Origin of the sequence: Caballeronia sp. GAWG1-1, assembly GCF_023631465.1 — a bacterium.
GTDB lineage: Bacteria > Pseudomonadota > Gammaproteobacteria > Burkholderiales > Burkholderiaceae > Caballeronia.
In genome coordinates this window covers 1-113,635 of sequence record NZ_JALQDB010000002.1, presented here as the reverse complement: position 1 = coordinate 113,635, position 113,635 = coordinate 1, and the positions used below count along the sequence as shown (strand labels likewise).

Below are 113,635 nucleotides of genomic sequence, written 5' to 3'. Positions count from 1 at the left end.
CGCCGCCCAATACCGCGCCGGGCCAGAGCACCAATCAGACGCAATCGTCGGGCATTCTGGACGAACCGCAGATCGTCGAAGTGCCGCCTTCCGGTTCGGCCGCGTCCACGCCGAGGAACGGCAACGCCGCGAATCCGAAGACGCCCGACAACGCGACGAGTTCCGCCGCCGCCACGCCCAAGCCGAGCTCGACGACGGGCACGGCCAAGACCACGCCGCCCGCTCCTGGCGACGTCAACACGGGTTACTTCCTGCAGGTCGGCGCGTACAAGACTCAGGCCGACGCGGAACAGCAGCGCGCGCGGCTCGGCTTCCAGGGTTTCGAATCGAAGGTGACGCAGCGCGACGCGGGCGGCGTGACGTACTATCGCGTGCGCGTCGGCCCGTTCGCGAAGTTCGAGGACATGAACACGGCACGCCAGCGTCTGTCCGATGCAGGCGTCGATACCGCCGTCATCCGGTTCTCGAAACAATGACGGGCGTGGCCCGCGTCGTAACCAACGCGATGCGGGCCGACTTTAAGCTCGGCTTAAGCGTCGTATGTCCCACTTATGGACCTTCTGTGCTTCCTCTCAAATCATGAAAAAACTGCTTAGCGCCCTCGCTCTTTCTTTCGGCATCGCGGCTCTTTCGCTGAGTGCGGCCAATGTCGCATCGGCGGCGCCCGTTTCGGGCAAGGACTATACGGTGCTTTCGGCGCCTCAACCGGTCGGCGCGCCCGCGGGCAAGGTCGAAGTCATCGAATTCTTCTGGTACGGCTGCCCGCATTGCAACGAATTCGAGCCGTACATCGAGACGTGGGAAAAGAAGCAAGGACCGGACGTGGTGTTCAAGCGCGTGCCGGTTGCCTTCCGCGACGACTTCATCCCGCACTCGAAGATGTATCACGCGCTCGTCGCGCTGGGCGTCGCGGAGAAGGTCACGCCGGCCGTGTTCAACGAGATCCACGTGAAGAAGAACTATCTGCTGACGCCCGAGGCGCAGGCGACCTTCCTTGCGACGCAGGGCATCGACAAGAAGAAGTACATGGACGCGTATAACTCGTTCTCGACGCAAAGCGACATCAAGCGCGACGCCAAGTTGCTGCAGGACTACAAGATCGACGGCGTGCCTACCGTCATCGTGCAGGGCAAGTACGTCACGGGTCCGGCCGCGACCAACAGTCTGCAAGGCACGACCGACGTGATGGACTTTCTCGTTCAGCAAGTTCGCGACAAGAAGATGTAATTGACACGGGCCGGCATGAACGCAGTTCGTCTCAAGGTTTTCCTGACCGGCGCGTCGAGTGGCATCGGCCTCGCTTTAGCCGAAGAGTATGTCAAGCGCGGGGCCGTACTCGGCCTCGTCGCCCGTCGCGTCGATTCCCTCGCGGCATTCGCCGCCCGCCATCCGCAAGCCTCCATCTCGATCTACCCCGCCGACGTGCGCAACGCGAACGCGCTTGCCGATGCCGCGCGCCTTTTCATCGAAGAACACGGTCCCGCCGATATCGTGATCGCCAATGCAGGCGTAAGCCGTGGCGCCCTCACCGGCCACGGCGATCTCGAAGCCTTCCGCGCCGTCATGGACACCAACTATTTCGGCATGGTGGCCACGTTCGAGCCGTTCATCGCGTCGATGACGGCGGCGCGAAGCGGCACGCTCGTCGGTATCGCGAGCGTCGCAGGCGTGCGCGGGCTGCCGGGATCGGGCGCCTACAGTGCGTCGAAATCGGCGGCGGCGAAGTATCTGGAAGCGTTGCGTGTGGAAATGCGGCCACAAGGCGTCGCGGTCGTGACCATCGCGCCGGGCTACGTGCGCTCGGAAATGACGGCGCACAATCCCTATCCCATGCCCTTTCTCATGGACGCGGACCGCTTCGCCGGCAAGGCCGCCGACGCCATCGCGCGCAAGGTGCGCTACGCGACCTTTCCATGGCAAATGCGCATTGCAGGCATGCTGCTGCATGTCATGCCGCGCTGGCTTTACGACTTCATCTTCGAACGCGCGCCACGCAAGCCGCGCGACGGCCAATAAAAAATCCGGCAACGCGCTCAACGCTGCCGGATTTTTTTGCTTCGAACTTACTGGCCGGTCAGAACGCCACGTAAGGCGAGCTTCCCTGCGGATCGTAGCCGACATACACGTGCCGTCCGTAGAAGAACGGCATGCCGAAGTCGAAGAAGCCTGTCATGCCCAACTGACCGCCAAGACTGTCGAATGCGTACTTCCCGCCGCCCGAGGTCAGTGTGCGCGCGCTTACGAGACTGAACGGCACGGTGGCGGTATTGCCCTCGCTGCCGGTGATCGTGGCCGACAACTGTTGCTCGGAACTCGGGCAATAGAACGAACTCGTGCTCGAACAGAGCGTGAAACTGTCCTGGAAGAAGTTGCCGTTCGAGCCGGTATCGAAGAAGGTCTGATACGTCGTGCCCTTGTAGGAGCCCGTCAGATCGCCGAATTGGTCCGTGCCGTACTTCGTGACGCCCGAAAGCGAGTTATTGCTCTGCGTGCCAATGCCGAATACCAGCGTGCCGGCGGCACTCGCCGCGCCGTTGTCTGGAATGGGCGGCAACTGCACGATCACGCCGTTGTTGTCGGTCGGAAAGCGCATGACCGGGTTGACGACCTGCTGCGCGAGCGGCACTGCCGTGCCCGTGCAGTTCGTGCCGTTCTGGCAGGAGAAGTAAGTCGCGTTGAGCGCGGAACTCACGCAGGACGTGCCGCAGTCGTAGGTCGCGGGACCGACGCCGAGAATGCCGTTCGCGCCGATATCAGCGGTCGTCGCTTCGTCATTGCCGGACGGGCAGCCGTTCATGCCGGACGGCGCCGAGGTCGAAGCCAGATCGCCGATGATCTGCAACGGCACGTTGCTCGCGACTTCGGTACCGATACGCACATCCGCCTGACGCACCGTGCCCCACGTATAGCCATCCGCGAAACCGGCGCATTCGGCGAGCTGACCGCCGTTCCCCGCGCTCGTGACAGGCAGGCTGCCCAGCACCGACTGCGCCGCCGTGTTCAGGATACGCAGGCCGTAGGAAGCGGTATCGAGCTGAATGTTGTCGATGGTCTGACATACGTTCGTGCCCGGCGCGCATACCGTCACCGACACGTTCGGAATATTGACGAAGCCCGCCACACCCGCGTTGACGCTGATCGGCACGGCATTGGTGCCGTTGGCCGCAACGGGCTGCGCGTTCGCCGTGCTGGTGGAACCGCCGCCGCCAACCGAGCCGCCGGATGAGCCGCCGCTCGAACCGCCGTTCGAGCTGGATTTGTTGTCGTCGCCGCCACCGCCGCATGCGGCGAGCGCGAACGCGAGGAACAGCGCGCCGAGCCAGCGCACGCAGGTGCGTGCGCTCGAAGAGGAAGCGCCGAGGCCGAGTGTAGTTCTACGCATACTGGGTTCTCCCGTCGCTTACTGAATATCGCTGGCGGATACGCCGGCGGGCAAGGATTGCGGCAGATAGGCGCTGCCGGCAAATGCACCCATGTGTCCGCCCGAGCGCACGACGAGACCCGAATCCTGCACGCTCACCTGACCGCGTGCGCCGCGCTCGGCGCGTTGCGCGAGCAGGCCTTGCTGATACTGCGGGAAATAGCTGCCGAGCAGCGTGGCCAGGTCGGGCACACGCGGTCCGCGCCAGGCGATGCCGAACACCGTGCCTTCCGTGGACAAATACTCGTTGACGATGGTGCCGCTCGCAAGCGTGGTCGACCGGACCGTATAACTCGAAGCGCTGGCAGACGACGCGCCCGAGCCGGCCACGGCTGCGCGCACGACCGCATTCGTCGCCGTGGCGCCCGGTGGCGCGGTGAGCGGATCGCCGCCAAGCGCGGCCAATGCCGGTGCCGCGGCGCAGATGCCGAACGCTCCCGCTAGCAGAACGAAGTGTCTTTGCAGATGCCCAAGACGGGGTTGCTTCAGTGCCTTCACTGGGCCTCCTGATATTCGCTGTCCATGATGTTTGACGCCGCCGGCGCACTCGCAAGCGGCCGGCTCATGACGTTCCGGTGACGCAAGAACCGCCGATTTGCGCACCGCCAGGGTGCCGCACAACCGTCAGTATGCCAAAGTCCTCGGAATTGTCCGAACGTTCGCCAGCACGCGCCGTTTGCGTTTTGGCGAATTGGACCGGAAACAGTGCGATTCATTCACACGAATTTAAGACGCGCGCGAAAAAACGCGACGCGCACTCTTCGTGCGCGCCGCGTCATTCGCGGGCGAGAAAGCCGCCGATGCAGGAGCTTAAAAACCCAGGCTCGCCAGCAGGTCGTCCACTTGCGACTGATCCTGCACGACATCGCTGCGGCCTTGCGGATTGATCTGCGGACCGTTGAGCAAGGCTTCCGGGCTGCCGCTCGAAGAGACGAGCGCCGCCGCCGATGCCGCGAACTGCTCGCGCCGCTCCGGTGCGATGTTTTCGAGCAGCACGCCAAGCAATTGCTGTTCGATGAGATACACGACATCCGTGATCTTGTTGATGACCTGTCCGGTCAAATCCTGGAAATCCTGCGCGAGCATGATTTCGAGCAGTTGCGCATTGGTCGCCTGCGTCTTCGCCGGAACGCTTTGCAGAAACGTGCGCGTATCCGCGAGCAATTCGCCCGCTTCGCCCTGTCCGAGCGGCGCGCCGTACCATTGCTCCCAGCGTGCATCGAGCGCCTGCGCTTCGTGCTGCATCGCTTCTTGCATCGGCTTCGCGAGTTCGATCGCGTTGAGCGCGCGCTCGGCAGCCTGCTCGGTCATCGTGGCGACGTACTTCAGGCGATCGCGTGCGTCCGGAACGGCAACGGCTGCCGCTTCCACCTGCTTGTCGAGGCCGAGTTCGCGCATCGAGTCGCGCAGCGTGCGCGTCAGTTGCCCGATGCGGGCGAGAATCCGGTCAGTGGACTGATCGTTCTCGATCTCCGCCTGCATGAGCGGGGCGGCAAAATCAGTAGTCAGATCGTTCACGATCAGCTCCCCGCTTTGGCCATCTTCTCGAGAATCTTGCTGAGCTTCTCGTCGAGCGTGGCGGCCGTGAACGGCTTAACGACGTAACCATTCGCACCGGCTTGCGCCGCCGCGATGATGTTTTCCTTCTTCGATTCCGCCGTCACCATGAGTACCGGCAAATGCGAGAGGTTGGCGTCCGCGCGAATCTGCTGCAGCATGGCGAGGCCGTCGAGGTTCGGCATGTTCCAGTCGGAGATGACGAAGTCGAAGCCGCCGCCGCGCAGTCGCGCGAGACCGGCGGCGCCATCTTCGGCTTCATCGACGTTCGAATAGCCGAGCTCTTTCAGCAGATTGCGCACGATACGGCGCATCGTCGGAAAATCGTCGACGACGAGGATCTTCATGTTCTTGTCCATCACTACTCCCGGTTGTTTCAATGCGGCGCGACGCCGCGAATCCAAAGTGAAAAATCAGACGCGCTGCACGCGTTCGCCCATCGAGGCAAGCCGCGCCATGACGCGCCGGCTCATTTCGTTGAGCGGCGCGATTTCGCTCGCACCGCCCATTGCAATTGCTTCGCGCGGCATGCCGAACACCACGCAACTCGCTTCATCCTGCGCAAGCGTGTAAGCGCCCGCCTGCTGCATGTCGAGCAGGCCGGCCGCGCCGTCGCGGCCCATGCCGGTCAGGATCACGCCGATCGCGTTCTTGCCCGCGTGCTGCGCGGCCGAGCGGAACAGCACATCCACCGAGGGACGATGCCGGTTGACCGGCGGCGCGTCCGACAGATGCGCCACGTAGTTCGCTCCGCTGCGCGCGAGCACCAGATGCGCGTGGCCCGGCGCGATATACGCGTGGCCCGGCAAGACACGCTCGCCGTGTTCGGCTTCTTTCACCGTGATACGGCACAGTCCGTTCAGACGCTGCGCGAACGACTTCGTGAAGCCGGGCGGCATGTGTTGCGCGATCAGCACGGCGGGCGCATCGGGCGGCAGCGGCACGAGCACTTCGCGGATCGCTTCCGTTCCGCCCGTCGATGCCCCGACGATCACCAGCTTTTCCGTCGATACCAACGGGTTGTTCAAATGCGGCGCGGGCCGCACGGCGGCAGCCGACCCCGCGCTGGCGGGCGCGCTTGCCGCATGCGTGGTCTGCCGCACGCGAGCGCGCGAGGCCGCGCGAATCTTGTCGGCGAGCTTCTCCGCGTAATCGAGCATGCCGTCGCGGATGCCGACTTTCGGCTTCGTCACGAAATCCACCGCGCCGAGTTCCAGCGCGCGCAACGTGATTTCGTTGCCGCGCTCGGTCAGCGACGACACCATCACGACCGGCATCGGCCGCAGGCGCATCAACTTTTCCAGGAAGTCGAGGCCGTCCATGCGCGGCATTTCGACATCCAGCGTCAGTACGTCCGGGTTATGCAGCTTGATGAGCTCACGTGCGACGAGCGGGTCGGGCGCGGTCGCGCACACGTGCATGTCGGGCTGCGAGTTGATGATCTCGGTCATCAGGCTGCGCACCAGCGCCGAATCGTCGACGCACAGTACGTTGATCTTCGGCGTCGCCGGCTTGTTGTTCGCGTTGACGATACTCATGCTTCCTCCGCCGCTCTAATGCTGCGCGGCGCCCGCGCCAGGCCGCTGCTGAAAAGCTCGGCCCGGGGCTTTGCGCCCGCCGCACTCGATGCGCCGAACAGTTCCACGCGCGGCTTGCCCGTGGCGCCCGCCGCACCCGGCTTCGTGTTGAATAACTCGACCCGCGAGCGTGCCTTTGCGAGCCGCTCCGCGCGTTCTTCCGGCGTGCGCTGCACGAGCGCCTGCTCGCGTTCCACCACCACCGGCTCGTGCGCGGCCTTCAGTTTCTTGACCATCACTTGTCCCGAGCGCGGCATGAACGCCACCTTGCGCGGATGCATGCCCTGCAAATCCTCGGCGACGATACGAATCTTTTCCAGCGCGAGATAACGCCGCACGAACTCCGAATTACGATCGCCGATATTGATGGTCGTCATGCCCGCGAGCACCGCGCCGCCGCCAAACACCTTCGCTTCGAAACGCTCACGCCGTCCGCCGCGCTTGATGAGTTCGTTGATCAGCACTTCCATCGCATAGGCGCCGTAGCGCATCGAATCGGACGCCGCCGCCGACGCATCCGAACCGTCGTCGGGCAACATGAAATGATTCATCCCGCCAATGCCCGCCGTGCGATCGTTGATGCACGCCGCCACGCACGAGCCGAGCACGGTCACGAGCACCATGTCTTCGCTCGTCATGTAAAACTCGTTCGGCAGGAGCTTCACGCCCGGCTTCTGAAAGTGATTGTCGAAATACAGATTCGACGCGATCGGCAGGCCGCTCATGCCACTTCTCCCGCCAGCGCCTTCGTCTGTTTCGCCGCGCCCGCGTTCTTCATGTCGCGCGTCAGTTCGTACACAGTCTGGCCGCGCAGACGGAACGCCTGCGACACGTACGTGAAGTTTTCCGAGTGTCCCGCGAACAGCAGGCCGCCCGGCTTCATCAGCGGATCGAAGCGCGACAGCACGTGCGATTGCGTCGGCTTGTCGAAATAGATCATCACGTTGCGGCAGAAGATCGCGTCGAACGGACCCTTGATGTCGTAGCGCGCATCCGTCAGATTCACGCGGCCGAAGTTCACCATCGCGCGCAGCTCGGGACGAACCTTCACGAGGCCCGCATGCGCGCCCGTGCCCTTCAGGAAGAAACGCTTGAGGCGGTCCGCCGGCAGCGTCTTCACCTGATCGAGCGAATACACGCCGGCGTCCGCCTTGGCGAGCACCTGGCTGTCGATATCGCTTGCGAACACCGTGCACTGGCGCGCGGCGTGATCGCCGAGCGCTTCGACGAGCGTCATCGCGATCGAGTAAGGCTCTTCACCCGTCGATGCCGCCGAGCACCACACCGACACGGGTTGCTGCCGGCGCTTGGCGAAGTCCGCGAGAATCGGAAAGTGATGCGACTCGCGGAAAAACGCGGTGAGGTTCGTGGTCAGCGCATTGACGAAGGCTTCCCATTCGTTGCTGTCTTCGTTGGCTTCCAGCCGGTCCAGATACAGCTTGAACGTGTCGATGCCGCATGCGCGCAGACGGCGGGCGAGACGGCTATACGCCATGTCGCGCTTGTGGTCGGAGAGCGAAATGCCCGCGCGGCGATGGATCAGTCCGCGAATGCGAGCGAAGTCCGCTGCCGTGAATTCGAAGTCGCGTTCGACTTCGGAGCCGCGCGTGCCGGCGGCCGGGTCGATGCGTGCGTTGCGCGTTGCCGTCATGATGCTTCGTGCTTCCCTGGCGTCTTCTTCGGCGACGCGCGCCGTTGTGTCGTTAAATGCGACCTTGCGTGGCTTTCGTCGTTGCTGTTCTCCGCGAACGGAGCTCGTGTCTAAAGCCTGCATGGTCGCTGCTGTTTGCAAACCCGGCTTAGAAGGTTTCCCAGTCGCCGTCGTCCGCGGTCGTCGCCTTGGCGCGCGGTGCGCTCACGGCGGCTTTCGCTGCCATACGCGGCGCGGGCTTCTTCGCTGGCTGTTGCGCTTCGCTTGCCGTTACCTTGATAACGGCCGGTTCGCGCGCGACGTTAGCCTCGTGCGAAACTTTTGTGGGTTCGGCGCGCTTGAACGTCTTCGCCTTCGAGACGGCAGCCTTCGGCGCCACGCGTGCAGCGGGCGCGGCAACCGTCTTGGTGCCTGCTTCGATGCGCCATTGGCCGACCACGTCCTTCAGTTGCCGCGTCTGCTCTTCGAGCGATGCCGCGGCTGCCGCCGCTTCCTCGACGAGGGCCGCGTTCTGTTGCGTGACGCTGTCCATCTGCGTGACGGCGCGATTCACCTGCTCGATGCCATCGGACTGCTCTTCCGATGCCGCGCTGATCTCGCCCATGATGTCGGTCACGCGGCGCACCGCCTGCACGATCTCGCCCATGGTTTCACCGGCGCGCGTGACGAGTTCGGAGCCGCTTTGCACCTTGCCGGCCGAGTCGCCGATCAGCGCCTTGATTTCCTTCGCCGCCGCCGCGCTGCGTTGTGCAAGCGAGCGCACTTCGCCCGCCACGACCGCGAAGCCGCGTCCTTCCTCGCCTGCACGCGCCGCTTCCACGGCCGCGTTCAACGCGAGAATGTTGGTCTGGAACGCGATGCCTTCGATCACGCCGATGATGTCCACGACCTTGCTCGAACTCGATGCAATCGCGTTCATCGTATCGACGACCTGCTCGACGACCTGGCCGCCGCGCGACGCGATATCCGACGCGTTCACCGCAAGCTGGCTCGCCTGACGCGCGTTGTCCGCGTTCTGCTTGACCGTGCTCGTCAACTCTTCCATGCTCGACGCCGTTTCCTGCAGCGACGCTGCCTGTTCTTCCGTGCGTTGCGAGAGGTCCGTGTTGCCGCTCGAAATTTCATGCGCGCCGACATCGATCGATTCCGCGCCGCGATGCACCGCACCGACCATATGCGTCAGGTCCGTTCGCATGCGTTCGATGCCCGCGAACAGACGCCCGATCTCGTTCGTGCTGTCGGTATGCGCCGACTTCGTGAGATCGCCGCGCGAGATGCGGTCGAAGTGATCGACGGCGTCGTTGATCGGCTGCACGATAAGGCCGCGCAACGCGATGCGCGTCCCGATGAGAATGAGCACCGACAACGCGAGCAGCGCGCCGATGGTCAGGCTAAGCGTCGAGATGTGCGACGCCGTGTTCGAGCGCGATTCTTCCGCGTGCTTCTGCTGGAACGCCACCGCCGCGACTACCGCCTGATCGAAGGACACGAACATCGGGCTGATCTTCGTATCCGCGATGGCGTGATACGCGGCCATGTCGTTCGCGCGGATCGCGGTGAATTCCGGCTCGACGCCCGTCTTCACGAGCGTGTCGTGTTGCGCCACGAGCTCATCGAGCGTGGTCTTCGGCAGCATCGGCTTATGGGTGTCGAGATAGAGCTTCCAGTTCTCGTTGCTCTTGTCGAGCAGATACTGGCCGCGGTTCAGCGCTTTCTTCGCTTCCGCGTCGTTGCCCGCTTCGGCGAGCGAACGCACGCGGTCGAGCGTGATGCGCGAGCGCAGCAGATACGACGAGGTCTCCGCGAGCGCGCGCATCGCGACCATGTCTTCCTGCGCGAGCGACGTGAGCGAATGGCTCGCCGAGTTCAGGCCGACGAGCGACAGCGCGCCGATCACGGCCGCGCAACTGACGAATAGCAGTCCGACGAGCGTGAGCATCGTGCGGATCGACAACTTCTTGAACATGTCTTTCTTCCCTGAGCCCGCGCTTCGGTACACGAACGCGGTTGTTTTAAGCGGCAACCGAGTCGATCAATTCCATCTCGCGGCTCGTCATGAGCTTCTCGATGTCCATCAGAATCAGCATGCGGCCATCCACGGTGCCTAAGCCCGTCAGATATTCGGAGGTCAGCGTCGCGCCGAATTCGGGCGCGGGCATCACTTGCTCTTGCGTGAGCGTGAGGACGTCCGAGACGCCGTCGACCACCATGCCGACCACGCGATGCGCGACGTTCAGAATGATCACGACCGTCTGGTTGTCGTACTCGACGCGACCCAGATTGAACTTGATGCGCATGTCCACGATCGGCACGATGATGCCGCGCAGATTGATCACGCCCTTGATGAACGAAGGCGCATTGGCAATGCGCGTCACGTTGTCGTAACCGCGAATCTCCTGCACCTTCAGGATGTCGATGCCGTACTCTTCGGCGCCGAGCGTGAACACCAGAAACTCTTGTCCGGCGGCTTCCGCGTGTTGCGCGTCGCGACGCGAAGACGTCGCGGAATGGATGTTTTGAATGTCTGCCACGGTAACTCCTTCGATGCGGGTGTTAATGAGCGTGCGCGCTGTGCTGCACACGCGATTCGCGGTTGAGCGCGGCCACGTCGACGATCAGCGCGACGCTGCCATCGCCCAGAATGGTCGCGGCTGAAATGCCGTGCACCTTGCGATAATTGGTTTCGAGATTCTTCACGACCACTTGCTGCTGGCCGACGAGTTCGTCGATCAGCATGGCGAAGCGCCGGCCTTCGGTCTGCATGATGGTGACGATGCCTTGCGTGGGCTCGGTGCGCGCGTTCTCCACGTCGAACACGGCATGCAGCGCCACGAGCGGCAGATACTCACCGCGCACGCGCACCACGCGCTCGCCGTTGGCGACCGTGTAGATGTCTTCGGCCACCGGCTGAAGCGACTCCATCACGAAGTTGAGCGGCAGAATGAAGATTTCGCTGCCGACCTTCACCGACATGCCGTCGAGAATCGCGAGCGTGAGCGGCAGCACGATCTTCGTGGTCGTGCCCGCGCCTTCACGCGACTTGATTTCGACGTGGCCGCCCATCGACTGGATGTTGCGCTTGACCACGTCCATGCCCACGCCGCGGCCGGAAATGTCCGTCACCTGTTCGGCGGTCGAGAAGCCCGGCATGAAGATGAGCTGCCACACTTCCTCGTCGCTCATCGACTCGGAAACCTGCATGCCCTGCTTCTGCGCCTTCGCGAGAATCTTGTCGCGGCGCAGGCCGGCGCCGTCGTCGCTGACTTCGATCACGATGTTGCCGCCGTGATGCGCCGCCGACAACACGAGCTGGCCGGTCGTCGACTTGCCCGCCGCGCGACGCGCTTCCACGGTTTCGATGCCGTGGTCGAGCGAGTTGCGCACGAGGTGCGTGAGCGGATCGATGATGCGTTCGATCAGGCTCTTGTCCAGTTCGGTCGCCTGACCGAACGTGACGAGTTCCACGTCCTTGCCGAGCTTGCCCGCGATATCGCGCACGAGCCGGGGGAAGCGGCTGAATACGTAATCCATCGGCATCATGCGGATGGACATGACGGCTTCTTGCAGATCGCGCGCATTGCGTTCGAGCTGCGCCATGCCGTTGAAAAGACGGTCGTGCAATGCGGGATCGAACGTGCTCGTCGTTTCCGCGAGCATCGCCTGCGTGATGACCAGTTCGCCCACCAGGTTGATGAGCTGATCGACCTTCTCCACGCCGACGCGAATCGAGCTGCCTTCCGCCGATGCGGCCGCTGCCGGACGCGCCTTTTTATCGGCATCGTTCGTATTGGCGTTGGCCGGTTTCTGTGACGGCTGGGCGGCAGTCTCCGGGACCGCCGCCGTCGCCGCTTGTTGTTTTTGTTGCGCCGTGGATGCAGACGCGTCGAGCGCCTGCGATGCGTCCGGCTGTTGCTGTAGCGCGTGATGCGCCGCCGTTGCCGGCGGTACTTCGACGGATGCGGCCGGCGACTGCGCCGACTGATCCGCCGCATTGCCACGGCCGATTCCGATCTGCGATTCATCGATCACGAAGCAGCACACGGCCACGATGTCGTCGGCGCTCACGTCCGACTCGAGCCAAAGCACGAGTTCGGCGTCAGTCTTCTTTTCTCCGACGATACTTCCCAGGTTACCTAGCTCCTCGGTCAAAGTCGCCAGGTCCTTCTCGCCCACCCCCCGTAGCGTAATTTTCAGGTGGGGTCCTGCTTCCGCTGCCGATGCTGCCGCAGCGGTTCCTGCAATCGGTGCGCCGTCCGTGACTTCGAACGCGCCGTCCCACGTGCCGTCGTCCTCGATCGCTTCCGCAGCCTGCGCGATGACATGCGCGGGCGGAGCGTTCGGGCCTTCGTAGGCGGGTTCGTGTTGTTGCGCCTTCTCGATGACGGCGGCGGCTTCTTCTATCACCGGTGCCGCCGGCGCTTCCGGGTCTTCGTGCTTCAGACGCTCGAGCTTCGCGCAGATCGCGGCGGCCGCGGCCGCATCCGGCTCGGCGCTCGCGCGATACGCGGCGAGCTGGTCCGAGAGCACGTCCTTCGTCGCGAGGAAGGTATCGATCATGTCGCGGCGCAGGACGAGTTCATTGTTGCGCGCGCGGTCCAGAAGCGATTCGAGGATGTGCGTCGTTTCCGTGAGCGCCGTGAAGCCGAAGGTCGCCGCGCCGCCCTTGATCGAATGCGCCGCGCGAAAGATCGCCGCGAGGTCTTCCGGATCGGGATTCGCAATGTCCAGAACGAGCAGCAGCTGCTCCATCTGCGCGAGCAGTTCGTCTGCTTCGTCGAAGAAGGTCTGATAGAACTGGGTAATGTCGAGTGTCATGCTTGAGTCACCGCAGAAATGCTGTTCAGTCGCGTTATTCGGTCGAGGTTTGCTTCGTCTTGCTCAGTGCTGCTCTTCGGGTTCCGACAGTGCCGCCACCAACTCGGTCAAGAGCTCGGGATCGAGCGGCTTCTGAATCCAGCCGGTCGCTCCCGCCGCGCGCGCCGCGTCCTTGAACGCTTCGCTGTCCTCGGTCGTCAGCACGAGCACCGGCGTTGCCTGGTAGGCGTGATTCACCCGCAACTCCGCGATCAAATCGAGCCCGCTCTTGCCGGGCATGTGCTGGTCCGTCAGGACGAGATCGAAACGCTCGGCGAGCGCCCATTCGAGCCCTTCGTTGCCGTCCGACGCGACGGTCACTTCGTAGCCCGCCGTCGTCAGCGTGGCGGAGAGAATCTGCCGCATGGCGGCGGAATCGTCGATTGCCAGAATGTTCTTGATCATGTGTGTCTCTTGCGGTCTTGCCGGGTTGACGGCTAAAACGTGTGGAGTCTTGAGAGTCTTTCGCGCGGATTTCGCTTTTATTGCGGTCGCGCCTGGAATACGGGCGCGAGTTTGTCCAGCACGGGAGCCGCGCCCGCCGCGTTGTCGAATGTCGCGGGCGGCGCGCCGTCGTCGCGCAACATGGCGCTCTCCGCGCGCCGGTTGAGCACGATGATGCTGATGCGCCGGTTTTCCGGGTCCATCGCGTCCTTGCGATTCAGGTTCTGCGTCGATGCAAGCCCGAGCACGCGCAGCACCTTCGCTTCGTCCATGCCGCCGTAGATCAGCTCGCGCCGCGACGCGTTCGCGCGGTCCGCCGATAGTTCCCAGTTGCTGTAGCCCTTGTCGCCGCCGGCGTACTTCACGGCATCCGTATGTCCTTGCACGACTATTCGATTGGGTACGTCGTTCAGCGTCTTGCCTATCTCGCGCAAAATGTCGCGCATGTACGGCTGCACGGAGTCGCTGGAGAGCGCGAACATGGGCCGCTTCTGGGTATCGACAATCTCGATGCGCAAGCCCTGCTGGGTCGAATCGATGCGTATCTGCTGCCTGAACTGGCGCAAGGTCGGGTTGGCCTCGACGGCCGACATGAGCTTCACCTGGAGGTCGTGCAGGCGCTCTTGCTCGCGGCGTTCGATCTCGCCTTCGGCTTGTCTCAACGCGGCTTCATCGGGTCTTGCCGACGAACGCACCGCGAACGGCGTGTTGCCTTCGGTGGTGCGTACCGTGCCGGGCTCGGGGCTCGACAGATCGCGCCCGCCGCCCATGATGATGCTGGAGTCCATGCCGACGGTCTTGCCGCCGACCATCGCGGCCTTGAGCGGCGTGTTGAAGTATTCGGCGATACCGCGTCGTTGCACCGGCGAAGTCGAACTCAGAAGCCACATGAGCAGGAAGAACGCCATCATCGCGGTCATGAAGTCCGCGTAGGCGAGCTTCCACGCGCCGCCGTGATGTCCCTTGCGGCCCGCGACGATACGCTTGATGAAAATTGGCCGGTCTTTGTCGGGTGAGCTCATGGCGTCGTTCCTCGCTTCACTTCGCGCGGACGCGGCGCACGTGTTCTTCCAGTTCGGAGAACGACGGGCGCTCGGTCGAGAACAGCACCTTGCGGCCGAACTCCACCGAGATGGCGGGCGCATAGCCGTTCAGACTCGCAAGGATCGTCACCTTGATGCACTGAAACATCTTGGTCTGCTCGGCCACGCGCTGCTCCGCCACGCCCGCGAGCGGGCCGATGAAGCCATACGAAAGCAGAATGCCGAGGAAGGTGCCGACGAGCGCCTGCGCGATCATCTCGCCGAGAATCGCGGGCGGCTGATCGGCGGAAGCCATCGTGTGCACGACGCCCATGACGGCCGCGACGATACCGAACGCGGGCATGGCGTCGCCCACTTTGTGCAGCGCTTGTGCGGGCGCTTCGCCTTCGGCGTGATGCGTCTCGATTTCCTCGTCCATGAGGCTTTCGATCTCGAACGCGTTCATGTTGCCGCCGACCATCAGCCGCAGATAATCCGTCAGGAATTCGACGATGTGCTCGTCCGCGAGAATCTTCGGGTACTGACCGAAGATCGGGCTTTTATGGGGATCGTCGATATCGCTTTCGAGGGTGAGCGTGCCTTCCTTGCGCGCCTTGGCGAGCAGGACGTAGAGCAGGCCCATCAGTTCCATGTACACATCCTTGTTGTACTTGGAGCCCTTGAACAGCGTGGGAATGACGCGCAGCGTCGACTTGATCGTCTTGATGCCGTTACCGAGGATGAATGCGCCGACACCCGCGCCCGCGATCATCAAGATTTCGACCGGTTGCACGAGCGCGCCAAGGTGGCCGCCTTCGAGCGCGTAACCGCCGAATACGGACAGCAATGTCACGAGCGTTCCAACGAAAATCAGCACAGTCGAGTCCTCAAGGTAGTTGCGGGATGACCGCCGTTATGTGGGTTTACGGCACGGCAAGGGAAAACTTTGGTGCATGACCGGGAGGTGAGGCAAACGCTAGAACCCGCGTGGGATGGGGCTCTGACGACATGCGGCGCAATGGCGCATGGCGCGCGGGGAAGCTACGGTGCGAGTGCCTTTTCGTGCGGGCGATGGCGGCGTATAGCTCTTCGCGATAAGCCAGTTGTTCGTGGTAGAAGGCGAGTTGACCGCGAGACGTGCGTCGATCTGGCAGCGAGCTGGCTCACCGCGATGAATGGCCTGCCATGGGCAGCAGACGTATGCCGACCAACTTACGAGGTGTTGGCACGGCGGCCGCTCGTCCGATCGGTTCATGCCGGCTGCGCGCCGTTGCGTTCGGTCAGCGCTGTGAGCGCGCAACGCAAACGCCGCCGTGATCAGCTCGAATCAACGCGCAGATCAGCCGGCTTCTATCGCCAATGCATCCGCGAGGAGGGTCGCGTCCGGCGCGGCGCTTTTGTCCTTTCCGTCGAGTGAAGAAAGGATGGCGTGATCGTCGAAGCGAAAGCGGCACAGCAAATGGCTCGACGACGCCACCCTCACCGCCTGCGCGGGCGAAAGCGAAGCCAATAACTGCGCCACGTCGTCCGAAAGCGCCAGCCGAGCCATGGCCGAAGCGCGGTCCGCAAGCAATAGCTGCTGCGCCAGAAGCAAGTACGCGAGATTAAGCTCGCGAATCTCCGCGAGCGTGGTGGTTGTGCTGGCCGTCATCTTTTACCCGAATCGATACCCGGCTCGTCAGGCCGTGCGGGAAACGTTTGCTCGGATCGCTCTGGATTGCGGCGATTCGGCCCCGCTCATGGTGTGGATTCGATTGTCGATGAGGCTTCGAGCGCGCGCCAATCGGATAAATCGACCGATTTACCGACGGAAAAGCCCGCGACGTCGTGTAAGAAAAATTCCTACGCGAAATAGTTGAACGGCTGTTTGAGCGAATCGGGAGCACCAAACTCAAGTATCGGCTGCTTCTCATCTGACTTGAAATGCCTCGAGCACGGATCGCTCCGTGCCATGCGCAGAACCGGCCCATATGCCTTAGGCCCGATCCGTGCTACTTCAATGCCTCGCGGCAATGCCCTGCGTGCGTCGAATTCGTCTACGTCATTGATATCGATGCACTTTTTGACTTCGTAACAGCCGTTGTTTCGCGCTGTAACAAGGTTAAGCGTTTGAAAAATGAAGTGTAATGCCGCGCTCGATCCCGATAATGAGCAGTAAGGGATAACCCGGTTGAACAGTTTCTTGTCCGGGCCAGTCTCGGGCGGCGTCTTCTACACGAACGCGGCCCGCCCGAACGGCATGCGTCGAGCGCTCGACCGGAGCGTGACTGCAATGCCTTAAATAACAGGAGAGTCACGTTATGCGAATCGCACAAATTGCACCGTTGCACGAAGCAGTTCCCCCGAAGTTTTACGGCGGCACCGAGCGCGTCGTCTCGTATCTGACCGACGCACTCGTCGACCTCGGCCACGATGTAACTCTGTTCGCCAGCGGCGATTCGCAAACCAAGGCGACTCTCGATGCGGCCTGGCCGCGCGCGCTGCGCCTCGACCCGACCGTGCGCGACGCGCTCGCGCCGCACATGCTCCTGCTCGAAACCGTCCGCCGCCGCGCGCATGAATTCGACGTGCTGCACTTCCACCTCGATTACATGCCGTTTCCGCTGTTCACGCAGATGGACACGCCTTTCGTGACGACGCTGCATGGCCGTCTCGACCTGCCTGAACTCCAGCCGATCTTCAACACGTTCACGAAGGCGAACGTGATCTCGATCTCGGACAATCAACGCACGCCGCTGCCGCAAGCGAACTGGCTGAACACGGTCTATCACGGTCTGCCGGAAGATTTGCTCACGCCGCAGCCGCACAAGAAGCCGGAATACCTGGCGTTCCTCGGCCGTATCTGCCCGGAAAAGCGCGCCGATCTGGCCATCAAGATCGCGGCGCAAAGCGGTTTGCCGCTGAAGATCGCAGCGAAAGTGGACAAGGTCGACCAGGAATATTTCAAGTCGACCATCGAGCCGCTCTTGTCGCAGGCGCATGTCGAGTTCATCGGCGAGATCAATGAAGCGCAGAAGCCGGAATTCTTGTCGGGCGCGAAGGCGCTGCTGTTCCCGATCGACTGGAACGAGCCTTTTGGCCTCGTGATGATCGAAGCGATGGCATGCGGCACGCCGGTGATCGCGTTCAATCGCGGCTCGGTGCCGGAAGTGATCGATCATGGCGTGACCGGCTTTATCTGCGAAGACGTGCAAGGCGCAGTGGGCGCGCTGCATCGGATAGATGAGCTATCGCGCACGGAAATCCGCGCGCAGTTCGAGCGTCGTTTCAGCGCGAAGACCATGGCGCAAAATTACGTCGATAGCTACACGGCCATGCTTCAGGCGGCCAAGCGTCCGGTGCTTCGTCAGGTCGCAGTGGGCTAATACGCGGCGCGCCAGACCTTAGGTATCGTTTAAAAAACCGCCCGACAACGGGCGGTTTTTCATTGTGTGAGCCCAATTCGACCCGCTAAGGATATTCCGAAGATTCTGCCGTTATCGCGTGAATTGACTGCAAATCAACCATTTTTGACAGTTTTGCCAAAGAATCGCGCTTAAACTCCGCTGCGCAAGAGGAGTTGAGCTTTCTTGCATTTTGTCAACGGTTGTTCATATTTTTCACGAAGGCAGGATCATGCAATTGTCGAAGCGTCTCGGCGCTGAAATTTTCGGTACTTTCTGGCTTGTGCTGGGCGGTTGCGGAAGCGCCGTGCTTGCCGCGGCCTTTCCTCATGTCGGCATTGGCCTGGCTGGCGTTTCGCTGGCGTTCGGTCTCACCGTGCTCACCATGGCTTACGCCATCGGCCATGTGTCGGGTTGCCACCTGAACCCTGCGGTCAGCATCGGTCTCGCGGTTGCGGGCCGCTTTCCGGTACGTGATCTCGGTCCGTACATCATCGCTCAGGTGATCGGCGCGACGCTCGGCGCATGGGTTTTGTCGCTGATCGCCACGGGCAATCCCGACTTCAATCTGGTTGCCAGCGGCTTCGCGGCGAACGGTTTCGGCGAGCACTCGCCGGGCAACTATTCGATGCTCGCGGCACTGGTTTGCGAAGGCGTAATGACTTTCTTCTTCCTGTTCGTCATTCTCGGCGCCACCGATGACCGCGCACCGAAGGGCTTCGCGCCAATCGCCATCGGCCTGTGCCTCACGCTCATCCATTTGATCTCGATTCCCGTCACCAACACGTCGGTGAATCCGGCGCGTTCGACTGGCCCGGCATTGTTCGTCGGCGGCTGGGCACTCGACCAGTTGTGGCTGTTCTGGATCGCGCCGTTGGCCGGTGCAATCGTCGCGGGCGTGGTGTACCCGATCCTGACGAGCGAACGCAGAAAGGCACTGATCACTGCCTAAGTACGTTTGATCATGCTTCGAAAACGGGCGCCTCGTGCGCCCGTTTTGCTTTTCCAGCGCGAATTCTGTGCTCTTAGATTAAAGCGGCGAGACAAATGTAATGGACAATTACGAAGCATGCTTACTATCTTCGTTTTGCGCGCCGTTCCCTCGCTCGAAAGCCTTGCTGGACAAGGCTCTGGCTTGTTTTATCGTCTTTACGACGCGCTTTCATACCGTAACAACTCGTCGAGGCTTGTAAGACGCGCGGCGCTTACATTGGACTCATGCGACACGCGTCGCTCTAAAGGAGAACACCATGAAGCGCATCGTTACCCACATGCTCGTAGCTGCCGGCCTCGCGATCGGTGCGGTTGGAGCGGCTCAGGCCCACAGTGATCTTCACATCGGCGTTTCGCTCGGCGCACCCGCGTATGTGGCGCCGGCTCCGGTTTATGTGCGCCCGGCGCCGGTGTATGGCGGACCTTATTATCGTCATGAGGAACCGCGCTGGCATGGCAACTACGGCCACGACAATGGCCGATGGAATCGCGCCGGCTGGCATGACAACGGCAATCACAATGGCTGGGGACGTCGCGGATAAGAGTGGCGCAGTCGGTTGCGGCTGCCGGAGCTGCGGTGGCGGTCGCGGTGGCATTTACGGCGGCAGTCGCGGTGGCATTTACGGTGGCAGTCGCAGTCGTACTTACGGTGGCAGTCGCCTTCGCAGTTGCGATGGCACTCGCGGTCGCCGTTGCCCGTCACAGTTGCGTTGGCAGTTGGAGTCGCAGTCGCAGTCGCACTTACGGTGGCAGTTGCCTTCGCAGTTGCGATGGCACTCGCGGTCGCCATTGCCGTCGCAGTTGCGTTGGCAGTTGGAGTCGCAGTCGCAGTCGCACTTACGGTGGCAGTCGCCTTCGCAGTTGCGATGGCACTCGCGGTCGCCGTTGCCTTCGCAGTTGCGACGGCACTCGAAGTCACAGCACGAGCCACCGCCGCCCCGCACGCTCCATCAACAGGTCAGGCACCCGCAATTTCGTCGCGAATCCCGAAAAGCTTACGCAACTGATGCGCGACGCCCGCCTCGAAATTGTTGCCAATACGCGGTACATCCGGCAGCCGCTTGATGAGATCGGGATTCGCGTTGTTCATCATGAACGGATGCCCCGCCGTTTCGAGCAGATCGATGTCGTTCATGTTGTCGCCAAACGCGACGCATTGCGCGGGATCGATATCCAGTCGCTGCAAAACGTAGCGCAGCGCGCGTCCCTTCGATACATCCGAAGTCATCACCTCAAGACAGTCCGGCAGCGAATAGGTGACGTACAGCGAGTCGCCGAATTCGCGCTCCAGATTTGCCGCTGTCTCTTTCAGATCGGCCGGCTCGCCGATATACAGCACCTTCGCGATGTTCTCGCCGTCGTGCTCGCGCAGATCCATCACCTCGTACTTGAAGCCCGAATCCTGATGGAAAACGAGCAATTGCGGCGCGTGGCGGTCGATCAGCCACGCGTCGTCGGCGAAGAGGTTGACGATCACGCGCCCATTGCCGCCCGCAAGATCCGGTTGCACCAGACGGCGAACGGCGGCGGGATCGAGATCGCGCGAGTAGATGCGTTCGTCGCCGGGCGCGTGCACGCGTGCGCCGTTCGACGTGATCAGATAGGCGTCGACGCCGAGCACATCGCGAATACCCGCGACGTCGCGATAATGCCGCCCCGTCGCGATCACGATAGGCACGCCGCGCGACGCGAGCGTGCGAACGGTGGTCGCGGTGAAGGGGTCGAGCTGGTGGTCGCTATTGAGAAGCGTGCCGTCGAGATCGGTTGCAATGGCCGAGTACATGAACTGCCCTGTGTGAGCGGATCGAAGCTGCCGCGAAGCGGGCTATTTTATCGCGCCCGACGATGCGCACGTCTCGCCAGTTCCAACGCGCCAGCGGCCGAATCGGCGCGCGGGGATCGCACGCGTTCGCGCAAGGCGGCAGGCACGAACGGCTCGTAAAGCGCGGCGAGTCCGCCGCACAACGCAACGGGCAGCTTGCCCGCGGGATCGAGCGCGCCGACGAGCGTCTCGATCTCCCGTGCGGCCTGCGCGAGCAAACGCGCCGCCGCCGGATGATCGCGGAACTCGAAGACGAGCGGCGCGAGCGTGGCGTAAACCGTCTGATTGGCGGCGCAGAGCCACACGACAAGGCTGTCGCGATCGCTTGCGCCGGTGCGTTCGAGCAGTGCGCGCGACCAGCCGTCGGCATCCGCGCGACCGTCGAGAACGCGCTGAAGATGCACGACCGCGCGCAGGCCGAGCCACGCGCCGCTGGCTTCGTCGCCGCTCGGAAAGCCATAACCGCCGGCGATTCGGCATACACCGGCTTCATCGAGCGATGCCGCGATGCTGCCCGTACCGAGCGCGACGATCACGCCCGCGTCGCCACCGTGCGCGCCCAGAACCGTGGTGTAGGCGTCGCTCTCGACGCTCAACGCGCGCACGCGTGGCGCGTGAGCAAGAAAGCCCGCGAGCCAGTCTGCGTTATTGACGCCAGCCAAACCGCAGCCGAGCGAGCATGCGTTCCAGTCGAACGGCAGACCGGCGCTTTCGAAGGCGCGCCGGCAGGCATCGCCGATAGCCTGCCACGCGCGCTCCACGCCGAGCGCGAGCGCCGAGGGACCGCCGCTCGCGCGCGCGAGTTCGGCGCCGCCAGCATCGGCAAGAATCACGCGCGTGCCGCTGCCGCCGCCGTCGATGCCCAGCAGAAAGCCGTCAGAAGAAATAAGAGTCGAGGTAGTCATGGCCGCAAGCTTACCGGTGCTGGCGGCGCGCGCCAATTGGCCGAATGGCCGAGGTGGCGGAAAGCGGCCCTTCGGCTATCCTGACGCGATCCGAAAACCGAGAAACGCAATGGCCGATACCGACGCAACCCGCTGCTCCTGGGCGACCGCCACGACGGACGCAATGGTCCACTATCACGACACCGAATGGGGCGTGCCCTCCCGCGACGATCGTCACCTCTTCGAAATGCTGGTGCTCGAAGGCGCGCAGGCCGGGCTTTCGTGGTCGACCATTCTCAACAAACGGGAGGGCTACCGCGCGCTGTTCGCGGACTTCGATATCGAGAAAGTCGCGCGCTTCACTGCAAAAGACATCGAGCGGATCGTCGGCGACGCGCGCGTGGTGCGTAACCGCATGAAGATCGAATCGGCGGTGCTCAATGCGCGCGCGGTCCAGCAAATTCAGGCGGAGCACGGGTCGTTCGCCAGCTTCGTGTGGTCGTTCGTCGGCGACGCGCCGATCGACACGCCCCGGAGCGCGGACAATCCAACACCAGCATCGACGCCCGAGTCGGACGAACTCAGCCGCGCGCTCAAGAAGTACGGCTGCAAGTTCATCGGCACGACCATTTGCTATGCGTTCATGCAGGCGACCGGCATGGTCAACGACCACGCGGTGACGTGTCAGGCGCGGCAAAAAATCAAGACAAAACGGAAAGCGCCCGCCAAGACCAAGCAATGAGCCCAGTCCGATATGGAAAATCTTTGCTTTTTGGCAACATGCCTGAGTGCAAAAACTACGCATCAGGGAAGATCCTTATAGCTGACGATTTTTTGCAGTGAAGCAGCTCGAAAACCTTACTGGATAAGGGTTTCCGATGCTTCTTCCGCACTGCACGAACGTGCGGTTCATGTAAAAATGGCGTCCTCGCGTGCGCCACCGCACCTTTTTACCGAGCCGAACCGTTATAACTGTCGGTAAGCGGATCGTTCAAGGAATCAAGAATCCGACGCGAGCATAAGGACGCTATGAGACCCAGGCGTCCAGGCCGGGAAAACCATCATGCTCGAAGCAGTACCCGGACAGCAGTCGCAACAACGCCGCTGTTCCGGTGCCGCAAGTGCAGGTTGCTCGAACTACTCAACGCTTGGCCGCTGCGCAGGGGCGCAGGGGAGAATGAATATGAAAAGCCTTAACTTCCTGACCCATCAGGACATTTTCAACCGCGCAGTCCAGCATCTTCTCGTGCAAGGACAAGCCGCATTGCTGCCACACGGCGGCGGCGCGTATCGCGGATACTGCGGCGGCTGCCCGATCGGCAGCTTCATTCAGCCGCGCGACTACATCACGGCGATGGAAGGCATTCCCATTCGCTACATCGCGAAGGCGCCCGAAGTGGTGCCGGCGTATATGGATGTAGGCGTCGCGGGTCTCAAGCGTGCGCTCTTGCGCGCGCGTATCAACGTGTTCGATCCCAACACCGTCGAGTTGCTCTCCTGCCTGCAGAACGTGCATGACGTTTTCGGCAAATGGGAATGGCGCGAGCGTCTTGCTTCGATCGCGCGCCAGTTCGGTCTGTCGGCCGAGCTCCTGAAAACGGCTGCATAAGCGCTTCGGGTGTCGAGATGTTGAGCCCAATCACGATGTTGAGTCCAAAGGACATCTACCAACGCGTCAGCCGGCATTTGCTGGAGCAAGGCGCGGTATCGGAAGATGACAACGGTTCCTGCCGCCTGCGCAGCGCGAACGGGCGCAAGTGCGCAATCGGTTCGCTGGTGCGCGACGAGCATTACGACCCGGCGCTCGAAGGCGTGGGAATTTCGTACTACCGGCACGCGCACGACGGCAAACTATTGCGCGCGTTGTATGCGTCGAATGTGAATGCGTACGATCCGAACGTGATCGATCTATTGATGGAGCTGGAGCAGATTCACGACGACTCGAGCGTCGAGGAATGGCCACATCGGCTCGCGGTACTCGGCAAGCGTCACGCGTTCGTCTAAAGACCGGCGGTAGAAAGCAAAACGGCGGTGCGCCCTTACGGGTCGCACCGCCGTTTGCCTTTGCCGAACCAGATTCGCACCCGGCCCGAGGCGAAGACGCTTAGTGCATCTTCTTCGGCAGCATCTGGCTGCGCAGGCGCTTGCGCAGACGCGAAACGGCTGCTGCCTTCTTGCGCTTGCGCGCGGTGGTCGGCTTTTCGTACGACTGGCGCTCGCGGAGTTCCGCGATCAGGCCATTCTTTTCGATCGTGCGACGGAAACGCCGAATCGCGACATCAAACGGCTCGTTTTCTTTAAGGGTAATGGTGGTCATGTAAATCCTGTTTCGCTAAACGTATTTCTAACTGCACGACGGACAAACCCGCCGCGCGCCGGCACTCCGATCGTCCACCCAACACGGCGGACACGAGCAAAGCGGCCACGGAGGCCGGAAAAGAGAGAGAGTTGAGATTCAGTTGCGCGCTCGCTGGAACGACGTGAACGCGCATTTGGAGCCGTCTGCTGCACATTGAGCATTTTCACGCTCGACGGCAAAGGCAAAAATCGGACACATTTCTCGATTCGGGCGCGATGTTACCAGAACCTCGCGCCCGTGCCAACACCTCGGTTCACTGCAAGCCTTTGATGCAGCGGAATTATTTTTGCCAGGCGCTGGCTTCGTCGAGCGCTTTGACATCTTCCGGCGTAAGTTGCAGGCGCGTGGCTTCCGCAAGGCTCTCCAGTTGCTGCACGGACGTCGCGCTGGCGATAGGCGCGGTCACGCTCGGGCGCGCGATGATCCACGCAAGCGCGACCGTCGCGGGCGCCGTGTCATTGCGTTTGGCGACTTCGACGAGCGCATCGACAATTTTCAAACCGCGGTCGTTCAGATACTTCTCCACACGCGAGCCGCGCGCCTTTTCCTGCGTGTCTTCCTTCGAGCGATACTTACCCGACAGAAAGCCGCTTGCAAGACTGAAGTACGTCGCCACGGCGAGCTTGTTGGCATCGACGACCGGTTCGAGATCCGTCTCGTAGGCTTCGCGATCGTAGAGGTTGTATTCCGGCTGAAGGATCTCGTATGCGGGCAGTCCCGACTCCTTCGAGATCTTCAGCGCCTCTTCCACCCGCGCGCCCGAATAGTTCGACGCGCCGATCACGCGCACCTTGCCTGCGGCGATGAGATTCTGATAAGCGCCGAGCGTTTCTTCGAGCGGCGTGTTTTCGTCGTCGCGATGCGAGTAGTACACGTCGATGTAATCGGTCTTCAGGCGCCGCAGCGAGTCGTCCACCGCCGCCGCGATATTCGCCGCCGAAAGCCCCGAGCGCGTGCTCAGCATGCCGACCTTGGTCGCCAGCACGATCTTGTCGCGCTTGCCGCTTTCCTTGAACCACTTGCCGATGATCGTCTCCGACTCGCCGCCCTGGTGCCCGTCGATCCACGCGGAGTAAACGTCGGCGGTATCGACGAAATTGAGGCCGTGATCAACGAACGCGTCGAGGATGGAGAACGACGTGCGCTCGTCCGCGGTCCAGCCGAACACGTTGCCGCCGAAAGAAAGCGGCGCGACTTTGAGATCCGATTTGCCGATGGTGCGTGTCTGCATGTGTGCTCCGGATGCTTGATGGGTACGGATCGAAAAGGATACGCGGGAACGCGCCCGTGCGCTCGGGGCGCTTTTCGGTGCCTCGCGCAAAAGCGCCGAACTGAGCGGCTTTTCCCCGCCAGTTCCGCCCTTCGGCTCAAGGTGGACGGCTCGATAATCCGTGCAACGCTACCGAAATGCCGAGACCATGAACACCTTCGAAGCACTGGACCAAACTCCCGCACACGTCGCGCCGAACGCCGACCAGCAGTTCGAGGCCGATCTCGCCTATGTGCTGCAGGCCGCGATCCTGCAGCATCAGACGCTCAACCTGCACGAGGCCGAGAAGCTCTATCTCCTCGTTCTGGACGCGCGGCCGCAACACGCCGACGCCAACTTCAACCTCGGCATGCTGATGGCGCAGCGCGGTCAATACGAGGCAGCCGTGCCGTTCTTCGAAACCGCGATCGGCACGGACCCGACGCAGCATATCTATTGGGCTACGTATATCGACGTGCTGACGCGCAGCGGTCAGGTCGCGGCGGCGAATATCGTGTTCGAAGTCGCGGTCGCGCAAGGCATGAGCGGGCCGGCAATCGAGAAACTGGCCGCCGAACTGCGCGATGCGACAAAGTCGCGCGAAGGCATCACGGCGCCAAACGGCCGCACGACGCCGACGCCGCAGGAAGTACAGCAGTTGCATGCGCACTTCAATGGCGGGCGACTCGAAGAAGCCGTGGCGCTCGCGAAGACCCTGACGCAGCGCTTCCCCACTTTTCTGCTGGGATGGGAAGTCATGGGCGTGGCCCAGGTTCGCCTGATGGACCTGCAGTCGGCCATTCCCTCGCTGCGCCGCTATCTGCAATTGAAGCCGGATGGAATCGACGTTCGCCGAATCCTGGCCGACTCCCTGCGCCTTTTCGACAAGTTCTTCGAAGCGGAAGCCGAATGCCGGCGCATGATCGAGCAGGACCCGAACTATCCGGAAGCGCACCGCATTCTCGGCGTGACGCTGCGCTCGCTGATGCGCCTCGACGACGCGCAAGCTGCTTGCCGTCGCGCCGTGGAACTCGCGCCGTTGTCGGCGAAAGCGCACGAAACGCTCGGCGTGGTGCTGATGGACCAGACGCGGTTCGACGACGCGGAGATGCATTCGCGTCGCGCGATCGAACTCGATCCAACTTGCGACAGCGCGCACGAGAACCTGTTGTTCTGCTTGTCGCACAAGGAAGAAATCGACCGGAAGGCGTACTTCGAGCAGCATCTGTACTTCGCCGAGCAATGCGAGAAGCCGCTGCAATCAACGTGGAAGAAGCATCGGAACCAGCCGGACCCGAACCGCTGCATTCGCGTGGGCTTCGTCTCGGGCGACTACAACCAGCATCCGGTGGCTGTCTTCATCGAGCCGGTGTTCCGCTATCTCGTGAACGATCCCAGCGTCACGGTGCACGCGTACTACAACCGCTCGGTGACCGACGAGGTCACGCGCACGCTGCGCGATATCGTGCCGCGCTGGCACGACGTCTCGGGTTATAGCGATGCCGCGCTCGCCGACAAGATTCGCGCGGACGGCATCGACGTGCTGATCGATCTTTCGGGGCACACGGCCTATAACCGCCTGCTGACTTTCGCGCGCAAACCCGCGCCGATCCAGGCGACGTGGATGGGCTATCTCGGCACGACCGGCATGACCGCGATGGATTACTACATCGGCGATCGCCACTATGTGCCTGAAGAACAGATCGACGGTCAGTTCGTCGAAAAGCTGGCTTATCTGCCGGCGTATGCGCCTTTCAAGCCCTCGGAACATGCGCCGGCGCTCAACGCGTTGCCCGCGCTCACCAACGGCCACATCACTTTCGGCAGCTTCAACCGCTTCAACAAACTGCGTCCGCGCACCATCGCGCTGTGGTCGGAACTGCTGCGCGCGGTGCCGGATGCGCGCATGTTGATCGCAGGCGTGCCGCGCGACAACAGCCACACGATTCTGATCGATTGGTTCGAGAAGGAAGGAATCGATGTGAGCCGGCTCGAGTTTCGTCAGCGCTCGTCGCTCGTGCGCTATCTCGCGCATCACCTCGACGCCGATATCGCGCTCGACACGTTCCCTTACGCGGGCGGCGTCACCACCATGCAGGCGCTGTGGATGGGCGTGCCCACGCTCACCTTGCCCGGCGAACTGATCGCGAGCCGAGGCAGCACGTCGGTGCTTTCCAACACGGGCCTCGGCGACTTCGTGGCTCGCGACCGCGCGGACTTCGTCGCGAAGGGCATCGAATGGGCGGGCCGGGTCGAAGAACTCGCGCAGATCCGCGCCGGCATGCGCGAGCGCTGCCTGCAGTCGCCGGGGTTCCAGCCCGACACGGTGGCCCGCGCGCTCTCCGCCAGCATGCGCCAGATGTGGCAGCGCTGGTGCGCCGGCAAGGCTGCGGCCACGTTCGACGTCTGAAGCGAATTTTTAACGAAAGAAGTCGCTCCGTCTGCCGTTAAAGCTCTCAGACGGGGCATTAAAAAACCGCGAGCATCGGCAGCAGAGCCCCGCTGGGCAAGCTTTAGCACGTATTTCCAGGTATTTATCAGGCAAATCGAATCGAGCACTAAAGTTTGCCTAGCACGGGCCGAAAACCTAAACAAGCGGCCAAACAAACAAACGACGGACGCTTCCGCCAAACGATGGCGTTATCAACTCAGATAAATGCGCCAGGCCTCATCGGAGAAACAAAATGATCGGTATCAATAGCAACATCAACTCGCTGGTCGCTCAGCAAAACCTGAACGGCACGCAAAGCGCACTGTCGTCGGCAATCACGCGTCTTTCGTCGGGCAAGCGCATCAACAGCGCAGCAGACGACGCAGCTGGCCTCGCAATCGCTTCGCGCATGACCTCGCAGATCAACGGCCTGAACCAAGGCGTTTCGAACGCGAACGACGGCGTGTCGATGGTTCAGACGGCTTCGAGCGGTCTGTCGCAGATCACGGACAACCTTCAGCGTATCCGTCAGTTGGCCGTGCAAGCATCGAGCGGCTCGCTGTCGACGGCTGACAAGACCTCGCTGCAACAAGAAGTGACGCAGCGTATCAGCGAAATCAACCGTATCTCGTCGCAAACCACGTTCAACGGCACGAACCTGCTCGACGGCACCGCCGGCAGCAAGACGTTCCAGGTTGGCGCGAACGTCGGCCAGTCGATCACGATCGACCTCGGCTCGGCAGCAAACGTCTCGGCTCTGTCGCTCGGCGGCAGCAACCCGCAGAAGGGCACGGTCATCGGCACGGTCGACGGTCTGAGCCTGGGCGACACGGGTGCATCCGCAGCTTCCACCGCGGCAACGATCACGTCGGTCAACGTCATCGCTGACGGCTCCGGCGGCTACACGTTCACCGACCAGGACAACAAGGCACTTGGCAGCTCGTTCGCCTCGTCGAACGTGTTCACGGGTCTGTCCGCAGGCAGCACGAGCATCAGCCTGAACAGCACCAACGTTCCTTCGGCAACCGCAGCTCAAACGTCCGAAGTCGGCGCGCTGACCGCGAACAACACGCCGCCGCAAGTGTCGCAAATCGACATCAGCAAGGCGAACGGCGCATCGTCCGCAATCGAGGCAGTCGACAACGCACTGGACGCAGTGAACTCGCTGCAAGCTCAGTTGGGCGCCGTGCAGAACCGCTTCAGCTCGGTTGCCGCTACCCAGACCGCGCAGTCGACCAACCTGTCGTCCGCTCAGTCGCAGATCACCGACGCGAACTTCGCGCAAGAAACCGCGAACCTCTCGAAGGCTCAGGTTCTGCAACAAGCTGGTATCTCGGTTCTGGCGCAAGCGAACTCGATGCCCCAGCAGGTTCTGAAGCTCCTCGGCTAAGCATCGCCGACGCAGTAACCGGCGCGTCTCGATCACGGCGCGCCGGCGACGTACCCAGGGAGGCTTGCCTCCCGATTTGCATTTCCGCCAGAGGCGCCTTCATGACGAGTCGCCTGCTGACGGTGCAGTAAAACGCATCTTCAACCGCTCACGGCAAGAAGCCAGAAACGGAGCCATACATGTCCACGGTAGCAACCACTTCGGCATCCACGGTCGATCCGACCAGCGCCGTCCAGCAAGCCGCGCAGTCGATCATCAGTGGCTCGACCAACTCCACGATGGATGTGAACTCGCTCGTCACCGCCATCGTCAACGCGAAGGTCGCCGGACAGACGGATGCGCTGACAGCCAAGCAAACCAAGGACAACACCCAGCTCACCGCGGTCGGCACGCTCAAGTCCGTGCTGTCGCTTTTGCAAAGCTCGGTGAGTTCGCTCGCGGACGGCACGACGCTCGGCGCCTTCACGGCGACCGGCAGCGGCAAGGGTCTGACCGGCACGGCCAGCACCGGCGCGGTCGCGGGCACTTATTCCGTCGCGGTCAGCAATATCGCCACCTCGCAATCGCTTACCTCCACCGCGTTCACCAGCACCGCGCAACTCGGCACGGGCACGATGAAGCTGTCGGTGGGCGGCAAGGACATGTCGATCAGCATCGACTCTTCGAACAACACGCTCGCGGGCATTGCGTCCGCGATCAACAAGGCAAGCGGTAACCCCGGCATCACGGCGGCGGTCGTCAACGGCACCGATGGCGCGCACCTCGTGCTGCGCTCGGCGTCGACGGGCCAGGCCAACGGCATTACCGTGGCGGTCACGCCGAACATGCAGTCCGACGGCACGACGCCCGACGACAATGGTTTGTCCAAACTCAACGTGGCATCGACGTTGAGCGCTGCCACGACAGACTCGAACGGCAATGCGGTTCCGGCGCAGACGGCCATCAGCTCGTCGAACTGGACGCAGACGACGGCCGGCATGGACGCCAACTTCACCATCGCGGGCACGCCTGCCAGCAGCTCGACCAATGCGGTCACGACGGCGCTGTCCGGCGTGACGCTGAATCTCACGTCGGACGCGGTCGGCACGACGCAGACCTTGACCATCGCGCAGGACACGGCCACGCAGAAGACGGCCATCGATGGTTTCGTCACCGCGTACAACAACTTCATCACGACGGCCGCGTCGCTGACTTCGTTCGACTCGACCCAGGCAGCCGGTTCGCAAGGCGGCGCGCTGCTCGGCGACTCGATGATGAACACCATTCGCAACGCCCTTTCCAGCACGATTGCCAAGGGCGTGGGTTCCGGCACGAGCCAGGTGAACCTCGCATCGATCGGCATTACGCTGCAACCGGACGGCACGCTCAAGACCGACGAAGACGCGTTGACCGCAGCATTGTCGAGCAACTCGGGCGCGGTGGCATCGCTCTTCAATTCGAGCACGGGCGTAGCCGCGCAACTGAACAACAGCCTGACCGGATTTCTCGCGACAGGCGGTATTGTCGATACGCGCACGACCGCGCTCACCGCCGATCTTTCGAGCATCACGGACCAGCAAACCGCGCTCGCTTCCTACACGGCGCAACTGACCACGACCTACAACGATCAGTTCACCGCGCTCAACACGCTGATGTCGCAGATGGCGACGCAGGGCAGCTACCTGACCGCGCTCTTCGGCGGCACCAACAGCGCGGGCGCGCTGGCAAGCAACAAGTCGTAAGGAACGAACATGAACCAGCAAGAAATGATTCAACACGCCTGGGCACTGACCGAGGCGATCGAAGCAGCGGTCAACGAAGAAAACTGGGCGCGCGCGGCCGAACTCACAGAGGCGCGCACGCCGCTCCTGATGGCCGTGGAAGCGAATCAGCCGGCTGAATCGCTCGCGACCATTCGCCGGATTCAGGCGAGCATCGAAGCAACGATGGGCCGTGCGAACGCCGCGCAAGCCATGCTTTCGACCGCGTACCGCAAGTCGATGGATCAGGCGAAAGCCGCCGGACGATATCAACAAGCCGCGCGCTTCTAAAGTTTTTCCGGCACGCGCCGATAACCTTAATAAGAACAACGAGAAGAACGCGTCAGACATGACGCGGCGCTTCGCTCTTGATGCCCGCCTCGCGCGGGCATTTTTTATTTGCGTCGCTCGAAGGCTTCAGCGGCTGAGGGTTAAGGTGAGATAAGCCGCGTACAAGATGCCATTGCCAAGCAACGCCCACAACACCACGCCATTGCCGCGCGCGTTGAAGCGCAGCCATGCCGCCGCCGCGAGCGTGATCAGCACGCCGGTCAGCACTTCCACGCGCGGCTCCCACGGCGTCAGCATGATGCCGATGCCCGGCAGCAAGGTGCCCTGAAATACCATCGCGCCTGTGATGTTGCCGAACGCGAGCGTATCTTTTCCGCGTCGCGCCCAGAGAATGCTGTTCACCTTTTCCGGCAGTTCGGTCGCAATCGGAATGATGATGAGCGAGAGCAAGAGCGGCGATATGCCAAGCGCCGCCGACACGCCTTCCACACCGTGGATGAAGCCCTTCGCCCCGCCGACGAGCAGCACGATGCCGATCAGGAACTGCAGCATGATCGACCCGATACCGTTCGGCAAACCCACGCGCGTGATGAAGAGACGCTCGGGCGCTTCCGTGCCGTGTCCGCTTTCGACAAGACTCGCCGATGCCTTGAACGTGGTGATCACGTAGATCACGTATAAGCCGACGAGGCCGACCGCGAACATCGCCCGCACCTGCCACGCATGATGCGGCACGAACATGGCGCCGGCCGCAATCAGGAACGCGACGAGAAAGAAGTTCAGGTCGCGCGTGAAGCCGCTGCGCTCGGGCATGATCCGGCCGCGCAAGCCACGCGATTTGATGACCGCGAGCGTCATCAGGAAAGTGGAAAGCGTCGCGAGCATGAGTGGCGCGCCAAGAATGGCGCCGACACCGATTTCTTCGTTAACCGAACGGCTCGCCGTGCCGCCCAGCAGCGCGATGATCGGCACGGTCGTTTCCGGCAGCGCCGTGCCGACCGCCGCGAACAGCGATCCAGTCACGCCCTCCGATATGCCGAGCCGTTCGCCGAGATGTTCGAGCGCATTGGTGAAGAGTTCCGATGCGATAAGAATGACGGCGAGCATCAACGCGAGTTCGACGAAAAGCATCGTCATGCGGCACCTCGCGGGAAACGATGCAACGCGCGGGCGCGAATGAGCGCGCAGCGAGACAGGGATTTTTGTAGTTGTGGGGACACGATGATTCCACGGTCGGACGTTCAGCGAACCACGATGCGCCATGCGCCGTCCGACCAAGAACGACAAAGCGCATCGATGGTCTCGCCAAACCGCCGGAATGCGACAGCACCGACCGGTCGAACGCGCCACGGCAGCAAGGCCGAGGATGTTGACGCGTTCTCCTTCGCTGATGGAAGGAAGGCTACTCCCCAAAGACCGGGGCAGTGTAGCCTGAGCCGCCCGGTTCGGCAACCCGCACGGCGCGTTCGAGGCATAAGCGTATGCGCAACGATTCGTTGTCGAGCGGCGAGCGCTTCGCTAACCTAGCCGCGCGGATGCGCTACTTGCTTGCCACACGCGCACAGGGTAAAACCAGCCACAAGAACAATCGTAATGTGACCAGCCGGGTCACGGGAGATCTCATGCGCAACACACTTTTCGCTGCCGCCATCGCCGCGACGTTCGCCGCCGCGCCGCTTATCGCAATGGCCAAGCCGCTCACCATCTGTACAGAATCGAGCCCGGACGGCTTCGATGTCGTGCAGTTCAATTCGCTCGTCACGACCAACGCGTCGGCGGATGTCATCTTCAACACGCTCGTGTCATACGACGAGGCCGCGAAGAAAGTCGCGCCCGCGCTCGCCGAGAAGTGGGACCTCAGCAGCGACGGTCTTACCTACACGTTCCATCTGCGTCCGAACGTGCAGTTCCAGACCACCGACTACTTCAAGCCGACGCGTCCGCTCAATGCCGACGATGTCGTCTTCACCTTCGAGCGCATGTTGTCGGACAGCAACCCCTGGCACAAGATCGCGGGCGCGAGCGGCTTTCCGCATGCGCAATCGATGGGTCTCGTGAAGCTCATCAAGGCCGTGACCAAGGTCGATGACAAAACGGTGAAGTTCGAACTCAACGAGCAGAACGCGACCTTCGTGCCGATCCTCACGATGGGCTTCGCATCGATCTATTCGGCGGAATATGCGGACAAGCTGCTGAAAGCGAACCAGCAAGTCGATCTGAACAGCAAGCCTGTCGGCACCGGTCCGTTCGTGCTCAAGAGTTATACGAAAGACGCGGTGATCCGTTATGACGTGAATCAGAGCTACTGGGGGCCGAAGCCTAAAGTCGATCGCCTGATTTATGCCATCACGCCGGACGCCGCCGTGCGCGCGCAGAAGATCAAGGCGGGCGAATGTCAGATCGCGTTGTCGCCGAAGCCGCAGGACGTGCTCGACGCGAAGAAGGACAAGTCGCTGAAGGTTAGCGAGACGCCCGCATTCATGACCGCGTTCGTCGCGCTGAACACGCAGAAGAAGCCGCTCGATAACCCGAAGGTGCGCCAGGCGTTGAACATGGCGTTCGACCGCACCACCTATACGAAGACGGTGTTCGAAAACACGGGAACGCCCGCTGTGAACCCGTATCCGCCGAACACGTGGAGCTATGACAAGAACATCGCGGCGTACAAGTATTCGCCCGATGCCGCGAAGAAGCTGCTCGCGGATGCAGGCTTGCCCAATGGCTTCGAAACGACCATCTGGGTGCGCCCGAACGGCAGTGTGCTGAATCCGAATCCGAAAGCTGGCGCCGAACTGCTGCAGGCGGATCTCGCGAAGATCGGCGTGAAGGCGCAGGTGAAGATCATCGAGTGGGGCGAACTCATCAAGGAAGCCAAGCAGGGCCAGCACGACATGCTCTTCATGGGCTGGGCCGGCGATAACGGCGATCCGGACAACTACCTCTCGCCGCTTTTCAGTTGCAATGCGGTGAAGTCGGGCATCAACTTCGCGCGCTTCTGCGACCCGCAACTCGATAAGCTCATCGCGGATGGCAAGGTCACCTCCGACGTCGCGAAACGCACGAAGGCTTATGTGGACGCGCAGAAGATCATCCACGATCAGGCACTGTGGATTCCGCTCGTTTATCCGACTGCGGCGGCAATCACGCGTGCCAACGTCAGCGGCTTTAACGTGAGTCCGTTCGGGCGGCAGAACTTCGGGGCTGTGTCGGTGCAGTGAGGGGTTTTACGCGGGCGAGTACCGGATCACCCCGTCCTCGCCCGTCTCGCGCGTAAGCGTGCCATCCAGCCACAACAAGTTCAGATGCGCGAGCGCTTCGCCAAGTGCGAAGGTCATCTGATGGATATCGAGCTTGCGCTTGAACATGATCGGCACGATATCTCCCGCGCTGCACGGACGCTGCGTGCACGCCTCGACCACTTCCGCAAGCCGCGCGCGATGATGGTCCCGCAACTGACCGATACGCGTGAGCACGCCGCGAAACGGCTTGCCATGCGAAGGCAAGGCGAGGACATCGGCGGGCAAGTGTTCGTAGCGTCCCAACGATTCGAGATATAGCGCAAGCGGATTGCCTTCCGGCTCGATAGCGAACACGGACACGTTCGTCGAGATGCGTGGCAAAACCATATCGCCGGAAATGAGCAACTTGTCCGCCGCGCAATACAGCGCACTATGTTCGGGCGAATGACCGTAGCCCGAAATGATTTGCCATTCGCGTCCGCCAATCGCGATGCGGTCGCCATCGCGGATACGGCGGAACTCGGCGGGGATGGAAGGCACGAGCGTCGGGTAATAGCTGTCGCGCTTTCTCAATGCATCGAGCGATGCCTCGTCCGTTAGACCATGCGCCCCGAAGTGCTTCGCCGCGCGCTCGCCGCCCGCGTTCGAGCCATCGCCCGCGGCCATCACGCGGCCCATTGCATACTCGCCGAGCGCAATCCAGAGACGCACGTTCCAGCGTGCCTTGTCGCCACCCTTGCAGATCCAGTCGGCAAGACCGAGATGATCCGGATGGCAATGCGTGACGATCACGCGCAGCACAGGCAAGCCGTCGAGCGCGCTGTCGAACACGCTTTCCCAGTTCGCGCGAATATTTTCGTTCGAGATGCCGCAATCGATGATGGTCCAACCCTGCACGCCATCGATCTCATCGCGCAATAGCCACAGATTGATGTGATCGAGCGCGAACGGCAAAGGCATGCGCAGCCAGTAAAGGCCAGGCGCGACTTCCTTCACGCGCCCCGCTTCGGGCAATTCGTCGGCAAAAACATAATCGAGTTGATGTTCGAGTGCGTTCATTCTTTTGCGCCTCTGAAGTGAGCATGAATGCGGGTTCAAGCCACGTTGCAATTTCGCCAGGTTGACGATAACGTAAACCTCATTCTAACGTCGCATGTGTGATCACGTGCTCCGGCGCCGGCAATGACTCAAGCCATTCACTACACCATCACCGAACTGGCGCGCGAGTTCGACATCACGTCGCGCGCCATTCGCTTCTACGAAGACCACGGTCTGCTCGCGCCCGAGCGCGAAGGCGCGAACGGCCTGCGGCGCGTGTATTCGTCACGCGATCGCACGCGCCTGAAACTCACGCTACGCGGCAAGCGGCTCGGCTTTACGTTGTCGGAGATTCGCACGCTGCTGGACTTGTACGACTCGCCCACGGGCGGCACGCGGCAGTTGCAGGCTTTTGTCGATACCATCGCGGCGCATCGCGAAGTGCTTGAGCGGCAACTCGTCGATCTCACCACGACGCTTGCCGAACTCGAAACATACGAGAAGCAAGGCCGCGCGCTCCTTGCCGCTGGCGTCGAAAAGCGCGCCCGCAGAGCCAAAGCCGCATGATGGCCAACGAGACGCCCAGCCGACATGAATCACTTCCCCAAGCTGCTCTCGTCGCAAATAGGCTTCGATGTCGCGCAGACGATACTCGAAGGCTTCGATCGCCATTACCGCGTCTTTCGCGAAGCGGCAGTCGAGGCGAAGCATCTGTTCGAGGAAGGCAACTGGCAAGCGCTCGCGCAACGCGCACGCGACCGCATCGCGTCTTATGACGATCGCGTCGCGGAATGCGTGACATCGCTGGAAGACGAGTACGACGCCGAGACCATCGACGATGAAATCTGGCAGCAGATCAAGCTGCACTTCATCGGCTTGTTGACGACGCATCGGCAGCCGGAATGCGCGGAGACGTTCTTCAACTCGGTGTGCTGCAAGATCCTGCATCGCTCGTATTTCAACAACGATTTCATCTTCGTGCGGCCCGCCATTTCGACCGAATACATCGAGAACGACGAGCCCGCCGCCAAGCCGACGTATCGCGCGTATTACCCCGAGAAAGACGGGCTGCAGGCCACGCTCGAACGCATCGTCACGAACTTTCAGCTGGAGCCTTCGTTCGAGGATTTGCCGCGCGACGTGCATTGCGTGGTGGATGCAATCGAAGAGGCCTTTGGCCAACTCACGCCCGCGCCGAACTTTCAGATTCACGTGCTCTCGTCGCTGTTCTTTCGCAACAAGGCGGCATATGTCGTCGGGCGCATCATCAATGGCGATGCCTTACTTCCGTTCGCGGTTGCCATCCGTCACACGCAGCCGCACTTGCTGGCGCTCGACACCGTGCTCTTGAACCGGGAGCAGTTGCTCGTCATCTTCAGCTTCTCGCATTCGTACTTTCTCGTCGACATGGAAGTGCCGTCCGCGTATGTGCAGTTCTTGCGCAGCATCATGCCGGGCAAGCCGAAGGCCGAAATCTATACCTCGGTGGGCTTGCAGAAGCAGGGCAAGAATCTGTTCTATCGCGACCTGCTGCATCATCTGAAACATTCGAGCGATCGCTTCATCGTGGCGCCCGGGATCAAGGGGCTCGTGATGATCGTGTTCACGCTGCCTTCGTTTCCTTACGTGTTCAAGCTCATCAAGGACGCGTTTCCGCCGCCGAAGGAAACCACGCGCGAGAAGATTCAGGGCAAGTATCAACTCGTCAAGCGTCACGACCGCGTGGGCCGCATGGCCGACACGCTCGAATATTCGAGCGTCGCGCTGCCGCTTGCGCGCCTCGACGATGCGCTGATCCGCGAACTGGAAAAAGAAGCGCCTTCGATGATCGAATACGAAGGCGACAAGCTCGTCATCAAGCACGTGTATATCGAACGGCGCATGGTGCCGCTCAATCTCTTTCTGCAAGGCGGCAGCGACGCGGACGTCGATCACGGCATCCGCGAATATGGCGACGCAATCAAGCAGTTGATTCAGGCGAACATCTTTCCCGGCGACATGCTGTACAAGAATTTCGGCGTGACGCGCCACGGGCGTGTCGTGTTTTACGATTACGATGAAATCGAGTATCTGACCGATTGCAACGTGCGTAGCGTGCCGCCGCCGCGCTACGAGGAAGACGAGCTGTCCGGGGAACCGTGGTATACCGTCGGGCCGCACGACATCTTTCCGGAGACGTACGGCACGTTCCTGCTCGGCGATCCGCGCGTGCGCGAAGCATTCATGCGTCATCACGCGGATTTTTTCGATCCCGCGCTGTGGCAGCGTCACAAGGAGCAGCTACAACGAGGCGAACTCGCCGATTTTTTCCCCTACGACCGGGCCCTGCGATTCTGCATCCGCTATCCGGAGCGTTTCGACAAGGCAACGGCATCGATACGCGCGGCTTGATACATCATCGAGCGCGCAAGTACCCGAAACACGACCATCACCATGACTGAGCAAAACGACCAAGCCTTCCATCCCCTCGCCCATCTCTTCGACAACAATCAGGCGTGGGTCGAACGCAAGCTATCCGACGACGCGGAGTTCTTCACGCGCCTCGCGCACCAGCAGGCGCCGGAGTATCTGTGGATCGGCTGCTCCGACTCGCGCGTGCCGGCGAACCAGATCATCGGCTTGCCGCCCGGCGAAGTGTTCGTGCATAGAAACATCGCGAACGTGGTCGTTCACTCGGACCTCAATGCGCTGTCCGTCATTCAGTTCGCGGTGGACTTGCTGAAGGTGAAGCACATCATGGTCGTCGGCCACTACGGCTGCTCGGGCGTGGGTGCGGCGCTCGTCGGCCAGCGCGTGGGTCTCGCGGACAACTGGTTGCGGCACGTCGAGGACGTGCGCGAAAAACACGCGGCGCTGCTCGATGAATGGCCGGTTGGAGAAGCGCGGCACCGGCGTCTGGTCGAACTCAATACCATCGAGCAGACGCTCAACGTGTGCCGCACGACCATCGTCAACGACGCGTGGGCGCGCGGTCAGGACCTCACCGTGCACGGCTGGACCTATGGCGTGCACGATGGCCGCTTGCGCAACATGGGCATGATGATCAGCGCGCAAGACCAGGTGGATTCAACCTATCAGGCATGCCTCGCCGCGTTGACGCGCGGCGGCGCGCATGCCGCGGCGAACGATGTGATCGCGTCGGATGCGGCGCGGCTCGGCGACGTTCCCGCCGTCATTCAAGGCGTTATCAAGGAGCTGAAACATGAGTGAGACATCGAAGGATTCCGTGGTCATCGTATCGGCGGCACGCACGCCGATGGCCGCATTTCAGGGCGATTTCGCCGCGATGACCGCGCCGCAGCTCGGCGCGGTCGCGATTCGCGCGGCATGCGAACGCGCGGGTCTCGAACCCGCGCGGATCGACGAAGCGATCATGGGCTGCGTGCTGCCTGCGGGCCAAGGTCAAGCGCCTGCACGGCAAGCGGCGCTCGGCGCGGGCTTGCCGCTTTCCACCGGCAGCACGACCATCAACAAGATGTGCGGCTCGGGCATGCGCGCGGCCATGTTCGCGCACGACATGCTGCTGGCAGGCTCGGCCGATGTGATCGTCGCGGGCGGCATGGAAAGCATGACGAATGCGCCGTATCTGTTGCCGAAGGCGCGCGGCGGCATGCGCATGGGTCACGGTCAGGTGCTCGACCACATGTTCCTCGACGGCCTCGAAGACGCTTACGACAAGGGGCGTCTCATGGGCGCGTTCGCGGAGCAATGCGCGTCGTCGTATGAGTTTTCGCGCGAATCGCAAGATGCGTTTGCCGTCGAGTCGTTGCGACGCGCTCAGCGCGCCAACGACGACGGTTCCTTCGCCTGGGAAATCGCGCCCGTCACGGTGCAAGGCAGAAAGGGCGATACGGTCATCGCGCGCGACGAACAGCCGTTCAAAGCGAACATCGAGAAGATTCCATCGCTCAAGCCCGCGTTTGCCAAGGACGGCACGGTGACGGCCGCGAATTCGTCGTCCATCTCCGATGGCGCCGCCGCGCTCGTGATGATGCTCGAATCCACCGCCAAGCGGTTGGGCGTGACGCCGCTCGCGCGAGTCGTGGGTCACAGCACGTTCGCGCAGCAGCCCGCGTTGTTCACGACCGCGCCGGTTGGCGCCATTCGCAAGCTGTTCGAGAAGAACGGCTGGCGTTCCGGCGATATCGATCTCTACGAAATCAACGAGGCCTTCGCCGTAGTCGCCATGGCCGCGATGCGCGAGCACGATCTGCCGCACGACAAGGTCAACGTGAACGGCGGCGCGTGTGCGCTCGGACATCCTATCGGCGCGTCCGGCGCGCGCATTCTCGTGACCTTGCTTGCGGCGCTGAAGGCTCGTGGGCTCAAGCGCGGCGTTGCGAGCTTGTGTATCGGCGGCGGCGAAGCGACGGCCATGGGTATCGAACTGGTCTAAAGAGTTGGCGCCGTGCCACGACCATCCATAACAAGGGAAGATTGCACGTGACTTATCAGGTACATGGCGTTTCGTCATCGGGAAACTGCTACAAGGTGCGGCTCGCGCTTGAACAACTGAATCTGCCCTACGTCTGGCACGAAGTGGACATGATGAACGGCGCCACGCGCACCGAGTCGTTCCTGAAGCTCAATCCGAATGGCAAGGTTCCGGTGCTCGTCATCGACGAACAAACGGCGCTCACCGAATCGAACGCCATTCTCTGCTATCTCGCCGATGGCACGCCGCTCCTGCCCGCCGACCGGCTCGAACGCGCGCGCGTGCTGCAATGGATGTTCTTCGAGCAATACAGTCATGAGCCATATGTCGCGGTGGCGCGCTTCATCAAGCAGTTCCTGAAGAAGCACGACGATCCGCGGCTGCCCGACAAGATCGCTGGTTCGTACCGCGCGCTCGACGTGATGGAGCAGCATCTCGCCACGCGCACGTTCTTCGCCGCAGAGCGCTACACGGTGGCCGATATCGCGCTTTACGCATACACGCATGTCGCGGATGAAGCCGGTCTCGATCTCGCTAGCTATCCGGCCATTCGCGCGTGGCTTGCGCGCGTGAAGAACCAGCCGGGGCGCATCGACATGCCGAGCGTGGATCAATGAAGCCGGTGGAATGTCCTTGCGGCGGAGCATCGCCCAATCAACGTCCGAACGCCCGCGCGCCGCGTTATGAAGCGTGCTGCGGGCGCTTTATCGAAGCCGGCGCCTTTCCGGCGAACGCCATGGAACTCATGCGTTCGCGCTATACCGCTTACGTCCTCGGCAATACGACCTACCTGCGCGCGACCTGGGACGACAAAACCCGCCCGCCCGATCTCGATGTCTCGAACGACACGCACACACGCTGGCTCGGTTTGCAAATCAAACGTCACGCTGTGATCGATACACAACACGAGGAAGTCGAATTCGTCGCGCGCTACAAGGTCGAAGGGCGAGCGCATCGCTTGCACGAAGCCAGCCGCTTTTGCCGCGACAACGCCGGCCACTGGGTCTATATCGACGGTGACGTAAAAGAAAAGTAAATGTCTCTTTAAAACATATAAATCCAATTCAGTATTAATTTCCTTGATTTCTCCTTTCAAATTAAATGGTTACGGGGTTACGCTTATTGTGCAGTGCAATTTTGAACAGTTAATCTCTCTTCACGTCAGGGCGCTGTCATTACCGCGCCCCGATGTTCGCAGCGAAGCCCCGTATTGAAGCCAATTGTCATGCCTTTTCTGGGCATGGCTCCCGGAACCCGCATTCGATACTGCTCATCATGAGCAGCGAGATAGGTTTGTGACTTCAATCGTGCATTTGGGGCCAAGCCAATCAAGCCTTAATCGGAGCGAGGCGGAGTTAAGGGATGGCGATCAGAACCTGGTTGGTCGGATGCAGCATGGTGTGCTCACTTGCGACATCGTTCATCACGACTGTCGTGAAAGCCGAACCGATCGGCGGCGTTCGCCCCTCCGAAGGGCTTTCAGCCCCCGTCTTCGGCCAAATACCCGACGCGCTCGACGCTCACCTTCCGGTCGTCGGCAATGGTCTGAACGAAAGCATCGTTCAAATTCCCGAAGCCGACATCTCGCTCGAAACGACCGTTTTCAAACCGGACGGCGCGGGTCCTTTCCCGATGATCGTCTTCAACCACGGCAAGCTCCCCGGCGACTCGCACGCCCAACCGCGCAATCGGCCGGTCGCGCTCGCACGCGAGTTCGTGCGTCATGGCTATGTCGTGGTCGTGCCGAATCGCCGCGGCTTCGCGGGCTCGGGCGGCGACTACGCCGGCCATGGTTGCGATGTCGAAGCCAACGGCTTCGCGCAGGCGGAAGACGTTGCCGCAGCGGTCGCGTACATGAGCCAGCAGCCTTATGTCGACAAGACGCATATCGTCGTGGGCGGCACTTCGCACGGCGGCTTGACGACCATGGCCTACGGTGCGCGCGAAGCGGTCGCGGCGCCGGGCGTGCGCGGTCTCATCAATTTCTCGGGCGGTCTGCGTCAGGACGAATGCACCGGCTGGCAGAAGAATCTCGTCGATGCCTTCGGCGCTTATGGCGAGAACGTTCGTTTGCCTTCGCTGTGGCTCTACGGTGACAACGATTCGGTGTGGCAAGGCGACTTGTCCACGCAGATGTATGCCGCATTCGTGTCGCACGGCGCACGCGCGCAGATGACCGACTTCGGCACCTACAAGAACGACGCGCATCGGCTCGTCGGCGACCGCGACGGCGTGCAGGTCTGGTGGCCGCGCGTGAAGGCGTTCCTCGCGCAAGTCGGCATGCCGACCACGGTGCAATATCAGGTCGCCGAGCCGCATTCGCCGAAGGCCACCGACTTTGCGAACCTCGATGCCGTGCAGTCGGTGCCCTTCATCGATGAAAGCGGCCGCAACGGCTATCGCAACTTCCTGAGCCAGTATTCGAGCCGCGCGTTCGCCGTGTCGAACTCGGGCGCGTGGTCGTGGGCCGAAGGCGGCGACGACCCGATGTCCGTCGCGCTCGCCAGTTGCCAGAAGCAGAGCGCCGATCCCTGCAAGCTCTACGCGGTGGATAACGCCGTCGTGTGGAACGAAGCGGGCGAGCAAACGCAGACGGCATCGCGCTGATACGCTTCTTCCCTCCAAAATTTTTTGAACGCCGGCCTCGCGCCGGCGTTTTTGCTTCTTTCGCCCGTGTTGGCGGTCCGTTCGGCGAAGTTAGCCGCGATCGCACTTTTCACGACTTCGTGGAAGCGTGCGCAGGCGATCCAGGACCCGGCCGAAAAGCGAAGCTTCCGGATATTTTCGCCATAATCGAAGCGCGCGAAGTCAGGCGCAATCCTCGAATAGCGCAGGCCCTCGCGGCTTGCCCGATGTATCCGGCTGGCGCCATGCGCCGCCTGGGAGCCGTTTTTGAACACAGAAGACAATCAGGACTGGGTCGCGCGCTCGCTCGCCGCGGTGTGGCACCCGTGCACTCAGATGAAACACCACGAGCGCATGCCGCTCGTGCCCATCGCGCGCGGCAAGGGCGCGTGGCTCTACGACCCGGCGGGCAACCGCTATCTCGACGCCATCAGTTCGTGGTGGGTCAATCTGTTCGGCCACGCGAATCCCGACATCAACCGCGCGCTCAAGGATCAACTCGATACGCTCGAACACGCGATGCTCGCGGGCTGCACGCATGCGCCCGCCGTCGAACTGGCCGAACGCCTGTCCGCGCTCACACGGCACACGCTCGGTCATGCTTTTTTTGCGTCCGATGGCGCGTCCGCCGTCGAGATCGCGTTGAAGATGAGCTTTCACTTCTGGCGCAACCGTGGGCAAAGTGAAAAGCGCGAGTTCGTGTGCATGGCGAACAGCTATCACGGCGAAACCATCGGCGCGCTCGGCGTGACCGATGTCGCGCTCTTCAAGGACGCATACGATCCGCTGATCCGCCACGCGCATGTGGTCGCATCGCCGGCGGCGAGTGGCGAAGACGAAGCCATCGACGCCATGCGCGCGCTCTTCGAACAACGCGCCGCGCATCTCGCCGCCGTGATCGTCGAGCCGCTCGTGCAATGCGCGGCCGGCATGGCGATGTACGACGCGTCGTATCTCACCCGCTTGCGCGCCCTGTGCGATGAACACGGCGTGCATTTGATCGCCGATGAGATCGCGGTCGGCTGCGGCCGCACCGGCACTTTCTTCGCGTGCGAGCAAGCGGGCATCTGGCCGGACTTCGTGTGCTTGTCGAAGGGCATCAGCGGCGGTTATCTGCCGCTTTCCATCGTGCTCACGCGCGATGACATCTACGCCGCTTTCTACGATGACGACGTCACGCGCGGCTTTCTGCATTCGCATTCGTACACGGGCAATCCGCTTGCATGCCGCGCCGCGCTCGCGACGCTCGATCTGTTCGAAAGCGCCAACGTGCTCGCGGAGAATCGCCGCAAAGCCGCGCTTTTGCGCGAGGCCTTGCAGCCGCTCGTGAAGCATGAACGCGTGCGCAATCTGCGCGAGCGCGGCACGATCTTCGCGTTCGATGTCGTCACCGAAGATCGCGCGTTCTCGCGTCGCTTCTTCGAGTTGGGGCTGCAGCGCGAACTGTTGCTGCGTCCTATCGGCAAGACGGTTTATCTGATGCCGCCATACGTGCTCACCGACGACGAACTCGCGCTGCTCGCCAGGCGCACGCGCGAAACGCTCGATGCCACGCTGGCCGCCGCCGAGGCCTCCGCATGAGCGATACATCGAAAGCGCTCTACGAAACGCTGCAGCAAGGACTCGCCGATATCGACGCGCGCGGTTTGCGCCGCCGTCGCAGAACCATCGACAGCGCGTGTTCGGCCCATATGACCGTCGATGGCCGCGCGATGATCGGCTTCGCGAGCAACGACTATCTCGGTCTCGCCGCCCACGAAGCGCTGCGGGAAGCGCTTGCCGAAGGCGCGTCGCTGTATGGCGCGGGCAGCGGCGGCTCGCATCTGCTGGGCGGCCATTCACGCGCCCACGCGCAACTCGAAGACGATCTCGCCGCGTTTTCCGGCGGCTTCGTCGACAACCCGCGCGCGCTTTACTTCAGCACCGGTTACATGGCCAATCTCGCCGTGATCTCGACGCTCGCCGGACGCGGCACGATGGTGTTCTCCGACGCGCTGAATCATGCGTCGCTGATCGATGGCGTCAGGCTCTCGCGCGCGCAGGTGCAAATTTATCCGCACGCCGACATGGAAGCGCTCGACGCCATGCTCGATGCATCGCAAGCGGACGCGACGACGAAGCTCATCGTGACGGATACCGTGTTCAGCATGGACGGCGATATCGCGCCGTTGCAAAGTCTCGTGGAACTCGCGGAGAAATACGGTGCGTGGCTCGTCGTCGACGATGCCCACGGCTTCGGCGTGCTCGGTCCGCAAGGTCGCGGCGCGCTCGCGCAATTCGCGCTGCGCTCGCCGCATCTCGTCTACGTCGGCACGCTAGGCAAGGCGGCGGGCGTTTCCGGCGCGTTCGTCGCGGCAAGCGAGACGGTCATCGAATGGTTGATCCAGCGCGCGCGGCCTTATATCTTCACGACCGCGTCGCCGCCTGCCGTGGCGCACGCCGTATCCGCGAGCATCGGGTTGATCGGCAGCGAAGACGGCGATGCGCGACGCAAGCATCTGGCATCGCTCATCGAAACGACGCGCGGCATGTTGAAACGCACACGCTGGTTGCCGGTCGAATCGAAGACGGCGGTGCAGCCGCTCGTCATCGGCGGCAACGACGAAACGCTCGCGCTCGCCGCCGCGCTCGACAAACGAGGCCTCTGGGTTCCCGCGATCCGCCCGCCGACCGTGCCCGCGGGGACATCGCGCTTGCGCATTTCGTTATCGGCCGCGCATGGCGACGACGACCTCGCCCGACTCGACGAAGCACTTGGCACGCTCAGTAAAGAAACGACATGACCGCTTTATCGCTATTCGTCGCCGGCACCGATACGGAGATCGGCAAGACCTTCGTCTCGTGCGCGCTGTTGCATGGCTTCGCGCGCGCGAACTTGCGCGCCGCCGCGATGAAACCCATCGCGTCCGGCGCAATCGAACGTGACGGCGTGCTGCATAACGAAGACGCCGATCAACTCGATGCCGCCGCCAACGTCGCGCTGCCGCCCGCCATTCGCACGCCGTTCATGATGCGCGAGCCGATTGCGCCGCATATCGCCGCCGCGCGTGAAGGCATTGCGCTGGATATCGGGCGCATCGTAAAGGCGCATCGCGTGGCGTGCGATCATGCGGATATCGTCGTCGTGGAAGGCGTGGGCGGCTTTCGCGTGCCGCTAGACGATACCCATGACACCGCGGATCTCGCCGTCGCGCTGAAGCTGCCGGTCGTGCTCGTGGTCGGCATGCGGCTCGGCTGCATCAGCCATGCGTTGCTGACCGCCGAGGCGATCACGTCGCGCGGCTTGCGCATCGCGGGCTGGGTGGCGAATCGCGTCGATCCGCACATGCTTTATCCGGAAGAAAACATTCATTCGCTGCAACACCGGCTCGATGCACCGCTCATCGGCGTGATTCCGCATTTCGCGCCATCCGACGCCGCGCGCGCCGCCGATCATCTCGACACGCGCCTTCTGCTCGACCGGCTTTTACTCAAGGACTGAATTCATGACGCAGACCATCACTGCCAACGCATCGTTGCAAACTGCCGCGCAAACCTCCGCGCCGACGCGAACGCCCGCGCAGGCGCGCTGGAAAGTCGCCGATATCGTCGCGCTTTACGACCTGCCGTTCAACGACCTGCTGTATCGCGCGCAAACGGTGCATCGCGAACATTTCGATCCGAACGCGGTACAGCTTTCCACGCTTCTGTCGATCAAGACCGGCGGCTGCGAGGAAGATTGCGCATACTGTCCGCAGTCCGTGCATCACGACACCGGCCTGCAAGCCGACAAGCTGATGGCCGTGGATGAAGTGCTGAAGGCCGCCGAAGCCGCCAAGGCCAACGGCGCGACGCGCTTTTGCATGGGCGCGGCGTGGCGCAATCCGAAGGATCGCCATCTTGAGCCGATCAAGGACATGATTCGCGGCGTCAAGGCAATGGGACTGGAAACCTGCGTGACGCTTGGGATGCTGGAGCCGCATCAGGCAGAAGGCTTGCGCGATGCCGGCCTCGATTACTACAACCACAATCTCGATACGTCGCCCGAGTTCTACGGCCAGATCATTTCGACGCGCACGTATCAGGATCGGCTCGATACGCTCGAACGCGTGCGCGATGTGGGCATCAACGTGTGCTGCGGCGGGATTGTCGGCATGGGCGAGTCGCGGCGTGAACGCGCCGGTTTGATCTCGCAGCTCGCCAACATGGAGCCGTATCCGGAGTCGGTGCCGATCAACAATCTCGTGCAAGTGGCCGGCACGCCGCTCACGGGCACCGCGCCGCTCGATCCCTTCGAGTTCGTGCGCACGATCGCGGTGGCGCGTATCACCATGCCCAAGGCGATGGTCCGTCTTTCGGCCGGACGCGAGCAGATGGATGAAGCGTTGCAGGCGCTTTGTTTCGCGGCGGGCGCGAACTCGATCTTCTACGGCGATCAGTTGCTCACGACGAGCAACCCGCAAGCCGAAGCGGACCGCAAGCTGATCGAGCGTCTGGGAATGCGCGCGGAATCGGCGCAGAACGTCAGCGCGGAAGAACGCGGCTGCTCGAACTGAGCGGAGAGTAAAAAGAAAAGGGCTCGCGCGTGGCGAGCCCTTTCGGTTATTTCTTCTCGACCACCTGATCGAAAGTCCCGCCATCGGCGAAATGGGTTTGCTGCGCCTTCTGCCAGCTGCCGAAGATCTGCTCCACCGTGAACGTCTTGAGCGGCTTGAACTCGCTTGCATGCTTGGCCAGCACCTCCGCGTTACGCGGCCGCAAATGATGCTGCGCGATGATCTCCTGCGCTTGCGGCGTGTAAAGAAAGTCCACGTACGCCTGCGCTTCCTTGCGCGTGCCGCGCTTGTCCACCACCTTGTCGACGATGGAGACCGGCGGCTCCGCCAGCAGGCTCGATGACGGATACACCGCATCGAAGTCCTTCGCGCCGACGCCTGCTTCGATCAGACCGACTTCGTTCTCGAAAGTCACGAGCACGTCGCCGATATTGCGCTGCGTGAAGGTCGTGGTCGCACCGCGCCCACCGGTGTCAAGCGTCGGCACGTTGGCGAGGATCGCTTTCTCGAAGTCCAGCGCCTGCGCATCCGTTGCGCCCTGCTGCTTCTTGTAGCCCCACGCCGCGAGATACGTGTAGCGGCCATTACCCGAAGTCTTCGGATTCGCGATGATCACTTGCACGCCCGGCCGCGCGAGATCGCTCCAGTCCTTGATGTTCTTCGGATTGCCCTTTCGCACGAGAAACACCATGGTCGTCGTGTAGGGCGCGCTGCCATTCGGAAGACGCGTGCGCCAGTTGGCCGGAACGAGTTGACCGCGTTCGGCAAGCAGGTCGATGTCGTTGGGCTGATTCATCGTCACGACATCGGCTTGCAGTCCCTGAAGCACCGACAGCGCCTGCGCGCTCGACGCCCCATGCGACTGCTTCACCGTCACCGTTTCGCCCGCGCGGCTTTTGTAGTCGGCGATGAACGCCGTATCGATGTCCTTGTACAGTTCGCGCGTCACGTCGTAGGAGACGTTGAGCAACGAAGTATCGGCATGCGCGATGCCCGCCGTCATATAGAGCGCCGCGGCTGCCATCAGCACGCGCTTACTGTATCCCGCCATATCGTCCTCAAGAATGCGATTGCAAAAGAAAGGCCGCGCGATGGCGGCCGGATGGTTCATGTTCATCGATGAAACCGGGCGCATCAGCCATACGCGTGCTCGTGCAAGGAGACTTCGCCCGCGAAACTTTCAGCAGGGTAAGCATATTGAGCCAGCGTGTCGATGAAATATTTCGCGCGCGGCCACGGACCGAAACCCGCCGCCGTGTTGATATGACCGGCATCGCCGAGATTCACGAACGCGCTCGAAAGCCGTGCTGCAAGATCGCGCGCGTGGTCGAGCGGCATCCACGGATCGGTTTCGCTGCCGACGAGAATGGAAGGCACGGCAAGACGCGTCGGCTCGAAGTGACCGGCGAAACGGAACTTCTCCGGGCTCGCGGGCGCGACGAACAATACGCCGACGACTTCGGCATCGGTTCGATTCTGCGCGAGCGCGTGCGCCGTCGCGAGACAGCCGAAGCTATGCGCGGCGAGCACGACAGGACGGCGAATGGTCGCTAGTTGCGCGAGCACCGCGTTCGCCCAGATGTCGAGATGCGGTGCGTCCCAGTCTGCCTGTTCGACACGCGATGTATCGGCATACTGATGCTCGAGCCAGCTTTGCCAGTGCGCGCCCTCGCTGCCGTGCAAGCCGGGCACCGTCAGCAGCGCGGGGCGCGGTGTTCGATTGCTGGTCGTCATGTGCGGTTCTCGCTGACATTGTCCACCTTGCATTTTCGCGTGGCGCGCGGCAAGGACGAACGAATCAATCGTCATGTCGATATGCTCGCGGATGCAACCGCACGCTTTTGCACCCTTTAGAATGGGTGGATCGAACGACGGAGGCGGACGTTGAAAATCATCTTCTACGAAGAGCACGCGGACACCGACGCATGGCTCGGCGGTTTGCGCCGCGAACTGCCGGACGCCGATCTGCGCATCTGGCAGCCTGGCGACACCGCGCCCGCCGATTACGCCATCGTCTGGCGCGCGCCGCGCGAACTCTTCGCGAACCGGCCGGAATTGAAGGCCATCTTCAATCTCGGCGCGGGCGTCGATGCAATCCTCGATGTCGAGCGCAAGGAACCCGGCACGTTGCCGCCGAACGCCACGCTCGTGCGTCTGGAAGACACCGGCATGGCGCAACAAATGGTCGAGTATTCGACGTATGCCGTTCTGCGCTACCTGCGCCGCTTCGACGAATACGAAGCGCTGCAAAGGGAGGGACGCTGGCGGAAACTTACGCAGCATGCGCGCGCATCGTTCACGGTGGGTGTGCTGGGTCTCGGCGTTCTCGGTGGTGAAGTGGCGCGCGGGCTTCTCGAGCTCGGCGTGCCGGTGCGAGGCTACAGCCGCACGGCGAAGACAATAGAAGGTGTCGAGGTTTATGCGGGTCCCGAGCGCTTCGATGCGTTTCTGGATGGCGTGCACGTGCTCGTCAACTTGCTGCCGCATACACCGGACACCGAAGGCATTCTCAACGCGCGCACTTTCGCGAAGCTCGCGCGCGGTGCTTATCTCGTGAACGTGGCGCGCGGTCCGCATCTCGTCGATGACGACCTTCTCGCCGCCCTCGATAGCGGCCAGCTCGCCGCCGCGACGCTCGATGTGTTTCATGTCGAGCCGTTGGCCAAGGAGCATCCGTTCTGGAAGCATCCGCGCGTGTCGGTCACGCCGCATATCTCGGCGGAGACGTTGCGCGAGGAGAGCATCGTGCAGATCGCGGCGAAGATCAAGGCGCTGTCGCGCGGGGAAACCATTGGCGGTATCGTGGACTTTTCGCGAGGGTATTGAATGCGGGGCATCGGGACATCAGTAAGTCAGGGAAGTCAGGAAGTCACGGAACAGGAGACAGGCATGATCCCCACTCAAGTAAAAATCGTCGAAGTCGGGCCGCGCGACGGCTTGCAGAACGAGAAGGAATTCGTCGCCACGGAAACCAAGATCGAGCTCGTGAACCGGCTCGCGCGTGCGGGCATCGTCAATGTGGAATCGACTTCGTTCGTCTCGCCGAAATGGGTGCCGCAAATGGCGGATGCCAGCGCGTTGATGGCGGGCATCGAGCGTCGCGCGGGCACCATTTACTCCGTGCTCACGCCGAATCTGCGCGGCTTCGAGGGCGCGCTCGAAGCAAAGGCCGACGAGATCGTCATCTTCGGCGCGGCAAGCGAGGCGTTCTCGCAAAAGAATATCAATTGCAGCATCGCGGAAAGCATCGCGCGCTTCGAGCCGGTCGCGAAAGCCGCGAAGGACGCAGGCTTGCGTCTGCGCGGCAGCATCTCGTGTGCGCTCGGCTGTCCGTATCAGGGCGAGGTGAGCGTGGCGTCGGTGGTGGATGTCGTCGAGCGCATGAAGGCGCTCGGCTGCGACGAAATCGATATCGCGGATACCATCGGCGTCGGCACGCCCAAGCGCACGCGCGAAGTGCTGGCGGCGGCGTCGAAAGCGTTTCCGCGCGAACGCCTGTCAGGACATTTCCACGATACTTATGGGCAGGCCATCGGCAACATTTATGCGGCGCTGCTCGAAGGCATCGAGATATTTCATGCGTCGGTTGCGGGGCTCGGCGGCTGTCCGTATGCCAAGGGCGCGACAGGCAACGTCGCGACCGAAGACGTCGTGTATCTGATGAATGGACTCGGCATCCAGACGGGCATCGACCTGGATCGACTGGTCGAGACAGGCGACTTCATTTCGCGCGCCATCGGCAAGCCGAGTTCGTCGCGTGCGGGCAAGGCGCTGCTCGCCAAGCAGCGTGACGCCGTTGCCGCCTGCGTCTGACCTGTTGATCGTTCGATGGAAAGGAAAGCAATGACCGAAGTACAGAATCTCGATGACCTTCCCGATTCCGCGCGCCGCGTCGCGCTTCTGTTGCAGGAACGCGGTCACGCGCGGCCCGTCGTGATGCTGCCGGAAACCGGCAAGACATCGGCGGAAGCGGCGGCGGGATTGAACTGTTCCGTGGCGCAGATCGCCAAGTCCATTCTCTTCCGGCGCCGCGACGACGACGCGCCCGTGCTCGTGATCGCAAGCGGCGCGAATCGCGTGGACGAAGCGAAGGTCGCGGCGCGCGTCGGCCAACTGGCGCGCGCGGATGCGAAGTTCGTGCGCGAAAAGACCGGCTATGCCATTGGCGGCGTATGTCCGATCGGTCATGCGACCGAACCCGTGACGCTCATCGACGAAGACTTGCTCACGCTCGAAAGCCTGTGGGCGGCGGCGGGTCATCCGCACGCGGTGTTCAATCTGACGCCGCAAGAACTCGTGTCGCTGACGGGCGCGCCGGTTGTCGATGTCGCCTTGCGCGCACCATGAACGGCGAAGTCGCGTCGCCGTGCGTGGACGTCTGTCGCATGAATCCGGAGACGGGCTTCTGCGACGGCTGCCTGCGCACCATCGACGAAATCGCGGCGTGGTCATCCATTGACGATAACGCGAAACGCGACGTGCTCGCGCGTGGCGAAAGCCGTCGTCGCGGCGCGCGCGTGGTGCGTATCGGCGAATCGTTCGAAGCGACGCTTGCCTTGCCGGCGGACTCCATTCGCCACTTCGCCACGCTCGTCAACGACACCAACCCGCTGCATCACGACGAAGCGTATGCGCGCGCCAGCCGTTTCGGCTCGCTGATCGCGTCGGGCACGCAACCGACCGCGCATCTCATGGCGATGATCGCCGAACACTTCTCGACTTACGCGCAACCGCTCGGACTGGAGTTCGGCATCAAGCTCACGCGCGCGGTGAAGGCCGACGACGTGCTCGCCATGCGCTGGCAAGTGCTCGATGCAAAGTGGAAGACGAGCCTTCGCGGCGACCTGGTGAAGCTCGCGGGCCGCGCGGTGAATCAGCTTGGCGAGACGGTGATCGAGGCGACGGCGACTATCGTCGTCATGCCGAAGGAGCAAGCGTGATCGCGCTGCCCGCTTCCATGACGGTGTTCGAGCGCGGCTGGTTGTCGTCGAACAACGTGCTCTTCGCGAGCGATGAGGGCACGGCGTTGATCGACACGGGCTACGTCTCGCACGCGCCGCAAACGCTGGCGCTCGTGCGGCACGCGCTCGGTGCGCGCAAGCTCGATCTGATCGTCAACACGCACTTGCATTCGGATCACTGCGGCGGCAACGCACTGCTGCAACGCACCTATGCGTGCAATACGCTGATCCCGCAAAGTGAAGCGCACGCGGTGCGTGTCTGGGACGAAGAGGCGCTGACGTTTCACGCCACGGCGCAGCGTTGTGACCGGTTCACGTTCGACGGCACGGTCGAGAATGGCGCCACGCTCATGCTCGGCGGCTTCGAATGGTCCGTGCTGGGCGCGCCGGGCCACGATCCGCACTCGCTCATGCTGTATTGCGCCGAGGCGCGCATCCTCATTAGCGCGGACGCGTTGTGGGAAAACGGCTTTGGCGTGATTTTTCCGGAACTCGAAGGCGAAAGCGGTTTTGCGGAAGAGCGCGCGGTGCTCGATCTCATCGCGCAACTCGATGTCGATGTCGTCGTTCCAGGCCACGGCGCGCCTTTCACCGATGTCGCGCGCGCACTCGACGTGGCCGCGTCGCGGCTCGACTATCTGCGTGCCGACCCTGCCCGCAACGCAAAGAACGCGCTGAAAGTGCTGATCGTCTTCAAGTTGATGGACGTGCGTTCGATGCCCTTCGACACCTTGCTCGCGATGACCGCATCTGCCCGCGCCATGCGCGCCGCCGCGAACGCGCTTGCCGCGCCCGCGCAGCATCGCGCATTGCTGGAGAAGATCGTCGGGGAATTGGCGCGCAGCGGATCGCTCAACGTGGAAGGCGACATGCTCTCGGCGGTATGAACTCCGCGCGCAAAAAGAAAGCCGCTTGTCAGCTACGGCAAGCGGCGGAATAGTATGGACGTGATCAACGTCGACGCCATCGTAACCCGCCGCTATATCACGTGCATCGGTGCTTTCCCTACAGTAAGTTGACGACAAGCGCACACTAAAGGCAACCATGTTCGCGCTATCGACACTCATTTTTAATGCCGTTTGATGCGTCTTTACACGTCAGCGAAGCGCTACATGAAGCCGCGAGCTTGAGAATAAATCAACGTGACTTTCCTCAATTAATAAGAAAAATCGGCGTTGATACAGGTAAAAATTTCCGCTACGATTAAATACGCCCGAAATCACTGAACCTTAAGTCATTTCGAGCTTCCATTTTTACAACTCATTACAAATCATAAGGGACATTAATCGTAGAAAACTCGTATCTGCCTCCACTGTAGCGGTCCCGTTACTAGCGGGGTTAATGACATCCACGTCAAGTCAAGCACAGACGACAACGGCACAGGGGCGTTATCTCAGTATTCGTTTGAGAGACTCGGAGCTGCTACCCATTACGCAGATTTCGAACGCAAAAAGATGGAATTTTTTGCATTTCGGTTTGCCGTATGACCAGGTAAGCCACGTTAATCCCGATGGTTCATTGAGCCTGCCAAATGGCGTGTATGCTGTCGCGGGGCAAATGGTCGTTTCGGTGGCGGACGCGAACTTGGCTCAGGTCTCGATTAACAGAAGCGAGCCGAACCTGGCCGCAAGCGGCAAGGATGCATTCTACGACGACCCTTACTACTTCAAGGTAGCCACCGATCATGGGGGCAAGGCTGGCAATGTTATTATTCCTTTCAGCGGCATGCTTCAGTTGACTACCTGGACCGATTTTGCAATTTACACTTCGACCAACGTCTCCCTGCAGTACGGCACTACGCTGTCTATCTTTCCCGTGATTTAAGCGAACAAAAGTAGTAAGTGCCAGCAAGCGCGGGCCAACTTCGCCGCTGGCACTAAATACATGTATCGTTAAAAAGGTCTTTCTTGAATCAAGCACGAAAAGATATCGGCATACTGGTGTATGTAGACAATGTTCCGAGTAACATCGAGGAATTTGGCTGGCTCTATAAGAGCATCATCCATACAGGCTTGTTTGACCGAAGCACGTTAATCGTTGCGTGCCATCCGGAAGCAACATTTAAACTGCCGCGAGACAGTAATATAGTCGTTATTCCGAGCGTTCCTTATTCTCAGAAAAACAGCGAATGGTCGGATTATGGATACATTAATTCTGTCGCCAATCTCTGCGATAAAGCCGTTTTAGACGTTTGTCGGCAGTTCGATTACATTCTGAAAACAGATTGCGACACCTTTGTGACGCCCGCGCTGTCGAAGTTTCATCCTGCCGGCCTTTGCTTTGGTTTCGGAGCGTATGCATATGAGGCGTCGGTCCGACAGAAACTTAACGAATGCAGTGCCCGGTGGGGATTTCCTCATTCCGGCTTACACAATATCGGTGCGTCGGTGCTGGGGCCATCGACAATGGTGTGCGACTTTTTGCCGGCTCAAATGGACTGTTGCATCCGCCTGTTCGACGAGGAGTTCAAAGACTTCCGTGGAGAGTGGCCAGGCTGGTGCAGAAACGTGATCACCATGTATGCAGGAGAGCTAGCGCTACGTCGCACGTATCCGCAGCGTTGCTCAATAGGCCTTTTGGACCATTTCCCCTACGCGTCGCTTACGCATGGCAGCGATGTCCTGCATATTCATGCGTGGCAAACAGACGAGTACTGGTCGAAATTGAAGTATCGCGAAGGCGCATACGATCACATTGCGCTGCAGGACATCGATAGGTCCACGCTGGGTGGTTATTGCCACTGGCTGGCGGCGTCCGATATAGAACAAGTCCGGGCCGAAGCCAACCAAGCACTTTCGAAGCATGCGTAAGGCCGCGCGCCTGGGATCATCGGCTCTTTGTCAGCAGAACCCTGCTTCGAAGAAGGCACGCATCTCCACGAGTAACTCCTGCGGCACTTCCTCCGGCACGTAATGGCCGCAATCGAGCGCGCGGCCGCTTACGTCGCGCGCGACGCGCCGCCATTGACCAAGCACGTCAAACGCGCGCTCTAGCACGCCTTGCTCGCCCCATAGCACGCGCACGGGGCACGCTATCTTCACGCCGCGCTCGGTGTCGTCCCGGTCGTGTTCGAGGTCGATGCCCGCCGACGCGCGATAGTCCTCGCATGTCGCAAACACCGCATCGGGCGCGGCCAGCGCATCGCGATATGCCTGCAGCGCGTGCGGCGCGAACGGCGCAAGACCCGCACGGCCACGGCCCATCAAGTGTTCGATGAACCCGGTCGTATCGGCGCCGATCATCTTTTCCGGAAAGGGCGATGGCTGGTTCATCAGGAACCAGTGGAAATTGGCGCTCAACAACGCGCGGTCAGTGGCTTCGAACATCGCAAGCGTCGGCACGATATCGAGCAGCATCAGGCGATCGACGGCATCGGGAAAATCGATCGCCATGCGATGCGCGACGCGCGCTCCGCGATCGTGCGCGCACACGAGAAATCGTTCGAAGCCGAAGTGACGCATGACCGCGACCTGATCGGCGGCCATGGCGCCTTTGGAGTAAGGCGCGTGGCGTTCGTCGCTCGGCGGCTTGGCCGATGCGCCATAGCCGCGCAAGTCGGTGGCGATCACGGTGAAGTGCCGCGCGAGTTCATCGGCGCATGAATGCCAGATCTCGTGCGTTTGCGGATAACCATGCAAAAGCAAAAGCGGCGGGCCGTCTCCGCCCTTCTCGCCGGCAATCTCGACGCCCGCCGCATTCACGCGAAACGGCTCGTAGCCTCTGAAAGACATGGTGTTTTCTTGTTCGTGGCGTAGCGGTCCATTGTAGGCGCGGCATTCCGAATGCTCGATGAGCAACGTGCACACAAACGGTGAAACCGAGGATTTCCTCGGGAATCGGAGGATGACAGGGCTGCGGCGCCTGTGCCTATAATCGAACGATCGTGCGTCTCAATTTAGCCGCTCGAAGACGACGCCCCAACCGTAAAATAAGTACGACATCCCGGAGACTCGCGCCATGGCACTTCCCGCCGTACTGCAGAACCTTGCATTGCCGGTCGTCGGCTCGCCGATGTTCATCGTCAGCTATCCCGAACTCGTGCTTGCGCAATGCAAGGCGGGCATCGTCGGTTCGTTTCCGGCGCTCAACGCGCGTCCCGCCGAATTGCTCGACGAATGGCTCACGCAGATTCAGGCATCGCTCGCCGAACACAAGTCCGCGAACCCGAATGCGGTCATCGGGCCGATCGCGGTGAATCAGATCATCCACCAGTCGAACGCGCGACTCGAACAGGACGTGCGCGTGTGCGTCGAGCACAAGGTGCCGATCTTCATCACGAGCCTGCGCGCACCGGTAAAGGAAATGATCGATGCGGTGCATTCGTACGGCGGGATCGTGCTGCATGACGTGATCAACTTGCGGCACGCGCAAAAGGCGCTCGAAGCGGGCGTCGACGGGCTGATTCTCGTGGCGGCGGGCGCGGGCGGCCACGCCGGCACGATCTCGCCGTTCGCGCTCGTCGGCGAAGTGCGGCGCATGTTCGACGGCCCCATCGTGCTGTCAGGCTCCATCGCCAACGGCGGCTCGATTCTCGCCGCGCAGGCCATGGGCGCGGACCTCGCTTACATGGGCACGCGCTTCATCGCGACGCGCGAGGCGCACGCGCTCGACAGCTACAAGCAGGCTATCGTCGATGCCAATGCCGCCGACATCATCTATACGAACCTCTTCACCGGCGTGCATGGCAACTACATTCGCCAGAGCATCGTGAATGCGGGACTCGATCCCGAAGCGCTGCCGCAGTCCGACAAGACCGCGATGAATTTCGGTGACAGCGCGGCCAAGGCGAAAGCGTGGAAGGACATCTGGGGCGCGGGCCAGGGCGTAGGCCTGATGGACGATGTACCGAGCGTCGCGCAACTGGTCGCGCGCTTGCGTCAGGAATACGACGAGGCGAAGTCGCGTTTGCGGATCGGCTGAAACGCTCGTCGCAGAGATTCAGATGAAAAAAAGCGCGTTCCGGTGATTATCCGGAACGCGCTTTTCGTTTGCTGCCGCAAGACTCAGAACTTGGCGCGAATGCCGACGCCGAAGGTATCGCCCGAAGACATGCTCGTGTACTTGTCGTTCAGGTACGCGGCATAGACGTCGGTGCGCTTCGACAGCGGGTAGTCGTAGCCTACGGCCCAGCTCTTATGCGTCTGGTCCAGACCGCCGTTGCTGCGCGAATACGCATAGGACGCCATTACCAGGCCCGGGCCGAGCGGCACCGTCACACCGCCCTGCCCCGTGTTCACGTGGAACGTGCCGGGGTCGATGTCGTTCTTCGTGTACATGTACTGGGCGAAGAACTTTACGTACTTCAAGTCGTACGACGCACCCAACTGGGCAACGCTCTGGCTCTTGTAGCCGGGAATGGCGAAGGCGTTCGAGGTGACCAGATCGCCCGGCGTGTTGTTGAAGTTCACGTATTGATAAACGCCGGTCGCGGCGAACGGCCCGTGGAAGTACAGGAACTGCGCGCTGTACTTCTTCGAGCGGCCATCGCCCGCGTTGTTGCCGAAGCTGTACATCGCGCTGCCGGACAAGCCGTTGAAGTCGGGCGTCGTGTACTGCAACGAGTTGTTCCAGCCCGAATCGCCCGTCACGCCCTGATCCGTCGTGTAGGTCGGGAACGTGCCCTGACCGAGGAACACGTGATAGACCATCGGCGAGAAGACATACGAGTCGACGAACGGGTTGAACAGAATCGTCGAAACGAACAACTGCGTCGTCAGGCGGCCAGCGGTGAACGTACCGATCGGCCCTTGAATACCGACATACGAGTTACGTGCAAAGAACGTGTCGCCCTGGAAGCGGCCGTATTGGCCGTTCTGCGCGCGGAAGAAGCTTTCCAGGGTGAAGATCGCCTTGTAGCCGTTGCCCAGATCTTCGGCGCCCTTCAAGCCCCAGTACGACGTGGACATACCGCCGCCGCTCACATTCCAGGCGCGATCGCCGCCGGGAAACTTTTGTGCGCCGACCCATTCGTCGACCTGACCGTAAAGCGAGACGCTCGATTGCGCCTGCGCCGCGCCCGCGGCGAGAAAGCCGAACATGGCGGCGACTACGGTGGCCTTGACCGTGGTCTTCATCGCACGGTTGACGGTTGGCTTCATGAACTCTCCTGTCGTTTGTCAAAAATTGAATGCTTGGCGGGCGAGGAACGGTGCACTCGCCTCTTCTGTCGGCTAATGATTTCGGCGAGAGCGGTGTCGCTAGTGGAGCGGCACCATCTTTACGGACCATTTTTCCGGTCAAAAATGTTTTTGGTTATTGCGGGTATCACGGTTTGAATAGGCAGGCGCGCCTTTTCACGCTTCGATGCGCGTCGCTTCTCGCGTCAAAGCCGAATCGTTCCGAGCGGTCTTTATAGAAAGCCGAGCAACGGCGCGCCTTTGAAGGCGATGAAAGGGAAATCGAAACTGCTTTGGATTGCGAAATCCCGCGCAGGGCGCATTGTCCGTGCAGCGCGAAAAGAGAGGAATGTTTATGCGGTTACGAATGAACAACTGTGGCGTGATTGCGTCACCGTCACGGCGTAACTAGACGCGCAAATAATTTTTAGTTAACCACGAAGTTAACGCGCAAGCATTGCGGAATTGCAACAAGACGTCGCAGCAGATGAAGCTCAGTTGCGGAAGTTGGCGTTGCCGGAGGTGCGGCCATCATCGACCGGGCGGCCGGGTTGACGTGGCAGGCTGCGCTCTTCGTTATAGCGGGCGATGTCCGCGCGAATGGAACCCGCGCCTCTGAGCGACGCCGCCTGTTCGGCGCGCGGCACGGGCCGCACTTCGGCGCTCACTGGCGTGAGACCGTCCTTGGCGGCAACCGGCGTATGGTGCAGCGACTGACGGCTGCTCGCGGAATCTTGAAACACCGCCGACGACAGCCATTCGACACGCGGACCGGCGAGCGCGAGCGAACCCGCGACCGCCAGCGAAGAGATCGCGGTGGCTGCAAGAAAGCGAGTCGTAGTGCGTATGCCGATGAGCGCCATGTCGAGAAAACAGCCAGTGTCCGACACCATCCCTGCCCGCTGGCGACGCAAAAAGAGAAGTCGACGCCCAACGGACAACCGGTCAAAGTCGGACCAATGGCGACGGCGAGGAGATCTCGCGCGCACTCGTCGACCGGCATGTTCCACAATTTATTTCGCCCGGCGTCGGCCGTCGAGCCAAAAAGTGTTAGGCCCGATTCATGGTTGTAACACCATGTTACGTCGGAGTTTTTCCGCTGCATCTTGCTGATTTGAAAGACAAATCGTCCGATGAAAAAAGTCGCTCACGGAGGATTTGCGCACTGTCGAAGTGACCGGTCTGGCGGCCCGGTTGATGCTTCTGCATCGAAGGAAAACAAGCGCGCTCATGCGCGGTGGGAATCAATCAATCCTGTAAATGAATTTGCCTTTTCAATCGCCTACGAGCGAAAATCATGGTTTTTACTGACTTGACGCGCGCGGTACCCGAATACTTCGGCCCGTAAGCACGAGTGCGAGATCCAACCGATGGCGCGGCCCAAACTTCTTCCCGATAACTTCACGCTGGCGCTCGTCAGCACGGTCATCCTCGCGAGCTTTTTGCCTTGTCGCGGCAACGTGGCCACGGCGTTCAACTGGATCACCAACGTTGCAATTGGGCTGCTGTTCTTTCTGCACGGCGCAAAGCTCTCCCGCGAGGCGATCGTCGCTGGCGCAACACACTGGCGGCTGCATCTTCTCGTTCTGTTGAGCACTTTTGTGCTGTTCCCGTTGCTTGGCTTTGCGCTCAAGCCGTTGCTCTTGCCGCTCGTCACGCCTGCTCTCTACACCGGCATTCTGTTCCTGTGCACATTGCCCTCTACGGTGCAGTCGTCGATCGCGTTCACATCGATGGCAAAAGGCAACGTGCCTGCGGCGGTATGCAGCGCGTCGGCGTCCAGCCTGCTCGGCATCTTCATTACGCCTGCGCTCGTCGGCTTGCTCGTGACGAGCAATGGCGCGACAACGGGTTCGCCGTGGCATACGGTTGGCAGTATCGTCATGCAATTGCTCGTGCCGTTCGTGGCGGGGCAGTTGCTACGTCCGGCTATCGGCAAGTGGATCGACCGGCGCAAGGCGGTGCTCAAGTTCGTCGATCAAGGCTCGATTCTGCTCGTGGTCTATGTCGCGTTCAGCGAAGCCGTGAACGAAGGCATCTGGCATTCGATTTCCGCTTCCACGCTTTTGGGCCTTCTCGTCGTCAACGTGCTGCTGCTCACCGTCGCGCTCCTGGTAACGGCCTTCACCGCGCGGCGTCTCGGTTTCAGCCGCGCCGATCAAATCACCATCATCTTCTGCGGTTCGAAGAAGAGCCTCGCTTCCGGCATTCCAATGGCGAAGGTGATTTTCGCGTCCCATACGGTTGGCGCCGTCGTGCTCCCGTTGATGCTGTTCCATCAAATTCAGTTAATGGTGTGCGCGGTCCTGGCGCAACGTTGGGGCGCGCGTAAGACCGCGGCTGAACCCCCGCGCGAAGGCAAGAACATCGCCGCAACCGCGCGGCGCTGACACGTCCATCATCGTTTCCCGACAAAGGCCGCCTCGTGCGGCCTTTGTGCATTTGAACCCGTCTGATCGATACCGTCGACTCGGCCGGACGGCGTAAGTCGATTTGCCTGACTCCTGTCCGGCGCTTTTGCTTATCCCGTCTGGCTGAAATGGCGTCCGGGCATGTCGCTTGCCACACTCTTGTCCAAGTAATACGCAAACGAGAACAGGAGATGTCCATGCGGAACGCTAGCGCCCTCCAGCACAGCGAAGATTGGGAGTGAGTCACGCCATGTCACTTGCCTCGGCCGCCGAGCCGCTTGTATCGGCATCCGCCCTGCAAGCATGTCTCGGAGATTTGTCTTTTCAGCGCGGCAACGCAGACGACACGGCTCGCGCCCTACGCGTGCTGATCGACGCGCGCCTCGACCGGCTGCCCTTGCCCGGACGCGGCGCCACGCGTGAGCGCTGGCGCGCGCTCGGCGCCGTCGCCGCTTTCGACCTCGCGCTCGTCAAACTGTACGAAGGCCATACGGACGCGCTCGCCATCCTCGCCGAACTCGACGAAAAGCATCACGCCTCGAACGAAGCGTGGGGCGTATGGGCCGCCGAGCCGCCGAACGCCCGCCTTGCGGCCATAGGCAACCCGGAGTCGGACGATGTGCTTCTTCACGGCGTCAAGGCGTGGTGTTCCGGAGCGGCTTCGGTGACACACGCGCTCGTGACGGCTTGGAACGAGCGCGGAGAGCCGATGCTCGCCGCCGTCGATATCCGCCAGCCGGGCGTCAAGGTGACGCGCGAAGGCTGGTTTGCCGTCGGCATGCAAGCAAGCGCGAGCGTCGATGTCCACTTCGACAACGTGCCTGCGCGGCGAATTGGCAAGCCGGGAAGCTATGTCGAGCGTCCTGGCTTCTGGCAAGGCGGCGCGGGCATTGCAGCGTGCTGGTTCGGCGCGGCGGCGGGCATTGCGCGCTTCGTCGAAAAGGGCGCGCGACGCGGCGCCGATCCGCACAAGCTCGCGCATCTCGGCGCTATCGACGCCACGCTTTGCGCCACGGTCGCGCTGCTGCGCGAAACGGCGGCATTCATCGACCGCGAGCCGCAAGCCAACGCCATGCTCGCCGCCATGCGCGCGCGTCTGGCGGCCGAACGCTGCGCCGCGCATGTCATCGAGCATGCGGGCCGCGCGCTCGGAGCGGCGCCGCTCTGCCGCGACGATCACTTCGCTCACTTGATGGCGGATTTGCCAGTCTTCATCAGACAAAGCCACGCGGAACGCGACGAGGCATCGCTCGCGGAACATCTGCTCGAACGGGAGCCTGACTCATGGAAAGTTTGACGACGCAAGAGCCGAAGGCGCTCGCCGAAACCGGTGCGCCGGAGCACGACAGGGTAATCGAAGGGCGAGGCACGCCCGAGAAAAGCTGGCAAGACTGGGGCAAGCTAAGCGCGCTACCGGAAGTCGATCCCGCCGATCTCGTCCCGCTGGGCGGCCGCGCTGTCGTCGTGGCGCCACACCCGGACGACGAAGTGCTCGGTACGGGCGGATTACTTTCACGCCTCTCGGAATTAAGCCGAAACGTGTTGATCGTCGCCGTGACGGACGGCACCGCGAGCCATCCGGAATCGACCGAATGGACGCCGGATCGCCTTGCCAGCGTGCGTCCGCAAGAAACGCGGGACGCCTTGCAGCGGCTGCATCTGCGTAACGCGCAAGTCGTCCGGCTGGGCTTGCCGGATGGCGGGGCGCGACAAATCGAAGCGGATCTATCAGTACTTCTGGCTAAATTTCTTCAGCCTGGTGACATCGTTTTCACTACGTGGCGGTACGATGGCCATCCCGATCACGAGGCCGTCGGGCGCGCCACGTGTCTGGCCGCGAACGAGCTTGGTTTGCCGTTTGTCGAAGTGCCGCTTTGGACTTGGCATTGGGCGTCGCCGGACGATTCGCGCGTGCCGTGGAGCCGCGCGCGGCGCATCGCCCTGGACGCGGCAACGCACACCAGGAAGCTCCGGGCCGTGCAAGCCTTCAGAAGCCAGACCGAGCCGGATAAGACGACCGGACAAGCGCCGGTTCTGCCCGAGCATGTCCTGGCCCGCCTGACGAGGCCCTTCGAAGTCATTCTCATATGAGCAACATCAACGATCCGAAGCAGTACTTTGACCAGCTTTACAAGGACAACGACGATCCCTGGAAGATCAGGAACCGTTGGTACGAACGCCGCAAGCGCGCGTTGACGCTAGCCACGCTTCCCAACGACCGCTACGCGCGCGCGTTCGAACCGGGCTGCGGCAACGGTGAACTAACGGCGCTGCTTGCCGCGCGCTGCGACGAAGTCGTCGCCACGGACATCAGCGCGGACGCCGTCGAGCTGACGCGGCAGCGCATCGCGCAATTCGACAACGTGACGGTCGAGCACATGCTGCTTCCGGACGCGTGGCCCGAAGGCAAGTTCGATCTCGTGCTCCTCAGCGAAATCGGCTACTACCTCGACGAGCCGCAGCTGTGGCATATCGTCGAACATGTGCGCCGCACGCTTACGCCGGACGGAACGGTCGTGGCATGCCACTGGCGAAAACCCATGGAAGGCTGGACGCATACCGGCGAAGACGTGCACGCGCGTCTGCGCGGTCGAATGGGCTTGCCGCTCTTGTGCCACTACTGGGACGACGACCTTCTGCTCGACGTTTGGACGCCCGACAAGCGTTCGGTACACGAGCGCGAAGGTTCGATGTAAATGTTTTCTGCTTTTTACTAAACAAACAGAAAGGCTTCAAACGCCATACAGCATTGGTCTCAGTGGTTTCCCCACCCTGTCTTCACGGTTTGTTTTGCGGTTTTTTACTATACAATCGCCGCAAAACGAATGTAGCCGGTTCGCGCTAAACACCGCGCGCGCCGCAGGAAATCTGCGGAGACAGAATCACCACGATGGCCACCACCATTCGCGATGTCGCGCGCGCGGCAAGCGTCTCGATCGGGACGGTGTCACGCGCGCTCAAGAACCAGCCGGGGCTGTCGGAAGCCACGCGCGTGCGCGTCGTCGAAGTCGCGCAGCAACTCGGTTACGATGCCGCGCAACTGCGCACGCGCATTCGCCGTGTCACGTTTCTGCTGCATAGGCAGCACAACAACTTCGCCGCCAGCCCGTTTTTCTCGCATGTGCTGCATGGCTTCGAGGAAGCCTGCCGCGAACATCGGCTCGTGCCGTCGGTGTTGACCGCGGGTCCCACGCTCGATCTCGCGCAGCAAATGCGCCTGCACGCTCCCGACGCCATCGCGGTCGCGGGCTTCGTCGAGCCGGAACTGCTTGCGCATCTGCATTCGCTGGCGCGCCCCACGGTGCTCATCGACCTGCGCGCGCCGGGCTTTCGCTCGGTGAACATCGACAACGTAAGGGGCGCGTCGCTTGCAATGCAGCATCTGTTCGCGCAGGGGCGGCGGCGCGTGGCGTTCATCGGCGGGTCGCTCGCGCATTACAGCATCGCGCAGCGCGCGCTTGGCTATCGCAAGGCGTATTTCGATGCCGGCCTGCTGTTCGACCCAATGCTGGAACTCGTCACGCACCCTGGATCGCCTCCGGATCTCGCCGCCGCCGACGCCATGCAGCGGCTGATCGGCGAGTCGCGCGCGCAATCCATTCCTTTGCCCGACGCGGTTTTCGCCTATAACGATGCAGCGGCCCTCGCCGCCATGCGCGTATGCCTCGCGCACGGTATGCGCGTGCCGGAGGACATCGCCTTCGTCGGTTTCGACGATATCCCGGCCGCCGCGCAGAGCACGCCGCCGCTTTCGACCGTGACGGTCGACAAGGAAGCGCTCGGCCGTCGTGGCGTCGACTTGTTGCTGGAGGACAATGCGAACCCGCCGGGGCAGGCCGACACGCTGGTGGGCGTCGATTTCATCGCCCGCGCGAGCTCCGGCCAGATATGAGATGAGCGATACATGAACCTGACCGCATCCCCCGTGGAAACCGCGCCGCAAGCGAGCGTCGATTTCCGCAGCCGCGACTTCCTGCTCTCGCACGTGCGCGACACGCTCGCGTTCTACGCGCCCACCGCGCGCGACGAGTCAGGCGGCTTTTTCCACTTCTTCAAGGACGACGGCCGCGTCTACGACCGCACCACGCGCCATCTCGTCAGCAGCACGCGCTTCGTCTTCAATTACGCGATGGCTTATCGCCATTTCGGCGATCCGTCGTATCTGGACTGGGCGCGCCACGCGTTCCGGTTCCTGCGCGACGCCCACTGGGACGCGAAGCACGAAGGCTACGACTGGGAAATCGAATGGCGCGACGGCCAGGCGAACACGCTCGACGGCACGCGTCATTGCTATGGCCATGCGTTCGTGCTGCTTGCTTGCGCGCACGCAGCCATGGCGGGCATCGACGAAGCGAAGCCGCTCATCGACGAGACTTTCGCGCTGATGGAGCGCCGCTTCTGGGACGCCGAAGCCGGTCTCTACGCCGACGAAGCCACGCCCGACTGGCAGTTGTCCGACTATCGCGGGCAGAACGCCAACATGCACGCGACCGAGGCGCTGCTCGCCGCGTATGAAGCCACCGGCCACGTCATTTATCTGGATCGCGCGGAGAAGATCGCGGGCAACATCACGCTGCGGCAGGCGAAGCTTTCGCACGGCCTCGTCTGGGAACACTTCAAGCGCGACTGGTCGGTGGACTGGCATTACAACGAATCCGACAGCTCGAACATTTTTCGTCCGTGGGGTTTTCAGCCGGGGCATCAGACCGAATGGGCGAAGCTGCTGCTGATCCTGGAGCGGCATCGCGCGCTGCCGTGGCTTGCGCCGCGCGCCATCGAATTGTTCGATGCAGGCTTCTGCCGCGCCTGGGACGATCGTCATGGCGGCCTCTATTACGGCTTCGGCCCCGACGACACCATCTGCGATCACGACAAGTACTTCTGGGTGCAGGCCGAAAGCTTCGCGGCGGCGGCGCTGCTCGGCGCGCGCACGGGCCGCGAGCGCTTCTGGGACAGCTACGACGAACTCTGGCGCTATAGCTGGGAACACTTCGTCGATCACGAGTACGGCGCGTGGTATCGCATCCTCACGTGCGACAACCGCAAGTACGGCGACGAGAAAAGTCCTGCCGGCAAGACCGACTATCACACCATGGGCGCGTGCTACGAAGTGCTGAACGCGCTCGGGTCCCATTCGACACAACGGTGACGCGCATGGCAACCGAGAAGACATCCGAGACCTTTCCGCAATTCGTTTCCGCAGGCGACATCCTCACGGACATGATCCGCACCGACGTGTCGAGCTGGCTTTCGCGTCCGGGCGGCGCGGGCTGGAACGTGGCGCGCGCGGTTGCGCGTCTCGGGTTGCCGACGGCGGCGGCCGGGTCGCTTGGCACCGATAATTTCTCCGACGATCTCTGGGACGCAAGCGTCGCCGCCGGCCTCGACATGCGTTTCCTGCAGCGCGTGGAACGTCCGCCGCTGCTCGCCATCGTCCACAAGACGCAGCCGCCCACTTACTACTTCATGGGCGAGAACGGCGCGGACCTCGCGTTCGATCCGTCGAAGCTGCCGCAAGGCTGGATGGAGCGCGTGAAGTGGGCGCATTTCGGCTGCATCAGCCTCGTGCGTCAACCGCTCGGCAACACGCTCGCCGCGCTCGCCGCGCAACTGCGTCAGCACGGCGTGAAGATCAGCTTCGATCCGAACTATCGCAACTTGATGGAGCACGGCTACGAGCCGACGCTGCGCAAGATGGCCGCCCTCGCCGATCTCATCAAGGTCTCCGACGAAGACCTGCACATGCTGTTCAAGGGCTTGTCCGAAGCGGACGCGCTCGCGCAAATCCGCGCGATGAACCCGCAAGCCACCGTGCTCGTCACGCGCGGTTCGGACGAAGCCACGCTTTATGCGGATGGCCAGGAATATCGCGCGCGGCCGCCGAGCGTCGAAGTGGCGGATACGGTCGGCGCCGGCGATGCGTCCATCGGCGGCTTGCTCTATAGCCTGATGGCACGTCACGGCCAATGGCCCGATCACTTGAAGTTCGCGCTGGCGGCAGGCGCGGCGGCATGCCGGCATTCGGGCGGGCATTCGCCATCGCTCGAAGAAGTGGAGGAGCTGCTCCGGTAGCACGGCGTCATACGCGTTCCATGACCGCGTGCTAGCATGATTTCGTCCTTGCCGGAGGCGCTCATGGAAGACACGACGTACACGAAAGGCATCTATACCGCGACGATCGGCGTGCGCGCCATCGACGGGGACAAGTATCAGGGTCTCGTCTCACTCGAACGCGACGACGGCGAAGACACCGAGCCGACACTCTACGAAGTGGAAGCCGCATCGGAGAACGAGCACGAAGCGCTGGAAGAAGCGCGCGCGCTTGCGCATCGAATTCTCGGGGAAATCGAACTGTAGGAGCAGCGGCGCGCCGCTGCTTATCCTAATCGGGAGGGCATCATGCCGGAGCAGGTCTTCCTTTATGGCGTCTACGCAATCCACGTCAAGCCGCTCGAGTTGCAAGGCGCGCGCTGGGATGCGGAGTACGAAATCCGTCATAACGACAAACCCGTGCAAGCGTGGTCCACGGTCGGCGGCGACGGCCTTGCCGATTCCGCCGCCGCGGTCGAGCTTGCGCATCGACGCGCGGTAGCGGACATCGAAGCCGGTGCGGGAATCCCTAAGCCGCGCACGTTTCCCTAAATCTCATTTAATGCGCGGGCGGCGTGATCGCGCCGGTATGCGGCCGTAACGCGAGCCGCTCCGCCTCCCGATGATCGATCGCCGCCGCGCGTTCATGACTATCGCGCGCCACCGCCCGTTCGACATAATCGAAGAGCACGCCCTGCGGCGCGATCAGCTTCGCCATGAACGCAATCTGCAGCGTGCTCGCCGCGAGGATGTCGGCGGCGCTGAACTGTTCGCCGAGCAGCCACGGGCCTTCTTCGAGCGCGCCTTCGATGGCGCGCTCCACGCGCGCCAGATCGCCCCAGCCGAAGCTCACCGTGTTTCCTTGTGCGCCGGTCATGCGTTCGGCCATCGCGGGTTCGAGACATGAACCGGTGAAGAACATCCACTGCAGAAAGCGGCCGCGCAACGGGTCGTGCGGCGAAGCGCCGAGTTTCGTTTCCGGATAGCGATCCGCGAGATACAGCAGCAGCGCGCCCGACTCCGCCACCTTCACGTCGCCGTCTTCCAGCGCGGGCAGTTTCGACATCGGATTGACGCGGCAGAACGCGGGCTCGTTCTGTACGCCCGCGCGGATGTTCACGAACTCGAGGTCGTAAGGCACGCGCATTTCCTCGAGCATCCACAGCGCGCGAAAAGCGCGGGTCTTCGGCCAGTAATAGAGCTTCATCGGCATCCTTCTTGGGGCGATCGTCGGGCGTTCAGGTTAGACCCAAAGCATGCGCGATCCCGCTTCGGGTATACGTGAGGACCCGGGCAATCGAGGAGATTCCGCTCGGTTATCTCGAAATTAATCCGATTACTTTCCGAGAGAACGCGATAGTCGGGAAGTGCGCAAAAACTTTCCGCCTTCGACAGCGAAAAATGGAGACCTGCCCCGCGTACCTAAAAGAACGGAGACTCCATGAACGCGCGTGTTCCCGCTGACTCATTCGCCTCGCACTCTAAAGAACCGGCATTGTCGGGCTATCGACTGACCGACAACCTGAGCGCCACGAGCGGCCGCATCTTCCTCACCGGCACGCAGGCGCTCGTGCGGCTCGTCCTGATGCAGCGCGAACTCGACCGCGCGGCGAATCTCAACACGGCCGGTTTCGTGAGCGGCTATCGAGGCTCGCCGCTCGGCATGGTCGATCAGCAATTGTGGAAGGCGAAGAAACTGCTCGCGTCGCACGACGTGCGCTTTCTGCCCGCGATCAACGAGGAACTCGGCGGCACGGCGGTGCTCGGCACGCAGCGCGTTGAATCGGACCCGGAGCGCACCGTCGATGGCGTCTTCGCGATGTGGTACGGCAAAGGCCCTGGCGTGGACCGCGCGGGCGATGCGCTCAAGCACGGCAACGCCTACGGTTCTTCGCCGCATGGAGGCGTGCTCGTCGTCGCCGGCGACGATCACGGCTGCGTGTCTTCGTCGATGCCGCATCAGAGCGATCAGGCGATGATCGCGTGGCACATGCCGGTGGTGAATCCGTCGAACGTGGCCGACATGCTGGAGTTCGGTCTCTACGGCTGGGCGCTGTCGCGCTTTTCGGGCGCGTGGGTCGGCTTCAAGGCGATTTCGGAGACGGTCGAATCCGGCTCGACCGTCGATCTGGACGGCATCCGCCGTGACTGGCCAGCGCCGCAAGACTTCACGCCGCCGCCGGGCGGATTGCACAACCGCTGGCCCGATCTGCCGAGTCTCACCATCGAATCGCGCCTCGCCGCGAAGATAGAAGCGGCGCGGCACTTCGCGCGCGAAAACAGCATCGACAAATGGATTGCGCCGAGCCCGCGCGCCAACGTGGGAATCGTGACGTGCGGCAAGGCGCATCTCGATCTCATGGAAGCGCTGCGCCGCCTCGATCTCACCATCGCACATCTGGATGCGGCGGGCGTGCGCATCTACAAGGTCGGGCTCTCGTATCCGCTCGAAACGACGCGGCTCGAATCGTTCGTCGAAGGGCTCGCGGAAGTGCTCGTGATCGAGGAGAAAGGGCCGGTCATCGAGCAGCAGATCAAGGACCATCTCTACAACCGCGCGCAGGGTGCGCGTCCCGTGGTGATTGGCAAGACGGCGCAAGATGGCGCGCCGCTTCTGTCCGCGCTCGGCGAGTTGCGGCCCTCGCGCGTGCTGCCGGTGTTCGCGCAATGGCTCGCGCGTCACAAGCCCGCGCTCGATCGCCGCGACAAAGTGGTGGATCTCGTCGCGCCGCAAATTCTGTCCAATATCGCCGATGCCGTGAAGCGCACGCCCTACTTCTGCTCGGGCTGTCCGCACAACACGTCGACGAAGGTGCCCGAAGGGTCGGTGGCGCAGGCGGGCATCGGCTGTCACTTCATGGCTTCGTGGATGGAGCGCGACACGACCGGTCTCATTCAGATGGGTGGCGAAGGCGTCGATTGGGCTTCGCATTCCATGTTCACGAAAACGCCGCACGTGTTTCAGAACCTGGGCGACGGCACCTATTTCCACTCGGGCATTCTCGCGATTCGTCAAGCCGTGGCCGCGAAGGCGAACATCACGTACAAGATTCTCTATAACGACGCCGTCGCGATGACCGGCGGCCAGCCCGTCGATGGCAGCATTTCCGTGCCGCAAATCGCGCGGCAAGTGGAAGCCGAAGGCATTGCGCTGCTCGTCGTGGTCAGCGACGAGCCCGAAAAGTACGACGGCCACGAAGATCAGTTTCCGCGCGGCACGACGTTTCATCATCGCGACGAACTCGATGCCGTGCAGCGCCGTCTGCGCGACACGCCGGGCGTCACCGTGCTCATCTACGACCAGACCTGCGCCGCCGAAAAGCGCCGCCGCCGCAAGAAAGGCGAATTTCCCGATCCAGACAAGCGGCTCTTCATCAACGAAGCGGTGTGCGAAGGTTGCGGCGACTGCGGCGTGAAGTCGAACTGTCTATCGGTCGAACCGGTGGAAACGGAGTTGGGAAGAAAGCGCCGCATCGATCAGTCGTCGTGCAACAAGGACTATTCGTGCGTGAATGGCTTCTGCCCGAGCTTCGTCACGCTTGAAGGCGCGAAGCTCAAGAAGGCGGAAGGCCACGCGTTCGATCCAGCCGAACTCGCGCGAAAGGTCGATTCCCTGCCCTTGCCGCAAGCGCATCTCGACGCTGCGCCCTATGACATCCTGGTCACGGGCGTGGGCGGCACGGGCGTGGTCACCGTGGGCGCGCTCATCAGCATGGCGGCGCATCTGGAAGGCAAGAGCGCGTCGGTGCTCGACTTCATGGGCTTCGCGCAGAAAGGCGGCTCGGTGCTGTCGTTCGTGCGCTTCGCCGCGACCGATGCGCTTCTGAACCAGGTGCGCATCGACACGCAACAGGCCGACTTGCTGCTCGCTTGCGACATGGTGGTGGGCGCGAGTCCCGAAGCCTTGCAAACGGTGCGGCACGACAGAACGAAGATCGTCGTGAACACGCACGCTATCGCCAACGCGAGCTTCGTGCAGAACCCCGAGGCGAATCTTCACGCGGATGCGCTCATCGACAAGATGCGGCACGCAGCCGGGCCCCATGCCGCCGACGCGCTCCGAAGCTGCGATGCACAGGCGCTCGCCACGCGCTTTCTCGGCGACACCATCGGCGCGAACATTCTGATGCTGGGCTTCGCGTGGCAGTTGGGGCTCGTGCCGTTGTCGCACGCGGCGCTCATGCGCGCGCTCGAACTGAACAACGTGGCGGTGGCCGCGAACAAGCTGGCCTTCGCCATCGGACGGCTCGCGGCGGCGGATGCGAGCGCGCTGGAAGCGCTGGCGGCATCGAAGGAAAACAAGCGTGTCGCGATGGCGGACATGCCCTTGCGCGAGCTGATCCGCGACCGCGAGGAACGGCTTCTCGCGTATGGCGGCGCGAAGTACGTCGCGCGTTATCGCAAGCTCGTCGAGGCCGCATCGGGCGATGACGCCCTCACGCGCGCCGTTGCGGTCACGTTCTACAAGCTGCTCGCGGTGAAGGACGAGTACGAAGTCGCGCGCCTCTACACGGACCCGGCGTTTCGCGCCGCGCTCGCCGCGCAGTTCGAGGGCGCGGCCGGCGACGACTACACCGTGAAGTTCAATCTCGCGCCGCCCGCCATGTCACGCGCGCCGAAGAAGAAGGTGTTCGGGCAATGGATGTGGTCCGTGCTCGGCGGCTTGTCGAGATTTCGCGCGCTGCGCGGCACGGTGTTCGATCCATTCGGCAAGACGCTCGAACGGCGCATGGAGCGTCAACTCGCCAGCGATTACGAACTCACGATGCAACGCGCGCTCGCCAAACGCGATACGCACAACGCGCAAGACGTGTTGGCGCTTGCCGCGCTCTTCGAACGCGTGCGCGGCTACGGTCACGTGAAGCTCGCCAGCCTCGCGATGGTCAAGCGCGGCGAACGCGATATCGCGGCGCGCATCGGCATTGAAGCGGCGACGGGCGACGCGGTGCGCGCGTCCATCGAAACGATGAAGGGCGCATCGAGCCTGAAGGGAATTTCGGTCGTCGTGGCGAAATGATCGGGACGTGTGACGCCTCGGCTCTCAGACGAGCTCGTCGTCCGAGATCCAGTCGATGTCGCCGCACAGCACGCAGCGCTTGCCGTCGAGCCGCGTCTCCACCGACAACGTGACGCAAGGCATCGCCTCGTTGATCGACAGATACGGCTTCGTCACGTGCACGCGCTCCGGCTCGCCGAGCGCCGCCCGAAAATACGGCCGGCGCAGCCAGTTCGCGCCTTGCGCGTCGATCAGCGGGAGAAATCGTGCTTCGTGCGCCGCGCGGTCGGCGCGCAGCACGACATTGCGGCCCGCCTGGCGACCGTTGGCGTCGAGCAGGAAGCAGCGGGCGGCGTTATCGAGCGCGAGGAAGTTCCAGCACACTTCGTCGAGCGGCTCGCCCGCCGCAAGCCGCTCCGCCGCGCGCTCGAAGGCACGCACGTAGGGTTGCAGACGCGTCGCCACGCGCCGTTCGCGCGCCTCGGTCTGCAAGCGGTAGCGCTCGGTGAGTTCGCCGATGACGGTTTTCGCGTGGTCGCCATCCGCGAGACCCGGATGCGGCCGCGCGAAGAAGAAGCCCTGCACGAAGTCCGCGCCGCTCGCAAGCGCCAATTGCGCCTCGTGTTCGGTCTCGACGCCTTCTATCAGCACGAGCTTGCCCGCTTCGTGCAGCAAGGACACGATGCCCGAAAGCACCGCTTCCATGTTCTGCCGCTGCTTGATCGTGCGCGACGACGAAGGCGCGTGCACGTTCTGCCCGGCGTGCGACAGCATCACGCGATCTAGCTTCACGATATCCGGATCGAGTTGCCAGATGCGTTCGATGTTCGTATGTCCCGCGCCGAAGTCGTCCAGCGCAATGAGAAAGCCCTGATCGCGGAACTGCTGCACGGCGAGCGCGAGCCGTTCCATGTCTTCGGCGCTCTGCTCCAGCACTTCGAGCACGACGCGGCGCGGCTCGATATGCAGCCGCTTGAGGTTGGCCATCAACGCGGCGGCGTGATACGGCTCGGTCAGCGCGCCGGGATGCACGTTGAGAAAGAGCCATTCGGTCTGCGCGCCCAGCATCTTGAAGTTTTCCAGATGCAGCGCCTGCGCCAGCCGGTCGATCAGCATGGCTTCGCCAATACGCGATGCCTGCCCGAAAACATCGACCGGAGGAACCGGACGATCGAGCGAGTCATGCGCGCGCAACAAGCCTTCGTAGCCGACCGCGCGCATATGCGAAAGGCTGAAAACCGGCTGGAAGACGCTCGAGAGCGTCAGGTCGCCATGTTCGACGGAATAGCGGTCGAAGCCCGAGGTCACGCCCAGTTCGAAGCTACGCGTGGTGACCGTCGCCTTTTCCGGATTCGCGATCACCATGTCCGTGCCCTCCCGCAAAACGCCGAATCTCTTGCCTGGCCAAGCCTGACCGGTCCCGCCCCGGCCCCGTCCAATACCGATTTCATAGAACAGCCCTCGTTGATCTGCCGGGAGTCTTGCGTCCCCCGTGGCTGACGATAAAGCAAGCTCCATGCGAGCAATGCATGTGGATTTGTCGGCGTTTTAGGTGGAATGTGCACCGCTATCAGGCGATTTCGCGTGCATGCGCACCTCCGCGGTGCGAGCGTCGTATATCACCGTATATCAACCCTGACCGGCTCACGCGATAAACTTTCGCGTCGCCCGAACAATGCTAGACGGCATCAAGGGCTTTCGCCTCTTTGCGTCGTGCAGTACCGCACATATGGAAATCGTCTTCACCGTACTCATTCTTCTGATGGTGGTCGCGCTGTCCGGCTTCGGACTGAGCCTGCTTCCGGTCAAGCTGCCACTGCCGCTGATCCAGATCGCCATCGGCGCGGTGCTGGCGTGGCACGGCTTCGGGCTTCACGTCACGTTCGATCCCGAACTCTTCATGCTGCTGTTCATTCCGCCGCTGCTTTTCGCGGATGGCTGGCGCATTCCGAAGCGCGAGCTCTACATGCAGCGCCGCGCGATACTCATGCTCGCGCTCGGCCTCGTGTTCATCACGGTCGGGCTGCTCGGCTACTTCCTGCACGCGATGATTCCCGAGATGCCGCTGCCCGTCGCGTTTGCGCTCGCGGCCGTGCTTTCGCCGACGGATGCCGTCGCGCTGACGGGCATTGCCGGGCGCAATCGCATTCCGCCGAACCTCATGCATATCCTCGAAGGCGAAGCGCTGATGAACGACGCGTCCGGCCTCGTCGCGCTGAAGTTCGCCATCGCGGCGGCGCTCACCGGCGTGTTCTCCCTGCGCGACGCGACCATCAGCTTCTTCATCATCGCGGCGGGCGGGCTCGCCATCGGCGCGGCGATCAGTTGGGCGATCACGGAGATACCCGCGCGCATCCTCAAGTTTTCCGAGGACGACGACCCCGCAGCGGGCGTCATTCTCACCGTGCTGATTCCGTTCGCCGCCTACGTGATCGCCGAGCGCGCGGGTTGCTCGGGCATTCTGGCGGCGGTATCGGCGGGAATGATGATGAACATCCAGAGCCTGCGCGACAGCATTCCGAGCGCGGTGCGTATCCGCATGACGAGCACCTGGGCGATGATCGAGTTCGTCTTCAACGGAATGGTGTTCATTCTGCTCGGCCTGCAGTTGCCGCACGTGATCGGGCAGGCGCTGATAGAAGCGCATCACGATGGCGACGCGCAAGTAGGCCTTTTGATCGGCTATGTGCTTGCGACCGTCGTCGCGTTGTATGCGTTGCGCTTCGTGTGGGTATATTGCCTGCGCTGGGTGGCGAGCCGCAACGCCGCGAAACAGGGCATTGGCGCGGCGCCCGGTTTTCGCACGCTCGCCATGACCACGATTGGCGGCGTGCGCGGCGCGGTCACACTCGCGGGCGTGCTCTCGCTGCCGGTCACGCTCGATAACGGCACGCCGCTCGCGGGTCGCGACGTGGCAATCTTCATCGCGTCGGCGGTGATCCTGGTGTCGCTCATCATTGCGGTCATCGGCTTGCCTATTCTCTTGCGCGGCACCGCGCGCATCGACAAGCCCTACGCGGCGGAGGAGCGCATGGCGCGGCGGCGCATCGCGCAGGCGGCGATACGCGCTATCGACGACACGCACGAGACGCTGATCGAGCAGATGGACGAAACGGCGGCGGCGCGCTGCACGGATTCATCCGCGCGTGTGATGGGCATTTACCGGCGCAGGCTGGAATCCCTCGGCGATGAGGAAGCGCCACGCGTGGCTGCGAAGAGAAGCGAAATGGTCGAGACACGGCTGCGCATGGCCGCGATGCGCGCCGAGCGTGCCGAGTTGTTCAGGTTGCGCGCCGCTCAGACGATCAACGACGAGACGTTGAACAAGCTCATCCGGGAGATCGATCTGGCGGAGACCGCGCTGGTGAACCGGAAGCGGGGGTTGTCGGCTTGAGAGCATGCTCTCTTGCCTGCGCGTGCGTTCCACCGGGCGCGCAGGCGCTTTGTCATCAGACCACGCCCGACCCACGCCGGCGCAGCAGCGCATACAGAATGATCGCGCCGAACGTCGCGGTGCCAATCCCGCCAAGCGCGAAACCGCCGAGTTTGAGCGTGAAGTCGCCCGCGCCGAGCACGAGCGTGACGGCCGCGACGATCAGATTGCGGTTATCCGAGAAGTCCACCTTGTTGACCACCCAGATGCGCGCGCCCGTCACCGCGATCAGCCCGAACACCACGATCGACACGCCGCCGAGCACCGGTCCCGGAATGGTTTGAATGACCGCGCCGAACTTCGGCGAGAAGCCGAGCACGATGGCGAACAATGCCGCGATGGCGAACACGAGTGTCGAATAAATCTTCGTGACGGCCATCACGCCGATGTTCTCCGCATAAGTCGTCACGCCCGTGCCGCCCGCGAAACCGGAGACGATGGTCGCCAGTCCGTCGCCGATGAACGCGCGTCCGATGTAACGGTCGAGACTCTGTCCCGTCATCGCGCCGACCGCCTTGATGTGGCCGAGGTTCTCGGCGACGAGAATGATCGCGATGGGCGCGAGCAGGGTCATCGCCTGCGGTTCGAACACGGGCGCGGTGAAGTGCGGCATGCCGAACCACGCGGCGTTCGCGACGATCGAGAAGTCGATCGGTTTGCCCATGCTCATGCCATTGGTCAGCACCGCGTAGATGATGTAGGCAATCGCCAGCCCGATCAGAATCAACAGGCGCTGCGCCATGCCGCGCGCGAACACGGCCACGCCGCCCACGCAAAGCACGGTGACGAGCGCCATCCACGAATCGAAGTTGCTGGCGCTCACGCCTTTCACGGCGATAGGCGCGAGATTCAGTCCGATCACGCAGACGATCGCGCCGGTGACGACGGGCGGCATCAGCGCTTCGATCCACTTCGTGCCGACCGCCGTGACGATTGCACCGATGATCGCGTAAGCCACGCCGCACGCCACGATGCCGCCGAGCGCAACGGGAATGTTCATGTTCGGGCCGTGGCCGCTGTAGCCCGTCACCGCTATGACGAGCCCGATGAACGCGAAGCTCGAACCGAGATAGCTAGGCACGCGTCCTCCGACCAGCACGAAGAAGAGCAGCGTGCCGATTCCCGACATGAAAATGCACAGATTGGGATCGAAGCCCATGAGAAGCGGCGCGAGCACGGTCGAGCCGAACATGGCGACGACGTGCTGAATGCCCATGGCGAACATCTGCGGCCAGGGCAGGCGCTCATCGGGGCCGACGACGCGGCCGCCTTGCGCATCCGGCTGGACGGGCCAGCGCGGGAAATAGGGATTGGACATGGGAAACAACTCCTTCTCGACATTGACGCCGTTTCGTGCGGCGCGGGTGTTCTGGAAACTGGCGCGAGTTTACGGAGTGGGATGCAGGGTGGCAAGCGAGGTGATATTACGGGAGGCTTGCGGTGATGAGCGCTTCGTACACATCGTTGCGAAAGGCGCATTGGCGCCGAGATTCATGCGCGGCCTGCTCGAACGCGACCGCACGATGAGCACCGAAACGCTAGCGCGTCCGCTGCTTGCCGTCGGCGAGATTCGACGCTGGCTGCCATCGCAAGCGGCCAGCGCGAACCGAATTACCCGCGCCCGTCCAGTTCGAACACCGCGACCGCGCCCTTCAGTTGCTCGGCCTGATCGGCCATCGCGCCCGCAGCGGCCGCCGCTTGCTCGACCAACGCCGCGTTCTGCTGCGTCACCTGGTCCATTTGCGCCACCGCGCGATTCACCTGTTCGATGCCCGCGCTCTGCTCGTGCGAGGCCGCCGAAATCTGCGCCATGATGTCCGTCACGCGCTGCACGGCTTCCGTCACTTCGGCCATGGTCGAACCCGCGCGCTCGGCGATCGCCGCGCCGCTGTCCACCCGCGCCGTCGACGCTTCGATCAGTTCCTTGATCTCCTTCGCCGACATCGCGCTGCGTTGCGCAAGCGAACGCACTTCACCGGCGACGACCGCGAAACCGCGTCCTTCCTCGCCCGCGCGCGCCGCTTCGACAGCGGCATTCAGCGCCAGGATATTGGTCTGAAACGCGATGCCTTCGATCACCGCGATGATGTCCGTCATTCGCTTCGAGCCCGCCGCGAGTTCGCGCATGTTGTCCACCACTTCGCCGACGAGTTCGCTGCCGCGCGTCGAGACATCCGATGCGCCGCGCGCCAGGCCGCTGGCTTCATCGGCGTTGCTGGCGTTCTGACGCACGGTCGCGGTGAGCTGCTCCATGCTCGACGCGGTTTCTTCCAGCGACGCCGCCTGCTCTTCCGTGCGTTGCGACAAGTCGGTGTTGCCTTGTGCGATTTCACGCGATGCGAACAGAATCGATTCGCTCGAATGCCGGATGCCGCCGACGATCTCCGCCAGCTTCACGCTCATGTTGCCGAGGCTGTGAAGCATGCTGCTGTCGTCGCCCGGACGCGTTTGCACGCGCGCCGTCAGATCGCCTTCCGCGATACGGTTCGCAATTTGCGCCGCATAGCCCGGCTCGCCGCCGAGCTGCGCCGACAGCCGCCTGCCGATCAAGACCGCGAGCAAGCCGCCGGCCGCCATCGCGCCGAGCACGAGTGCGAGCATCACGACGCGCATCGTCTGGTATTCGGACGCCGCGTTGTTGCGTGCGCCGGTTGCGCGCTCACGCTTGAAGTCGGCGAGACGTTCGAGCGATGCGCGCGCTTTCTCGCTGGCATCGATCGCACGGGCGATGAGACCCATCTGATCGACGTCCGTCGGCATGGGTTTCGTGCCGATCTGCATATGCACGATGTCTTCCCATCCGGCGATAGCCTGCGCCGCCGAGTCGTAGAGCGCGCGGCCATCCGTCGTCGTCATCGTGGGGCGCAGGTTGTCGAGCGCCTGATGCATGCTTGCGAGCGAGGCGGTCATGCCCTCCTTGAGCTTCGCCTTGCCGGCATCGTCGGCGAAGGTGAGATTCGCGGCGGCGAGGTCGGTGTTCAGCTTGTGCTTGTTGGCTTCCTCGACCCAGTAAAGGCCGTCCATGTGTTTCGCGCCGATCTCGCCGATCAAGCTGTTCATCTTCGCCAGCGATACGACGCCGGTCACGCCCACGCATGCGGTAAATACAATCACCACCGCGAATGACAGTACGAGCTTGCCAAACACGGAAAGGCGGTCAAACCAGTTCATCGATGTCTCCTCTGTCGACCAGCGCTTCATCGACCGGCGTTCGAGCGTCGAGCTTTCCGCGCCGGTCCGTCTGGTCCCACGCCCCGCAGACGACGCCCACGGACGGCGTGGTGCGAACTCAGGTTCGCGCACAGAGAGCTTTACGGCGCGGGTTACGGCCTTCTTGAGATCGAATGCGGAGAATACGGCGGATGAGATGTGAGGCGAAAGGCGGACGAAACCTGGCGTTGTCATGCAAGCGCTGGACGCTTGCGTTGCGCGTGCGCGCTCGCTGTCGTTCAGTGCTGCGCCGAGGATGCTCGCCGCCTTCAAGTTCCTGCTGAATCGCAGCTTTCTAGGAGTCTTCCTAGATTCGGAATAATCGTATATTTGGCCGCAACGAGTCGACGTATTCTTTCCCTGTGCGTATTCCCCTGTATATGCACGTAGTCGTTGTAACTCTCCGATTACCGCCCTCGTTCCCCCGGCTTGGGCGGTTCTTTTTTTTATTGGCGCACGGGCTTCTTCGCCAGCTTCCGCTGCAACGTCCGCCGGTGCATGTTGAGCGCACGCGCCGTCGCCGAAATATTGCCGTTGTTCTCGGCCAGCGCCCGCTGAATGTGCTCCCATTCGAGCCGCGCCACGGAAAGCAAAGTCGGATTCTCAATCGCTTCTTCCGCCGTCTGCTCGCTCGCCTGTTCATGCAGCGCGGCGAGAATGGACTCGACGTTCGCGGGCTTCGCCAGATAATTGTCCGCGCCGTCCTTTACCGCCTGAACCGCCGTCGCAATGCTCGCGTAGCCCGTCAGCACGAGAATGCGCGCGTCCGGCTGCAAGTCGCGCAGCGGCGAGACAAGGCGCAAACCGGAATCGTTGCCGAGGTGAAGATCGACCGTGATCTGGCCGAACTTGTGCTGATTGGCGAGCTTCAGCGCTTCGCTCGCGTCGTGCGCCTGATGCGCGGTGTAGCCGCGCCGAACCAGGCCGCGCGCGAGAATGCCCGAAAAAACCTCGTCGTCGTCGATGATCAGGAAATTCATGTCGCTCATGCTTCTTTCTCCAATGTTGGCCGGCGTCGTGCTCACGCCGCGCCGCTTGATTCGGTTCGTGCATCATCGGCGGGCGATGCGCCGAAATTCGGCAGGCGCAAGATCGCGCGCGTGCCGCGTGGCTGATCCGCCGCGAGTTCTATCGATCCCTGCAGGCGCGCCGCCGCCGCGAACGCAAGGTATAGCCCGACGCCGTGGCCGCCCTGCGTGCTGTCTACTGGCGCGGCGCCGAGGCTCGAACGCAGCGCGGGCGGAATGCCCGGCCCGCGATCGCAGATATCGAAGCGCACCATCTGCACGCCTTCCACCCGTTCAGCCGATGCCTGCAAGGTCACGAGCTCGCTGCTCGCGCGCGCCGCGTTGTCCAGCAAGATCGTGAGAATCTGACCGATGGCAACGGAATCGTCGATGGACATGGACTCCGGCGTCTTGCCCGCGTGCTCGAACTTCACTTGCGGATGCCGCAGCCGCCATTGCTCGATGAAGCTCGCGAGCCATTCGCGAAGCGGCTGGCGATTCGACGGCCCCGTCGCGCGGCTGCGCAAGCGCGCGAGCGCCGAGGTGCACAGCGCCATCTGCTGTTCGAGCAATTCGAAGTCGGCCGCGTAAGGCGCGAGGTTGCGGTCGTGCGCGGCGGAATCGCGCAATTCCTCGCTCAGCATTGCAATGGTGGACAGAGGCGTGCCCATTTCGTGCGCAACGGTGGCCGCCTGCACACCGAGCGCAACGGCGCGTTCGTCGCGCAGATGACGTTGCTGGGCGTCGGCGAGCGCGGCGTCACGCACGCGCAGCGCCCGCGACATGCGCGCGACGAACCAGCCGATCAGCCCGACGCTCACCATGAAGTTCACCCACAGACCCGTGCGGAAGTAGTCGAACAGATTCGATGGATTCTCTATGTTGAGCGGCACGTAGTTGTAGCTCAGGAGCGCATAACAAGAGACCGCGAAGAGCGCGAGCCACGCGGTCATGGTCCACGGCAGAATGGCCGCGGAAATGGCCAGCGACGGCAGATACAAGGTGACGAACGGATTGGTCGAGCCGCCCGAGAGAAACAGAAGCGCGGAGAGCGCGCCTAAGTCGACCCACATCTGGCCGAAGAGTTCGACATTGGTTTCCGGCTGCGCCCGCGCCACGCGCAGCCACGTCAGCCCGTTGAAAAACATTTCGAGCGCGACGACGAGGAGCATGGCCGGCAAGGGCAGCTTCGCGCTGTAGAAAATCTGCACGACGGCGATGGTCGTCAACTGGCCGATGATCGCCAGCGAGCGAAGCCAGAAGAGGTGACCGAGGTTGACCCGTCCGGTATTGGTTATGCGATGCATCGGGTGATTGAGTGCGTGCGGTCCATGCGACATTATCCCGCTTGCGCCTATAGTGAAACCGAACGTGGCGCGATTTGTCGCACCCTGATATCAGCGTGACGCTTGGCCCATCTCGGCCGCCAGGCATGCGCGGCACAGGCAAGTCGAGTCCGGCCGCAAGCGTTCGCGCGGCAGCGCGGGCAAGGTTGCGCACCAGCACGTCGCAGCGCCGGCGAGCGCGCCGCAATGAAACGCCGCGCCGCAGCGCGTGCACCGTTGCGTCGCGTCGGAGCCTGATTGAAGCGATACGTTCATCATCGTGTCATCGACATTGATAAGCGATGATCGCATGCCCGGCCGCCATGCCGGAAAACGAGACGGCGCGCGGGGAAAAACCACCTGTCGTGTAGCGTCACTCCTGTACAATCCGCGTGTTTAAACGCTCCTCGCCTCATTTGCCGCCATGTCCGAGCTACCTGACCTCACGCAGATCGCGCCTACGCTGAAAGCCGAAATTCTGGCCGAGGCGCTGCCTTATATCCGTCAGTATCACGGCAAGACGGTCGTGATCAAATACGGCGGCAACGCAATGACCGAAGAGCGCCTCAAGCAAGGCTTCGCGCGCGACGTGATCCTCTTGAAGCTCGTCGGCATCAATCCGGTGATCGTGCACGGCGGCGGTCCGCAGATCGACCAGGCGCTCAAGAAGATCGGCAAGCAGGGCACCTTCATTCAGGGCATGCGCGTCACCGACGAAGAGACCATGGAAGTGGTCGAATGGGTGCTCGGCGGCGAGGTACAGCAGGACATCGTCACGCTCATCAACCATTTCGGCGGTCAGGCGGTCGGCTTGACCGGTAAGGACGGCGGTCTCATCCACGCACGCAAGCTGATGATGCCGGATCGCGATAATCCGGGCCAGTTCATCGACATCGGTCAGGTGGGCGAAGTGGAGTCCATCAACCCGGCGGTGGTGAAGGCGCTGCAGGACGACGCGTTCATTCCGGTCATCTCGCCTATCGGTTTCGGCGAAGACGGACTCTCCTACAACATCAACGCGGATCTGGTCGCGGGCAAGCTGGCGGTCGTCCTGAACGCCGAAAAGCTCGTGATGATGACCAACATTCCCGGCGTGATGGACAAGGAAGGCAATCTTCTCACCGACCTTTCCGCGCGCGAGATCGACGCCCTCTTCGCCGACGGCACCATCTCCGGTGGCATGTTGCCGAAAATTTCCTCCGCGCTGGATGCGGCGAAAAGCGGCGTGCGTTCGGTGCATATCATCGACGGGCGTATCGAGCATTCGGTGCTGCTCGAAATTCTGACCGAGCAGCCGTTCGGCACGATGATCCGCTCGCATTGAGCTTCGTCACTCTTCCTCCAACGCCCGCTGCGGTTTGCTCCGCGCGGGCGTTTTTATTTGCCGAACGTAATCGCGCATGAGTTCATCTCGCAGTGCTCGCCGCCGTCATGTCAAAACGCGCGGCCCAGTTTGGCTCTTCGATCTCGACAACACGCTGCATCACGCGTCGCACGAGATTTTTCCGGCGATCAATCGCGCGATGACGCAGTACATCATCGACCGGCTGGGCGTGGATATCGACGAAGCGAACCGGCTGCGCGTCGGCTACACGGTGCGATACGGCGCGACCTTGCTCGGACTCGTGCGGCATCACGGCATCGATCCCGCCGATTTCCTGCGCGAAGTCCATACCTTCCCCGATCTGCCGTCCATGCTGCGCGCCGAGCGCGGCCTGAAGCGCATCGTGCGCGCGCTGCCGGGCCGCAAGATCGTGCTCACCAACGGACCGACGCTCTACGCGCGCTCGGTGCTCGCGGAACTGGGTATCGGCAAGCTGTTCGAGCGCGTGATCGCCATCGAGGACATGCGCGACGGCGAACGCTGGCGCGCCAAGCCCGATGCGCCCATGCTTCGTCGCGCGATGCGCCGCGCGCACGTGCATTTGAAAGACGCGATTCTGGTGGAAGACACGCGCGGGCATCTGAAGCGTTACCGGCGGCTCGGCATTCGCACGGTGTGGATCGTCGGCCATTTGCCGATGGCGCGCACGTCAAGCGGCGGCATTTCGCAGCGCTTGCCCGGCTCGGGCCGGCCGCATTACGTGGATCGCACCGTGCGTTCGTTGCGCGCGCTCACGCTCGGCATGCGCGGCGGCGGCTTTCGAGCGGCGAAAGCGACTACATCCTGAAGAGGCGCCGCGCGAGCATGTCTTCGAGGTCCGAGCGCTGATCGACGACGAGATGCACGTAGATGGTTTCGCCATCCACCTTGTAGATGACGCGGTTGGTGCCGCTCGCCACTTCGTAGTATCCCGTCATGCGGAAGTCGACCAGTTCGGGCGGCGTCGCGCCACGACGCGGTGACGCTTCTATTTCGGCGATGGTGTCGGCCAGGCCGTCGCGCGTGGCCTTCCATGCCATCTTGCCGAACTTGTTGATGACGTAGCGTCTATAGTCGCGCAACTCCTGCTGCACAGGATCGAGAAAGACGGTTTTCACTTGACGCCTTCTTCCCTGTCGAGCCGTTCGAGTTCGCCGAAGAGGTCGATTGCGTCTATGCAATGCCCCGCCTCGATGTACTTCTGCCCCATCGCCAGAATCTTGAGCAAAGCCACGGTCTGATGCAGGTCTTCATAAGACTGCACGTCCTGCACGACCACCCGGCCTTCGCCGTTTTGCGTGATGAGCATGGGCTCGCGGCTCTCGACGACGTTGCGGATCATTTCGGCCGCGCGGCTCTTGAGATGGCTCAGCGGCCTCACACGACTCGGTTTCATTTCCGCTCCAGGGCCCACGCGCAGATTAGACAATATAGACACAAACTCGGGCCATATCCAGAACGCCCGGGCACCGCTATTGGCGGCTTTATTACGTTTTCCGCTATACTTCTTCGCTCAATCTGAATTCGAACACGCGCCGATTTGCTGACTCGATTGCGGGCGCGCGAACCTTCCCAAGCGGTATTGCCGGGAGGTTCAATACAAATGCGGCTAAAGAGGTCGTCAGCCGCGCCGTCAATCCACACGCGCATCGCCGACACCCGTTTAGCCGCTATTTCAAGGCGGAATGAATGGAATCAATCGGCATCGTCACTCCCCAAACCTTGCGCTTCACTGAGCCGCTCGTCATGCAAAGCGGCTCGACACTCAACGACTACGAACTCGTCGTCGAAACCTATGGCGAACTTAACGCCGCGCGCTCGAACGCCGTGCTCGTTTGCCACGCGCTCAATGCGTCTCATCACGTGGCGGGCGTCTATGCCGACAACCCGAAAGACGTAGGCTGGTGGGACAACATGGTTGGTCCGGGCAAGCCGCTCGATACCAACCGCTTCTTCGTGATCGGCGTGAACAATCTCGGTTCGTGTTTCGGCTCGACCGGGCCGATGAGCATCGACCGCACAAGCGGTAAGCCCTACGGCAAGAGCTTTCCCGTCGTGACGGTGGAAGACTGGGTGCATGCGCAGGCGCGCGCGGCCGACCGCTTCGGCATCGAACGCTTCGCGGCGGTGATGGGCGGCAGTCTCGGCGGCATGCAGGCGCTTGCCTGGAGCACGATGTATCCGGAGCGGCTCGGGCATTGCATCGTGGTGGCGTCGACGCCGAAGCTTTCGGCGCAGAACATCGCGTTCAACGAAACGGCGCGCTCGGCGATTCTCTCCGACCCCGACTTCCACGGCGGCGACTACTACGCACACGACGTGAAGCCGCGCCGCGGCTTGCGCGTGGCACGCATGATCGGCCATATCACCTATCTGTCGGATGACGACATGGCCGTGAAGTTCGGCCGCGCGCTGCGCCGTGCCGAAGGCGCGCTCGACGCGTACAACTTCAACTTCGACGTCGAGTTCGAAGTGGAGTCGTATCTGCGCTATCAGGCCGACAAGTTCGCCGAATACTTCGACGCCAACACGTACCTGCTCATCACGCGCGCGCTCGATTATTTCGATCCCGCCAAGGCCTTCGAAGGCGACCTGCGCCGCGCGCTCGCCAACACCACGGCGAAGTATCTGATCGCGAGCTTTACGACCGACTGGCGTTTCGCGCCCGCGCGTTCCCGCGAGATCGTCAAAGCGCTGCTCGACAACAAGCGCACCGTGAGCTACGCGGAGATCGACGCGCCGCACGGCCACGACGCCTTCCTGCTCGACGACGCGCGCTATCACAACTTGATGCGCGCCTATTACGAACGCATTGCCACGGAGATCGGCGCATGAACCAGCACACTCTCGATTCCCTCGCGCTGCGTTCGGACTTTCGCGCCATCGCGCGCTGGGTCGAACCGCGTTCCTCCGTGCTCGATCTCGGTTGTGGCGACGGTTCGCTGCTCTCGCTGCTCGGCGAAGAACTCGAAGTGCACGGTTACGGCATCGAAATCAACGACGCCGGCGTGCTCGCATGCGCGCAAAAAGGCGTGAACGTGATCCAGCAGAATCTCGAAGACGGCCTGCGTCTCTTCGAAGACGACAGCTTCGATTTCGCCGTGCTTTCGCAGACGCTGCAGACCATTCATCAGACTGCGGCGATCCTGCGTGAAACCGTTCGCGTGGGTCGCGAATGCATTGTCTCGTTCCCCAACTTCGGGTACTGGCAGCATCGGCTCTCGGTTATTCAAGGGCGCATGCCGGTTTCGAAATCGCTGCCGTATCAATGGCATAACACGCCGAACGTGCGCGTTCTGACCATCAAGGACTTCGAGGCGCTCGCGCCCGAAGTGGGCATCGAGATACTGGACCGCGTGGTGCTGCACGACGGGCAAACGGTCCGTTGGGGCGCGAACTGGCGTGGTAGTCTTGCGGTCTATCGCGTGAAGCGCCGTTGAGTTCGAATCGGCCCGTCACGCATCGAAACGCACCACCACGACGTATTACCCACATCGATATGCCCGAAACGCCACGCGAGGCGCCCGCTCTTACAGCTCACGAAGAAGATCCCGGCTTGCACGCGTTCCTCAACGCGCGCATCCTCATTTGCGTCTTTCTCGGCTTCACGTCCGGACTGCCGCTCTTCACGCTCTACAGCCTGTTGCAGGCGTGGCTCTCGACTGCGGGCGTCAACGTCAAGGAGATCGGCCTCTTCGCGCTGATCGGGCTTCCCTATACGTGGAAGTTCGTCTGGTCGCCGCTGATGGACCGCTTCATTCCGCGCTTTCCGGGCTGGCGTCCGGGCCGACGGCGCGGCTGGATGTTCGTCACGCAAGTGCTCGTGATGGTGGCCATCGGCTCCTTTGGGTTCTTTTCGCCCTCGCAGAACCTGTGGGCGGTTGCGGCCATCGCCGCGCTCGTCGCGTTCTTCAGCGCGAGTCAGGATATCGTCATCGATGCCTACCGCCGCGAGCTGCTCGCCGATACCGAGCAAGGTCTCGGCAACGCGGTTCATGTCAACGCGTACAAAGTGGCGGGACTCGTGCCTGGCTCGCTTTCGCTGATTCTCACGAACGTTCTTCCGTGGAAGACCGTGTTTCTGATCACCGCCGCGTTCATGCTGCCGGGCCTCATCATGACGCTCGTGGTCAAGGAGCCGGCCATTCACGGCGCGCCACCCAAGACGTTGCGCGAGGCGATCGTCGAGCCGTTCCACGAGTTCATCACGCGCAATGGCTGGCAATCCGCGCTGCTGGTGCTGGGCTTCATCTTCCTCTACAAGCTCGGCGACACCATGGCGACCGCGCTTGCCACGAAGTTCTTCATCGACGTAGGCTTCACGCTCACGCAGATCGGCGTGATAGCGAAAGCGGTGGCGTTCTGGGCGAGCATCGCGGGTGGCCTGATCGGCGGTATCTGCCTCGTGAAGATCGGCATTGCGCGCGGACTCTGGGTCTTCGGCTTCTTGCAGATCATCGCGACGCTCGGCTTTGCGTGGCTCACGAAAATCGGGCCGTCGCCCGCCGCGCTCGCGGTGCTTTACGGCTTCGAAACGTTCGCGACGGGCCTCACGCTCGCCACATTCACGGCGTATATCGCGAGCACGACCGATCCGCGCTACACCGCGACTCAGTTCGCGCTCTTCACGAGCCTCGCCGCCGTGCCACGGACTTTCGCGGCGGCGGGCAGCGGCTTTATCGTGAGTGAAACAGGATGGTTTCCGTACTTCATGGTGTGCGTCGCGCTGTCCATACCCGGCATGCTACTGTTGCCGAAGATCGCGCCATGGAGAACGCCACGATGACGGTATCGATGCCGGCCCGGCCCACGCTTGGCGCGCTCATCTGCGCGCTCATGCTGGCGACGCTCGCGCCCATGTCCGCGCGCGCGCAGGACGAAGAGCGCGCGCCGCCTTACACGGCGCCGAACAGCCAGATCCGCTTCGGCAACTCGGCGTTGTTCCGCAATCTGATTCCGCCCGCGACGCTCGAACAGCAGGCGAGCGATGAATATGCACAGATCATTCACGACGCCGAGCGCAACAAGACACTGCTCGGCAATGACAATCCGCTCGTCAAGCGCGTGCGCGATATCGCCACTCACGAGATTCCGTTCGCGCTCAAGTGGAATGACCGCGCGAAGAACTGGAAGTGGGAAATCAACGTCATCAAGTCGCCCGAAGTGCGCATGTACTGTTTGCCGGGCGGCAAGATCGTGGTGTATAGCGGGCTCATCGACAAGCTGCATCTGAACGACAACGAGATCGGCATGATGATCGGCCATGAGATCGCGCACGCGCTGCGCGAACATGCGCGCGAGCGGCTCGGGCGGCAGCAGGCGCAGCAGTTGTCGTCGGGTACCATGCCGCAGCTTTTCGGCTTTACCGATTACGGTTCGCAGCCGCTTGGCATCGGCGATCAGTTGCTGGCCATGAAATACGCCCCCGCCGACGAGACCGAAGCGGATGTCATCGGCAGCGAGATCGCTTCGCGCGCAGGTTACGATCCGCGCGCGGCCGTCACCTTGTGGAACAAGATCGATACCGCCACGCGACGCTCCGACAACGGTTTCATCTGGATGCATCCGTATGGGCCGGAGCGCCGGCAGGACTTGCTCAAGCGCCTGCCGGACATGATGCCGCTGTATGCCAAAGCGGTGGGAAAGAGCATCGACCAGTTGCCGAATTACGGCGGTTTGGGGCGGTTTAAGAAGGGTGGGCGTTAGCCTACTTCTTCCCGATCTTCCAGTTGTAATCGATAGTCAGCGGCGCGTGATCGCTGAATTTGATGTCGCGGAAAATGGAAGTCTTCTTGGCGGTCGCCGCGACTTCCTGCGTCGCGATTTGATAGTCGATACGCCACCCCACGTTCTTCGCGTACGCCTGCCCGCGATTGCTCCACCACGTGTATTGCTCGGCACGCTGGTCGAGCGTGCGAAAGACATCGACGTAACCGACATCGTCGAAAAGCTTCGTGAGCCACTCGCGCTCTTGCGGCAGACAACCCGAGTTCTTCTGGTTGCTCTTCCAGTTCTTGATGTCGATTTCCTTGTGCACGATATTCACGTCACCGCACACGATCACCTCACGCTCTTGCGAAAGCCCGGCGAGATGCGGCATGAATTCGTCCATGAAACGATACTTCGCCTGCTGCCGCTCTTCGCCGCTCGACCCGGACGGGACATACACCGACACCACGGACAGCTTGCCGAAACGCGCTTCCACGTAACGTCCTTCGGGATCGAACTCCGCACTGCCGAAGCCGATCACGACATCGTCCGGCTCGTAACGCGTGTACAAACCCGCGCCGCTATAACCCTTCTTCACCGCGTGCTGGAAATAACCCTTGAAACCGTGCGGCGCGAGAAACTCCGGCGTGAGATCGTCCTGCGAACACTTGATTTCCTGCACGCACACGACGTCCGATTTCTGCTCGCCAAACCAGTCGAAGAAACCTTTCTTGGCCGCCGAACGGATGCCATTCAGATTGGCGGTAATCACCCGAAACATACTTGTCCTCTTTCCTTGTTCATTCGACCTTCACGCCCTTGAGCGATTCCTTGGCGGCCGGAAATTCGAGTTTCATGCCTTGCATCGTGCGCAGCAAAAGCTCCGCGACCATCACGTTGCGATGCGGTTTCGAATCGCCGGGAATGATGTACCACGGCGCGTATTCGGTCGAGGTCGCGCCTAACGCCAGCTCATACGAGCGCTGATATTCGTCCCACAGCTTGCGCGCGTCGAGATCGGAGACATCGAACTTCCAGTGCTTGGTCGGATCGTCGATACGCGCTTGCAAGCGCTCGCGCTGCTCGTCCTTCGAAATATGAAGAAAGCATTTGACGATGGTCGTACCGCTATCCGCGAGCAACGCCTCGAACTCGCGAATATGCCGGTAACGGCGCTCGCATTCGTCATCGTCGATAGACTTCATCACGCGCGGCACGAGCACGTCTTCATAGTGGCTGCGATTGAAGACAGCGAACTCGCCGGCCATTGGCGCCTGCGCGTGCACGCGCCAGAGGAAATCGTGCGAGGCCTCGCGCTCGGAAGGCGCGCGAAACGGCACGATGCGCAAGCCGAGCGGATCGACGTCATGGAACACCGCGCGCACCGTGCCGTCCTTGCCGCTCGTGTCCATGCCTTGCAGCACGAGCAGCACGCGCCGAAGACGCTGTGCGTGCAGCTTCTCCTGCAGGTCGTCGAGCTGCGCGCCGATTGCCGCGAGCCGGTCGCGGTCTTCGTCTTTCGAGCCGTTCGAAAACGGCTTGCCGGATGGATCGATCGAACTCAGATCGAAGGGCTTGAGCTTCTTGTCGTCATCGAAATACGGGACGAGGAAGTCGTCCAGAGACGGTTTCTTTGCCATGTCGCCAACCTTTTGTTCTATCTCGAAACGCCAATGAAAACGGGCCGCTGCCAAGCTAGACGGCAACAGCCCGTTCGTCGTGCTACTTCCAGGCGACCGGTTCTCCGTCGACGCGGAGGACTTCGCCCAAGTGCTCGCTCAGGATAGCTTTTTCTTCAGAAGCTCGTTCACCTGCTGCGGATTCGCCTTGCCCTTGGTCGCCTTCATTGCCTGGCCGATCAGCGCGTTGAACGCCTTTTCCTTGCCCGCGCGGAATTCTTCCACCGATTTCTGGTTCGCCGCGAGCACCTCGTCGATGATCGCTTCGAGCGCGCCGGTATCGGAAATCTGCTTGAGCCCCTTCGCCTCGATGATGCGGTCCGCCGCGCCCACGTCGGTCGCCTTCTCGTCCCAGATCGCCTGGAAAATGTCCTTCGCGATCTTGTTGGAGATGGTGCCATCCGCAATGCGTTGCAGAAGCAGCGCGAGTTGTGCCGCCGCGACCGGCGACTCGCCGATGTCGAGCGATTCGCGGTTCAGTTGCGCGGAGACGTCGCCCATGAGCCAATTGGCGGCGATCTTCGCCTGCGCCGCGCCCGCCGCCTGCACGACGGCTTCGAAATAGGAAGCCATTGCCTTCGACGACGTGAGCACGCCGGCGTCGTAAGGCGTCAAGCCGTACGTTTCGGCGAAACGCTTCTGCATGTCGGCTGGCAACTCCGGCAGTTCCGACTTCACGCGCGCCACCCAGCTTTCCTCGATAACCAGGGGCATCAAGTCCGGGTCGGGAAAATAGCGGTAGTCGTGCGCGTCTTCCTTGCTGCGCATGGAGCGCGTTTCGCGCTTGTCGGGATCGTAAAGACGCGTCTCTTGCACGACGGTGCCGCCGTCTTCGATCAGTTCGATCTGACGGCGCACTTCATATTGAATCGCTTCTTCGAGGAACCGGAACGAGTTCAGGTTCTTGATCTCCGCGCGCGTGCCGAATTCCTTCTGACCGACCGGGCGCACCGACACGTTGGCATCGCAACGGAACGAGCCTTCCTGCATGTTGCCGTCGCAGATGCCTAGCCACACGACGAGACCATGCAACGCCTTCGCATACGCAACCGCTTCCGCCGCGCTGCGCATTTCCGGCTCGGTGACGATCTCGAGCAGCGGCGTGCCCGCGCGATTCAAATCGATGCCCGTCATGCCCGCGAAGTCTTCGTGCAGCGACTTGCCCGCGTCTTCCTCGAGGTGAGCGCGCGTAAGATTGACGGTCTTCTCGTATGCGTCCTTGCCGGCCTTTTCATTGGCTGGAACCTGGATGGTGAGCTGACCGCCCTGCACGACAGGAATCTCGTACTGGCTGATCTGATAGCCCTTCGGCAAATCCGGATAGAAGTAGTTCTTGCGCGCGAAGACGCTGCGCGGCGCGATATGAGCGCCGATCGACAAGCCGAAGCGAATCGCGCGTTCGACCGCGCCGCGATTCATCACGGGCAGCACGCCCGGCAACGCGAGATCGACGGGACAGGCTTGCGTGTTCGGCGCCGCGCCGAACTGCGTTGCCGCGCCCGAGAAAATCTTGGAAACGGTGGATAACTGCGCATGCGTTTCCAGACCGATGACGACTTCCCACTGCATGCTCATACTCCCGCTGCCGATGGTGCCTTGGCATGCCAGTCGGTCGCGCGCTGGAACGCGTCGGCGACCTGAAGCATCCGGGCTTCGTTGAAATAGTTGCCGACGATCTGCAGACCGACCGGCCGATTCGCATTCGCGCCCGCGCCGAAACCGCACGGCACGCTCATGCCGGGCAGACCCGCGAGGCTCACGGAGAGCGTGTAGATATCGGCGAGATACATCTGCACGGGATCGTCGGCCTTCTCGCCGAGATTCCACGCGACCGACGGCGCGACCGGTCCCATGATGACGTCGCACCGCTTGAACGCTTCCTGGAAATCGCGCGCGATGATGCGGCGAATCTTCTGCGCTTGAAGGTAATACGCGTCGTAGTAGCCATGCGACAACACGTACGTGCCAACCAGAATGCGCCGCTTCACTTCGGGACCGAAGCCTTCCGCGCGCGACTTCTTGTACATGTCGAGCAAGTCCGTGTAGTGCGCCGCGCGATGCCCGTAGCGCACGCCATCGAAACGCGACAGATTCGACGAGGCCTCCGCCGGCGCAATGATGTAGTACACGGGAATGGAAAGCTCGGTCTTCGGCAACGATACTTCGACGAGCGTCGCGCCGAGCGCTTCGTATTGCTTCAACGCGGCGTCGATGGCGGCGCGCACGTCGTCGGCAAGCCCTGCGCCGAAGTACTCCTTCGGCATGCCGATACGCAATCCGGCGAGCGGCTTTTGCGCGTCGCCGCCGTTCCACGTCTGGCCGAGATGGCGCGTGTAGTCTTCGTTGTCGCGTTGCAGGCTGGTGGAGTCGCGTTCGTCGAAGCCACCCATTGCGTTGAGCAAGAGCGCGCAGTCCGCGGCGGTCTGAGCCATCGGACCGCCCTGATCCAGCGACGACGCGAACGCGATCATGCCGTAACGCGACACGCGGCCGTAAGTCGGCTTGATACCGGTGATGCCGGTGAACGACGCGGGCTGGCGAATGGAGCCGCCCGTGTCGGTGCCGGTGGCGGCGGGCGCAAGACGCGCGGCGACGGCAGCGGCCGAGCCGCCCGACGAACCGCCCGGCACGGCCTTCAGGTCCCACGGATTTTTCACCGCGCCGAAGTACGAATTCTCGTTGGACGAACCCATGGCGAACTCGTCCATGTTGGTCTTGCCGAGACAGACCATGCCCGCTTGCTTCAAGCGATCGACGACGGTGGCATCGAACGGGCTCGCGTAGTTTTCGAGCATGTGCGAACCGGCCGTGGATGCCCAGCCGCGCGTCACGAACACGTCCTTGTGCGCAATCGGCAAACCGGTGAGCGCGCCCGCCTTTCCTTCCGCGATGAGCGCGTCGGCGGCTTTAGCCTGAGCGAGCGTGAGGTCGCGGTCCATGCCGATGAAGGCGTTCAGATTCTTCGCGGCCTCGATGCGCTGCAGATACGACTGCGCCAGCTCGACCGCGGAGATTTCCTTGGAGTCGAGCGCGGCGCGCAGTTCGGTCAAACTTTTCTGATGCATTGCAGTTCCCTGATGAGCGCGGCAGTGAACGCCACGCGGGAGTGTCGTTTCGGCGCTGGATACGCCCGACGCGTTACTTGTTCGATTGCGTTATTCGATGACCTTCGGCACCAGATACAGCCCGTCTTGAACGGCTGGCGCACTGCGCTGGAACTCTTCGCGCTCGACGCGCTCTGAAACTGCGTCGTCGCGCAGGCGCAGCGCGACTTCCTCGATCTGTTCGATCGGATGCGCAAGCGGTTCGATGCCGGAGGTATCCACGGCCTGCATCTGTTCGACGAGACCGAAGAAGTCATTCAGGCGCGCGAGCGTGGGTTCTGCCTCGTGTTCGGGCAACTCGAGCCGCGCGAGATGCGCGATACGTTTTACGTCGGTCAGGGTCAAAGACATGAAAATCACCGGAGATAAGCGTGGACTTCCCAATCTCGAAAACACACTGCGCCGCGATCGTTTGCGGCGCGCGTTGCGATCCTGGGAAAAGCGCTAAAAAGCAGACTGGCGACGGCAAAAAGTGCCATCCTTTTCCTATAGATACGCCCAAATTATAAGGTATCATTACACGTTCGACTCACATCTGGATTGACCTGCCAGCGGCTTTCTCCTTGAATCGTTAAATTGCGAGAAACGTTTACGCGACACGTCTCATCCTGCGGTAGATTTCCTCGCGGATTTGCACTTCACGGCGAACCTTCGCCGCCCCGGCAAACCGTTATTTTTTCCGCTGCCGTCCCCGGCGCTCATAGCGACGCACGGCCACCCAGCGAGACAGGATTTTTGAATGTTCGGTTTTTTGCGCAGCTACTTTTCCAACGACCTGGCGATTGACCTCGGCACCGCCAACACGCTGATCTACATGCGCGGCAAGGGCATCGTTCTCGACGAGCCATCGGTCGTTTCAATTCGCCAGGAAGGCGGCCCGAACGGCAAGAAAACCATTCAGGCAGTCGGCAAGGAAGCCAAACAGATGCTCGGCAAAGTGCCGGGCAACATCGAGGCCATCCGCCCGATGAAGGACGGCGTGATCGCCGACTTCACCGTTACCGAGCAGATGATCAAGCAGTTCATCAAGACTGCACATGAATCCCGCATGTTCTCGCCGTCGCCGCGCATCATCATCTGCGTGCCGTGCGGGTCCACGCAAGTCGAGCGCCGCGCCATCAAGGAAGCAGCGCACGGCGCGGGCGCCTCGCAGGTTTATCTCATTGAAGAACCCATGGCCGCTGCCATCGGCGCGGGTCTGCCGGTCTCGGAAGCCACGGGTTCCATGGTCGTCGACATCGGCGGCGGCACGACGGAAGTCGGCGTCATCTCGCTTGGCGGCATCGTGTACAAAGGCTCGGTGCGCGTTGGCGGCGACAAGTTCGATGAAGCCATCGTCAACTACATCCGTCGCAACTACGGCATGTTGATCGGCGAGCAAACGGCTGAAGCCATCAAGAAGGAAATCGGTTCGGCGTTCCCCGGCTCCGAAGTGAAGGAGATGGAAGTCAAGGGCCGCAATCTTTCCGAAGGCATTCCGCGCAGCTTCACCATTTCCAGCAACGAAATTCTCGAAGCGCTGACCGACCCGCTGAATCAGATCGTCTCGTCGGTGAAGATCGCGCTGGAACAAACTCCGCCGGAACTCGGCGCGGATATCGCCGAACGCGGCATGATGCTGACTGGCGGCGGCGCGCTGTTGCGCGATCTCGACCGTCTGCTCGCGGAAGAAACCGGCTTGCCGGTGCTAGTCGCGGAAGATCCGCTGACCTGCGTCGTGCGCGGTTCGGGCATGGCGCTCGAACGCATGGACAAGCTCGGCAGCATCTTCTCCTACGAGTGATACGGCCGTGACCTTCAGACTTTGCTGTTCCACGACCTCACGGTCTTCAACGCGCAGTCTGAACGCACCCGCGTAACGCGACGCGCACACGGCCCGGCTCATGTCCGGGCCGTTGTTGAAACAGCGTAGGGCAGGCTCAGCCGAAACCGGCAAACCTGCAGCATCGATCCACCCGCTCACGCCCTCGGCGCCGACCATGGAATACAGTCCGCCGCCACTTTTCAAGCAAGGCCCTTCCGCGCTCGCGCGACTGATCTTCTTTGTGGTGCTCGCCATCGCATTGCTCGTTTCGGATGCGCGGTTCAATACGCTGGAAATTGCGCGCGGCATGCTCGGCGCCGGCCTCTATCCGCTGCAACGCGCGGCGCTCGTGCCACGCGACATCTTCATGGGCGCGGCCGACCTCGCGGTTACGAGCGCTACCCTGCGCAGCGAGAACCGCAAGCTCTCCGACAAGAATCTGGACCTGTCCGTCAAGGCGGGCGATGCCTCTCAGCTTTCGGCTGAGAACGCGCATCTGCGTGCATTGCTGAATCTGCAATCGCGCGCGACGACGCAAACCACGCCCGTCGAAATCCAATACGACACGCGCGATCCTTTCACGCAGAAAGTCGTGATCGGCAAGGGTTCGCAGCAAAACATCCAGGATGGCGCGCCCGTCGTGACAGAAGACGGCGTGATCGGTCAAGTCACGCGCGTGTTTCCGTTGCAATCGGAAGTCACGCTGCTGACGGACAAGGATCAAGCGGTGCCGGTGCAGATCGCGCGCACGGGTTTGCGCAGCGTGATCTACGGCACGCCGAAAGGCGACACGCTCGACCTGCGCTTCGTGCCGATCAGCGCCGACGTCCAAGCTGGCGACGAGCTCGTGACGAGCGGTCTCGATGGCATCTATCCGCCGGGACTCGCGGTGGCCAAAGTGCTGCGCGTCGACAAGCAGGCGGATACGGCATTCGCGCGCGTCGTCTGCGTGCCTATCGCCGCTGTTCGCGGCGCGCGTCAGTTGCTCGTACTGCATTACAACGTGAACGTGCCGCCGAATCCGATCGAAGTCGAAGCCGCCGCCGCTGCAAAGGAAGCGAAAGAGAACAAGGGCAAGAAGAAGCCTATCGCGAAGGCCACGGTCTCCGCCGAAGGTGCAAGCGGCGCATCGGCGACGTCGGCCGCGTCGGCTGCCGCTCCGGTATCCGCTCCCGCTGCCGTGGAAAAGCCCGGCGCGAAACCTGCCGCGCCGAAAGCCGCCTCGGCCGCTACCGCCCGGCCATCGCGAAAAGCGCATATGCCTAAGCCCGCATCCGCGAGGGCCGCGCAATGAACCGCCCGCAATACATTCTTCAGCCGGTCAATCCGTACTTCATCACCTTCAGCCTCGCTGCAGCGTTTCTGCTGAATCTGGTGCCTTGGGGCCGGCTTATCGGCATACCGGATTTCGTCGCGCTCGTGCTGCTGTTTTGGAACGTCCATCAGCCGCGCAAGGTGGGCATGGGCATCGCGTTTCTGCTTGGGCTGTTGATGGACGTGCATAACGCGAATCTGCTCGGCGAACATGCGCTGGCTTATACCTTGTTGTCTTATGGCGCGATTACCATTCACAGGCGTGTCCTGTGGATGTCCCTGCCTGTACAAACCTTCGTCGTCGCGCCGCTTCTGGTGGGCGCGCATCTCGTGCCGTTCGTGATCCGCCTGATGACGGGCGCCGCGTTTCCCGGCTGGAGTTATCTCGTCAACGGATTTGTCGAAGCCGCGCTCTGGCCGGTCACGAGTTTTCTGCTGCTGATACCGCAACGACGCGCCGCCGATCCCGACGATACGCGCCCGATCTGAGCGCCACCGCGCGCGTGCCGCCCCCGATGCGAACGCGCGCGGACTACACTTGAATCGCGACCCACCGCGAAAGCTGCATGACCGAAATAAAGAACACCGAGCAACAGTTGTCCAGATTCCGCCTGCGCGTCGCGGCGGCGGGAATGTTCGTGTTCGTCTGCTTCGGTTTGATCGGCCTGCGTTTCCTCTATCTGCAGGTCTGGAACTTCAGCAAATACTCGTTGCAGGCAAACGAGAACCGCATCTCCGTGGCGCCGATCGTGCCGAACCGCGGCATCATCACCGATCGCAACGGCGTGGTGCTGGCGAAGAACTATTCCGCTTACACGCTCGAAATCACGCCGTCCAAGATCACCGCGTCGCTCGACGACACCATCGACGCACTCTCGCAAGTCATTCCTATCGATTCACGCGATCGCCGGCGTTTCAAGAAGCTGCTGGAAGACTCGAAGAACTTCGAAAGCCTGCCAATCCGCACGCGTCTCACCGACGACGAAGTCGCCAAGTTCACCGCGCAGCATTACCGCTTTCCGGGCGTCGAAGTGCGCGCGCGGCTCTTCCGGCAATATCCGCTCGGCATGACGGCCGCGCACGTCATCGGCTATATCGGGCGAATTTCGCAGCGCGATCAGGAGCGTATCGACGACGCGAGCGACGCCAACGACGAAGCCTCCGATCACTACGATCCGCGTCTCGACGCCAACAACTACAAGGGCACGGATTACGTCGGCAAGATCGGGGTCGAGCAGAGCTACGAAACCGAGCTGCATGGTCTGACAGGTTTCGAGGAAGTCGAAGTCACGGCGGGCGGCCGCCCGGTCCGCACGATGTCGCGCACGCAGGCGACGCCCGGCAACAACCTCGTGCTGTCGCTCGATATCGGGCTGCAGCAGGTCGCCGAGCAAGCATTCGCGGGCAAGCGTGGCGCGCTCGTGGCTATCGAGCCATCGACGGGCGACGTGCTCGCGTTCGTGTCCGCGCCGAGCTTCGATCCGAATTCCTTCGTAGATGGTATCGATCAGCAGACGTGGGACGCGCTCAACAACTCGCCCGATCATCCGTTGCTGAATCGTCCGCTGCATGGCACGTATCCGCCGGGCTCGACCTATAAGCCGTTCATGGCGCTCGCCGCGCTCACGCTGCACAAGCGCACGCCCGGCTGGGGCTTTCAGGACCCCGGCTTCTTCACGTTCGGCGGTCACACGTTCCGCAACGACGTGCGCTCGGGTCAGGGCTGGGTGGACATGAATCGCGCGATCGTCGTGTCGAACGACACGTACTTCTACATGCTCGCGCGCGACCTCGGCGTGAACGCGATGGCCGGCTTCATGAAGCCGTGGGGATTCGGCCAAATTACCGGGATCGACATTTCGGGTGAGGCGCGCGGCATTCTTCCGTCGACGGAATGGAAGCGCAAGGCGTATCGCAAGCCGGAGCAGCAACGCTGGTACGAAGGCGAAACGATCAGCCTTGGCATCGGGCAGGGCTACAACTCGTTCACCATCCTGCAGCTCGCGCACGCCACGGCGACGCTTGCCAATAACGGCGTCGTGATGAAGCCGCACCTGGTGCGCGACATCGAGAATCCGCTGACGAAGGCCATGCGCGTCGTGGTGCGCGACCCGAGCGACAAGATTTCCGTGCGCCAGCAAGACGTCGACTTCATCAAGCGCGCAATGGAAGGCGTCATCACGAACGGTACGGCCGCGAAGCTCTTCGTGGGCGCGCCTTATCAGGCAGCGGGCAAGACCGGAACCGCGCAGGTTTACTCGCTGCAGGGCGCGAACTATCACGGTCACGCGACGGCCGAGCATTTGCGCGACCACGCGTTGTTCATCGCGTTTGCGCCGGCCGAGCAGCCGAAGATCGCGCTTGCGCTGATCGTCGAAAACGGCGGCTGGGGCGCGGAATCGGCCGGGCCGGTCGCGCGCAAGGTGCTCGACTATTATCTGGTCGATCGTATGAAGCCTGGCGCCGAGGCAGCCGCGATCGAAGCCGCCGCATCCGCGACCACGGACGCCGGCCTACCGATGATCGGCGGCACGCAATCGCCCGTCGCGGCGGCGCTGCCGGCCTCGGTGGTGAACGCGTCGCCGGCGTTCTCGCCGCTGGCGGCGTCGAATCCGGCGGTGGCTCGGGCTGCATCGGCGCCGGCGTTGCCCGCATCATCGCCGAAAGCAGCGAACGCGCGCATCGCTTCGGCGCCAGCGGCGGCGTCTTCAGCACGGGCTGCGAATGCGCGCGTCGCTTCGGCGCCTGCCGCGGCGTTGCCCGCGTCCGCGCCGGGCCGCAAGCCCGCGCCGAACAAACGACCCGCCGAGCCCACGCCGACGATGGTCCGCAGCAACCCGAACGACGCCGTGCGCACGCTGGCGCCGTCCGGCGGTATCGACGAATAAAGGATGACCGGCATGCAACTCACCTTCGACAAGCACGTCTGGAAAGAGCACGCAAAGCGCATGTTCGCGGGCTTCGACAAGCCGCTCGCGCTGATCGTCTTCTTGTTGCTGTGCGTGGGAATCGTGACTCTGTATAGCGCGAGTATCGACATGCCGGGCCGCGTGGAAGACCAACTGCGCAACATCATGCTGACCTTCGGGCTGATGTGGGTGCTCGCCAATATCCCGCCGCAAACGCTGATGCGCTTCGCCGTCCCGCTGTACACCGTCGGCGTGGCGCTGCTGATAGCGGTCGCGGCGTTCGGGCTCACGCGCAAGGGTGCAAAACGCTGGCTCAATGTCGGCGTGGTGATCCAGCCGTCGGAAATCATGAAGATAGCGATGCCGCTCATGCTCGCGTGGTATTACCAGCGGCGTGAAGGCAACATTCGCTGGTGGGATTACGTTGCCGGGTTCGTCATTCTGCTGCTGCCCGTTGCGCTGATCGCCAAGCAGCCGGACCTCGGGACGGCAGTGCTCGTGTTCGCCGCGGGCATGTTCGTGATCTATTTCGCCGGACTCAGTTTCAAGCTGATCGTGCCGGTGCTCGCGGCGGCCGTGGTCGTCATCGCGTGCGTAGCGGTGTTCCAAAACCGCATCTGCCAGCCCGAAGTGAACTGGCCGATGATGCACGACTATCAAAAGCATCGTATCTGCACGCTGCTCGATCCGACTTCAGACCCGCTCGGCAAAGGCTTTCACACCATTCAGGCGGTAATTGCCATCGGCTCCGGCGGCACGCTCGGCAAGGGCTGGCTGAAGGGCACGCAGGCGCACCTGGAATTCATCCCCGAAAAGCACACGGACTTCATCTTCGCGGTGTTCGCCGAGGAATTCGGCCTTGCGGGCGGGCTCGTGCTGCTCTTTCTCTATATGGCGCTGATCGCGCGCGGTCTGTTCATCGCGGCAAACGGCGCCACCTTCTTCGGGCGATTATTGGCCGGTTCGCTCACGCTCGCGTTCTTCACCTACGCGTTCGTCAATATCGGCATGGTGAGCGGAATTCTGCCCGTGGTCGGCGTGCCGTTGCCGTTCATGAGTTACGGCGGGACAGCGCTCACCACGCTCGGCGTCGCTGTTGGACTCATCATGAGCGTCGCGCGACAGAAGCGATTGATGCAAGGCTAGCCTCAATCCCCGTGTCCCGAAAAAGCCGCAGTGTCATGTTCACTGCGGCTTTTGCTTTTCCAGCTCCGCGCTCAGTTGCAGGTACTTGAGCTTCGCCGCCGGATCGCCTTGTGCGGCCGCCGCCGCGTAATAAGCACGCGCGACGTTGAGATTGCGCTCGACGCCATCGCCGCCACGTTCGTAGAACGATCCCGCCACGTATTGCGCGGTCATGTCGCCGCCTTCCGCCGCCTTCTTGTACCAGTTGAAGGCCTGCTCGTTGTCGCGCGTGGTGCCGCGTCCATCGAGAAACTGGTTGGCGAGCGCGAGTTCCGCCTGCACGTGTCCCTGACTCGCGGCGCGCAAGAACCAGCGATGCGCTTCCGCCGGGTCCTTGTCCACGAACTGGCCGTCGTCGTACATCTTGCCGTACACGAACTGCGCATGAGACATGTTGGCGTCGGCGGCGCTACGCAACCACTTCTTGCCTTCGGGGACATTGGCGGGACCGCCTTCGCCGTTCAGCAGCATCATCGCGTAATTGAATTCGGCGAGGCGGCTGCCCTTTTGCGCGGCGCGACGGAACTGCGAACGCGCTGAGACGAGATTGCCCGCGTTGTAATCGGCGACGGCGTTTTGCGTCGCGAGGTCCGTCGGCTTTGGCATCGTCTGCGACTGCGCGTTGGCCGCGAACGCCGCGCCGAACATCAAACAGGCCGCAGCGATGCCGCCACGCCAAGCCGTGTTCATGCTCTTGCCTCCTGCAAAGCCTGGCGCGTCGCCTTCAGGAGCCACATGACGTCGGCGGCGAGCGCGATCAGGTTGATGCCGGCTTGCGCATATTGCCGCGCGCCAGCGACATCGATCGCGAAAATGCCGCTCGCGATGCCCGCGCGCTTCGCGGCTGCCGCAACCTTGTCGATGGCTGCCTGCACATCCGGGTGCTTCATGTCGCCGAGATGGCCGAGGCTTGCCGCGAGATCCGCGGGCCCGATGAAGAGGCAGTCTATGCCGGGCGTCGCCGCGATCTCGTCGACGGCTTCGAGCGCCGCCACCGATTCGATCTGCACGATGGTCGCGATCTGCGCGTTAGCGCCCGTCACGTAGTCGCGCCGCATGCCGTACGCAGCCGCGCGCACCATGCCCGCGACGCCGCGCAAGCCGTCGAGCTGGGCTTCGGTCGGATACTGCGTGAGCTGCACGATGCGCGCGGCATCCTCGGCCGATTGCACGTTGGGGAACATCAGCGTGCGCGCGCCCGCGTCCAGCACGCGCTTGACGAGCCAGCCATCGGAGAACGGCACGCGCACGATCGGCTCGCTCGGCAGATGCGCCGCCGCGATCGCGCGCAACTGATCGACGACGTCGCGGCTATCGTTCGGCGAGTGCTCCATGTCGATACACAGCCAGTCGAAGCCCGCGTGCGCGAGCGCTTCGGCGGCATCGGCACTGCCGAGCGACAGCCACAGGCCGAAGAGCGCGCCGGGTTCGGCGAGACGTTGCTTGAGGGGATTCGTGAAGGTGCTCATAGCGCGGCTCCTGTAAGTTGGGCGCGCTTCGAGAAGCGGAAAAACGGCGGAAGGAATGACGGCATTACTCGCGCTCCGTTTGTGTCGCCGCGGAAGACGGGCGATTCAACGAGCGATGATACCGTGACGGCGACGCAGGCGTGGGCCGCGCCGCCGGATGCGTCAGGCGTGTTCCACGTCGGCCCAACAATTGGGCGTTTCGTACAAGCGAAGGCGCTTGAGCTTGAGATTGACGCCGTAATGCGCGTCGTAGACTTCCGCGAGAATCTTGAACGCGACCGCCGCCATATTCTCGACCGTCGGAATACGGTCGAACACGACGGTCTTGTGATCGGCCATCGACTGCAAGAAATCGCGTACTTTCACGTCGCCTTCGTAGACGATGAAAGCGTGATCCCACTTGTTGACGAGATGCTCCATGGCGAGCGACTTCACATCCGCGAAGTCCATGACCATGCCGCGATCGGGCGCGCCTTCGACATCCACGAGATCGCCTTGCAGCGTGATTTCGAGCACGTAACGATGCCCGTGCAAATTGCGGCACTGACTGCGGTGATCGGGGATGCGGTGGCCCGCATCGAATTCGAGTTTTCGGGTAATCGTCTGCACGTCGGCGGGACCGTCTGTCAGGGAATGTTCAAATATTTATGCGTCTGCATCGACAGCCGCCACTTGGGATGCCGCTTGCACCAGTCGACCGCGAGCTTCGTGTTGATGTCGCGCGACGGGCCGTCCATTGGCTGGACGAGGAAGTACTCGAAATCGAGCTTTTCGTAATCGGCGAGGCGCTGGTTGTCCTGCGGCACGACGACCTTCAGCTCATGGCCCTTGGTCACGACGAGCGGTGCGTCGGCTTTCGGACTCACGCAAATCCAGTCAATGCTGTCGAGTACCGGCAGCGAGCCATTCGTTTCGATAGCCATTTCGAAGCCGGCGCCGTGAAGGGCATCGACGAAAGGCTGGTCGATTTGCAGCATCGGCTCGCCGCCCGTGCAGACGACGAACTTGTTCGCCTCGCCTTCGGGCCAGAGCGAGGCGATCATCGCGACGAGTTCGGCGGGCGTGCGGTATTTGCCGCCGTTCTCGCCATCGGTGCCGACGAAGTCGGTATCGCAGAACTGGCAGACGGCTTCAGCGCGATCCTGCTCGCGACCCGACCACAGATTGCAGCCGGCAAAGCGGCAAAACACGGCCGGACGCCCGGCGTTCGCGCCCTCGCCTTGCAACGTGTAGAAGATTTCCTTCACTGCGTACGTCATGACTGCTCTGTGATCAATTGAAGTTCAAACCGGCGCAATAGTGACTTGCTCGCCCGCGCGGTAAGCCTCGTAACCGCGCTTGCGCAGCTTGCACGCCGGGCATTGGCCGCAGCCGAAGCCCCAATCGTGTAGCTCGGCGCGCTCGCCTACATAGCACGTGTGCGTTTCGACGCGGATCAATTCGACGAGCGCGTCGCCGCCGAGCGTTTCAGCCAGACGCCACGTGTCGGCCTTGTCGAGCCACATCAGCGGCGTTTCCAGCGCGTAACGCGTCTCCATGCCGAGATTGAGCGCCACTTGCAGCGCTTTCATGGTGTCGTCACGGCAATCGGGATAGCCGGAGAAATCCGTCTCGCACATGCCGCCGACGAGAACTTTCAATCCGCGCCGATACGCCACCGCCGCCGCGATCGTCATGAACAACAGATTGCGTCCGGGCACGAAGGTGTTCGGCAGGCCGCTTGCGGTCGACTGAATCTCGATTTCGCGTGTCATCGCGGTATCGCTGATGGCGCCGAGAACCGATAGATCGATTGTGTGGTCTTCGCCGAGCCGCTCAGCCCAATGCGGAAAATCGCGCAGCACGGCGGCGCGAAAACCGTCACGACACTCGAGTTCGACGCGATGCCGCTGACCATAGTCGAAACCCAGCGTCTCGACGGTCTTATAGCGTTCGAGCGCCCAGGCAAGGCATGTGGCCGAGTCCTGTCCGCCGGAAAACAGCACGAGCGCGCTGTCCTTAGCGTCTGTACGAGTCACCGTGAAACTCCGTGTTTGAGATTGGCCTGCGGGCCATGTCGCCGGTCGGTAAGAGAGACATGCTTTTTACCCCGACGTTTCAGTATAGGCCGACGACCCTTTCCCCACGTGCGGCGACTCTTATGTCCCATATACGAAGGCGTCGCCAGAATTCGCACGCTTTTGACCGGCCGCACCTGTGAGCCACAACGTCGAAAAACAAAAAGGACCTGCGGTCCGAGGACAGGCAAGTCCTTAATTCGATGCGGATTTTATCACGCAGCGCGATTGTTTGCCGATCGTTAGGCTGGCTGCGTCGAGCAAAGAGTTACCCAAAACGCTTCGAAGATTCAGCACGGATTATCGGTAAAGGCCGGCGATACGCACCGAATTCTGGTTGTTGGAGACATACCACCACGCGGCTCAGGTCATTCGTCTTTGATGAAAATGCCGTCACTTGAATAAATCATCTCTCCACACACGCGGTCGTGGATGACCTTCCGGTTGCCCGTCGCAACTGCGTACGACACACTCGAATTCAGCAATATATACTTATTGGCCAAAATGACATCGGCAAAACTGTCTTTAAAAGCTTAAAGGTTCGCGCCGAGGAGCCGTAATTCTAGGTAATCGTCTAGAAAGACGGTTTGCGTTAAGTAACAAGTTCCGCCTTACCAGAATTCGCGCCTGAAGGCGAATTCAACGCGCAAACGTTCAAACGCAGCAAGCGCGTGGCTTTTTCTTCGTGCCGGTCCTTAGGTAATACGCCGCAATCGCTCCAGGCGCTCGAAACGTGTGGACGACCGGCGCGGGTCCGGCTGTCTGGCAGCGTCCGGCATTGCCGTTGGACTGATCTGCCCACCCTTCGGGGCAATTTCATTCGGCATCCGAATGAACTCGCTCCCGGCACCCATCCGCAGGGTTAAGCGGGACGCAGGTCCGTAACCGATTTGCCGATTCATTTCCGGCGCTTTGGTCAACGCACTCATTTTCTGAGCCGACGCACAACACATCATTAGTAACGCTAACTAATAATATGAAGAATTCGACCCATAACCCTGCCCGTTTCGCCTTCACCGCTCCCAAGGCAAGTCTGATTGCCGCCACGATCGTCGCCAGCGTGCTGCTCACCGCGTGCGGCGGAGCCGGCAACGACGCCTTCGACCTCGCATCGACCGCGGAAGCCTCGAAGCGCAACACATCGGCATTCGTCGTGACGGCGCCGACGGTCAACGCAACCGCGACCGGCACCGTTACCGTGAAAGGCACGACCGGATCGAAATGGACCACGGTTTCTGTCGTCGACATGACGACGGGCAACAAGGTAGCGCGCGATGCCGTGCCCGCAAGCGGCGCATTCTCGACGACCGTCGATACCACGCGCCAGGTCAACGGCGTGCATACGTGGCAGATCACGGCGGCGAATGCATCGAACAGCGTGCGCTCGGTGCAAAACGTCAGCGTGACGGTGTCGAACACGAAGGCCACGGCGCCCGCCACGCCGACCACCACCAAGATCTTCTACGGCGCGAACGGCCACAATAACGAAGGCGGCGCATACGACATTTCCAGCCCCGCGCTGCAACTGTCGCAACTGCAGGATCTCGGCGTGAAGCTGTACCGCAACGAGGTCTATAGCCAGGCGGCGGCGACCAAGCTCGCGGGTATTGCGAAGACGATGGCGGCAGGCGGCGTGACCGTGTATCCGGTGATGTTGATGGGTATCGACTTCAACAGCGAAACCGATGCTTATAACGCAGGCTTCGCGCTCGGCCAGCAAACGGCCGCCGCGAGCAAGTATCCGTACTATGAAGTCAGCAATGAACTCGAAGCGGACTGCCTCACGGGCAACGTGGATGGCGTCTATCCCCAGCACTTCGACAACAAGAAGTTCCAGATTGCGCGTGGCGTGATCCGCGGCATGATCGCCGGCGTGAAGTCGGTGGATACGGCGGGTAAGATCATCATGGGCGGCGGCGCGTGGATGCACTACGGCTTCGACCAGATGCTCGCGGCCGGCACGCAGCCGGACGGCACGACGGGTCACCCGGTTGTGAGCTGGGACGTCACCGCATGGCACTGGTACTCGGACCAGGGCGACATCACGAACGCATGCGGCGGCACGGGCTGCCACGACATCCTCGCGACGCTGCAGGCAATGGGCAAGCCGATCTGGATCAACGAATTCGGCGTGCGTCCGAACATGGGCACGGATCAACAGATCGCGTCGTACCTCGTTGGCAACAAGATGATGGCGCAGTTCGTCTCGGTGGCAACGAAGTACAACATCCAGGCTATCCAGACGTACGAATTGTACGACGATCCGGCGGGCGGCGAAGGTGCTTACGGTCTGATCAAGAACGACGGCAAGACGGTGAAGGCGGCTTACACGGCATTCAAAAACTTCGTCACGGCAAACCCGAAGTAAAGATGTTCTTGCAAGCGGCTCGCAGTCGGGGTCGCATGAAGCAAAAAAAAGCGGACAGGCAAATCAAACGCCCGTCCGCTTTTTTCGCTTGTTTCGTGCAGATACCGAGCCTGACGAAAGCCCGACCGCAAAAGAAAAAGCCCGAGAGTGATGACACTCTCGGGCTTCTTAATTCTGGTGGCCTGGGACGGAATCGAACCATCGACACGCGGATTTTCAATCCGCTGCTCTACCAACTGAGCTACCGGGCCATCGGAGAAGTGAGACTATATCAGAGTGATGCACGAGGCTCAAGCCTTGAGCCGAATTTTTCTCCAATTCGACGCAATCGGCTCGATGCCACGGGTCAAACGTCGTTCTTGTTCTTTCCAAGATCGACGCCCAATTGCTTGAGCTTGCGGTACAAGTGCGTACGTTCGAGCCCCGTCTTCTCAGCGACGCGCGTCATGCTGCCGTTCTCGCGCGCGAGGTGATATTCGAAGTACGCGCGCTCAAAAGCATCGCGGGCGTCGCGCAAGGGAATATCGAACGAGATCGATGCCGTCTGTCCCGCGTTCGGCGATGCCCCGCCCGAAGCCGCGTCGCCGGGTGTGGCGTTCAACGCCGACGCGCTCGGCAGCGCAGCGGCCACCGGCACGCCGGATGCCCCCGCGCTCGTCAGCGGCTTGGTCGATGACACGACCGCGGGCGCCGCGCTTCCATGCGCCAGACCCTGCTCGACCGCCTTCAGCAGTTTCTGCAACGCGATCGGCTTCTCGAGAAAATTGAGCGCGCCGATCTTCGTCGCTTCGACGGCCGTGTCGATGGTCGCGTGCCCCGACATCATGATGACCGGCATCGTGAGCTTGCCCTGCGCGGCCCACTCCTTCAGCAGCGTTACGCCGTCGGTGTCGGGCATCCAGATGTCGAGCAGCACGAGGTCGGGCGTCTGCTGCAAGCGGTAGTCGCGCGCGTGTTGCGCGTTCTCCGCCACGTCCACCACGTGGCCTTCGTCGCTCAGGATCTCGGAGAGCAGTTCCCGGATCCCCATTTCATCGTCTACTACCAGGATGGTCGCCATTTAAGCTGCCCTTGTCTGCACTGTTGCTTTTGTCGTTCCGTGATTCGCTGCCGTGCCCGTTCCCCGCGTCGTCGCGCCGGGAGCGGCGGTATCGTCCGCGAGTTGAAGAAACAGAATCGATATCTGCGCGCCCTCGATGACATCCGCGTTCTTCGACCGATTGCGAATGTCGATGCGCGCGCCGTGCTCGTCGACGATCTTCTTCACCGTTGCAAGTCCTAGTCCCGTGCCCTTTGCTTTCGTCGTGACGTACGGCTCGAAAGCGCGTGACAAGATGCGCGCCGGGAAGCCCGAACCGTTGTCCGACACCGTGAGCCGTACCGCGACACGCGCATGGCCCGATGCGTCAGGCTCGCCATATTCTACTGTTCTCGTTTCGAGAAGCACGCGCGGCTCCGCGACATCGGCCACGGCATCCTGCGCGTTCTGCAACAGGTTGTGAATCACCTGTCTTATCTGCGTGGCATCGCCGCGAATTACCGGCAGTTTCGTGAGGTCCACCTTGATCGCGCTCTTGCCTTCCTCGATGCCATACAAGGTCAGCACTTCGGCGACCAGTTCGTTCAATTGCAGATTACCGAGGACGGCCGGCGGCGTGCGCGCGTATTCGCGGAAATCGTCGACCATCTGCTTCATCGCCTGCACCTGATTGACGATGGTCGTCGATGCGCGCCTCAGCACTTCGGCGTCCGGCGCGGCGAGTTTGTCCGCGAGCTTCATTTGCAGACGTTCGGCGGAAAGCTGAATGGGCGTGAGCGGATTCTTGATCTCATGCGCGAGGCGCCGCGCCACTTCGCCCCAAGCCACGGAACGCTGCGCGGAAATCACGTCGGAGATATCGTCGAACACGACGACATAGCCGGTGGTTTCCGCGTCGTCGGAGTCGGCGTCGGTGGCGCTCAGCAACTGCGTGCCGCGCACGAGCAAGGTGAGCGGCTCGTTCTCGCCAGGCACCGTCACCGCGACTTGCTGCTGCCAGTGTCCGCGATCGCCAATGGGATGCCCGCTGCCGACAGCGGCGGCATCGCGTTCGGCGAAGGCTTTCTTGACCATCGCGCCGAACTCGCCGAGGGCATCGATCTGATCGAGCGGCTGATTCAGCAAGCCGATAAACCGCTGCCGGAAGATGCGTTCCGCGCCGCGATTGACAGTGGTGAGCCGAAACTGCCGGTCGAACACGAACACGCCCGCCGTGAGATTCGCGAGAATGCTTTCCAGATACGCCTTCGAATGCTCCAGCGCGATGCGGTTGTTTTCCACCGCCGCGCGCGCCTCGGAAAGCTGCCGCGTCATCGCGTTGAACGACTGCGTGAGAAAGCCGAGTTCATCGCGCGAATTGATCTCGCGTTTTGGCGTGTAGTCGCCTTCGGCCACCTCCTTCGTGCCTTGCGCGAGCAGGAACAGCGGTCGCGCGAGCTGATTGCCAAGCGCGAGCGCGAGCATCATCGCGATGAACGTGGCGAGAAAGAGCGCGAGCGTCAGCGTGCCGATATACATCTTGCGCAAGCCCGTGCGCCCCAGCCGCTTTTCCTGATATTCACGATACGCGCGCTGCACGGCATCCGCGTTGCGCGCGAGTTCCTGGCTCACCGGCTGCTCGATCTGCAGAAAGCGATCGACGTGCTGAAACTCCGTGGTCGTCGTGGGATCGGGGATCTTCGTGATCACCCGCAATCGCAACGCGCCTTTCGGCCCGGTGGACGATGGATCGCCGTCGATCTCGCCTTCTATCGCGCCATATGGATGATCTTGTGCCTCCTTCAGCATCGAGCCGGTCGGCTCGTTCGTCGGCAACAGCGAATAGTAGTTGCCCGAGGCCTGCGCGATAGTGCGCAATCCCGACACGCGCTGCGTGCCGTTATTCGCGGACAGATCTTCGCGGTTGTACTGATCGCGCGGACGCTCGAACACGACCGCGTCCTGAATGTTGTATTGATCGCGCAACCGCAGGAGCGAAAGCGTGAGACTCGACTGATCCGCGCTAGCAAGCTGATCGCTCATTTGCCGGCCGCGCGCCTTGAAGTCGGCGAGCGATGTCTGCAACATGCCGCGCCCGAGCGTGAGACCCGACGTGAGCGCGGTCTCGACGTTCACGTCGAACCATGATTCGATACTGCGCGACACGAACTGATACGACACGACGTAGATGATCGCGCCCGGCAGCACGCCGACCAGCGCGAAGATCAACGCGAGCTTGGCCAGTAGCCGCGTGCCGAAGCGGCCCTGCCGCACGCGCGCCACGATGATCGCCGTGAGGCTGATCACGATCAGCATGAAGATGAGCGCAATCGCCACGTTCGCCGCGTAGAGCCAGCCGTAATAGCGGTCGAAGAATTCGGTATTGGCGCTGGCGAGCGCGAGCATCACGAGCAGCAGAACCGCCGTGACCGCCACTGTCGAGACCAGCAACCGGACGACGAGACTTTTCATGTCCGTGCGGCCGCGTCGAAATCTATTTCGCACGTTCTGCCGCCGTAAAAGTAAAACGCTTCCAGTCCGATGAGAGGTTCCAGTCGCGGTTGTTCACCGCGTCGATCTGGAACGGCTTGGGCATCAGCGCGATGTCGAGTTGCATGCGCACCGATGCGTTATAGGTTTCGCCGGGATGCACCTGATTGCGGTCGAAGACATGCCACGATGTCACGTGCTTGATCACCGCCATGGCTTCGTTGAGCGATGCAAAGCGCAATTGCAGGCCGCCTGTCGACACGCGATATTCATTGGTCAACGGCTGATAAGACAGCCGGATGCTCTGCGAAACATTCACCGGCTCCTCGTCGAACCAGTACCAGCGCGGCCGGGACAAGTTGAAGTCGATGGTGAAATAGAGCGGCACGCTGCGGTTCACGGCTTCTTCGAGGCTGCTGTTGAGGTCGAAGTCGAAATGGGCATCGAGATTCCAGCCGTTATTGTCCGACTGCAACGAAGCCCGCTGCACGGAAATGGTTTCGGCGAAGGCGGAATCCGCTGCCGCGAAATACAGGCAGAACGTCAGCGCGGTCCAGACGACGAGCGCGAGCCGAAGCGGAAAAAGGCGTTTGATCGTCACCGTTTCTGAAAGCGCGCGTAGAAGAATCCGTCGTGGTCCGCGCGGTAACTCGATGCAGCTTCCGCGTTCCCGTTCGATGGCTGGCCGGCCACTTGTGTACTGTCCCGTGACCCGTTTGCCGCGCCCGCGCCCGCACCGGCACGCGCCCTGGTCGGCAGCAACTGGCCCGGCGCGTCCAATCGTACCGCATCTTCATGCGTGCTTCCAAACCAGCGGGCCTGCTCTTCGCCTTCTTCGGGAAAGATCGAGCAAGTCACGTAGAGCAACTCGCCACCCTTGGCGACGAGCGGCCAGAGCGCCGTGAGAATGCGCCGCTGTTCTTCGACGAGCGTCGCGATGTCCGAGGGCCGCCGCAACCAGCGGATGTCCGGATGACGCCGCACGATGCCCGAGGCCGAACACGGCACGTCCGCGAGAATGCGATCGAACGGCGCGCCATCGAACCATTGCGAAGGATCGCCGGCATCGCCCACGCAAATCTCGGCGTGCAGCTTGAGGCGCGCGAGATTTTCGCCGATACGTCCCGCGCGAGTCGCATCGCTTTCCAGCGCGACGAGTTCGACATTCGCGAGTTCGAGGATATGACCGGTCTTGCCGCCAGGCGCGGCGCACGCGTCGAGCACGCGCATGCCGTCACGCGCGTCGAGCGCTTGTGCCGCGAGTTGCGCGCCCGCGTCCTGCACGGAGACGACGCCATCCGCGAAGCCCGGAATACGCTCGACCGGCATCGGTGTTTCAAGGCGCACCGCGTGCAGGCCGGCGGCTTCCGCTTGGATATGTTCCTGCCGCAAGCGTTCGAGATAGGCATCGACGGTGGCGTGACGCGCGTTCACACGCAGCGTGAGCGGCGCCTGCACGTTGCCCGCATCGAGAATCTCTTGCCACGCGTCCGGCTGACCGCGCTTCACGGCGTCGATCCACCATTGCGGGTAATTCCAGCGCGCGACTTCGCTCACACGCGCTTCTTCGACGAGCGCATCGCGTTCGCGCAGAAAGCCGCGCAGCACGGCGTTGACGAGGCCTTTCGCGAAAGCAAACTCGCGGCGCGTGGCGATGGCGGTCACCGCCTGATCGACGACGGTAAACGGCGCGTAGGCCGCGTGCGCTTCGTCGTCGGTGAGCAGCGTGAACGCGCAGACCAGCACGTTGGCCACGTGCGGCGGCGGCGCCTTGCGGACGAGCTTATGCAAAAGCGCATCGGCCAGTGCGAGACGGCGCATCGCGCGATACGCAATGTCCTGAATCGCGCCCCGTGCCGCCGGCTGCCTGCCCGCGGCGATAACCGTCTGCAAGGCGGCCGGCAACGCCGATCCCGCGCGCACGGCGCCGACCGCCTGCGCCGCGCCGTCGAGCGCGAACGCAAGGGAATCGGGAGCAAGATGCAGCGCGCTCAAATGAGTCGCTCCGCGCGCCGAGTGCGCCGCGGTGGAAAGTCGCCGGGAAGGCTTGTCGGTCATGTGTAAGGTCGTGCGACTTCGTGTGAACATCGATTCGAACGACGATTGTAACGTGCAAGGCTTCGTGGCCCGGTGCTTGCGCGTTCCGCACCACAAAAGGAAAAAGGCCGCGCCAGCGTGACTGGAACGGCCTTCGGTGTTACGCGTCGTGACGACGCCCCGGATTACATGCGCCCGGTGCGCGCCATTTCCATCAAGCGCGCGACGCGTTCTTCCGTCGCCGGGTGCGTCGAGAACCAGTTCGCGATGCTGCCGCCCGACAGCGGATTCATGATCATCATCTGCGCAGTAGCCGGGTGCGCTTCCGCCGTGGGGAACGGCACGCCGGACGCGTACGCGTGGATTTTCTCGAGCGCGCTGGCGAGCGCTTGTGGATCGCCGGAAATCTCCGCGCCGCCGCGATCCGCCTCGAATTCACGCGCGCGAGAAATGGCCATCTGGATCAACGCGCCCGCAATAGGCGCGAGGATAGCCACCGCGATGCTCGCAATCGGGTTCGACGGGCGCCCTTCGTCATCGCGGCCACCGAAGAACATGGCGAAGTTAGCGAGCGCGGAGATTGCACCGGCCATCGTCGCCGAAATGGTCGAGATGAGAATGTCGCGATGCTTCACGTGCGCCAGTTCGTGCGCCATCACGCCGCGCATTTCGCGCTCGGACAGCACGCGCAGGATGCCGGTGGTCGCCGCGACGGCCGCGTGTTCCGGATTGCGACCGGTTGCAAACGCGTTCGGCGCGTCTTCGTTGATGAGGTAGACACGCGGCATCGGCAACTGAGCGCGCGTGGCCAGGTCGCGCACCATGCGATAAAACTGCGGCGCAGTGGTTTCGTCGACCTCCTGCGCGTTGTACATGCGCAGGACCATCTTGTCCGAGAACCAATACGAAAAGAAATTCATGCCGAGCGCGACGACGAGCGCGAGCATCATGCCCTTCGACCCGCCGATCATCCCGCCGATCACGACGAAGAGGGCCGTGATCGCAGCCATCAGCATCGCGGTTTTGACCCAATTGAACATGTCAGGAACTCCTATCCCTAATACGGTGCGCAATTTGCGCGATGGTCCCGGCCACACTGGCCAGGACGCTCATTGTAAGCAAATCGTTAGATAGGGGCATCCGCGAAAAATTCAATCGGGTTGTTGCGTTCAGCGATGTGACGTCGCGAGCTTCAGTCCCAGGCCGACGAACGCCGTGCCCACACCGCGATCCAGCCACTTTTTCATCCCCGGTTTGCCCGAAAAACGTTCGGTGACGCTGCCCGCGATCCACGCAACGAAGCTGTTCCAGACCGTGCTCATGGCGATAAACACGAGTCCGAGTGTGAGAAACGCGAGCGTCTTGTGCTGGCTGTCCGCCGCGACGAATTGAGGAAAGAACGAGACGAAAAACAGCACGACTTTTGGATTCAGCACGTTCGTGACGAAGCCTTGCGCGAACAATTGATGCAGCGATTTTGGCGCGGCTTGCGCGTTGGTTCGGGCTGCGTGGGCGTCTACGGCCTTGTCGTGCTTCGTGAGAATGAGCCGCACGCCAAGATAAATCAGGTAGATCGCGCCAGCGATCTTGACGACGGTGAACGCCGTGGCCGACGCCGCGAGAATCGCCGTCAATCCGAATGCGCACGCGAGCGTATGAACGATGCAGCCCGCCGAGATGCCGAGCGCGGATACGATTCCCGCGCCGCGTCCCTGCGCGACGCTGCGCCCGACGATATAGGCGGTATCGGGGCCGGGCGTGACATTCAGCAGAAAGACGGCGACGAGAAAGAAGGCAAAACCGGTAATGCCGAGCATCGGAAACTCCAAGCGTGCGCGTGTTGAAGATTCACGATTTTAGCGCTGCGCGACGCATGCGTTACATGTCCGTCGCGCGTGCTTCAAGTCTGGGTCAAGCGTCCGGATCGGTTTCCAGCAGCGCGAAACGCTGACCTCGGGCAAGCGGCGCGCCCGCAAGAAACTCGCGCACGGGCAGGCGCTTGCCACCGGGCTTTTGCAACTGCGTGAGCCTGAGCGCGTCCGTTCCGCAGGCCACGACGATTCCTTCCGCCGACACATCCACGACGGTGCCCGGATCGGCTTGCCATTCGCCGCTCACCGGCTGCGCGGACCAGATCTTGATCGCGACGCCATCGAGCGTGCCGAACGCGCCGGGGAACGGGTCGAACGCGCGCACCTGACGCGCAAGCGTTTCCGCCGGACGCCGCCAGTCGAGCGCGGCCTCGTTCTTGGCGATCTTCTGTGCGTAGGTCGTGCCGTCGTCAGGCTGCGGTGTCGATGGCAGCGCGCCGTCGCGTTCGAGGTCGCGGAGAGCCGCGACGATCAGATCCGCGCCAATTTTCGCGAGGCGGTCGTGCAGCGTGGCGGTGGTGTCGTCCGCGCCAATAGCCGTGCGGCCCTCGCGGATCATCGCGCCGGTGTCGAGGCCCGCGTCCATTTGCATGAGCGTAATGCCCGATTCGGCGTCGCCCGCTTCGATCGCGCGATGGATCGGCGCGGCGCCGCGCCCCCGCGGCCACAAACAACCCGGGCTGTTTTTTGCTCCGCGCCGGGGGATGTGGCGCACTTACTGCGGGCGGATGTGGCCGTAGGCGGGGACCACCAACACCACGTTCGGGGTG

106 protein-coding genes, 1 tRNA gene, 1 pseudogene and 1 riboswitch (1 of these 109 cut by a window edge) are annotated in these 113,635 nt (G+C 62.3%); of the genes and pseudogenes, 56 read left to right on the top strand and 52 right to left on the bottom strand.

Annotated elements, in window-relative coordinates; genetic code table 11:
* From NCT03_RS00895 to NCT03_RS00885, 3 genes are all read left to right on the top strand, one after another.
* On the top strand, window positions 1–476 hold the 3' portion of the coding sequence (locus NCT03_RS00895; RefSeq protein ID WP_250491692.1) for an SPOR domain-containing protein. It extends 268 nt beyond the left edge of the window; 476 of the gene's 744 nt are visible here — the last part of the coding sequence; the start codon falls outside the window, past its left edge; it ends in the stop codon at window positions 474–476.
* A gap of 103 nt (window positions 477–579) precedes the next feature.
* On the top strand, window positions 580–1,227 hold the full coding sequence (locus tag NCT03_RS00890; protein WP_244826825.1) for a thiol:disulfide interchange protein DsbA/DsbL: 648 nt from the start codon (window positions 580–582) through the stop codon (window positions 1,225–1,227).
* A 15-nt stretch (window positions 1,228–1,242) separates the two neighbouring features.
* Complete coding sequence (locus NCT03_RS00885; RefSeq protein ID WP_250491691.1) at window positions 1,243–2,016, top strand: SDR family oxidoreductase; 774 nt, start codon at window positions 1,243–1,245, stop codon at window positions 2,014–2,016.
* A 58-nt stretch (window positions 2,017–2,074) separates the two neighbouring features.
* Here NCT03_RS00885 and NCT03_RS00880 read toward each other — a convergent pair whose 3' ends face one another.
* The 14 genes from NCT03_RS00880 to flhD all read right to left on the bottom strand — a co-directional run bounded on the left by NCT03_RS00880 (window position 2,075) and on the right by flhD (window position 16,177).
* The gene (locus tag NCT03_RS00880; RefSeq protein WP_250491690.1) at window positions 2,075–3,382 is read right to left on the bottom strand and encodes a DUF3443 domain-containing protein; all 1,308 of its coding nucleotides are present in this window, start codon (window positions 3,380–3,382) and stop codon (window positions 2,075–2,077) included.
* A gap of 18 nt (window positions 3,383–3,400) precedes the next feature.
* Window positions 3,401–3,910, bottom strand: coding sequence for a DUF2844 domain-containing protein (locus NCT03_RS00875; protein ID WP_502800335.1), 510 nt, complete (start codon window positions 3,908–3,910; stop codon window positions 3,401–3,403).
* Window positions 3,911–4,231: 321 nt separating this feature from the next.
* A complete protein-coding gene (gene cheZ, locus NCT03_RS00870; RefSeq protein ID WP_244827944.1) occupies window positions 4,232–4,903 on the bottom strand; it encodes a protein phosphatase CheZ in 672 nt (223 codons plus the stop codon).
* 38 nt (window positions 4,904–4,941) lie between these two features.
* Window positions 4,942–5,337 (bottom strand): chemotaxis response regulator CheY, encoded by a 396-nt coding sequence (gene cheY / locus NCT03_RS00865; RefSeq protein WP_244826821.1) that lies wholly within the window; start codon window positions 5,335–5,337, stop codon window positions 4,942–4,944.
* A 54-nt stretch (window positions 5,338–5,391) separates the two neighbouring features.
* The gene (locus tag NCT03_RS00860; RefSeq protein WP_244826820.1) at window positions 5,392–6,516 is read right to left on the bottom strand and encodes a protein-glutamate methylesterase/protein-glutamine glutaminase; all 1,125 of its coding nucleotides are present in this window, start codon (window positions 6,514–6,516) and stop codon (window positions 5,392–5,394) included.
* Entirely contained in the window at window positions 6,513–7,280 is a 768-nt protein-coding gene (gene cheD, locus NCT03_RS00855) for a chemoreceptor glutamine deamidase CheD (protein WP_250491688.1), read from the bottom strand. The genes NCT03_RS00860 and cheD overlap by 4 nt, the downstream gene beginning before the upstream one ends.
* Window positions 7,277–8,206, bottom strand: coding sequence for a CheR family methyltransferase (locus NCT03_RS00850; RefSeq protein ID WP_244826818.1), 930 nt, complete (start codon window positions 8,204–8,206; stop codon window positions 7,277–7,279). Before NCT03_RS00850 ends, cheD begins: the two co-directional genes overlap by 4 nt.
* Before the next feature lie 148 nt (window positions 8,207–8,354).
* Window positions 8,355–10,172 carry a methyl-accepting chemotaxis protein gene (locus tag NCT03_RS00845; RefSeq protein ID WP_250491687.1) on the bottom strand — a complete coding sequence of 606 codons (1,818 nt, stop codon included), beginning with the start codon at window positions 10,170–10,172 and terminating at the stop codon, window positions 8,355–8,357.
* Window positions 10,173–10,218: 46 nt separating this feature from the next.
* Window positions 10,219–10,737: a chemotaxis protein CheW gene (gene cheW, locus NCT03_RS00840; RefSeq protein WP_244826816.1), complete on the bottom strand. Its 519-nt coding sequence runs from the start codon at window positions 10,735–10,737 to the stop codon at window positions 10,219–10,221.
* A 22-nt stretch (window positions 10,738–10,759) separates the two neighbouring features.
* Entirely contained in the window at window positions 10,760–13,021 is a 2,262-nt protein-coding gene (gene cheA / locus NCT03_RS00835; protein WP_250462705.1) for a chemotaxis protein CheA, read from the bottom strand.
* Between the two features lie 63 nt (window positions 13,022–13,084).
* On the bottom strand, window positions 13,085–13,465 hold the full coding sequence (locus tag NCT03_RS00830) for a response regulator (protein WP_244826814.1): 381 nt from the start codon (window positions 13,463–13,465) through the stop codon (window positions 13,085–13,087).
* Window positions 13,466–13,542: 77 nt separating this feature from the next.
* Complete coding sequence (motB, locus tag NCT03_RS00825; protein WP_244826813.1) at window positions 13,543–14,526, bottom strand: flagellar motor protein MotB; 984 nt, start codon at window positions 14,524–14,526, stop codon at window positions 13,543–13,545.
* 16 nt (window positions 14,527–14,542) lie between these two features.
* Window positions 14,543–15,403 (bottom strand): flagellar motor stator protein MotA, encoded by an 861-nt coding sequence (motA, locus tag NCT03_RS00820; RefSeq protein ID WP_244826812.1) that lies wholly within the window; start codon window positions 15,401–15,403, stop codon window positions 14,543–14,545.
* A 462-nt stretch (window positions 15,404–15,865) separates the two neighbouring features.
* Window positions 15,866–16,177 (bottom strand): flagellar transcriptional regulator FlhD, encoded by a 312-nt coding sequence (gene flhD, locus NCT03_RS00815; protein WP_250491686.1) that lies wholly within the window; start codon window positions 16,175–16,177, stop codon window positions 15,866–15,868.
* Between the two features lie 649 nt (window positions 16,178–16,826).
* On the opposite strand from flhD, the gene NCT03_RS00810 reads away from it, so the two are divergent.
* From NCT03_RS00810 to NCT03_RS00800, 3 genes are all read left to right on the top strand, one after another.
* Complete coding sequence (locus NCT03_RS00810; protein WP_244826810.1) at window positions 16,827–17,891, top strand: glycosyltransferase family 4 protein; 1,065 nt, start codon at window positions 16,827–16,829, stop codon at window positions 17,889–17,891.
* A 250-nt stretch (window positions 17,892–18,141) separates the two neighbouring features.
* On the top strand, window positions 18,142–18,861 hold the full coding sequence (gene aqpZ / locus NCT03_RS00805) for an aquaporin Z (RefSeq protein ID WP_244826809.1): 720 nt from the start codon (window positions 18,142–18,144) through the stop codon (window positions 18,859–18,861).
* A 298-nt stretch (window positions 18,862–19,159) separates the two neighbouring features.
* Window positions 19,160–19,444 (top strand): PXPV repeat protein, encoded by a 285-nt coding sequence (locus NCT03_RS00800; protein WP_244826808.1) that lies wholly within the window; start codon window positions 19,160–19,162, stop codon window positions 19,442–19,444.
* 416 nt (window positions 19,445–19,860) lie between these two features.
* On the opposite strand, the gene NCT03_RS00795 is transcribed toward NCT03_RS00800, so the two are convergent.
* Window positions 19,861–20,685, bottom strand: a complete 825-nt coding sequence (locus NCT03_RS00795) for a Cof-type HAD-IIB family hydrolase (protein WP_244826807.1) — start codon at window positions 20,683–20,685, stop codon at window positions 19,861–19,863.
* 47 nt (window positions 20,686–20,732) lie between these two features.
* Complete coding sequence (locus tag NCT03_RS00790) at window positions 20,733–21,629, bottom strand: glucosamine kinase nucleotide-binding domain-containing protein (RefSeq protein ID WP_250491685.1); 897 nt, start codon at window positions 21,627–21,629, stop codon at window positions 20,733–20,735.
* Window positions 21,630–21,738: 109 nt separating this feature from the next.
* Between NCT03_RS00790 and NCT03_RS00785 the strand changes: the two genes are divergently transcribed.
* The 3 genes from NCT03_RS00785 to NCT03_RS00775 all read left to right on the top strand — a co-directional run bounded on the left by NCT03_RS00785 (window position 21,739) and on the right by NCT03_RS00775 (window position 23,612).
* Window positions 21,739–22,350, top strand: coding sequence for a DNA-3-methyladenine glycosylase I (locus tag NCT03_RS00785; RefSeq protein WP_250491684.1), 612 nt, complete (start codon window positions 21,739–21,741; stop codon window positions 22,348–22,350).
* Window positions 22,351–22,791: 441 nt separating this feature from the next.
* On the top strand, window positions 22,792–23,217 hold the full coding sequence (locus tag NCT03_RS00780) for a hypothetical protein (RefSeq protein WP_244826804.1): 426 nt from the start codon (window positions 22,792–22,794) through the stop codon (window positions 23,215–23,217).
* A gap of 35 nt (window positions 23,218–23,252) precedes the next feature.
* The gene (locus NCT03_RS00775; protein ID WP_250462691.1) at window positions 23,253–23,612 is read left to right on the top strand and encodes a phospholipase D-like domain-containing protein; all 360 of its coding nucleotides are present in this window, start codon (window positions 23,253–23,255) and stop codon (window positions 23,610–23,612) included.
* A gap of 100 nt (window positions 23,613–23,712) precedes the next feature.
* Here NCT03_RS00775 and rpsU read toward each other — a convergent pair whose 3' ends face one another.
* Window positions 23,713–23,925, bottom strand: coding sequence for a 30S ribosomal protein S21 (gene rpsU / locus NCT03_RS00770; RefSeq protein ID WP_244826802.1), 213 nt, complete (start codon window positions 23,923–23,925; stop codon window positions 23,713–23,715).
* Between the two features lie 322 nt (window positions 23,926–24,247).
* Window positions 24,248–25,198, bottom strand: coding sequence for an aldo/keto reductase (locus NCT03_RS00765; protein WP_250491683.1), 951 nt, complete (start codon window positions 25,196–25,198; stop codon window positions 24,248–24,250).
* Between the two features lie 187 nt (window positions 25,199–25,385).
* Here NCT03_RS00765 and NCT03_RS00760 point away from each other — a divergent pair, with 187 nt between their 5' ends.
* The 4 genes from NCT03_RS00760 to NCT03_RS00745 all read left to right on the top strand — a co-directional run bounded on the left by NCT03_RS00760 (window position 25,386) and on the right by NCT03_RS00745 (window position 31,067).
* Window positions 25,386–27,626, top strand: coding sequence for a tetratricopeptide repeat protein (locus NCT03_RS00760; RefSeq protein WP_250491682.1), 2,241 nt, complete (start codon window positions 25,386–25,388; stop codon window positions 27,624–27,626).
* A gap of 274 nt (window positions 27,627–27,900) precedes the next feature.
* On the top strand, window positions 27,901–29,037 hold the full coding sequence (locus tag NCT03_RS00755) for a flagellin (protein WP_250491681.1): 1,137 nt from the start codon (window positions 27,901–27,903) through the stop codon (window positions 29,035–29,037).
* A 179-nt stretch (window positions 29,038–29,216) separates the two neighbouring features.
* Entirely contained in the window at window positions 29,217–30,758 is a 1,542-nt protein-coding gene (fliD, locus tag NCT03_RS00750) for a flagellar filament capping protein FliD (protein WP_244826798.1), read from the top strand.
* Between the two features lie 9 nt (window positions 30,759–30,767).
* Window positions 30,768–31,067 (top strand): flagellar protein FliT, encoded by a 300-nt coding sequence (locus NCT03_RS00745; protein ID WP_244826797.1) that lies wholly within the window; start codon window positions 30,768–30,770, stop codon window positions 31,065–31,067.
* A 126-nt stretch (window positions 31,068–31,193) separates the two neighbouring features.
* Here NCT03_RS00745 and NCT03_RS00740 read toward each other — a convergent pair whose 3' ends face one another.
* Window positions 31,194–32,204, bottom strand: a complete 1,011-nt coding sequence (locus NCT03_RS00740) for a sodium:calcium antiporter (RefSeq protein ID WP_250491680.1) — start codon at window positions 32,202–32,204, stop codon at window positions 31,194–31,196.
* A 121-nt stretch (window positions 32,205–32,325) separates the two neighbouring features.
* Window positions 32,326–32,490: riboswitch (yybP-ykoY riboswitch) on the bottom strand.
* A gap of 199 nt (window positions 32,491–32,689) precedes the next feature.
* Between NCT03_RS00740 and NCT03_RS00735 the strand changes: the two genes are divergently transcribed.
* The gene (locus NCT03_RS00735; protein ID WP_250491679.1) at window positions 32,690–34,285 is read left to right on the top strand and encodes an ABC transporter substrate-binding protein; all 1,596 of its coding nucleotides are present in this window, start codon (window positions 32,690–32,692) and stop codon (window positions 34,283–34,285) included.
* A 6-nt stretch (window positions 34,286–34,291) separates the two neighbouring features.
* On the opposite strand, the gene NCT03_RS00730 is transcribed toward NCT03_RS00735, so the two are convergent.
* On the bottom strand, window positions 34,292–35,365 hold the full coding sequence (locus NCT03_RS00730) for an MBL fold metallo-hydrolase (protein WP_250491678.1): 1,074 nt from the start codon (window positions 35,363–35,365) through the stop codon (window positions 34,292–34,294).
* A gap of 123 nt (window positions 35,366–35,488) precedes the next feature.
* On the opposite strand from NCT03_RS00730, the gene NCT03_RS00725 reads away from it, so the two are divergent.
* The 11 genes from NCT03_RS00725 (at window position 35,489) to bioB (ending at window position 46,939) form a co-directional block, all read left to right on the top strand.
* Window positions 35,489–35,911: a MerR family transcriptional regulator gene (locus tag NCT03_RS00725; RefSeq protein ID WP_250491677.1), complete on the top strand. Its 423-nt coding sequence runs from the start codon at window positions 35,489–35,491 to the stop codon at window positions 35,909–35,911.
* 24 nt (window positions 35,912–35,935) lie between these two features.
* On the top strand, window positions 35,936–37,735 hold the full coding sequence (gene aceK, locus NCT03_RS00720) for a bifunctional isocitrate dehydrogenase kinase/phosphatase (RefSeq protein ID WP_244826792.1): 1,800 nt from the start codon (window positions 35,936–35,938) through the stop codon (window positions 37,733–37,735).
* Window positions 37,736–37,777: 42 nt separating this feature from the next.
* Window positions 37,778–38,554: a carbonate dehydratase gene (gene can / locus NCT03_RS00715; protein WP_250462664.1), complete on the top strand. Its 777-nt coding sequence runs from the start codon at window positions 37,778–37,780 to the stop codon at window positions 38,552–38,554.
* Window positions 38,547–39,740: an acetyl-CoA C-acetyltransferase gene (locus NCT03_RS00710; RefSeq protein WP_250491676.1), complete on the top strand. Its 1,194-nt coding sequence runs from the start codon at window positions 38,547–38,549 to the stop codon at window positions 39,738–39,740. Before can ends, NCT03_RS00710 begins: the two co-directional genes overlap by 8 nt.
* Window positions 39,741–39,787: 47 nt before the next feature.
* The gene (locus NCT03_RS00705) at window positions 39,788–40,396 is read left to right on the top strand and encodes a glutathione S-transferase family protein (RefSeq protein ID WP_250491675.1); all 609 of its coding nucleotides are present in this window, start codon (window positions 39,788–39,790) and stop codon (window positions 40,394–40,396) included.
* The gene (locus NCT03_RS00700; RefSeq protein WP_250491674.1) at window positions 40,393–40,815 is read left to right on the top strand and encodes a YchJ family protein; all 423 of its coding nucleotides are present in this window, start codon (window positions 40,393–40,395) and stop codon (window positions 40,813–40,815) included. Before NCT03_RS00705 ends, NCT03_RS00700 begins: the two co-directional genes overlap by 4 nt.
* Window positions 40,816–41,141: 326 nt before the next feature.
* Entirely contained in the window at window positions 41,142–42,386 is a 1,245-nt protein-coding gene (locus NCT03_RS00695; RefSeq protein WP_250491673.1) for a dienelactone hydrolase family protein, read from the top strand.
* 285 nt (window positions 42,387–42,671) lie between these two features.
* Entirely contained in the window at window positions 42,672–43,985 is a 1,314-nt protein-coding gene (locus NCT03_RS00690) for an adenosylmethionine--8-amino-7-oxononanoate transaminase (RefSeq protein ID WP_250491672.1), read from the top strand.
* Complete coding sequence (gene bioF, locus NCT03_RS00685) at window positions 43,982–45,187, top strand: 8-amino-7-oxononanoate synthase (RefSeq protein WP_250491671.1); 1,206 nt, start codon at window positions 43,982–43,984, stop codon at window positions 45,185–45,187. The genes NCT03_RS00690 and bioF overlap by 4 nt, the downstream gene beginning before the upstream one ends.
* Entirely contained in the window at window positions 45,184–45,885 is a 702-nt protein-coding gene (gene bioD / locus NCT03_RS00680) for a dethiobiotin synthase (protein ID WP_244826784.1), read from the top strand. Before bioF ends, bioD begins: the two co-directional genes overlap by 4 nt.
* Before the next feature lie 4 nt (window positions 45,886–45,889).
* The gene (gene bioB, locus NCT03_RS00675) at window positions 45,890–46,939 is read left to right on the top strand and encodes a biotin synthase BioB (RefSeq protein ID WP_250491670.1); all 1,050 of its coding nucleotides are present in this window, start codon (window positions 45,890–45,892) and stop codon (window positions 46,937–46,939) included.
* Between the two features lie 46 nt (window positions 46,940–46,985).
* Here bioB and NCT03_RS00670 read toward each other — a convergent pair whose 3' ends face one another.
* On the bottom strand, window positions 46,986–47,963 hold the full coding sequence (locus NCT03_RS00670; RefSeq protein WP_250491775.1) for a sulfate ABC transporter substrate-binding protein: 978 nt from the start codon (window positions 47,961–47,963) through the stop codon (window positions 46,986–46,988).
* Between the two features lie 110 nt (window positions 47,964–48,073).
* A complete protein-coding gene (locus NCT03_RS00665) occupies window positions 48,074–48,673 on the bottom strand; it encodes an RBBP9/YdeN family alpha/beta hydrolase (RefSeq protein WP_244826782.1) in 600 nt (199 codons plus the stop codon).
* Between the two features lie 150 nt (window positions 48,674–48,823).
* Here NCT03_RS00665 and NCT03_RS00660 point away from each other — a divergent pair, with 150 nt between their 5' ends.
* The 7 genes from NCT03_RS00660 (at window position 48,824) to NCT03_RS00630 (ending at window position 54,710) form a co-directional block, all read left to right on the top strand.
* Window positions 48,824–49,765, top strand: coding sequence for a 2-hydroxyacid dehydrogenase (locus tag NCT03_RS00660; RefSeq protein ID WP_250491669.1), 942 nt, complete (start codon window positions 48,824–48,826; stop codon window positions 49,763–49,765).
* Window positions 49,766–49,828: 63 nt separating this feature from the next.
* On the top strand, window positions 49,829–50,752 hold the full coding sequence (locus NCT03_RS00655; protein WP_250491668.1) for a hydroxymethylglutaryl-CoA lyase: 924 nt from the start codon (window positions 49,829–49,831) through the stop codon (window positions 50,750–50,752).
* 30 nt (window positions 50,753–50,782) lie between these two features.
* Window positions 50,783–51,286, top strand: a complete 504-nt coding sequence (locus NCT03_RS00650) for a YbaK/EbsC family protein (RefSeq protein WP_250491667.1) — start codon at window positions 50,783–50,785, stop codon at window positions 51,284–51,286.
* 38 nt (window positions 51,287–51,324) lie between these two features.
* On the top strand, window positions 51,325–51,879 hold the full coding sequence (locus NCT03_RS00645) for an FAS1-like dehydratase domain-containing protein (RefSeq protein ID WP_250491774.1): 555 nt from the start codon (window positions 51,325–51,327) through the stop codon (window positions 51,877–51,879).
* Window positions 51,876–52,787, top strand: coding sequence for an MBL fold metallo-hydrolase (locus NCT03_RS00640; protein ID WP_250491666.1), 912 nt, complete (start codon window positions 51,876–51,878; stop codon window positions 52,785–52,787). Before NCT03_RS00645 ends, NCT03_RS00640 begins: the two co-directional genes overlap by 4 nt.
* Before the next feature lie 454 nt (window positions 52,788–53,241).
* On the top strand, window positions 53,242–53,724 hold the full coding sequence (locus NCT03_RS00635; RefSeq protein ID WP_250491665.1) for a hypothetical protein: 483 nt from the start codon (window positions 53,242–53,244) through the stop codon (window positions 53,722–53,724).
* Between the two features lie 83 nt (window positions 53,725–53,807).
* Complete coding sequence (locus NCT03_RS00630; protein ID WP_250491664.1) at window positions 53,808–54,710, top strand: DUF7164 domain-containing protein; 903 nt, start codon at window positions 53,808–53,810, stop codon at window positions 54,708–54,710.
* Window positions 54,711–54,740: 30 nt separating this feature from the next.
* Here NCT03_RS00630 and NCT03_RS00625 read toward each other — a convergent pair whose 3' ends face one another.
* Window positions 54,741–55,631, bottom strand: a complete 891-nt coding sequence (locus NCT03_RS00625) for an alpha/beta fold hydrolase (protein ID WP_250491663.1) — start codon at window positions 55,629–55,631, stop codon at window positions 54,741–54,743.
* Window positions 55,632–55,857: 226 nt separating this feature from the next.
* Between NCT03_RS00625 and NCT03_RS00620 the strand changes: the two genes are divergently transcribed.
* Window positions 55,858–56,820: an NAD(P)H-dependent flavin oxidoreductase gene (locus NCT03_RS00620; RefSeq protein WP_244826774.1), complete on the top strand. Its 963-nt coding sequence runs from the start codon at window positions 55,858–55,860 to the stop codon at window positions 56,818–56,820.
* A gap of 83 nt (window positions 56,821–56,903) precedes the next feature.
* Here NCT03_RS00620 and NCT03_RS00615 read toward each other — a convergent pair whose 3' ends face one another.
* Complete coding sequence (locus tag NCT03_RS00615; protein WP_244826773.1) at window positions 56,904–57,998, bottom strand: porin; 1,095 nt, start codon at window positions 57,996–57,998, stop codon at window positions 56,904–56,906.
* Between the two features lie 512 nt (window positions 57,999–58,510).
* Entirely contained in the window at window positions 58,511–58,909 is a 399-nt protein-coding gene (locus NCT03_RS00610; RefSeq protein WP_244826772.1) for a hypothetical protein, read from the bottom strand.
* A 477-nt stretch (window positions 58,910–59,386) separates the two neighbouring features.
* Here NCT03_RS00610 and NCT03_RS00605 point away from each other — a divergent pair, with 477 nt between their 5' ends.
* The 9 genes from NCT03_RS00605 (at window position 59,387) to NCT03_RS00565 (ending at window position 67,069) form a co-directional block, all read left to right on the top strand.
* Window positions 59,387–60,406, top strand: coding sequence for a bile acid:sodium symporter family protein (locus NCT03_RS00605; protein ID WP_250491662.1), 1,020 nt, complete (start codon window positions 59,387–59,389; stop codon window positions 60,404–60,406).
* Window positions 60,407–60,677: 271 nt separating this feature from the next.
* The gene (locus NCT03_RS00600; protein WP_250491661.1) at window positions 60,678–61,724 is read left to right on the top strand and encodes an acyl-CoA dehydrogenase family protein; all 1,047 of its coding nucleotides are present in this window, start codon (window positions 60,678–60,680) and stop codon (window positions 61,722–61,724) included.
* Window positions 61,712–62,518 carry a PIG-L deacetylase family protein gene (locus NCT03_RS00595; protein ID WP_244826769.1) on the top strand — a complete coding sequence of 269 codons (807 nt, stop codon included), beginning with the start codon at window positions 61,712–61,714 and terminating at the stop codon, window positions 62,516–62,518. Before NCT03_RS00600 ends, NCT03_RS00595 begins: the two co-directional genes overlap by 13 nt.
* Complete coding sequence (locus NCT03_RS00590) at window positions 62,515–63,123, top strand: class I SAM-dependent DNA methyltransferase (RefSeq protein WP_244826768.1); 609 nt, start codon at window positions 62,515–62,517, stop codon at window positions 63,121–63,123. The genes NCT03_RS00595 and NCT03_RS00590 overlap by 4 nt, the downstream gene beginning before the upstream one ends.
* 194 nt (window positions 63,124–63,317) lie before the next feature.
* Window positions 63,318–64,319, top strand: a complete 1,002-nt coding sequence (locus NCT03_RS00585; RefSeq protein WP_244826767.1) for a LacI family DNA-binding transcriptional regulator — start codon at window positions 63,318–63,320, stop codon at window positions 64,317–64,319.
* 12 nt (window positions 64,320–64,331) lie between these two features.
* Window positions 64,332–65,576: an AGE family epimerase/isomerase gene (locus NCT03_RS00580; RefSeq protein WP_250491660.1), complete on the top strand. Its 1,245-nt coding sequence runs from the start codon at window positions 64,332–64,334 to the stop codon at window positions 65,574–65,576.
* A gap of 5 nt (window positions 65,577–65,581) precedes the next feature.
* Complete coding sequence (locus tag NCT03_RS00575) at window positions 65,582–66,499, top strand: carbohydrate kinase family protein (RefSeq protein ID WP_244826765.1); 918 nt, start codon at window positions 65,582–65,584, stop codon at window positions 66,497–66,499.
* Between the two features lie 63 nt (window positions 66,500–66,562).
* Window positions 66,563–66,784: a hypothetical protein gene (locus NCT03_RS00570; protein WP_244828154.1), complete on the top strand. Its 222-nt coding sequence runs from the start codon at window positions 66,563–66,565 to the stop codon at window positions 66,782–66,784.
* A 42-nt stretch (window positions 66,785–66,826) separates the two neighbouring features.
* Entirely contained in the window at window positions 66,827–67,069 is a 243-nt protein-coding gene (locus NCT03_RS00565) for a hypothetical protein (protein ID WP_244826764.1), read from the top strand.
* 7 nt (window positions 67,070–67,076) lie between these two features.
* Here the strand turns inward: NCT03_RS00565 and NCT03_RS00560 are convergent, their stop codons facing one another.
* The gene (locus NCT03_RS00560) at window positions 67,077–67,724 is read right to left on the bottom strand and encodes a glutathione S-transferase family protein (RefSeq protein ID WP_244826763.1); all 648 of its coding nucleotides are present in this window, start codon (window positions 67,722–67,724) and stop codon (window positions 67,077–67,079) included.
* 234 nt (window positions 67,725–67,958) lie between these two features.
* Here NCT03_RS00560 and NCT03_RS00555 point away from each other — a divergent pair, with 234 nt between their 5' ends.
* Window positions 67,959–71,534 carry an indolepyruvate ferredoxin oxidoreductase family protein gene (locus tag NCT03_RS00555; RefSeq protein ID WP_250491659.1) on the top strand — a complete coding sequence of 1,192 codons (3,576 nt, stop codon included), beginning with the start codon at window positions 67,959–67,961 and terminating at the stop codon, window positions 71,532–71,534.
* A 24-nt stretch (window positions 71,535–71,558) separates the two neighbouring features.
* On the opposite strand, the gene NCT03_RS00550 is transcribed toward NCT03_RS00555, so the two are convergent.
* Window positions 71,559–72,878 carry a sensor domain-containing phosphodiesterase gene (locus NCT03_RS00550; protein WP_244826761.1) on the bottom strand — a complete coding sequence of 440 codons (1,320 nt, stop codon included), beginning with the start codon at window positions 72,876–72,878 and terminating at the stop codon, window positions 71,559–71,561.
* A gap of 364 nt (window positions 72,879–73,242) precedes the next feature.
* Here NCT03_RS00550 and NCT03_RS00545 point away from each other — a divergent pair, with 364 nt between their 5' ends.
* Window positions 73,243–74,907 (top strand): Na+/H+ antiporter, encoded by a 1,665-nt coding sequence (locus NCT03_RS00545; RefSeq protein ID WP_244828152.1) that lies wholly within the window; start codon window positions 73,243–73,245, stop codon window positions 74,905–74,907.
* Window positions 74,908–74,962: 55 nt separating this feature from the next.
* Here NCT03_RS00545 and NCT03_RS00540 read toward each other — a convergent pair whose 3' ends face one another.
* From NCT03_RS00540 to NCT03_RS00520, 5 genes are all read right to left on the bottom strand, one after another.
* Complete coding sequence (locus tag NCT03_RS00540) at window positions 74,963–76,264, bottom strand: solute carrier family 23 protein (RefSeq protein ID WP_250462612.1); 1,302 nt, start codon at window positions 76,262–76,264, stop codon at window positions 74,963–74,965.
* Window positions 76,265–76,557: 293 nt separating this feature from the next.
* A complete protein-coding gene (locus NCT03_RS00535; RefSeq protein ID WP_244826759.1) occupies window positions 76,558–78,117 on the bottom strand; it encodes a methyl-accepting chemotaxis protein in 1,560 nt (519 codons plus the stop codon).
* Between the two features lie 485 nt (window positions 78,118–78,602).
* Window positions 78,603–79,145 carry a response regulator transcription factor gene (locus NCT03_RS00530; protein WP_244826758.1) on the bottom strand — a complete coding sequence of 181 codons (543 nt, stop codon included), beginning with the start codon at window positions 79,143–79,145 and terminating at the stop codon, window positions 78,603–78,605.
* Window positions 79,146–79,177: 32 nt separating this feature from the next.
* Window positions 79,178–80,470, bottom strand: a complete 1,293-nt coding sequence (locus NCT03_RS00525) for an ATP-binding protein (protein WP_250491658.1) — start codon at window positions 80,468–80,470, stop codon at window positions 79,178–79,180.
* A gap of 90 nt (window positions 80,471–80,560) precedes the next feature.
* Entirely contained in the window at window positions 80,561–80,800 is a 240-nt protein-coding gene (locus tag NCT03_RS00520; protein ID WP_250462606.1) for a cysteine-rich CWC family protein, read from the bottom strand.
* A gap of 112 nt (window positions 80,801–80,912) precedes the next feature.
* Here NCT03_RS00520 and argB point away from each other — a divergent pair, with 112 nt between their 5' ends.
* Both argB and NCT03_RS00510 read left to right on the top strand, forming a co-directional pair.
* Entirely contained in the window at window positions 80,913–81,812 is a 900-nt protein-coding gene (gene argB / locus NCT03_RS00515) for an acetylglutamate kinase (protein WP_244826756.1), read from the top strand.
* Between the two features lie 76 nt (window positions 81,813–81,888).
* Window positions 81,889–82,659: a pyrimidine 5'-nucleotidase gene (locus NCT03_RS00510; RefSeq protein WP_250491657.1), complete on the top strand. Its 771-nt coding sequence runs from the start codon at window positions 81,889–81,891 to the stop codon at window positions 82,657–82,659.
* Here the strand turns inward: NCT03_RS00510 and NCT03_RS00505 are convergent.
* Together NCT03_RS00505 and NCT03_RS00500 are read right to left on the bottom strand one after the other, a co-directional pair.
* Entirely contained in the window at window positions 82,649–82,969 is a 321-nt protein-coding gene (locus NCT03_RS00505) for a type II toxin-antitoxin system RelE/ParE family toxin (protein ID WP_244826754.1), read from the bottom strand. The two genes, NCT03_RS00510 and NCT03_RS00505, sit on opposite strands and share 11 nt — an antisense overlap.
* Entirely contained in the window at window positions 82,966–83,247 is a 282-nt protein-coding gene (locus tag NCT03_RS00500; RefSeq protein WP_244826753.1) for a type II toxin-antitoxin system Phd/YefM family antitoxin, read from the bottom strand. Before NCT03_RS00500 ends, NCT03_RS00505 begins: the two co-directional genes overlap by 4 nt.
* Before the next feature lie 293 nt (window positions 83,248–83,540).
* Here NCT03_RS00500 and metX point away from each other — a divergent pair, with 293 nt between their 5' ends.
* Genes metX through NCT03_RS00480 form a run of 4 tightly spaced genes read left to right on the top strand, consistent with a single transcriptional unit; the run spans window position 83,541 to window position 87,557 of the window.
* Window positions 83,541–84,686, top strand: coding sequence for a homoserine O-succinyltransferase MetX (gene metX, locus NCT03_RS00495; RefSeq protein WP_250491656.1), 1,146 nt, complete (start codon window positions 83,541–83,543; stop codon window positions 84,684–84,686).
* A complete protein-coding gene (gene metW / locus NCT03_RS00490; protein WP_250462600.1) occupies window positions 84,683–85,291 on the top strand; it encodes a methionine biosynthesis protein MetW in 609 nt (202 codons plus the stop codon). The genes metX and metW overlap by 4 nt, the downstream gene beginning before the upstream one ends.
* A gap of 59 nt (window positions 85,292–85,350) precedes the next feature.
* The gene (locus NCT03_RS00485) at window positions 85,351–86,637 is read left to right on the top strand and encodes an AmpG family muropeptide MFS transporter (RefSeq protein ID WP_250491655.1); all 1,287 of its coding nucleotides are present in this window, start codon (window positions 85,351–85,353) and stop codon (window positions 86,635–86,637) included.
* On the top strand, window positions 86,619–87,557 hold the full coding sequence (locus NCT03_RS00480) for a M48 family metallopeptidase (protein WP_350030127.1): 939 nt from the start codon (window positions 86,619–86,621) through the stop codon (window positions 87,555–87,557). Before NCT03_RS00485 ends, NCT03_RS00480 begins: the two co-directional genes overlap by 19 nt.
* A gap of 1 nt (window position 87,558) precedes the next feature.
* On the opposite strand, the gene NCT03_RS00475 is transcribed toward NCT03_RS00480, so the two are convergent.
* From NCT03_RS00475 to gatC, 5 genes are all read right to left on the bottom strand, one after another.
* The gene (locus NCT03_RS00475; RefSeq protein WP_250491654.1) at window positions 87,559–88,341 is read right to left on the bottom strand and encodes an exodeoxyribonuclease III; all 783 of its coding nucleotides are present in this window, start codon (window positions 88,339–88,341) and stop codon (window positions 87,559–87,561) included.
* Window positions 88,342–88,360: 19 nt separating this feature from the next.
* Entirely contained in the window at window positions 88,361–89,200 is an 840-nt protein-coding gene (locus NCT03_RS00470; protein ID WP_250462594.1) for a PPK2 family polyphosphate kinase, read from the bottom strand.
* A 138-nt stretch (window positions 89,201–89,338) separates the two neighbouring features.
* Complete coding sequence (gene gatB / locus NCT03_RS00465; RefSeq protein WP_250491653.1) at window positions 89,339–90,814, bottom strand: Asp-tRNA(Asn)/Glu-tRNA(Gln) amidotransferase subunit GatB; 1,476 nt, start codon at window positions 90,812–90,814, stop codon at window positions 89,339–89,341.
* Entirely contained in the window at window positions 90,811–92,304 is a 1,494-nt protein-coding gene (gene gatA, locus NCT03_RS00460; protein ID WP_250491652.1) for an Asp-tRNA(Asn)/Glu-tRNA(Gln) amidotransferase subunit GatA, read from the bottom strand. Before gatA ends, gatB begins: the two co-directional genes overlap by 4 nt.
* Window positions 92,305–92,394: 90 nt before the next feature.
* Window positions 92,395–92,694 (bottom strand): Asp-tRNA(Asn)/Glu-tRNA(Gln) amidotransferase subunit GatC, encoded by a 300-nt coding sequence (gatC, locus tag NCT03_RS00455; protein WP_244826745.1) that lies wholly within the window; start codon window positions 92,692–92,694, stop codon window positions 92,395–92,397.
* A gap of 388 nt (window positions 92,695–93,082) precedes the next feature.
* Between gatC and NCT03_RS00450 the strand changes: the two genes are divergently transcribed.
* The 5 genes from NCT03_RS00450 (at window position 93,083) to rodA (ending at window position 99,516) form a co-directional block, all read left to right on the top strand.
* A complete protein-coding gene (locus tag NCT03_RS00450) occupies window positions 93,083–94,126 on the top strand; it encodes a rod shape-determining protein (RefSeq protein WP_004189550.1) in 1,044 nt (347 codons plus the stop codon).
* Window positions 94,127–94,322: 196 nt separating this feature from the next.
* Complete coding sequence (gene mreC / locus NCT03_RS00445) at window positions 94,323–95,441, top strand: rod shape-determining protein MreC (protein WP_250491651.1); 1,119 nt, start codon at window positions 94,323–94,325, stop codon at window positions 95,439–95,441.
* The gene (gene mreD / locus NCT03_RS00440) at window positions 95,438–95,950 is read left to right on the top strand and encodes a rod shape-determining protein MreD (protein ID WP_244826743.1); all 513 of its coding nucleotides are present in this window, start codon (window positions 95,438–95,440) and stop codon (window positions 95,948–95,950) included. Before mreC ends, mreD begins: the two co-directional genes overlap by 4 nt.
* Window positions 95,951–96,027: 77 nt before the next feature.
* A complete protein-coding gene (gene mrdA, locus NCT03_RS00435; protein WP_250491650.1) occupies window positions 96,028–98,349 on the top strand; it encodes a penicillin-binding protein 2 in 2,322 nt (773 codons plus the stop codon).
* Between the two features lie 12 nt (window positions 98,350–98,361).
* Window positions 98,362–99,516 carry a rod shape-determining protein RodA gene (gene rodA / locus NCT03_RS00430; RefSeq protein WP_244826741.1) on the top strand — a complete coding sequence of 385 codons (1,155 nt, stop codon included), beginning with the start codon at window positions 98,362–98,364 and terminating at the stop codon, window positions 99,514–99,516.
* Between the two features lie 39 nt (window positions 99,517–99,555).
* Here the strand turns inward: rodA and NCT03_RS00425 are convergent, their stop codons facing one another.
* The 5 genes from NCT03_RS00425 to queC all read right to left on the bottom strand — a co-directional run bounded on the left by NCT03_RS00425 (window position 99,556) and on the right by queC (window position 103,042).
* Entirely contained in the window at window positions 99,556–100,245 is a 690-nt protein-coding gene (locus NCT03_RS00425) for a tetratricopeptide repeat protein (RefSeq protein ID WP_250491649.1), read from the bottom strand.
* A complete protein-coding gene (locus tag NCT03_RS00420) occupies window positions 100,242–101,024 on the bottom strand; it encodes an HpcH/HpaI aldolase family protein (RefSeq protein WP_244826739.1) in 783 nt (260 codons plus the stop codon). The genes NCT03_RS00425 and NCT03_RS00420 overlap by 4 nt, the downstream gene beginning before the upstream one ends.
* A gap of 162 nt (window positions 101,025–101,186) precedes the next feature.
* The gene (queD, locus tag NCT03_RS00415) at window positions 101,187–101,633 is read right to left on the bottom strand and encodes a 6-carboxytetrahydropterin synthase QueD (RefSeq protein WP_244826738.1); all 447 of its coding nucleotides are present in this window, start codon (window positions 101,631–101,633) and stop codon (window positions 101,187–101,189) included.
* A gap of 17 nt (window positions 101,634–101,650) precedes the next feature.
* Window positions 101,651–102,283 carry a 7-carboxy-7-deazaguanine synthase gene (gene queE / locus NCT03_RS00410; RefSeq protein WP_244826737.1) on the bottom strand — a complete coding sequence of 211 codons (633 nt, stop codon included), beginning with the start codon at window positions 102,281–102,283 and terminating at the stop codon, window positions 101,651–101,653.
* A gap of 24 nt (window positions 102,284–102,307) precedes the next feature.
* Complete coding sequence (gene queC, locus NCT03_RS00405; RefSeq protein ID WP_244826736.1) at window positions 102,308–103,042, bottom strand: 7-cyano-7-deazaguanine synthase QueC; 735 nt, start codon at window positions 103,040–103,042, stop codon at window positions 102,308–102,310.
* 1,495 nt (window positions 103,043–104,537) lie between these two features.
* Between queC and NCT03_RS00400 the strand changes: the two genes are divergently transcribed.
* Window positions 104,538–105,449 (top strand): glycoside hydrolase 5 family protein, encoded by a 912-nt coding sequence (locus NCT03_RS00400; RefSeq protein WP_250462896.1) that lies wholly within the window; start codon window positions 104,538–104,540, stop codon window positions 105,447–105,449.
* A 175-nt stretch (window positions 105,450–105,624) separates the two neighbouring features.
* Here the strand turns inward: NCT03_RS00400 and NCT03_RS00395 are convergent.
* The 8 genes and pseudogenes from NCT03_RS00395 to NCT03_RS00360 all read right to left on the bottom strand — a co-directional run.
* Window positions 105,625–105,700: transfer RNA gene (locus NCT03_RS00395), tRNA-Phe, on the bottom strand.
* Between the two features lie 95 nt (window positions 105,701–105,795).
* Window positions 105,796–106,509, bottom strand: coding sequence for a response regulator transcription factor EsaR (gene esaR / locus NCT03_RS00390; protein WP_250462569.1), 714 nt, complete (start codon window positions 106,507–106,509; stop codon window positions 105,796–105,798).
* Window positions 106,510–108,939 (bottom strand): sensor histidine kinase, encoded by a 2,430-nt coding sequence (locus NCT03_RS00385; RefSeq protein WP_284502940.1) that lies wholly within the window; start codon window positions 108,937–108,939, stop codon window positions 106,510–106,512. It lies immediately after the preceding gene.
* A 22-nt stretch (window positions 108,940–108,961) separates the two neighbouring features.
* A complete protein-coding gene (locus NCT03_RS00380; protein ID WP_250462564.1) occupies window positions 108,962–109,558 on the bottom strand; it encodes a DUF4390 domain-containing protein in 597 nt (198 codons plus the stop codon).
* Window positions 109,555–111,015 carry a 16S rRNA (cytosine(967)-C(5))-methyltransferase RsmB gene (gene rsmB, locus NCT03_RS00375; RefSeq protein WP_250491648.1) on the bottom strand — a complete coding sequence of 487 codons (1,461 nt, stop codon included), beginning with the start codon at window positions 111,013–111,015 and terminating at the stop codon, window positions 109,555–109,557. Before rsmB ends, NCT03_RS00380 begins: the two co-directional genes overlap by 4 nt.
* A gap of 164 nt (window positions 111,016–111,179) precedes the next feature.
* Entirely contained in the window at window positions 111,180–112,034 is an 855-nt protein-coding gene (htpX, locus tag NCT03_RS00370) for a zinc metalloprotease HtpX (protein ID WP_244826731.1), read from the bottom strand.
* A 129-nt stretch (window positions 112,035–112,163) separates the two neighbouring features.
* Entirely contained in the window at window positions 112,164–112,811 is a 648-nt protein-coding gene (locus tag NCT03_RS00365) for a LysE family translocator (protein WP_250491647.1), read from the bottom strand.
* 94 nt (window positions 112,812–112,905) lie between these two features.
* Window positions 112,906–113,635 (bottom strand): annotated as a pseudogene (locus NCT03_RS00360) (methionyl-tRNA formyltransferase); the annotation flags it as partial.

Excerpts from the sequence above, each read along its gene's own strand:
- NCT03_RS00565 (WP_244826764.1), top strand. The coding sequence starts at position 66,827 with ATGCCGGAGCAGGTCTTCCTTTATGGCGTCTACGCAATCCACGTCAAG.
- NCT03_RS00480 (WP_350030127.1), top strand. The coding sequence starts at position 86,619 with ATGGAGAACGCCACGATGACGGTATCGATGCCGGCCCGGCCCACGCTT.
- cheD (WP_250491688.1), bottom strand. The coding sequence starts at position 7,280 with ATGAGCGGCCTGCCGATCGCGTCGAATCTGTATTTCGACAATCACTTT.
- NCT03_RS00540 (WP_250462612.1), bottom strand. The coding sequence starts at position 76,264 with ATGTCCAATCCCTATTTCCCGCGCTGGCCCGTCCAGCCGGATGCGCAA.
- NCT03_RS00645 (WP_250491774.1), top strand. The coding sequence starts at position 51,325 with ATGAATCCGGAGACGGGCTTCTGCGACGGCTGCCTGCGCACCATCGAC.
- flhD (WP_250491686.1), bottom strand. The coding sequence starts at position 16,177 with ATGACGGCCAGCACAACCACCACGCTCGCGGAGATTCGCGAGCTTAAT.
- NCT03_RS00605 (WP_250491662.1), top strand. The coding sequence starts at position 59,387 with ATGGCGCGGCCCAAACTTCTTCCCGATAACTTCACGCTGGCGCTCGTC.
- htpX (WP_244826731.1), bottom strand. The coding sequence starts at position 112,034 with ATGTTCAATTGGGTCAAAACCGCGATGCTGATGGCTGCGATCACGGCC.
- rsmB (WP_250491648.1), bottom strand. The coding sequence starts at position 111,015 with ATGACCGACAAGCCTTCCCGGCGACTTTCCACCGCGGCGCACTCGGCG.
- metW (WP_250462600.1), top strand. The coding sequence starts at position 84,683 with ATGAACCAGCACACTCTCGATTCCCTCGCGCTGCGTTCGGACTTTCGC.
- NCT03_RS00655 (WP_250491668.1), top strand. The coding sequence starts at position 49,829 with ATGATCCCCACTCAAGTAAAAATCGTCGAAGTCGGGCCGCGCGACGGC.
- NCT03_RS00695 (WP_250491673.1), top strand. The coding sequence starts at position 41,142 with ATGGCGATCAGAACCTGGTTGGTCGGATGCAGCATGGTGTGCTCACTT.
- aceK (WP_244826792.1), top strand. The coding sequence starts at position 35,936 with ATGAATCACTTCCCCAAGCTGCTCTCGTCGCAAATAGGCTTCGATGTC.
- esaR (WP_250462569.1), bottom strand. The coding sequence starts at position 106,509 with ATGGCGACCATCCTGGTAGTAGACGATGAAATGGGGATCCGGGAACTG.
- rodA (WP_244826741.1), top strand. The coding sequence starts at position 98,362 with ATGCAACTCACCTTCGACAAGCACGTCTGGAAAGAGCACGCAAAGCGC.
- mreC (WP_250491651.1), top strand. The coding sequence starts at position 94,323 with ATGGAATACAGTCCGCCGCCACTTTTCAAGCAAGGCCCTTCCGCGCTC.
- NCT03_RS00625 (WP_250491663.1), bottom strand. The coding sequence starts at position 55,631 with ATGTCTTTCAGAGGCTACGAGCCGTTTCGCGTGAATGCGGCGGGCGTC.
- NCT03_RS00650 (WP_250491667.1), top strand. The coding sequence starts at position 50,783 with ATGACCGAAGTACAGAATCTCGATGACCTTCCCGATTCCGCGCGCCGC.
- bioB (WP_250491670.1), top strand. The coding sequence starts at position 45,890 with ATGACGCAGACCATCACTGCCAACGCATCGTTGCAAACTGCCGCGCAA.
- NCT03_RS00755 (WP_250491681.1), top strand. The coding sequence starts at position 27,901 with ATGATCGGTATCAATAGCAACATCAACTCGCTGGTCGCTCAGCAAAAC.
- NCT03_RS00555 (WP_250491659.1), top strand. The coding sequence starts at position 67,959 with ATGAACGCGCGTGTTCCCGCTGACTCATTCGCCTCGCACTCTAAAGAA.
- cheZ (WP_244827944.1), bottom strand. The coding sequence starts at position 4,903 with ATGCAGGCGGAGATCGAGAACGATCAGTCCACTGACCGGATTCTCGCC.
- NCT03_RS00725 (WP_250491677.1), top strand. The coding sequence starts at position 35,489 with ATGACTCAAGCCATTCACTACACCATCACCGAACTGGCGCGCGAGTTC.
- NCT03_RS00760 (WP_250491682.1), top strand. The coding sequence starts at position 25,386 with ATGAACACCTTCGAAGCACTGGACCAAACTCCCGCACACGTCGCGCCG.
- rpsU (WP_244826802.1), bottom strand. The coding sequence starts at position 23,925 with ATGACCACCATTACCCTTAAAGAAAACGAGCCGTTTGATGTCGCGATT.
- can (WP_250462664.1), top strand. The coding sequence starts at position 37,778 with ATGACTGAGCAAAACGACCAAGCCTTCCATCCCCTCGCCCATCTCTTC.
- NCT03_RS00745 (WP_244826797.1), top strand. The coding sequence starts at position 30,768 with ATGAACCAGCAAGAAATGATTCAACACGCCTGGGCACTGACCGAGGCG.
- NCT03_RS00700 (WP_250491674.1), top strand. The coding sequence starts at position 40,393 with ATGAAGCCGGTGGAATGTCCTTGCGGCGGAGCATCGCCCAATCAACGT.
- cheA (WP_250462705.1), bottom strand. The coding sequence starts at position 13,021 with ATGACACTCGACATTACCCAGTTCTATCAGACCTTCTTCGACGAAGCA.
- NCT03_RS00795 (WP_244826807.1), bottom strand. The coding sequence starts at position 20,685 with ATGTACTCGGCCATTGCAACCGATCTCGACGGCACGCTTCTCAATAGC.
- NCT03_RS00595 (WP_244826769.1), top strand. The coding sequence starts at position 61,712 with ATGGAAAGTTTGACGACGCAAGAGCCGAAGGCGCTCGCCGAAACCGGT.
- cheY (WP_244826821.1), bottom strand. The coding sequence starts at position 5,337 with ATGGACAAGAACATGAAGATCCTCGTCGTCGACGATTTTCCGACGATG.
- NCT03_RS00450 (WP_004189550.1), top strand. The coding sequence starts at position 93,083 with ATGTTCGGTTTTTTGCGCAGCTACTTTTCCAACGACCTGGCGATTGAC.
- NCT03_RS00780 (WP_244826804.1), top strand. The coding sequence starts at position 22,792 with ATGAAAAGCCTTAACTTCCTGACCCATCAGGACATTTTCAACCGCGCA.
- NCT03_RS00420 (WP_244826739.1), bottom strand. The coding sequence starts at position 101,024 with ATGAGCACCTTCACGAATCCCCTCAAGCAACGTCTCGCCGAACCCGGC.
- NCT03_RS00800 (WP_244826808.1), top strand. The coding sequence starts at position 19,160 with ATGAAGCGCATCGTTACCCACATGCTCGTAGCTGCCGGCCTCGCGATC.
- NCT03_RS00890 (WP_244826825.1), top strand. The coding sequence starts at position 580 with ATGAAAAAACTGCTTAGCGCCCTCGCTCTTTCTTTCGGCATCGCGGCT.
- gatC (WP_244826745.1), bottom strand. The coding sequence starts at position 92,694 with ATGTCTTTGACCCTGACCGACGTAAAACGTATCGCGCATCTCGCGCGG.
- NCT03_RS00880 (WP_250491690.1), bottom strand. The coding sequence starts at position 3,382 with ATGCGTAGAACTACACTCGGCCTCGGCGCTTCCTCTTCGAGCGCACGC.
- NCT03_RS00580 (WP_250491660.1), top strand. The coding sequence starts at position 64,332 with ATGAACCTGACCGCATCCCCCGTGGAAACCGCGCCGCAAGCGAGCGTC.
- NCT03_RS00860 (WP_244826820.1), bottom strand. The coding sequence starts at position 6,516 with ATGAGTATCGTCAACGCGAACAACAAGCCGGCGACGCCGAAGATCAAC.
- NCT03_RS00530 (WP_244826758.1), bottom strand. The coding sequence starts at position 79,145 with ATGAGCGACATGAATTTCCTGATCATCGACGACGACGAGGTTTTTTCG.
- NCT03_RS00500 (WP_244826753.1), bottom strand. The coding sequence starts at position 83,247 with ATGAAACCGAGTCGTGTGAGGCCGCTGAGCCATCTCAAGAGCCGCGCG.
- NCT03_RS00570 (WP_244828154.1), top strand. The coding sequence starts at position 66,563 with ATGGAAGACACGACGTACACGAAAGGCATCTATACCGCGACGATCGGC.
- queE (WP_244826737.1), bottom strand. The coding sequence starts at position 102,283 with ATGACGTACGCAGTGAAGGAAATCTTCTACACGTTGCAAGGCGAGGGC.
- NCT03_RS00525 (WP_250491658.1), bottom strand. The coding sequence starts at position 80,470 with ATGCATCGCATAACCAATACCGGACGGGTCAACCTCGGTCACCTCTTC.
- NCT03_RS00545 (WP_244828152.1), top strand. The coding sequence starts at position 73,243 with ATGGAAATCGTCTTCACCGTACTCATTCTTCTGATGGTGGTCGCGCTG.
- NCT03_RS00590 (WP_244826768.1), top strand. The coding sequence starts at position 62,515 with ATGAGCAACATCAACGATCCGAAGCAGTACTTTGACCAGCTTTACAAG.
- NCT03_RS00775 (WP_250462691.1), top strand. The coding sequence starts at position 23,253 with ATGTTGAGTCCAAAGGACATCTACCAACGCGTCAGCCGGCATTTGCTG.
- NCT03_RS00735 (WP_250491679.1), top strand. The coding sequence starts at position 32,690 with ATGCGCAACACACTTTTCGCTGCCGCCATCGCCGCGACGTTCGCCGCC.
- NCT03_RS00520 (WP_250462606.1), bottom strand. The coding sequence starts at position 80,800 with ATGCGATCATCGCTTATCAATGTCGATGACACGATGATGAACGTATCG.
- NCT03_RS00845 (WP_250491687.1), bottom strand. The coding sequence starts at position 10,172 with ATGTTCAAGAAGTTGTCGATCCGCACGATGCTCACGCTCGTCGGACTG.
- NCT03_RS00765 (WP_250491683.1), bottom strand. The coding sequence starts at position 25,198 with ATGCAGACACGCACCATCGGCAAATCGGATCTCAAAGTCGCGCCGCTT.
- bioD (WP_244826784.1), top strand. The coding sequence starts at position 45,184 with ATGACCGCTTTATCGCTATTCGTCGCCGGCACCGATACGGAGATCGGC.
- NCT03_RS00670 (WP_250491775.1), bottom strand. The coding sequence starts at position 47,963 with ATGGCAGCCGCGGCGCTCTATATGACGGCGGGCATCGCGCATGCCGAT.
- NCT03_RS00620 (WP_244826774.1), top strand. The coding sequence starts at position 55,858 with ATGGCACTTCCCGCCGTACTGCAGAACCTTGCATTGCCGGTCGTCGGC.
- gatB (WP_250491653.1), bottom strand. The coding sequence starts at position 90,814 with ATGAGCATGCAGTGGGAAGTCGTCATCGGTCTGGAAACGCATGCGCAG.
- NCT03_RS00485 (WP_250491655.1), top strand. The coding sequence starts at position 85,351 with ATGCCCGAAACGCCACGCGAGGCGCCCGCTCTTACAGCTCACGAAGAA.
- mreD (WP_244826743.1), top strand. The coding sequence starts at position 95,438 with ATGAACCGCCCGCAATACATTCTTCAGCCGGTCAATCCGTACTTCATC.
- NCT03_RS00830 (WP_244826814.1), bottom strand. The coding sequence starts at position 13,465 with ATGATCAAGAACATTCTGGCAATCGACGATTCCGCCGCCATGCGGCAG.
- NCT03_RS00885 (WP_250491691.1), top strand. The coding sequence starts at position 1,243 with ATGAACGCAGTTCGTCTCAAGGTTTTCCTGACCGGCGCGTCGAGTGGC.
- fliD (WP_244826798.1), top strand. The coding sequence starts at position 29,217 with ATGTCCACGGTAGCAACCACTTCGGCATCCACGGTCGATCCGACCAGC.
- bioF (WP_250491671.1), top strand. The coding sequence starts at position 43,982 with ATGAGCGATACATCGAAAGCGCTCTACGAAACGCTGCAGCAAGGACTC.
- NCT03_RS00850 (WP_244826818.1), bottom strand. The coding sequence starts at position 8,206 with ATGACGGCAACGCGCAACGCACGCATCGACCCGGCCGCCGGCACGCGC.
- mrdA (WP_250491650.1), top strand. The coding sequence starts at position 96,028 with ATGACCGAAATAAAGAACACCGAGCAACAGTTGTCCAGATTCCGCCTG.
- NCT03_RS00740 (WP_250491680.1), bottom strand. The coding sequence starts at position 32,204 with ATGACGATGCTTTTCGTCGAACTCGCGTTGATGCTCGCCGTCATTCTT.
- NCT03_RS00585 (WP_244826767.1), top strand. The coding sequence starts at position 63,318 with ATGGCCACCACCATTCGCGATGTCGCGCGCGCGGCAAGCGTCTCGATC.
- motB (WP_244826813.1), bottom strand. The coding sequence starts at position 14,526 with ATGAGCTCACCCGACAAAGACCGGCCAATTTTCATCAAGCGTATCGTC.
- NCT03_RS00385 (WP_284502940.1), bottom strand. The coding sequence starts at position 108,939 with ATGAAAAGTCTCGTCGTCCGGTTGCTGGTCTCGACAGTGGCGGTCACG.
- NCT03_RS00600 (WP_250491661.1), top strand. The coding sequence starts at position 60,678 with ATGTCACTTGCCTCGGCCGCCGAGCCGCTTGTATCGGCATCCGCCCTG.
- metX (WP_250491656.1), top strand. The coding sequence starts at position 83,541 with ATGGAATCAATCGGCATCGTCACTCCCCAAACCTTGCGCTTCACTGAG.
- NCT03_RS00550 (WP_244826761.1), bottom strand. The coding sequence starts at position 72,878 with ATGGTGATCGCGAATCCGGAAAAGGCGACGGTCACCACGCGTAGCTTC.
- NCT03_RS00475 (WP_250491654.1), bottom strand. The coding sequence starts at position 88,341 with ATGTTTCGGGTGATTACCGCCAATCTGAATGGCATCCGTTCGGCGGCC.
- aqpZ (WP_244826809.1), top strand. The coding sequence starts at position 18,142 with ATGCAATTGTCGAAGCGTCTCGGCGCTGAAATTTTCGGTACTTTCTGG.
- NCT03_RS00635 (WP_250491665.1), top strand. The coding sequence starts at position 53,242 with ATGACATCCACGTCAAGTCAAGCACAGACGACAACGGCACAGGGGCGT.
- NCT03_RS00575 (WP_244826765.1), top strand. The coding sequence starts at position 65,582 with ATGGCAACCGAGAAGACATCCGAGACCTTTCCGCAATTCGTTTCCGCA.
- NCT03_RS00810 (WP_244826810.1), top strand. The coding sequence starts at position 16,827 with ATGCGAATCGCACAAATTGCACCGTTGCACGAAGCAGTTCCCCCGAAG.
- NCT03_RS00535 (WP_244826759.1), bottom strand. The coding sequence starts at position 78,117 with ATGAACTGGTTTGACCGCCTTTCCGTGTTTGGCAAGCTCGTACTGTCA.
- NCT03_RS00560 (WP_244826763.1), bottom strand. The coding sequence starts at position 67,724 with ATGAAGCTCTATTACTGGCCGAAGACCCGCGCTTTTCGCGCGCTGTGG.
- NCT03_RS00425 (WP_250491649.1), bottom strand. The coding sequence starts at position 100,245 with ATGAACACGGCTTGGCGTGGCGGCATCGCTGCGGCCTGTTTGATGTTC.
- argB (WP_244826756.1), top strand. The coding sequence starts at position 80,913 with ATGTCCGAGCTACCTGACCTCACGCAGATCGCGCCTACGCTGAAAGCC.
- NCT03_RS00785 (WP_250491684.1), top strand. The coding sequence starts at position 21,739 with ATGGCCGATACCGACGCAACCCGCTGCTCCTGGGCGACCGCCACGACG.
- NCT03_RS00665 (WP_244826782.1), bottom strand. The coding sequence starts at position 48,673 with ATGACGACCAGCAATCGAACACCGCGCCCCGCGCTGCTGACGGTGCCC.
- gatA (WP_250491652.1), bottom strand. The coding sequence starts at position 92,304 with ATGCATCAGAAAAGTTTGACCGAACTGCGCGCCGCGCTCGACTCCAAG.
- NCT03_RS00615 (WP_244826773.1), bottom strand. The coding sequence starts at position 57,998 with ATGAAGCCAACCGTCAACCGTGCGATGAAGACCACGGTCAAGGCCACC.
- NCT03_RS00470 (WP_250462594.1), bottom strand. The coding sequence starts at position 89,200 with ATGGCAAAGAAACCGTCTCTGGACGACTTCCTCGTCCCGTATTTCGAT.
- NCT03_RS00610 (WP_244826772.1), bottom strand. The coding sequence starts at position 58,909 with ATGGTGTCGGACACTGGCTGTTTTCTCGACATGGCGCTCATCGGCATA.
- NCT03_RS00710 (WP_250491676.1), top strand. The coding sequence starts at position 38,547 with ATGAGTGAGACATCGAAGGATTCCGTGGTCATCGTATCGGCGGCACGC.
- NCT03_RS00790 (WP_250491685.1), bottom strand. The coding sequence starts at position 21,629 with ATGACTACCTCGACTCTTATTTCTTCTGACGGCTTTCTGCTGGGCATC.
- NCT03_RS00510 (WP_250491657.1), top strand. The coding sequence starts at position 81,889 with ATGAGTTCATCTCGCAGTGCTCGCCGCCGTCATGTCAAAACGCGCGGC.
- NCT03_RS00365 (WP_250491647.1), bottom strand. The coding sequence starts at position 112,811 with ATGCTCGGCATTACCGGTTTTGCCTTCTTTCTCGTCGCCGTCTTTCTG.
- NCT03_RS00730 (WP_250491678.1), bottom strand. The coding sequence starts at position 35,365 with ATGAACGCACTCGAACATCAACTCGATTATGTTTTTGCCGACGAATTG.